This is a genomic window from Pseudoalteromonas thalassia, assembly GCF_049257215.1.
Taxonomy (GTDB): domain Bacteria; phylum Pseudomonadota; class Gammaproteobacteria; order Enterobacterales; family Alteromonadaceae; genus Pseudoalteromonas; species Pseudoalteromonas lipolytica_C.
In genome coordinates this window covers 1-115,343 of the sequence record NZ_JBMMUE010000012.1, presented here as the reverse complement: position 1 = coordinate 115,343, position 115,343 = coordinate 1, and the positions used below count along the sequence as shown (strand labels likewise).

General features: G+C 41.7%; 107 protein-coding genes, 4 tRNA genes, 1 other RNA gene, 1 pseudogene and 1 riboswitch (1 of these 114 running past the window's edge). Of the genes and pseudogenes, 40 read left to right on the top strand and 73 right to left on the bottom strand.

Annotation, left to right across the window (positions count from 1 at the left end):
- The 3 genes from AAEU31_RS14720 to AAEU31_RS14710 all read right to left on the bottom strand — a co-directional run.
- On the bottom strand, positions 1-317 hold the beginning of the coding sequence (locus AAEU31_RS14720; RefSeq protein WP_421967599.1) for a glutathione S-transferase family protein. It extends 655 nt beyond the left edge of the window; 317 of the gene's 972 nt are visible here — the first part of the coding sequence; the start codon lies at positions 315-317; its stop codon lies beyond the left edge, outside the window.
- 9 nt (positions 318-326) lie between these two features.
- A complete protein-coding gene (locus tag AAEU31_RS14715) occupies positions 327-1,169 on the bottom strand; it encodes a pirin family protein (protein WP_235382439.1) in 843 nt (280 codons plus the stop codon).
- An 88-nt stretch (positions 1,170-1,257) separates the two neighbouring features.
- Positions 1,258-2,220, bottom strand: a complete 963-nt coding sequence (locus AAEU31_RS14710; protein ID WP_421967598.1) for a YihY/virulence factor BrkB family protein — start codon at positions 2,218-2,220, stop codon at positions 1,258-1,260.
- A 122-nt stretch (positions 2,221-2,342) separates the two neighbouring features.
- On the opposite strand from AAEU31_RS14710, the gene AAEU31_RS14705 reads away from it, so the two are divergent.
- Positions 2,343-3,416, top strand: a complete 1,074-nt coding sequence (locus tag AAEU31_RS14705) for a mechanosensitive ion channel family protein (RefSeq protein ID WP_421967597.1) — start codon at positions 2,343-2,345, stop codon at positions 3,414-3,416.
- Positions 3,417-3,435: 19 nt separating this feature from the next.
- On the opposite strand, the pseudogene tatA reads toward AAEU31_RS14705, so the two are convergent.
- The 3 genes and pseudogenes from tatA to agaR all read right to left on the bottom strand — a co-directional run.
- Positions 3,436-3,585 (bottom strand): annotated as a pseudogene (gene tatA / locus AAEU31_RS14700) (twin-arginine translocase TatA/TatE family subunit); the annotation flags it as partial.
- Between the two features lie 75 nt (positions 3,586-3,660).
- The gene (locus AAEU31_RS14695; RefSeq protein ID WP_421967596.1) at positions 3,661-6,483 is read right to left on the bottom strand and encodes a TonB-dependent receptor; all 2,823 of its coding nucleotides are present in this window, start codon (positions 6,481-6,483) and stop codon (positions 3,661-3,663) included.
- A gap of 328 nt (positions 6,484-6,811) precedes the next feature.
- Positions 6,812-7,576 carry a transcriptional repressor AgaR gene (gene agaR / locus AAEU31_RS14690; RefSeq protein WP_135923474.1) on the bottom strand — a complete coding sequence of 255 codons (765 nt, stop codon included), beginning with the start codon at positions 7,574-7,576 and terminating at the stop codon, positions 6,812-6,814.
- A 156-nt stretch (positions 7,577-7,732) separates the two neighbouring features.
- On the opposite strand from agaR, the gene AAEU31_RS14685 reads away from it, so the two are divergent.
- Positions 7,733-9,064 (top strand): sugar MFS transporter, encoded by a 1,332-nt coding sequence (locus tag AAEU31_RS14685; protein ID WP_421967595.1) that lies wholly within the window; start codon positions 7,733-7,735, stop codon positions 9,062-9,064.
- Positions 9,065-9,084: 20 nt separating this feature from the next.
- On the opposite strand, the gene AAEU31_RS14680 is transcribed toward AAEU31_RS14685, so the two are convergent.
- From AAEU31_RS14680 to AAEU31_RS14655, 6 genes are read right to left on the bottom strand one after another with little or no spacing between them, the layout of a single operon-like run.
- Positions 9,085-9,600 carry a hypothetical protein gene (locus AAEU31_RS14680; protein ID WP_421967594.1) on the bottom strand — a complete coding sequence of 172 codons (516 nt, stop codon included), beginning with the start codon at positions 9,598-9,600 and terminating at the stop codon, positions 9,085-9,087.
- Positions 9,593-11,287 carry an FAD-dependent oxidoreductase gene (locus AAEU31_RS14675; RefSeq protein ID WP_421967593.1) on the bottom strand — a complete coding sequence of 565 codons (1,695 nt, stop codon included), beginning with the start codon at positions 11,285-11,287 and terminating at the stop codon, positions 9,593-9,595. The genes AAEU31_RS14680 and AAEU31_RS14675 overlap by 8 nt, the downstream gene beginning before the upstream one ends.
- A 9-nt stretch (positions 11,288-11,296) precedes the next feature.
- A complete protein-coding gene (gene nagA, locus AAEU31_RS14670; protein ID WP_421967592.1) occupies positions 11,297-12,466 on the bottom strand; it encodes an N-acetylglucosamine-6-phosphate deacetylase in 1,170 nt (389 codons plus the stop codon).
- The gene (locus AAEU31_RS14665) at positions 12,444-13,367 is read right to left on the bottom strand and encodes an ROK family protein (RefSeq protein WP_138556753.1); all 924 of its coding nucleotides are present in this window, start codon (positions 13,365-13,367) and stop codon (positions 12,444-12,446) included. Before AAEU31_RS14665 ends, nagA begins: the two co-directional genes overlap by 23 nt.
- Positions 13,368-13,384: 17 nt before the next feature.
- On the bottom strand, positions 13,385-14,506 hold the full coding sequence (locus AAEU31_RS14660; RefSeq protein ID WP_235403649.1) for an SIS domain-containing protein: 1,122 nt from the start codon (positions 14,504-14,506) through the stop codon (positions 13,385-13,387).
- 19 nt (positions 14,507-14,525) lie between these two features.
- Positions 14,526-15,791, bottom strand: a complete 1,266-nt coding sequence (locus AAEU31_RS14655; RefSeq protein ID WP_421967591.1) for a D-tagatose-bisphosphate aldolase, class II, non-catalytic subunit — start codon at positions 15,789-15,791, stop codon at positions 14,526-14,528.
- A 277-nt stretch (positions 15,792-16,068) separates the two neighbouring features.
- Here AAEU31_RS14655 and AAEU31_RS14650 point away from each other — a divergent pair, with 277 nt between their 5' ends.
- A complete protein-coding gene (locus AAEU31_RS14650) occupies positions 16,069-17,529 on the top strand; it encodes a Gfo/Idh/MocA family protein (protein ID WP_199526650.1) in 1,461 nt (486 codons plus the stop codon).
- 99 nt (positions 17,530-17,628) lie between these two features.
- Here AAEU31_RS14650 and AAEU31_RS14645 read toward each other — a convergent pair whose 3' ends face one another.
- The 3 genes from AAEU31_RS14645 to AAEU31_RS14635 form a co-directional block, all read right to left on the bottom strand.
- A complete protein-coding gene (locus AAEU31_RS14645) occupies positions 17,629-20,493 on the bottom strand; it encodes a TonB-dependent receptor (protein ID WP_421967590.1) in 2,865 nt (954 codons plus the stop codon).
- A 71-nt stretch (positions 20,494-20,564) separates the two neighbouring features.
- Complete coding sequence (locus tag AAEU31_RS14640; RefSeq protein ID WP_253039738.1) at positions 20,565-21,446, bottom strand: FecR family protein; 882 nt, start codon at positions 21,444-21,446, stop codon at positions 20,565-20,567.
- 36 nt (positions 21,447-21,482) lie between these two features.
- Positions 21,483-22,046 carry an RNA polymerase sigma factor gene (locus tag AAEU31_RS14635; protein WP_281546888.1) on the bottom strand — a complete coding sequence of 188 codons (564 nt, stop codon included), beginning with the start codon at positions 22,044-22,046 and terminating at the stop codon, positions 21,483-21,485.
- A 216-nt stretch (positions 22,047-22,262) separates the two neighbouring features.
- Between AAEU31_RS14635 and AAEU31_RS14630 the strand changes: the two genes are divergently transcribed.
- Together AAEU31_RS14630 and AAEU31_RS14625 are read left to right on the top strand one after the other, a co-directional pair.
- On the top strand, positions 22,263-25,019 hold the full coding sequence (locus AAEU31_RS14630) for a TonB-dependent receptor (protein ID WP_062566515.1): 2,757 nt from the start codon (positions 22,263-22,265) through the stop codon (positions 25,017-25,019).
- Positions 25,020-25,069: 50 nt separating this feature from the next.
- The gene (locus AAEU31_RS14625) at positions 25,070-26,896 is read left to right on the top strand and encodes a metallophosphoesterase family protein (protein ID WP_421967589.1); all 1,827 of its coding nucleotides are present in this window, start codon (positions 25,070-25,072) and stop codon (positions 26,894-26,896) included.
- 45 nt (positions 26,897-26,941) lie between these two features.
- On the opposite strand, the gene AAEU31_RS14620 is transcribed toward AAEU31_RS14625, so the two are convergent.
- The 3 genes from AAEU31_RS14620 to AAEU31_RS14610 form a co-directional block, all read right to left on the bottom strand.
- Entirely contained in the window at positions 26,942-29,620 is a 2,679-nt protein-coding gene (locus AAEU31_RS14620) for a M14 family metallopeptidase (protein WP_421967588.1), read from the bottom strand.
- 139 nt (positions 29,621-29,759) lie between these two features.
- Positions 29,760-31,988: a S46 family peptidase gene (locus AAEU31_RS14615; protein WP_421967615.1), complete on the bottom strand. Its 2,229-nt coding sequence runs from the start codon at positions 31,986-31,988 to the stop codon at positions 29,760-29,762.
- Between the two features lie 124 nt (positions 31,989-32,112).
- Positions 32,113-33,039: a LysR family transcriptional regulator gene (locus tag AAEU31_RS14610; RefSeq protein ID WP_421967587.1), complete on the bottom strand. Its 927-nt coding sequence runs from the start codon at positions 33,037-33,039 to the stop codon at positions 32,113-32,115.
- 114 nt (positions 33,040-33,153) lie between these two features.
- Between AAEU31_RS14610 and AAEU31_RS14605 the strand changes: the two genes are divergently transcribed.
- From AAEU31_RS14605 to AAEU31_RS14595, 3 genes are all read left to right on the top strand, one after another.
- On the top strand, positions 33,154-35,865 hold the full coding sequence (locus AAEU31_RS14605; protein WP_421967586.1) for a TonB-dependent receptor: 2,712 nt from the start codon (positions 33,154-33,156) through the stop codon (positions 35,863-35,865).
- A 62-nt stretch (positions 35,866-35,927) separates the two neighbouring features.
- Positions 35,928-36,776 carry an N-formylglutamate amidohydrolase gene (locus tag AAEU31_RS14600; protein WP_421967585.1) on the top strand — a complete coding sequence of 283 codons (849 nt, stop codon included), beginning with the start codon at positions 35,928-35,930 and terminating at the stop codon, positions 36,774-36,776.
- A gap of 2 nt (positions 36,777-36,778) precedes the next feature.
- On the top strand, positions 36,779-38,170 hold the full coding sequence (locus tag AAEU31_RS14595; protein WP_421967584.1) for a YfcC family protein: 1,392 nt from the start codon (positions 36,779-36,781) through the stop codon (positions 38,168-38,170).
- Between the two features lie 63 nt (positions 38,171-38,233).
- On the opposite strand, the gene AAEU31_RS14590 is transcribed toward AAEU31_RS14595, so the two are convergent.
- From AAEU31_RS14590 to AAEU31_RS14565, 6 genes are all read right to left on the bottom strand, one after another.
- The gene (locus AAEU31_RS14590) at positions 38,234-38,476 is read right to left on the bottom strand and encodes an HP1242/YdcH family protein (RefSeq protein ID WP_135923463.1); all 243 of its coding nucleotides are present in this window, start codon (positions 38,474-38,476) and stop codon (positions 38,234-38,236) included.
- 153 nt (positions 38,477-38,629) lie between these two features.
- The gene (locus tag AAEU31_RS14585) at positions 38,630-39,769 is read right to left on the bottom strand and encodes a type 1 glutamine amidotransferase domain-containing protein (protein ID WP_421967583.1); all 1,140 of its coding nucleotides are present in this window, start codon (positions 39,767-39,769) and stop codon (positions 38,630-38,632) included.
- 79 nt (positions 39,770-39,848) lie between these two features.
- The gene (locus AAEU31_RS14580) at positions 39,849-41,150 is read right to left on the bottom strand and encodes a sensor histidine kinase (protein WP_421967582.1); all 1,302 of its coding nucleotides are present in this window, start codon (positions 41,148-41,150) and stop codon (positions 39,849-39,851) included.
- Between the two features lie 14 nt (positions 41,151-41,164).
- Complete coding sequence (locus tag AAEU31_RS14575) at positions 41,165-41,851, bottom strand: response regulator transcription factor (protein WP_253039725.1); 687 nt, start codon at positions 41,849-41,851, stop codon at positions 41,165-41,167.
- Positions 41,852-41,855: 4 nt separating this feature from the next.
- Positions 41,856-43,334, bottom strand: coding sequence for a S41 family peptidase (locus AAEU31_RS14570; protein WP_421967581.1), 1,479 nt, complete (start codon positions 43,332-43,334; stop codon positions 41,856-41,858).
- Positions 43,335-43,603: 269 nt separating this feature from the next.
- A complete protein-coding gene (locus tag AAEU31_RS14565; RefSeq protein ID WP_421967580.1) occupies positions 43,604-44,242 on the bottom strand; it encodes a response regulator in 639 nt (212 codons plus the stop codon).
- Positions 44,243-44,387: 145 nt separating this feature from the next.
- On the opposite strand from AAEU31_RS14565, the gene AAEU31_RS14560 reads away from it, so the two are divergent.
- A complete protein-coding gene (locus AAEU31_RS14560; protein WP_295509528.1) occupies positions 44,388-44,933 on the top strand; it encodes a hypothetical protein in 546 nt (181 codons plus the stop codon).
- 17 nt (positions 44,934-44,950) lie between these two features.
- Complete coding sequence (locus tag AAEU31_RS14555) at positions 44,951-46,597, top strand: MASE1 domain-containing protein (protein ID WP_421967579.1); 1,647 nt, start codon at positions 44,951-44,953, stop codon at positions 46,595-46,597.
- A gap of 89 nt (positions 46,598-46,686) precedes the next feature.
- Here AAEU31_RS14555 and rnpB read toward each other — a convergent pair.
- Positions 46,687-47,038: RNase P RNA component class A (gene rnpB, locus AAEU31_RS14550), an RNA gene on the bottom strand.
- 42 nt (positions 47,039-47,080) lie between these two features.
- A complete protein-coding gene (gene rsmI / locus AAEU31_RS14545) occupies positions 47,081-47,938 on the bottom strand; it encodes a 16S rRNA (cytidine(1402)-2'-O)-methyltransferase (RefSeq protein ID WP_252949445.1) in 858 nt (285 codons plus the stop codon).
- Between the two features lie 61 nt (positions 47,939-47,999).
- Between rsmI and AAEU31_RS14540 the strand changes: the two genes are divergently transcribed.
- The 4 genes from AAEU31_RS14540 to dolP are packed head-to-tail and all read left to right on the top strand — an operon-like array spanning position 48,000 to position 51,459.
- Positions 48,000-49,877 (top strand): penicillin-binding protein activator, encoded by a 1,878-nt coding sequence (locus tag AAEU31_RS14540; RefSeq protein WP_421967578.1) that lies wholly within the window; start codon positions 48,000-48,002, stop codon positions 49,875-49,877.
- Between the two features lie 26 nt (positions 49,878-49,903).
- Positions 49,904-50,275, top strand: a complete 372-nt coding sequence (locus AAEU31_RS14535; protein ID WP_135923452.1) for a YraN family protein — start codon at positions 49,904-49,906, stop codon at positions 50,273-50,275.
- 30 nt (positions 50,276-50,305) lie between these two features.
- Entirely contained in the window at positions 50,306-50,893 is a 588-nt protein-coding gene (locus AAEU31_RS14530) for an SIS domain-containing protein (RefSeq protein WP_135923451.1), read from the top strand.
- Complete coding sequence (gene dolP, locus AAEU31_RS14525) at positions 50,893-51,459, top strand: division/outer membrane stress-associated lipid-binding lipoprotein (protein WP_135923450.1); 567 nt, start codon at positions 50,893-50,895, stop codon at positions 51,457-51,459. The genes AAEU31_RS14530 and dolP overlap by 1 nt, the downstream gene beginning before the upstream one ends.
- A 63-nt stretch (positions 51,460-51,522) precedes the next feature.
- Here the strand turns inward: dolP and AAEU31_RS14520 are convergent, their stop codons facing one another.
- From AAEU31_RS14520 to zapE, 8 genes are all read right to left on the bottom strand, one after another.
- A complete protein-coding gene (locus AAEU31_RS14520) occupies positions 51,523-51,963 on the bottom strand; it encodes a ClpXP protease specificity-enhancing factor (protein WP_421967577.1) in 441 nt (146 codons plus the stop codon).
- Positions 51,963-52,589 carry a stringent starvation protein SspA gene (gene sspA, locus AAEU31_RS14515; protein WP_054554181.1) on the bottom strand — a complete coding sequence of 209 codons (627 nt, stop codon included), beginning with the start codon at positions 52,587-52,589 and terminating at the stop codon, positions 51,963-51,965. The genes AAEU31_RS14520 and sspA overlap by 1 nt, the downstream gene beginning before the upstream one ends.
- A gap of 79 nt (positions 52,590-52,668) precedes the next feature.
- Complete coding sequence (locus AAEU31_RS14510) at positions 52,669-53,406, bottom strand: cytochrome c1 (protein ID WP_135923448.1); 738 nt, start codon at positions 53,404-53,406, stop codon at positions 52,669-52,671.
- Complete coding sequence (locus tag AAEU31_RS14505) at positions 53,403-54,668, bottom strand: cytochrome b (protein WP_135923447.1); 1,266 nt, start codon at positions 54,666-54,668, stop codon at positions 53,403-53,405. Before AAEU31_RS14505 ends, AAEU31_RS14510 begins: the two co-directional genes overlap by 4 nt.
- Positions 54,668-55,258 carry a ubiquinol-cytochrome c reductase iron-sulfur subunit gene (gene petA, locus AAEU31_RS14500; protein ID WP_054554178.1) on the bottom strand — a complete coding sequence of 197 codons (591 nt, stop codon included), beginning with the start codon at positions 55,256-55,258 and terminating at the stop codon, positions 54,668-54,670. The genes AAEU31_RS14505 and petA overlap by 1 nt, the downstream gene beginning before the upstream one ends.
- A gap of 812 nt (positions 55,259-56,070) precedes the next feature.
- Entirely contained in the window at positions 56,071-56,463 is a 393-nt protein-coding gene (gene rpsI / locus AAEU31_RS14495; RefSeq protein WP_095209788.1) for a 30S ribosomal protein S9, read from the bottom strand.
- Positions 56,464-56,471: 8 nt separating this feature from the next.
- The gene (gene rplM, locus AAEU31_RS14490; protein ID WP_135923446.1) at positions 56,472-56,900 is read right to left on the bottom strand and encodes a 50S ribosomal protein L13; all 429 of its coding nucleotides are present in this window, start codon (positions 56,898-56,900) and stop codon (positions 56,472-56,474) included.
- 338 nt (positions 56,901-57,238) lie between these two features.
- Positions 57,239-58,327, bottom strand: coding sequence for a cell division protein ZapE (zapE, locus tag AAEU31_RS14485; protein ID WP_138558032.1), 1,089 nt, complete (start codon positions 58,325-58,327; stop codon positions 57,239-57,241).
- A 178-nt stretch (positions 58,328-58,505) separates the two neighbouring features.
- On the opposite strand from zapE, the gene AAEU31_RS14480 reads away from it, so the two are divergent.
- The 3 genes from AAEU31_RS14480 to AAEU31_RS14470 all read left to right on the top strand — a co-directional run bounded on the left by AAEU31_RS14480 (position 58,506) and on the right by AAEU31_RS14470 (position 61,606).
- Entirely contained in the window at positions 58,506-58,949 is a 444-nt protein-coding gene (locus tag AAEU31_RS14480) for a Z-ring associated ZapG family protein (protein ID WP_135923444.1), read from the top strand.
- 123 nt (positions 58,950-59,072) lie between these two features.
- Entirely contained in the window at positions 59,073-60,425 is a 1,353-nt protein-coding gene (locus tag AAEU31_RS14475; protein ID WP_295510943.1) for a Do family serine endopeptidase, read from the top strand.
- A 98-nt stretch (positions 60,426-60,523) separates the two neighbouring features.
- Complete coding sequence (locus AAEU31_RS14470) at positions 60,524-61,606, top strand: trypsin-like peptidase domain-containing protein (protein WP_135923442.1); 1,083 nt, start codon at positions 60,524-60,526, stop codon at positions 61,604-61,606.
- 49 nt (positions 61,607-61,655) lie between these two features.
- Here AAEU31_RS14470 and murA read toward each other — a convergent pair whose 3' ends face one another.
- From murA to mlaF, 7 genes are read right to left on the bottom strand one after another with little or no spacing between them, the layout of a single operon-like run.
- Positions 61,656-62,915, bottom strand: coding sequence for a UDP-N-acetylglucosamine 1-carboxyvinyltransferase (gene murA / locus AAEU31_RS14465; RefSeq protein WP_135923441.1), 1,260 nt, complete (start codon positions 62,913-62,915; stop codon positions 61,656-61,658).
- Between the two features lie 15 nt (positions 62,916-62,930).
- A complete protein-coding gene (locus AAEU31_RS14460; protein ID WP_065978178.1) occupies positions 62,931-63,188 on the bottom strand; it encodes a BolA family protein in 258 nt (85 codons plus the stop codon).
- A 5-nt stretch (positions 63,189-63,193) separates the two neighbouring features.
- Positions 63,194-63,487 carry an STAS domain-containing protein gene (locus tag AAEU31_RS14455; RefSeq protein ID WP_135923440.1) on the bottom strand — a complete coding sequence of 98 codons (294 nt, stop codon included), beginning with the start codon at positions 63,485-63,487 and terminating at the stop codon, positions 63,194-63,196.
- Positions 63,480-64,157 carry an MlaC/ttg2D family ABC transporter substrate-binding protein gene (locus tag AAEU31_RS14450; protein ID WP_135926229.1) on the bottom strand — a complete coding sequence of 226 codons (678 nt, stop codon included), beginning with the start codon at positions 64,155-64,157 and terminating at the stop codon, positions 63,480-63,482. The genes AAEU31_RS14455 and AAEU31_RS14450 overlap by 8 nt, the downstream gene beginning before the upstream one ends.
- A gap of 2 nt (positions 64,158-64,159) precedes the next feature.
- Entirely contained in the window at positions 64,160-64,708 is a 549-nt protein-coding gene (gene mlaD / locus AAEU31_RS14445) for an outer membrane lipid asymmetry maintenance protein MlaD (protein WP_135923439.1), read from the bottom strand.
- Positions 64,709-64,721: 13 nt separating this feature from the next.
- Positions 64,722-65,501 carry a lipid asymmetry maintenance ABC transporter permease subunit MlaE gene (gene mlaE / locus AAEU31_RS14440; protein ID WP_135923438.1) on the bottom strand — a complete coding sequence of 260 codons (780 nt, stop codon included), beginning with the start codon at positions 65,499-65,501 and terminating at the stop codon, positions 64,722-64,724.
- Positions 65,494-66,312: a phospholipid ABC transporter ATP-binding protein MlaF gene (gene mlaF / locus AAEU31_RS14435; RefSeq protein WP_135926228.1), complete on the bottom strand. Its 819-nt coding sequence runs from the start codon at positions 66,310-66,312 to the stop codon at positions 65,494-65,496. The genes mlaE and mlaF overlap by 8 nt, the downstream gene beginning before the upstream one ends.
- Before the next feature lie 247 nt (positions 66,313-66,559).
- Here mlaF and AAEU31_RS14430 point away from each other — a divergent pair, with 247 nt between their 5' ends.
- From AAEU31_RS14430 to mgtE, 12 genes are all read left to right on the top strand, one after another.
- On the top strand, positions 66,560-67,531 hold the full coding sequence (locus AAEU31_RS14430) for a calcium/sodium antiporter (protein WP_138558035.1): 972 nt from the start codon (positions 66,560-66,562) through the stop codon (positions 67,529-67,531).
- 3 nt (positions 67,532-67,534) lie between these two features.
- Entirely contained in the window at positions 67,535-68,506 is a 972-nt protein-coding gene (locus tag AAEU31_RS14425) for a KpsF/GutQ family sugar-phosphate isomerase (protein ID WP_138558036.1), read from the top strand.
- Between the two features lie 3 nt (positions 68,507-68,509).
- Positions 68,510-69,061, top strand: coding sequence for a 3-deoxy-manno-octulosonate-8-phosphatase KdsC (gene kdsC / locus AAEU31_RS14420; protein ID WP_135923435.1), 552 nt, complete (start codon positions 68,510-68,512; stop codon positions 69,059-69,061).
- A complete protein-coding gene (gene lptC, locus AAEU31_RS14415) occupies positions 69,058-69,612 on the top strand; it encodes an LPS export ABC transporter periplasmic protein LptC (protein ID WP_135923434.1) in 555 nt (184 codons plus the stop codon). Before kdsC ends, lptC begins: the two co-directional genes overlap by 4 nt.
- A complete protein-coding gene (gene lptA, locus AAEU31_RS14410) occupies positions 69,602-70,123 on the top strand; it encodes a lipopolysaccharide transport periplasmic protein LptA (RefSeq protein WP_135923433.1) in 522 nt (173 codons plus the stop codon). Before lptC ends, lptA begins: the two co-directional genes overlap by 11 nt.
- On the top strand, positions 70,120-70,845 hold the full coding sequence (lptB, locus tag AAEU31_RS14405) for an LPS export ABC transporter ATP-binding protein (RefSeq protein WP_135923432.1): 726 nt from the start codon (positions 70,120-70,122) through the stop codon (positions 70,843-70,845). The genes lptA and lptB overlap by 4 nt, the downstream gene beginning before the upstream one ends.
- 117 nt (positions 70,846-70,962) lie before the next feature.
- Positions 70,963-72,459: an RNA polymerase factor sigma-54 gene (locus AAEU31_RS14400; protein ID WP_135923431.1), complete on the top strand. Its 1,497-nt coding sequence runs from the start codon at positions 70,963-70,965 to the stop codon at positions 72,457-72,459.
- 26 nt (positions 72,460-72,485) lie between these two features.
- Complete coding sequence (gene hpf / locus AAEU31_RS14395; protein WP_135923430.1) at positions 72,486-72,773, top strand: ribosome hibernation promoting factor; 288 nt, start codon at positions 72,486-72,488, stop codon at positions 72,771-72,773.
- Between the two features lie 3 nt (positions 72,774-72,776).
- Entirely contained in the window at positions 72,777-73,229 is a 453-nt protein-coding gene (gene ptsN / locus AAEU31_RS14390; RefSeq protein ID WP_421967576.1) for a PTS IIA-like nitrogen regulatory protein PtsN, read from the top strand.
- On the top strand, positions 73,230-74,075 hold the full coding sequence (gene rapZ, locus AAEU31_RS14385; protein WP_135923428.1) for an RNase adapter RapZ: 846 nt from the start codon (positions 73,230-73,232) through the stop codon (positions 74,073-74,075).
- A gap of 11 nt (positions 74,076-74,086) precedes the next feature.
- A complete protein-coding gene (locus AAEU31_RS14380; protein WP_135923427.1) occupies positions 74,087-74,359 on the top strand; it encodes an HPr family phosphocarrier protein in 273 nt (90 codons plus the stop codon).
- 211 nt (positions 74,360-74,570) lie between these two features.
- Positions 74,571-75,929 carry a magnesium transporter gene (gene mgtE / locus AAEU31_RS14375; protein ID WP_135923426.1) on the top strand — a complete coding sequence of 453 codons (1,359 nt, stop codon included), beginning with the start codon at positions 74,571-74,573 and terminating at the stop codon, positions 75,927-75,929.
- 35 nt (positions 75,930-75,964) lie between these two features.
- Here the strand turns inward: mgtE and AAEU31_RS14370 are convergent, their stop codons facing one another.
- Together AAEU31_RS14370 and AAEU31_RS14365 are read right to left on the bottom strand one after the other, a co-directional pair.
- Positions 75,965-78,142, bottom strand: coding sequence for a YgiQ family radical SAM protein (locus AAEU31_RS14370; protein ID WP_421967575.1), 2,178 nt, complete (start codon positions 78,140-78,142; stop codon positions 75,965-75,967).
- A gap of 121 nt (positions 78,143-78,263) precedes the next feature.
- Entirely contained in the window at positions 78,264-80,459 is a 2,196-nt protein-coding gene (locus tag AAEU31_RS14365) for a bifunctional diguanylate cyclase/phosphodiesterase (protein ID WP_235403631.1), read from the bottom strand.
- Between the two features lie 233 nt (positions 80,460-80,692).
- Between AAEU31_RS14365 and AAEU31_RS14360 the strand changes: the two genes are divergently transcribed.
- Both AAEU31_RS14360 and AAEU31_RS14355 read left to right on the top strand, forming a co-directional pair.
- Positions 80,693-81,229 (top strand): SRPBCC family protein, encoded by a 537-nt coding sequence (locus AAEU31_RS14360; protein WP_135923423.1) that lies wholly within the window; start codon positions 80,693-80,695, stop codon positions 81,227-81,229.
- Positions 81,198-82,085 (top strand): TIGR03899 family protein, encoded by an 888-nt coding sequence (locus tag AAEU31_RS14355; protein ID WP_421967574.1) that lies wholly within the window; start codon positions 81,198-81,200, stop codon positions 82,083-82,085. The genes AAEU31_RS14360 and AAEU31_RS14355 overlap by 32 nt, the downstream gene beginning before the upstream one ends.
- A 31-nt stretch (positions 82,086-82,116) precedes the next feature.
- On the opposite strand, the gene AAEU31_RS14350 is transcribed toward AAEU31_RS14355, so the two are convergent.
- From AAEU31_RS14350 to AAEU31_RS14310, 9 genes are all read right to left on the bottom strand, one after another.
- On the bottom strand, positions 82,117-82,884 hold the full coding sequence (locus tag AAEU31_RS14350) for a TIGR04219 family outer membrane beta-barrel protein (protein ID WP_135926227.1): 768 nt from the start codon (positions 82,882-82,884) through the stop codon (positions 82,117-82,119).
- Positions 82,885-82,888: 4 nt separating this feature from the next.
- Positions 82,889-83,875, bottom strand: coding sequence for a DUF2333 family protein (locus AAEU31_RS14345; protein WP_421967573.1), 987 nt, complete (start codon positions 83,873-83,875; stop codon positions 82,889-82,891).
- Positions 83,876-83,883: 8 nt separating this feature from the next.
- Positions 83,884-84,390: a copper chaperone PCu(A)C gene (locus AAEU31_RS14340; protein ID WP_135923420.1), complete on the bottom strand. Its 507-nt coding sequence runs from the start codon at positions 84,388-84,390 to the stop codon at positions 83,884-83,886.
- Positions 84,391-84,470: 80 nt separating this feature from the next.
- Positions 84,471-84,797 (bottom strand): hypothetical protein, encoded by a 327-nt coding sequence (locus tag AAEU31_RS14335; RefSeq protein ID WP_135923419.1) that lies wholly within the window; start codon positions 84,795-84,797, stop codon positions 84,471-84,473.
- Positions 84,798-84,806: 9 nt separating this feature from the next.
- Positions 84,807-85,013: a PspC domain-containing protein gene (locus tag AAEU31_RS14330; protein WP_135923418.1), complete on the bottom strand. Its 207-nt coding sequence runs from the start codon at positions 85,011-85,013 to the stop codon at positions 84,807-84,809.
- A 10-nt stretch (positions 85,014-85,023) separates the two neighbouring features.
- Positions 85,024-85,698 (bottom strand): PspA/IM30 family protein, encoded by a 675-nt coding sequence (locus tag AAEU31_RS14325; RefSeq protein ID WP_421967572.1) that lies wholly within the window; start codon positions 85,696-85,698, stop codon positions 85,024-85,026.
- 236 nt (positions 85,699-85,934) lie between these two features.
- Positions 85,935-86,912 carry a tRNA dihydrouridine(20/20a) synthase DusA gene (gene dusA, locus AAEU31_RS14320; protein ID WP_135923416.1) on the bottom strand — a complete coding sequence of 326 codons (978 nt, stop codon included), beginning with the start codon at positions 86,910-86,912 and terminating at the stop codon, positions 85,935-85,937.
- 226 nt (positions 86,913-87,138) lie between these two features.
- Positions 87,139-87,618, bottom strand: coding sequence for a hypothetical protein (locus AAEU31_RS14315; RefSeq protein ID WP_421967571.1), 480 nt, complete (start codon positions 87,616-87,618; stop codon positions 87,139-87,141).
- Between the two features lie 97 nt (positions 87,619-87,715).
- A complete protein-coding gene (locus tag AAEU31_RS14310) occupies positions 87,716-88,336 on the bottom strand; it encodes a MarC family protein (protein WP_135923414.1) in 621 nt (206 codons plus the stop codon).
- A gap of 94 nt (positions 88,337-88,430) precedes the next feature.
- Between AAEU31_RS14310 and AAEU31_RS14305 the strand changes: the two genes are divergently transcribed.
- The 3 genes from AAEU31_RS14305 to AAEU31_RS14295 all read left to right on the top strand — a co-directional run bounded on the left by AAEU31_RS14305 (position 88,431) and on the right by AAEU31_RS14295 (position 89,830).
- Positions 88,431-88,865: a transcriptional repressor gene (locus AAEU31_RS14305; protein ID WP_138558083.1), complete on the top strand. Its 435-nt coding sequence runs from the start codon at positions 88,431-88,433 to the stop codon at positions 88,863-88,865.
- A 75-nt stretch (positions 88,866-88,940) separates the two neighbouring features.
- A complete protein-coding gene (locus AAEU31_RS14300) occupies positions 88,941-89,408 on the top strand; it encodes a chemotaxis protein CheX (protein ID WP_135923412.1) in 468 nt (155 codons plus the stop codon).
- A complete protein-coding gene (locus tag AAEU31_RS14295; RefSeq protein ID WP_421967570.1) occupies positions 89,405-89,830 on the top strand; it encodes a secondary thiamine-phosphate synthase enzyme YjbQ in 426 nt (141 codons plus the stop codon). Before AAEU31_RS14300 ends, AAEU31_RS14295 begins: the two co-directional genes overlap by 4 nt.
- A gap of 70 nt (positions 89,831-89,900) precedes the next feature.
- Here AAEU31_RS14295 and AAEU31_RS14290 read toward each other — a convergent pair.
- The 5 genes from AAEU31_RS14290 to orn form a co-directional block, all read right to left on the bottom strand.
- Positions 89,901-89,976: transfer RNA gene (locus tag AAEU31_RS14290), tRNA-Gly, on the bottom strand.
- 80 nt (positions 89,977-90,056) lie between these two features.
- A tRNA-Gly gene (locus AAEU31_RS14285) sits at positions 90,057-90,132 on the bottom strand.
- A gap of 92 nt (positions 90,133-90,224) precedes the next feature.
- Positions 90,225-90,300, bottom strand: a tRNA-Gly gene (locus AAEU31_RS14280).
- 85 nt (positions 90,301-90,385) lie between these two features.
- A tRNA-Gly gene (locus AAEU31_RS14275) sits at positions 90,386-90,461 on the bottom strand.
- A 92-nt stretch (positions 90,462-90,553) separates the two neighbouring features.
- On the bottom strand, positions 90,554-91,099 hold the full coding sequence (gene orn, locus AAEU31_RS14270; RefSeq protein WP_135923411.1) for an oligoribonuclease: 546 nt from the start codon (positions 91,097-91,099) through the stop codon (positions 90,554-90,556).
- Positions 91,100-91,221: 122 nt separating this feature from the next.
- On the opposite strand from orn, the gene rsgA reads away from it, so the two are divergent.
- Positions 91,222-92,280 (top strand): small ribosomal subunit biogenesis GTPase RsgA, encoded by a 1,059-nt coding sequence (gene rsgA, locus AAEU31_RS14265; protein WP_421967569.1) that lies wholly within the window; start codon positions 91,222-91,224, stop codon positions 92,278-92,280.
- Positions 92,281-92,298: 18 nt separating this feature from the next.
- Positions 92,299-93,165, top strand: a complete 867-nt coding sequence (gene asd / locus AAEU31_RS14260; RefSeq protein WP_171040440.1) for an archaetidylserine decarboxylase — start codon at positions 92,299-92,301, stop codon at positions 93,163-93,165.
- Between the two features lie 33 nt (positions 93,166-93,198).
- On the opposite strand, the gene AAEU31_RS14255 is transcribed toward asd, so the two are convergent.
- The 8 genes from AAEU31_RS14255 to AAEU31_RS14220 form a co-directional block, all read right to left on the bottom strand.
- A complete protein-coding gene (locus tag AAEU31_RS14255; RefSeq protein ID WP_421967568.1) occupies positions 93,199-93,984 on the bottom strand; it encodes a HesA/MoeB/ThiF family protein in 786 nt (261 codons plus the stop codon).
- Between the two features lies 1 nt (position 93,985).
- Positions 93,986-95,509, bottom strand: coding sequence for a thiamine phosphate synthase (gene thiE / locus AAEU31_RS14250; protein ID WP_421967567.1), 1,524 nt, complete (start codon positions 95,507-95,509; stop codon positions 93,986-93,988).
- Between the two features lie 15 nt (positions 95,510-95,524).
- Complete coding sequence (locus AAEU31_RS14245; RefSeq protein ID WP_421967566.1) at positions 95,525-96,307, bottom strand: thiazole synthase; 783 nt, start codon at positions 96,305-96,307, stop codon at positions 95,525-95,527.
- A gap of 1 nt (position 96,308) precedes the next feature.
- The gene (gene thiS / locus AAEU31_RS14240) at positions 96,309-96,506 is read right to left on the bottom strand and encodes a sulfur carrier protein ThiS (RefSeq protein ID WP_171041525.1); all 198 of its coding nucleotides are present in this window, start codon (positions 96,504-96,506) and stop codon (positions 96,309-96,311) included.
- An 8-nt stretch (positions 96,507-96,514) separates the two neighbouring features.
- Positions 96,515-97,519 (bottom strand): FAD-dependent oxidoreductase, encoded by a 1,005-nt coding sequence (locus AAEU31_RS14235; protein ID WP_421967565.1) that lies wholly within the window; start codon positions 97,517-97,519, stop codon positions 96,515-96,517.
- A 67-nt stretch (positions 97,520-97,586) separates the two neighbouring features.
- Positions 97,587-99,539 (bottom strand): phosphomethylpyrimidine synthase ThiC, encoded by a 1,953-nt coding sequence (gene thiC, locus AAEU31_RS14230; protein ID WP_235382410.1) that lies wholly within the window; start codon positions 99,537-99,539, stop codon positions 97,587-97,589.
- Between the two features lie 144 nt (positions 99,540-99,683).
- Positions 99,684-99,785: riboswitch (TPP riboswitch) on the bottom strand.
- A 66-nt stretch (positions 99,786-99,851) separates the two neighbouring features.
- Positions 99,852-100,256, bottom strand: coding sequence for an META domain-containing protein (locus AAEU31_RS14225; protein ID WP_421967564.1), 405 nt, complete (start codon positions 100,254-100,256; stop codon positions 99,852-99,854).
- Positions 100,257-100,379: 123 nt separating this feature from the next.
- Positions 100,380-100,769, bottom strand: a complete 390-nt coding sequence (locus tag AAEU31_RS14220) for an acyl-CoA thioesterase (RefSeq protein ID WP_054561129.1) — start codon at positions 100,767-100,769, stop codon at positions 100,380-100,382.
- Positions 100,770-100,892: 123 nt separating this feature from the next.
- Between AAEU31_RS14220 and AAEU31_RS14215 the strand changes: the two genes are divergently transcribed.
- Positions 100,893-102,992, top strand: a complete 2,100-nt coding sequence (locus AAEU31_RS14215; protein ID WP_421967563.1) for a TonB-dependent receptor — start codon at positions 100,893-100,895, stop codon at positions 102,990-102,992.
- A gap of 69 nt (positions 102,993-103,061) precedes the next feature.
- On the opposite strand, the gene epmA is transcribed toward AAEU31_RS14215, so the two are convergent.
- Positions 103,062-104,036, bottom strand: a complete 975-nt coding sequence (gene epmA, locus AAEU31_RS14210) for an elongation factor P--(R)-beta-lysine ligase (protein ID WP_235382408.1) — start codon at positions 104,034-104,036, stop codon at positions 103,062-103,064.
- Positions 104,037-104,103: 67 nt separating this feature from the next.
- Positions 104,104-104,670, bottom strand: coding sequence for an elongation factor P (gene efp, locus AAEU31_RS14205; RefSeq protein ID WP_135923400.1), 567 nt, complete (start codon positions 104,668-104,670; stop codon positions 104,104-104,106).
- A gap of 41 nt (positions 104,671-104,711) precedes the next feature.
- On the opposite strand from efp, the gene epmB reads away from it, so the two are divergent.
- On the top strand, positions 104,712-105,725 hold the full coding sequence (epmB, locus tag AAEU31_RS14200; protein ID WP_253039641.1) for an EF-P beta-lysylation protein EpmB: 1,014 nt from the start codon (positions 104,712-104,714) through the stop codon (positions 105,723-105,725).
- 260 nt (positions 105,726-105,985) lie between these two features.
- On the opposite strand, the gene AAEU31_RS14195 is transcribed toward epmB, so the two are convergent.
- Positions 105,986-106,198, bottom strand: coding sequence for a hypothetical protein (locus tag AAEU31_RS14195; RefSeq protein WP_421967562.1), 213 nt, complete (start codon positions 106,196-106,198; stop codon positions 105,986-105,988).
- Between the two features lie 72 nt (positions 106,199-106,270).
- Here AAEU31_RS14195 and AAEU31_RS14190 point away from each other — a divergent pair, with 72 nt between their 5' ends.
- Positions 106,271-106,561 (top strand): hypothetical protein, encoded by a 291-nt coding sequence (locus tag AAEU31_RS14190; protein ID WP_054561134.1) that lies wholly within the window; start codon positions 106,271-106,273, stop codon positions 106,559-106,561.
- A 162-nt stretch (positions 106,562-106,723) separates the two neighbouring features.
- Here AAEU31_RS14190 and AAEU31_RS14185 read toward each other — a convergent pair whose 3' ends face one another.
- Both AAEU31_RS14185 and AAEU31_RS14180 read right to left on the bottom strand, forming a co-directional pair.
- The gene (locus AAEU31_RS14185; RefSeq protein WP_135923397.1) at positions 106,724-107,239 is read right to left on the bottom strand and encodes a DUF3016 domain-containing protein; all 516 of its coding nucleotides are present in this window, start codon (positions 107,237-107,239) and stop codon (positions 106,724-106,726) included.
- Between the two features lie 292 nt (positions 107,240-107,531).
- Positions 107,532-108,035, bottom strand: a complete 504-nt coding sequence (locus AAEU31_RS14180) for a DUF3016 domain-containing protein (protein WP_135923396.1) — start codon at positions 108,033-108,035, stop codon at positions 107,532-107,534.
- Positions 108,036-108,264: 229 nt separating this feature from the next.
- On the opposite strand from AAEU31_RS14180, the gene galE reads away from it, so the two are divergent.
- Positions 108,265-109,278 carry a UDP-glucose 4-epimerase GalE gene (galE, locus tag AAEU31_RS14175; RefSeq protein WP_421967561.1) on the top strand — a complete coding sequence of 338 codons (1,014 nt, stop codon included), beginning with the start codon at positions 108,265-108,267 and terminating at the stop codon, positions 109,276-109,278.
- Between the two features lie 900 nt (positions 109,279-110,178).
- On the opposite strand, the gene mutT is transcribed toward galE, so the two are convergent.
- From mutT to AAEU31_RS14160, 3 genes are all read right to left on the bottom strand, one after another.
- Positions 110,179-110,580, bottom strand: a complete 402-nt coding sequence (gene mutT, locus AAEU31_RS14170; protein WP_135923394.1) for an 8-oxo-dGTP diphosphatase MutT — start codon at positions 110,578-110,580, stop codon at positions 110,179-110,181.
- A 61-nt stretch (positions 110,581-110,641) separates the two neighbouring features.
- A complete protein-coding gene (gene secA / locus AAEU31_RS14165; RefSeq protein WP_135923393.1) occupies positions 110,642-113,350 on the bottom strand; it encodes a preprotein translocase subunit SecA in 2,709 nt (902 codons plus the stop codon).
- A gap of 1,270 nt (positions 113,351-114,620) precedes the next feature.
- Entirely contained in the window at positions 114,621-115,094 is a 474-nt protein-coding gene (locus AAEU31_RS14160; RefSeq protein WP_135923392.1) for a DUF721 domain-containing protein, read from the bottom strand.
- Between the last annotated feature and the right edge of the window lie 249 nt (positions 115,095-115,343).

Here is a 115,343-nt window from a genome sequence, read left to right as displayed (position 1 = left end):
CCGGTGCTGTGATTATCTTTATCAAACGTCCAACCATGCTCTAGCATGTCAGGGCTTACAACCGACACGCTGATATAATCTTCTAACCCCTTTAAGTGGCGAAATATCAAGGTGCGATGAGCCCAAGGACAGGCTAAAGAGACATAAAGGTGGTAGCGATCTTTTTCAGCTTTAAAGCCTGCATCACCACTTGGACCAGCGCTACCATCAGCGGTAACCCAGTTTCGTAACTGGGCCGCCTCACGTTTAAATTCACCTTGGTTGTTATCGGTGTCGTACCATTTATCTTGCCATTGACCGTTTACAAGTAATCCCACAATAACCTCCTATAGTGTGCCAAATTTTCCTAACTGATAATCTCTAACCGCTTGCTGTAACTCAGCTTGGGTAGTCATCACAAACGGACCCATGTGCGCGATTGGCTGATTGAGTGGTTCTCCAGCAAGGATTAAAACTCCAGCCCCTGTTTGTGAGTTAAATTCAATGTCACTACCAGGCTCAAGAATGAGTAAGCTACCCGCTTTTACAGGACCACCTTGCTCTGTGTGTATTTCACCAGTATGAACATAAAGCATCACTTTGGTTTGCGCTAAAGGCGCATGGTTAAATACAGTTCCTGCAGGTAAGGTCACATCAGCCAGCATGCCATTAGCTGCTAGATCTTGAAGGCTTGATACCTGCTCTTCACCGGCAAACTGCCAGCTTCCAGCTAATGCTTTAAGCTCAACACCCTGTTCATTTCGTGTCGTCGGCGCAGGCGCTTCAGTGGTATCTTGGTAACGTGGTGCTCTGAGCTTCTCAGCACTGGGCATATTTAGCCAAATCTGAAAACCATGCATGCCTTCTTTTGCATCTGCTAACGGCATTTCACTATGGATCACACCAAAGCCGGTACTCATCCACTGCACGTCACCAGCACGAATCGCTTTTTTGTTGCCCATTTGATCTTGGTGCTCAAAGCCACCTTTAATAATATACGTAAAGGTTTCGATACCACGGTGAGGATGCGCAGGAAAACCGCCCATAAAATCACTGTGATCATCTGATTTAAGCTCGTCGATCATTAAAAAAGGGTCTAAATACTTACCGTCAAAGCCGGGAATGCGGCTGATGTTTACACCATCACCATCTTGTGTAGCATGGCTATTTAATTGTTGAATCACTTTCATAACTTTACTCCCGTAAATTGTATGAAATGATTGTAGGTGCTAATTTAACTAACAACCATGAGTAAAATTAGTGTTAATCGTTCTATTTTTAAGAATGCTTATTTTGTTGTCTGGTTAATCTATCAGCTACTGTTGCCCCCCGCTCCCCAACTTCTTTATCAGGGCCTATGGTACTATCGACTAAAGTTTGTTGTTCTATGCTGGCATTAATCGCAGCACCAAAAATAATGATGTATGCGCTGATATAGAGCCACATCAACATAATCACTACACCACCTAATGAGCCATACGTTTCGTTATAACTTGCAAATTGTGAGACATAATATGAAAAACCAATTGATGCGATAATCCATAGCAAAGTAGCCACTATTGAACCTAGTGTGATCCAGCGCCATTTTGCTGCTGTTCGATGTGGCGCATAGCGATATAAGAATGCCAACGCGCAATTAAAAATAATCGCAAGCAGTGGCCAAGTAATGAGCTTGATCAACAAATCAATCAGCTCTGTTAAACCAACTAGGTTAAGCACAATCGGTAAAATACCGATGATCAACAAGGCAACCAGCGCAACAACAATGGCACCTAGCGAAAATAAAAAGCGCACCAGTAACGCCATAAAAAATTGTCGTTTGTTATGCTGATGATAAGTGATATTACAGGCTGTTATTAGCGCCTGACAGCCCTTGCTGCTACTCCAAATCGTTAGCAATAAAGTCCCTATGGCACTAACACTTAACACCTTTTGCGATTGCTGAGTCACCTCTGCAACCTGTAGCAAAATAATGTCTCGACTACTTGTTGGTAAAATAGCGGTGACTTTATCAAGTTGCTCATGGATATCGGTCGGGGACGCAAAATAAGCGTAAACAGAGACTGTCGCGGCTAATGCAGGAAAGATCGCAAGCAAAGCATAAAATGCCACCCCAGCCGCCACAAACGATAAATTGTCTTGTGATAAATTGTGATACACGCGTTTGATAATATCCCACCAGCCTCTAACTGGGATCTCCAACGGTGAATGTGCCTGAAATCCGCGTTTATCTTGAGCCATATCTGACCTAATACATTGCTTTATTAATTTTAAAGCTGCAAACAGCTTGCCATTAATTATGGCGCTTGAATTGCACTAAGCTAAGCTTACTGTAACAAAACAACCATCCATGGAGTGGTGCAATGAGTCTATATTTATTATATAAAAATCAATTAGCTAGTTTGTTTTCACCTAAATTATTTGTTACCACACAGACACCCACCGACAGCATTGCTTGGCAAGACTTAAACCTACAAGTTACGCAGTTTTTACACACTACTTGGCAAATGTTACCAGCCCTTACGTTGGGCCTCGTAGCTGTTATTATTTGCTATTTATTAGCACGCCCTTTGTCATATATCTTGATAAAGCCGCTTGGTTTTGTAAGTGAAAGCAAGCTATTACATGTTGTAACACGACGATTTTTTAGCATCATTATCATTTTGTTTGGGGTGTACTTATTTTTGCGCCTTGCAGGACTTACCGATTTTGCTGTAGCTATTATGAGTGGTACTGGATTAGTGGGTCTTATTTTAGGTTTTGCTTTTCGAGATATTGCCGAAAACTTTATCTCAAGCATGCTGCTCAGTGTGCAGCGCCCTTTTCGTATTGACGATGTGATAGAAGTAGATGGTCGTTTAGGGGTGGTTAAAAAAGTGACGGCTCGCGCCACAACTTTAGTTGATTTTGATGGTAATCACATTCAAATACCGAATGCGACTGTGTATAAAAATGTCATAAAAAACCTCACCGCAAATCCTAAAATGCGAGGTCACTTTAACGTTGGCATTGGTTACGATAATGACATTCGCTATGCCCAGCAATTAGCAATGAAAGTGGTTAAGCAAAACCCGGCTGTTATTAGTGATCCGCCAAGCCAAGTGTTAATTGATTCATTAGGCTCAGCAACACTAAATCTAACTATTTATTTTTGGGTAAATAGCAATGAGCACAGCACAGTTAAAGTGGCATCTCAATTGATGCGAGAGTTGGTCAATACCTATTTATCAGAGCAAGTCAGTATGCCTGATGATGCCCGCGAGCGAATCATTTTAAATACCGAAACAGAGCAAATAAATAGTAATTCGAGCACGCCTACCCAAACATCAAAAACACTCACCGATCATAGTTTAGATGATGTCAGCAGTGATGCCGATGATATACGCGAACAAGCTGATCAATCTCGCGACCCCGAACAAGGCAGTAATATTATCTAAAATTTATTGCTAACTAAGTTTCATCATTGGGTTTATCGTGCATAGCGCGTTTAAACCCTTTAACTGACGTCCCTAAATCACCACCTATTCGAGAGAGCTTTTTTGTGCCGAATAACAGCACCACAATTGCGGCAATAATGACTAATTGCCAAACACTAATTCCTGCCATAACAACCTCATTTTTTTTAAAATAAAAGCGCCTTTGCAGGCGCTTGAACAACACTAACAACTGGGAATACAAAGATTAAAAGCTAGCACGTACACCTAATGCGACCTGAGTACCAAAGCGCTCAAGGTAACTCACTTGGTCAGTGCGCTTGGTGTAACCCCAATAACGCTCATTCGTTAAGTTAGTTGCTTCAGCAAACACAGTGAATTGATCACTGATGTTATAGCTCATGCTGGCATCTAACTGACCATAATCAGAGATCCAATAAGGGCCACCCCATGCATCTGGATCCGACAAGAATTTACTACGCCAGTTATAGGCTAAACGCGCTTGGAAACCATATTGCTCATAGTAAACCACCGCGTTATATGAGTTTTTCGACATACCTCTAAATGGCAAGCCTGACTCTTTTAGCTCTGGCTCATCGTAGCTACTGTCTACATAGGTATAGTTAAGCTGAAAACCTAAACCATTAAAGGGCTCAGGTAGTAAATTTTCGAGCGATTGCTGATAAGCAAACTCAGCGCCTTTAATAGTGGCACCATACTCACTCTTACCCGGGTAAGAGGCAAAATAACGCACGCCTTCTATTTCAACTGGGCTTTCTACATAATCGATAAATGATTTCAGGTCTTTCACAAACACCCCACCACTTAACGAGCTGCTGTCTTCAAAGTACCATTCTAAGGTCATGTCTGCTTGATTAGCTTCTTCAGGTGTTAACGATGAATCACCCATAGAAAGTTGTGGTAAGCCTTCACGATAAGTATCAAAGTTTGGCGCAAGCCATGGACGCAAATAGGCTAATGATGGACGACTAATAACTTGTGCCGCAGAGAAGCGGTAAATCAAATCATCAGTAATGCTAAGCTTAAAGTTCATGCTTGGTAAAATATTGCTGTAATCCCCTTCAAATGATTGCTGAATGGTTTCGCGCCAACCATTTTCAAGTGGTTTACCATCCTCTTGTAAGTCAATTAACGATAAATCATACACCGACCCTTTAGAGCTCACTTCTGTTTGTGAACCACGAATACCGACATTTAGCATATACGGCATTTTTGCAAGAGTGCTTTCAAGCGTCACTTGCGCATACGCGGTAAGGACTTCTTCGGTTACCTCATAAGTACCCGATGAATTAAGCGAGGCAACAATGCTCTTGTCTGTAGCTTCAGCATTAATTGAACGATAATAAGCAAGTAACTTATCGTAATCGAAACTTGGCCATGGCTCAGGTGTAATGCTACTTTCACCTTCTAAGAAGTTATCGAAATTCGCCTCAACAAACACGTCACTTGGGATTTCAAATAGGTTAAAGTCACCTACATTTACTACCGTGCTGTCATCAAATTCATAACCATCGCGATCTAAGTATTGGCCACCATTACTAAATTGGCTGGCATTTTTTGAAGCATATTCCAGTTGGCTCTTGGTTTGCTCAAGGTATGTTAAGCCAAAATCGATACGGGTAATTAAATCACTTTCAGGCAAAAATGTACCGGTAAACTTAAAGTCATTGATAGTGTCTTCAACCCCGGTACCTGTATTACGGCTATAGTGCGCACCGTATGATTGATCCGCTGTTAAGCCCGGCGATAAAGTAACATCTGGCAGCATATTACCAGTGGTGTAATCAATGCCAATCGAGTCAATAAAACCACGGGCAACAATAAAGCGATTATCACCGCCATTTTCATTTTTCGCTTTTGAATGCGCAACATCCACAGCCAGTGTTAGGCCATCCATTGGATACCATTTGGCATTAAGGGCAAACTGATACGTATCTGTTTTTCGAGGATTGGTTAAGTTTAATAACTCCACCATAGTATTACCGGTTTGCGTCATTGATACCACACGGCCTGAATCATCAAATTGTGCGTCGGTAAAAACGGGCGTGCCTGGCGTCCAGCTTTCGTCGTAGTTAACAAAACCGATTTGATAGCGATGACCGTCTGTATTGTAACGCGAATATAAGGCATCAAAGTTAATATCTAGGGTATCTGTTGGGCGCCATTGCATTGCTAACGTCGCACCGACGCGTTCACGCACATCTTGCGCGTTGGCAAAATACATGTAACTCGGAATTTTTGAGGCAAATATTTCGCTTTGCCCGTCAATTTCTCCGTTGCCATTCATATCGACTGGCACACCGGCACTGTCTGCTCCCCAGCCCTCTTCTTCATCAAAAAAGCCGCTTGCAGAGTATGTGTCTGCACGTAAGGTTTTCTTTGAATAGGCCCCAGAGAAAAGCACACCAAAGGTATCATCATTAAAGTTGTCACCTATGATGAATGAAGCATGCGGGTGTACATCTCCCGTGCGCGATTCATAAATTCCCTTTGCTGAAGCACTTAACGTGAAACCGTCTTGATCAAGTGGTTTGCGAGTTTCGATATCAACAACCGCACCAATCCCCCCTTCAATTAAGCGTGCTTCTGGTGATTTATAAACTTGCAGTGCTCCGACTAATTCTGAGGCAATGGTATCAAAGTTAAAGTCGCGGCCTGAATTTTCAGACGCCAGTTTACGGCCATTCAAGGTGGTAATGTTGTAGCCACCACCTAAACCACGTACTAAAATATTTTGCCCCTCGCCGCCATTACGGGTAATGGTAATACCAGGAATACGCTGTAATGCTTCAGCTAAGTTTTCATCGGGAAACTTACCAATGTCGTCCGCAACTACAACATCAACAACCGTTGTTGCTTCTCTTTTGCGAAAGTTTGATTCTTTAATGCTGCTACGTATCCCTGTAACCTCAATAACCTCAACATCCTCTTCGACTTGGTTATTGTTATTATTCTCTTGCTGTTGTGCAGAGGCTGCGAAACTGACTGACGAAGCCAATATCGAGCTTATCAATACGCTCAGGTATGTTTTTCTAGCTGTTGTTGCCATGGTGATTTCCTGTTTTTTAATATTCTGATTTGTTGACTATAAAAAATAGTACTTAAGTAAGGCCTCACACTTAATTTATAACAAAATGAAACAACCTATCAACAAATAATTACCTAGCGAAACTTTCGATAGTTACGAAAAAAGCGTTAAAATAGTCATAAATCGCTTCAAAAGCCTTTAATGGCGTACGTTTAATTTCGAAAGCTACAGGAAGGATTTTTTTTAATTATTTTGAAAGGAACAAGAAAATCGTATTAACTAGGCAACAAAAAAGGCAACCTAAGGTTGCCTTTTAGAAATATGTTTACAGTATTCTATTGTTTTTGTATTAAACGATGATCACTTCTATGCCTAGGTTTGTTAAAGATTCAACAAATTCAGTTGGCATATTTTTGTCAGTAACCAGAACATCTATTGATTTAAGCGGTAGGACATTATACAAGGCACGTTTACCAAATTTACTCGAATCAGTCACTGCAATGACTTTGTCTGCGCGAGTACACATGGTTCTATTTAACATTGCCTCAGGCTCGTAATGAGTGGTGATCCCCGCTTCAGAATCGATGCCATCAACACCTAAAATAACCTTTTTGAAGTTATATTTACTCAGTGCTTGCTCAACCTCATTGGAGTAAAAAGACAAGGATTTCTTGCGTAATTGGCCACCGAGCATAAATACATTTGCATCGTCGATATCGGCTAATACGTGCGCAATATTCAAACCATTAGTCATCACCGTTAGCGCTTTTTTGCTTGTGAGTGCTTTGGCAACTTCTTCAGTGGTGGTACCTGAGTCAATAATTAATGAATCGCCATCTTCAACTAAATTTGCAACAGCTTTCGCCAGCTGAACTTTAATTGCGTAGTTTTCGTTATGTTTATCTTTTACCGAAAGCTCTTTGGCAAGCTTATCGCAAGCGATTGCCCCACCACGAGAACGCACGACTAAGCCGCGCTTACCTAGCTCATTAAGATCATGGCGTATACTAACCTCTGAAATATCAAAGGTTTTAGCCAGATCTTTCACACTAACTTTGCCCTTTTCTTCAGTCATAAGGACGATTTTTTGTCTTCTTTCGATTGTGGTTAGCATAACTGCCCTGTTGGTTTAAAACTGCTTTCAAAGTAATACATCAATACTACACACTTTACGGTTGTAAAGCTAAAATTAGTTTCGAAATAAAATAAAACTTTCAAAACTTACGAATTTTGTTTTATAGTGAATAAAAAAAACCACCTTGGTGAAAAAATGACAACAAAAAGTTCACTCATAGCTCAGCCACAATATATCGCTCGCAGCCAGCTTCTTCCAATGGTGATTATTGGCGGACTGTTCTTTTTATTCGGCTTTATTACTTGGCTTAATGGCTCTTTGATCCCATTTTTACAAATGGTCTGTGATCTCAATCACATCGAAGCCTATATGGTCACACTGGTATTTTATATTGCCTATACGGTAATGGCATTACCCAGCGCGAAAATTTTACAGGCATTCAGCTATAAGCATGGTATGTCATTTGGCTTGGCCATCATGGCTTTGGGCGCCTTATTATTTATACCGGCAGCACAAACACAAGCCTATTGGTTATTTTTAGTCGCCTTGTTTACATTAGGGAGCGGTCTGACCTTACTACAAACAGCTGCTAACCCGTATATTGTGTTGCTAGGGTCAAAAGATACAGCGGCGGTGCGCATTAGTATCATGGGTATTTTGAACAAAAGTGCAGGTGTAGTTGCTCCATTACTTTTCTCTGCCATCGTGTTCAGTGATATTGCCAACTTTAGCCCTGAAGCCTTGGCACAACTCAGTGACCTTCAAAAACAACTTCAATTACAAGAATTAGCAAACCGCTTAATTAGCCCTTACATGGCTATGGCGATTTCACTGGCAATTTTAGCTGCGTTAATTATGTTTGCTCCATTACCTGATATTGAACAACCTCAAGCAATTAGTAGCAGCGAAGAGCAATCTATTTTGCAATTTCCAAACTTAATTTTAGGTGTGATTGCTTTATTTTTTTATATCGGTGCTGAAGTTATCGCCGGTGATACCATAGGTCTATATGGTAAGGAGCAAGGCATTCTACAGTTTGCTGAACTCACCTCTTACACCATGGGTTTTATGGTGCTAGGCTATGTATTAGGGATTTTGCTTATTCCGCGCTTTTTTACTCAGCAACAAGCCCTGCTATTCTCAGCATTGAGTGGCTGCGTATTTTCACTCGGTATTATTTTTGTAGACACGCAACAAACAGCACTCTCTAATATTTTACTATTTTGGCTCGCTGATAACAGTTTCCCTGATACGGTATTATTTGTAGCCCTGCTTGGCTTATCAAATGCGCTGGTTTGGCCCACTATTTGGCCTATGGCGCTGGCAAACTTGGGGAGTAAAACCCAAACGGGTGCCGCACTATTAATCATGGGGATTTCTGGTGGAGCATTACTGCCGCTTGTATATGGTGTGTTTGCAGAATTTACAGGGAATGCTCAGCAAGCATACTTATTATTATTACCTTGTTATGGATTTATTCTTTATTACGCATTGATTGGTCACAAGCTAACAAGTTGGCGTAAATAAATCGTTCGCAGGCGATGCCACTAAGCAGAGCCTGCTATTTTCTCTGATGTAAAATACCCTAATAATAAAAACTCGCGTACGGTGAAGATACACTTATACATTAAGTATTCTTCATGCTTAGCTGGAGTTACCTGTGAAATCGGTACCCCTTGCAGCTCAATTACTTGCTGATACTGCTGTTCACTGATAGCAAACAAGCGTTTTAATTTGTTAGCCAGCTGTGGTGCACAGGAATTACCCTGCGCAATTAATTCAGCGCCTTGTAAACACTGCATCCGTTCAGTAGCCGTGACAGTGTTAGCCAACATCAAATCTGTAAAAGCCACTAAATCAAAATATAGCTGTTCGGCGGGGTCTAACTCTAAAATAACCGCTTGCATCTGCGTGACGACATCCCGATGCGCCGCTTCTTTTAGCACCTCAAAATGGCTGTCATCCATTTTATCAAACAACTGAGTAGCGGCCACTGGCGTAATAGCAACACCTAATAATGCCGATAAATATTTAATAGCCTGTCGCCTTTGTAGATCAGCCATTAAACACTCCATTGTGATAATGCTTAACGGCATGATCCGCCGCTCTAGCAGTAAATGCCATATAGGTTAGAGAGGGGTTTTGATAAGCTGATGAGCACATAAATGAGCCATCAGTAACATAGACATTACGCACACTATGAATTTGGTTATAGCGATTAAGAACAGAGGTTTTAGGATCTTGCCCCATACGGGCAGTGCCCATTTCATGGATCGCTTGTCCCGGTGCAGATCCCTTATCATAGGGTTGCACGTTCTGGTAACCGGCCTTTGTTAGCATCTCAACTGCCTGTGCTTTCATATCTTCTCGCATACGCAGCTCGTTTTCACCAAACTGACAATCAAAATTAACTAATGGCAGCCCCCACTCATCTTTTAATACAGGGTCTAAGCTCATTTTATTGTGATGATAAGGCAGACATTCCCCAAAACCTATCAAAGCAACTTGCCAAGGCCCTGGTTTGGCAAGCTCTTCACGAAAGGCCTTGCCAAAACTGAGCTCTTTAAAACCGCGTCGCCAATCTTTACGTGTCGCGTACCCTTGATAACCATAGCCACGAATAAAGTTATGTTGCTCTTTATCATCAAGGTTTCGAAAACGTGGGATATGAAAGCCAACGGGTCTATCGCCATCATTATAATCATCAGCAAAGCCTTTCGGCTCACCCGTGGCGCCAACCCGAAAATGATGATCCATTAGGTTATGACCAAGCTCTCCACTATCATTCCCTAAGCCATTAGGAAAACGTGTAGAAGTTGAATTTAATAACAAGGCTGTTGTTGCCACAGTTGATGCACAGCAAAAAATAATATTCGCCCGTTCGATACGCTCTTTTTTAGATTCAGCATCAATCACTTTCACACCTGTGGCTTGCCTAGTTTCTGGGTTGTAAATAATCTCTTTGGCAATGGAGTGAGTCTGAATGGTGAGTCGCCCAGTACGCATTGCAGCAGGCAAGGTCGAGGCTAAACTACTAAAATAACTACCGGTTGGGCAACCTCGCATACAGCGGTTGCGCTTGGTGCATGGGGCACGACCTTGCTCAGGTTTTGCCTGTGTTAAATGGGCGACACGCCCTATCGTTACATGACGGTTTTTATAATGATTTAATAAACTGCGTTTTAGATGCTGCTCTACGGCATTGAGTTGGAAAGGCGGTAAAAAGGGGCCATCGGGTAATTGCGGTAAATTAAGTGCTTCACCAATAACCCCGATGTAAGCTTCGACTTTATCGTACCAAGGCGCAATATCTTGATAGCGAACAGGCCAATCAATGCCGTGGCCATCTTGTTTGTTAGCAGCAAAATCAAGATCGCTGAGGCGTAAACACTGACGTCCCCAAGTTAATGAACGCCCGCCTAAATGATAGCCTCTGATCCAATCAAATCGCTGCGTTTCTCGGTAAGGATGCTGCAAATCATTCACAAACCAATGTTTTATTGATTGCTTAGTAGCATAGCCAGTGCGCGCTTGTTTAGCTTGATTCCGCTTTTCTAGCAGGCTGGGTCTGTCACGAAATGGCAGTTGCCAGTCTTCTTTAAAAGCCGTTGTATAATCGCTTCCATGCACAACCTGCCTGCCGCGCTCAAGTAACAGCACGTTAAGGCCTTTTTCGGTCAGTTCTTTAGCAGCCCAGCCGCCAGTAATACCGCTGCCAATAACAATGGCATCAAACACTTTTGCCTGCATTCGTGTATGTTAGTTCTCGTATATTTGCTTACCAGCACAGATGGTTGCACGAACAGTAAAGCTGTTGTCGAGCACAGCAAAATTTGCCACTTTTCCTACAGCAATACTTCCGATAGAGTCGGCTTTATTTAAAAATTCAGCCGGGACTAAACTGGCCATATTAGTCGCTTCAACTAAGCTTGCGTCGGTTAAGTTATAGAAACGTTCAACGCCCACTTCCATCGTTAATGTACTGCCTGCTAAAGAGCCACTTTCGGTTCGCGCAACACCTTGTTCAACCAAAATAGGAAGCTCACCTAATCTATAACGACCATCTTGTAAGCCACCCGCGCTGACACAGTCTGTAATAAGAGCTATTTTATCTGCCCCTTTTAAACGATAAACCATGTTCATTATGCTCGGATGCAAATGAATTCCATCCGGAATAAGCTCAACCATTGCATCGTTGTCCATCAGCAGTGCGCCGGTACAACCGGGATCACGATGATGAATACCGCGCATACCATTAAAAATATGTACCCCGCCACATGCACCATGCTCTAGTGCTTGTGTCGTTTGATCAAAACTGGCATCAGTATGGCCTAGCATTACCCGCACTCCCTTGTCGGTGATATAGCGGATCATGTCGGGCGATTCAAGTAACTCTGGCGCCAATGCAAAAGAGGTTAAACAGCCATCGCAAGCAGCATAAACCTCATCAAAACGCTGCTTTGTAAGCTCTAAAAAGAATGACTCATTGTGTGCTCCCTTATGCGCTTCAGCGAAGAATAATCCTTCGTTATAAGCACCAAGTAGCTGTGCACCAGTCAGGCCTTTTTGGTAGGCACTCGCCATATTTTTATAAGCTTGTATTGATACGTCCCAATCTGCGGTCACTGTTGTGCCGACAAAACCGGTAACACCATGCTTAGCTAAAGAGCGAGAAATGGTCTCTAGAGATTCTGGGGTGCCGTCCATAATATCGCAGCCTTCCCGACCATGAATATGCAAATCGATAAAGCCCGGAAATATACTCTGATCCCCTAAATCAATAATCTCAATACCTGGCTCGCAATTTTCAGTAATAGCCATAATTTTACCGTGTTTTACAAGCACAGCATGATGATTTAACACTGCCTCGGCTGTGATCACCTTAGCAGCTTTTAAGTAATAACAATCAAGATGTTGAGGAAATAGCATGAACACTTCCTATTATTGCAGCGCCTCTTACGCCGCTAGAATCACCAAATTTTGCCCGTTTTACCTCTGGAACTGTAAAACCAGAAAACAGGTGCGACTGAATCGCATCAGGGAGTTTTTCAACGATAGCGTCAATTAAAGACAAGCCACCCCCTAATACTATAACTTCGGGATGAAGACTTTTACTGACGGCCGCAAAGGTCTCGCCAAGAATATCTAAATAACACCCGAGCACGGCCAGTGCTTGCTCATCGCCACGCTTAATATCGTTAGCCCACTCAATCGCTGACTTAGGAGATTGAGTAATATGCTTATAAAGCGTCTGCACACCCGGCCCTGCGATATAACTCTCAACACAGCCATTCAAACCACAGCCACATTTTAAAACCGGCAGTTGGTATTTTTGTTGTAGATAGGCAGAAAGTGGTAAATGACCATATTCGCCCGACATACCTAGCCCTTGATTGAACAGCTCGCCATTAATACACATGCCACCTGCAGCGCCAGTGCCAACAATAGCACCAAAAACACGGCTATACCCTTCGCCGGCTCCGCCATTGGCTTCAGATAAAGCAAAACAGCGGGTGTCATTCAGTATGGCGACAGGTCGTTGTAATAATGCTTGCAAGTCATTAGCAATAACTCGACCAGATGCACAAGGCACGTTTGCCGATAAAACTTTACCATCATCATTTACGATTCCTGGCATACCAATGCCAACTGCCCCTTTGCAACCACTGAGTTGATCAGCCTTTAACACTTGCTGATGAATTGCTTCTAAAAACTCCTGATAATTTTGAGTTGGCGTCGAAATTCGCCAACTCTGCTGTTGCTCTAAAATATCATTAAAAATAGCGGTTTCTATCTTCGTTCCGCCAATATCGAGTCCATAAACAGCCATATTCTACCCAACGTCGCTTAGCGAGAAGTTAATGGGTAAATAGTTACCCCTTTTACAACACGGTTAACTTCGCCCGTAGGACAAGGGTTGTCAGGTGTTAAACCGAGTGAAATTGATTTGAAAAATGCAAAAATCTGACAATAGACAATATAATACAAGCCTTGCCAAACATCATCTAGCTCGACCAGTTCACTATCGACTGTTAATTTTTTTACCGCTGAACATTGCTGGTCATTGACTAGCTCATTGTATAGGTCCGTATCATAAAGGCTGCTGTACTTATCACTTGATGACATTAACAACACGGCTGTTTTGTCATTAATAATTGTTTTAGGGCCATGACGAAAACCAAGTGGTGTTTCAAAATAGCTGATTAAGTCGCCATTAGTTAACTCTAAACATTTCAATGCAGCTTCTTTTGCATAGCCTAATAACGAGCCAGCCCCTAAAATAACCAGTCGTTCCATATCTGAATCTGCAAATGCTTTAATACTCTGCAATTGCGTTTCAATAAGCTGCTCAGTTTGTGTTGCTAAATGCGCCAATTGATTCACATCGGGCGTAAAAATACACAAGGTAGAAATTAGCATTGAAGAAAAGCTGCTAGTCATTGCAAAGCTTTCATCAAGCGTTTCTTTAGGCATTAATAGGCAAAAACTATTCTCTTGATTATTAGCTCGTTTTGCCAGCTCCCCTTGTTCATTACAGGTAATCACTAAGTGATAACATTGATCAAGCACTTCATCGGCCAAATCGACCGCAGCGACACTTTCAGGGCTATTACCCGAGCGCGCATAAGATACCAACAAAGTAGGCGTGGTTTTTTGCAAATAACCCAAAGGATTAGAAACAATATCAGTGGTACTTATTGCACGTACATCAAGGTCTGTTTTTGCAGTTAAGTGAGGAGCAAGCGCTTCACCCACATACGCCGATGTTCCTGCACCTGTTAATACAATTTGCAGTTTCTTCAGTGCAAGGATTGGGGCTAAAAAGTTTTTAATTTCTGTACGGTGGTTTTCAACAATAGCAGCTGTATTACACCATGATTCTGGTTGCTGGCTTATTTCTTTTGCTGTCCAATAAGCATTTTGTTGCTTAAGATCGGCTACATCTAATGATAAAAATTGCGTCATCATTCATTCTCTCTCACATAACTTATTGATTACAAGCAAGCGAATAGGTATTCGTTACTTCCATTATTTTATTGATCACTAACTCTCGCGGTAACGAGGTAATTTCTCTTTTGATTAATGCTTTATATTGCATTGGCATAAATTGACTGAGTAACGTTTGTGGAATGATCTGCGCTTCTAGGTTCGCAAATAAGGTTTCTACAGCGTACTTAATTTCATCTTCAGGCCAGTAATAACGAATACGATCACTATAGCTATATGCACGATAAATTGCCGCTTCTGGCTCGTCAGTCGGATAAAACTTATTCCAATAACCTGGCTTTTCGAGCATAACTCGCTCGCAAACTGCGCGAATATTAGAACGGCGCGACGGTTCAATAAGTTGATCTTCAATGTACGATAATGCGAATAACCCTTCACGTAATGCGTAGGTTAGCTGTGGCCCTACTTTCAAAATAGCAAAATGATCTTGAACCAACTCGTGGTAACAATGATCTGGTTGATAATCTGTCGAGTGAGCTTCATAAACAAGATTATCAACATTGGTGATAAACTCTTTCAGTTGTTGTGCTTCACTTCGTTGGTAATCAAAAACCTGATGATTATCAAATTCAACACCCGGTTGAACAACAACCGCAATTACGCGAGACCAAACATCAGCGATATTTAATTCATTAAAAGCATCTTGATGTAACTTTATCGTTTGTTGTACACCCTCAACATGCGTTACTTCGATCACTTCAAGATCTTCTTTTGCACCACCGGGTGGAGGAACTTCAGTTCCCACCACATATAAAATATCTTGCTCTTGGCATACAGACTCAGCTGCTTGGCACATTAGTGCTGCACGCTTAGCGATTTCAGCATCGGCTAAACACACTTCATCATCGCTACATGGCATACTGGCATCAAGATGAATCTTCTTAAAACCCGCACTTGCGTAAGCTTTAACTAAATCAACGGCTTTTTGCATCGCTTGTTCTGCAGGCTCATTAACCCAGCAAACAGGCCCTAGATGGTCACCACCCAAAATAATACGGTGTTTATCTAATCCTACTTTGTCCGCAATTTCATGAACAAATTCAACAAAGTCTTTTGGCTGCATGCCCGTGTAGCCACCAAATTGATTAACCTGATTCGCAGTTGCTTCAATCAATAACTCAGAGTCATCTTTTATTGCTTGCAGCATCGCAGCTTCAATTACGAGCGGGTGCGCACAGCACACAGAATAAATCCCCTGCGCTTGACCTGCTCGGTTATTGTTAATAATTGTTTTCAATGCATTCATGGTGTTTTCTCCAAGCAGCTTGCACTAATGTTAAATACGTGATTTGAAATTACGGTATCACACAACGAAACACTTCGCAATAAAATGAAAGACAACGAAAGATGAAAAGCAAACGTTATGGATGGCTAAAAATCAATAAAACCCTGATAAATTCGCTAAAAAGATTAAAATCGAAAGTTTGTGAAACCTAATTCATTGTAATTAGCTTTAAGTTGAGATATAACAGAAAGAACTGAAACCCATATTAAAAAATAATCTCAGTGAATTAGGTATCGTTATGACAATTGATAGACGTAGTTTCTTAAAATCTGCCGCAGCAATCACTGCTGCGACAGTCGTGACTGGCTGTGCGAAAAGCCAACAAGGTGACAATCAACAACCGACGCTGGCCGCACAAGGTAAAAGCGTAATGGGCTTAGCTGTGCCAGCGATGGATGTAGTGCGTGTTGGTTTTATTGGTGTTGGTCAACGTGGTAGCGGCCATGTTAAACACCTTTGCCATATCGACGGTGTTGAAATTAAAGCTATTTGTGACACCGATCAGGTGATGTTAGATAAGTCAGTTAACTATGTTGTTGAAAAAGGCTTGCCTAAACCAACGGCTTATACTGGTTCTGATAAAGCTTATTTAGACATGCTGGCTCGACAAGATATTGATATTGTGATCATTTCAACACCGTGGCAATGGCATACACCGATGAGTGTTGAAACCATGGAAAGCGGTAAACATGCCTTTGTAGAAGTACCTGCAGCAACCACCATGGAAGAGTGCTGGCAGTTAGTTAATACTGCAGAGCGCACACAAAAGAACTGCATGATGATGGAAAACGTTAACTATGGTCGCGATGAGTTAATGGTTTTAAACATGGTTCGCAAAGGTATATTTGGTGAATTACTGCATGGTGAAGCGGCTTATATTCATGATCTACGCTGGCAAATGAAAGAGATTGACCGTAGCACCGGCTCATGGCGTACTTATTGGCATACCAAAGTAAACGGTAACTTATACCCAACCCATGGTTTAGGCCCGGTTGCCCAGTATATGAACATCAACCGTGGTGACCGTTTTGACTTTGTTACATCAGTCAGTTCACCTGCACTTGGCCGCGCAGCCTATGCTGAACGTGAATTTCCAGCAGGTCACGAACGACGTTCGCTTAAGTTTGTTGCTGGCGATATGAACACCAGTATTATTAAAACAGTGAAAGGTCGTAGCATTATGGTACAGCACGATACCACTAGCCCTCGCCCTTACAGCCGTCATAATCTAATTCAAGGGACTAATGGTACTTTTGCTGGTTTCCCGAATCGTATTGCCCTTGAAGATGTACCACCAGCGATTGCAAAAGTGTATCAAAAACAATATGAAGCTGAGTTAGCTGCATGGGAAAAAGCGGGTTCGCAAGGCCGTAAACCATATATGCAAAACTTCCATAGCTGGGATCAAGATATGGAAAAATGGCGTGCCGAATTTGATCATCCTCTGTGGAGACGCATGGGTGAAGAAGCGGTTAAGAACGGCGGCCACGGCGGTATGGACTTCATTATGCTGTGGCGCATGATCTACTGCTTACGCAATAATGAGCCACTCGATCAAGATGTATACGATGCCGCAGCATGGTCATCCATCTTCCCGCAAAGCATGGCATCGGTTGCAGATAGAAGTAACAGCAAAACGATTCCAGACTTTACCCGTGGCGCTTGGCAAACAGGTAAGCCATTAGGGATTGTGTCTTAACACTTTCTTTTTTGGATAGCTCAAAAGCCCGCACTTTGCCCTGCGGGCTTTTTTATTAATAGACAACGTTATTCATCCATATGATGCTTTGATGATCATTCATAGGGTTAATGAAAGACTCAGTACAAAGCGGCGACCAAATTGCTCGACTTTCATAAGTGATGAGGCGTCGTTTGTTTGCACCTCTCTAACTAGGCTCTTATCTGTGGCATTAAAAATATCAAACCGCAATGCAACTAAATCAGAGAAAAACCAACTGTAACTTAGGTCTACACTTGTAAAATCATCGACATAAACATCTGCATTATTCGATAAGTCTCGTTGCTCTAAAAAATCACTCCGGTAATTCATGTTAACTGCGCTTTGCCATTTCTTTGCATTAAACAGTAAACGCAGATTTGCAGTTAATTCAGATACCCCTTCGATATCTGTGTTGTCGATTTGCTCCGCCGTTAATTTGGCGTCCAATAACTGACTAACACTCGATATCATTCGACTTTGCAGTAGAGCATTTGATAACACGGGTAGTTTCAAGTCAGTACTAAATTGCAGCCCACTAATTGCTGCTTGCCCATCATTATTGGCCTGTAAAGCAGGGTATTGCTGCTGTTGATAGGTTACGTTTTTGATTTGTTCAACAATAAAGTTATCGAGCTGATGATTAAAGGCCATCAATTGCAAACTACTCTCTTCCCCTGACCAACTGAAAGATAGGCTTGTGGTGTTGGCTACTACAGGCTCTAAAGCTGGATTTCCTAATTCGGCATAGGGTAAACCGCCAGAATTAACATGTAGTTTAGGGTTTAAATCAGAATAGTTAGGCCGATTCACTGCACGGCTATAACCTAAGCGAGCAAGCCATTGCTCAGACAACTGCCATTTGAAATTCAAAGAAGGTAACCAAGTAGAAATATTAACCTGCTCAGAAAGCTTTTCTAATTGGCTATTCTCATTAAGCTGATGCCCTAATGTTTTACTTTTTACATGGCTGTGTCTGAGTCCAAAAGCCGTCGTTAAGCTTTTAAGTTCTGGTATTTGCCATACACTGTGAATATAGCTTTCATAGGCAGTAAATTCGGTTTCATAACTATTTAAAAAATCATTGGCTTGCCGCTCGGCAAAAGGTAAATCAATATCATACAACTGTAAAAGGTCACGTTTTGGGATCAGCCAAGCTTGTGTAGGGTGTGACAGAAAATCGGCTTCAAATGCCGTATTTAATGGCTCTAACCAACGGCCATCAAGCGCTGGTAAATCAGTTAACTGTGTTTGCGATAAACTTACATCTTGACGAAGATACTGATGAGAGTGCGTAGACTTTACTGCGCCAAACTGTAAACTCGACAACCCCCAAATAGATGATATTTGCCAAGTGCCATCTATCCCCCATTCTGTTACTTCATCGTTTACTTCAATCTGGCGGCGGCTTAATTGTGATAACTGTGAGTAACTATCAACAAGCGCTAAATTACTGTCCAATTCATAGTAGGCCAGCTTTTTTCCTGAAATAGAAATCTCTGCAGGTACAGCTTTTAATTCAACATGAGTTCGGGTGATTGGGGTTTGCGTTTCACTCAACGATTCACTGTGGCTGTAAAACGGACTTATTTGCCAGTGGCTGCCATCTTTTGCGTACCATGTAGGTAATATTTGCAAGGTTTGCGTATGGTAGTAAAGGCCTGATTCTTCGCGTGAAGATTTACTTTTTGCCGCATTAAATTGCACTGTTTGAATACTGTTTTGATGCTCACCTAATATGGCTGTTGCATCATCACTTGATGGATTAATTGAGAGCCGGTGCTCATCGTAGGTAAAATCGGTGTCTGAACGAAGCCAAAGTGTATTTAATTCAAATCGCTGATTAGGCTGCCAAGCAATATTTGTGTAATAACTTGCACGAGTTCTATCTTCATGTTCGATAGTAAGTGCTAACGTATCGGTGGGAACTAAGCTATTATTTTCAAGCCCTTGCCACTGATATGCTGCTGGTGCTCCACCATTATCTCCCCAATGCCACGTTTCAAATTGAAATTGCCTTTGTAAGCGGTTTTCGTAATTAAACTTAACGACAGCAGCTAACTTATTGTCAGCTGAAATAGTATTGGCAACTAAACCAAAGCTTGGTTGAAAGTTACGCTCACCTGCAAGGGCTGCACTGGTTAAGGTTACTTTTAGGTGATCATCATCAAATGAAAGCGGATCATCACTGTTCAAGTTGACTGTCGCTCCAGCTGCTCCGCTAGGTAACCTTGCATCAGCGAGTTTATATACGGCAATATTGGAAAAAAGCTCGGCGCTGAATGTATCAAAACGATACTGCTGACCATATTGATTCGAGTTACGAACGTTTTCAGTATTTGCTAATCTGTGCCCATTTAACAAGGTTAATTGATACTCAGGGCCTAGTCCCATCGCATTAATGTTAAGTGCTTCTCCGCGGTCTCTTGAAATACTTACCCCTGGAATTGCTTGTAGTGCTTCAGCCAAATTTTCAGCAGGTAGAAGAGAAAGCATTGTGCCGCTAGCAAAGTCAGCTTCGCCAATGTAGTTTTGTTTTTGCTGCTGCGCATAATCGGCACTTTGTTGGTAATCGCGAGCATAAACCACAGAAGAAGCCTGATTGTTTTTATCACCTTTCACTGTCACCTCCTCTATATAGGGCTGTGACAGTGAGTGATGTTGTGTCTGGCTTGGTTTGGAAATAATAATGCCCGATGATGTTTGTTGCCAAATAAAGCCATGTTTTAGCAACAGGGCATCAAGGCTTGCCTCTAGACTAACTGTTCTAGGTAACGTAGCTGAGTTTAAGATAACTGAGCTTATTAGGTTGTCTGGATAAATAATTGCAACTTGGTACTGTTCAGCCAGATCATTAAGCGCTGTTTTTAGAGTGCTTTGTGCAGCAAACAGCTGCTTGGCATACAAACCAAACAGCATCAAAACACAGCAGAAAATACGCCACATTAACTTACATCCTCATTGCTAGAGGAAAATATTGTGCCTATTTTCAATGAAAGGTTTATGACAACATCATGTCAGTTTTCAGCCTTTTTACTTAGCTCAATGCTATCGGGGTATTGGTTTACATCAAGTGCATTTAGCTGGGCGATGAGCTTTGCAGCACCAAGAATGTCGTCAACAGCAAAGCGACCACTTACATGTATATCACTTGGTACATTACTTAATACCACAGGTTTTTCGCTATAACGATTTAACTGAAATAATGCATCATTGATAGACACGTTATCTAAGTCCAACCATCCTTGCTGCCAATCAGGTTGTGAGGCATTAAATTGCAAGACCTGTATTGTAGAATCACTTACTCGGGCACGCTGCCCTTTCACTAATTCAACGTGCTGCGTTCCATCTAAACTGGTTACTGAAACTTTACCATGAAAAACATCAACTAATGTTTCTCGCAATGTTTTGTCCACATTAAAAGCAGTACCAAGAACTTCGATCGTGGCATTGCCCGTATCAATTGTGAAAGGGCGCGATTCATCACGATGTACAGAAAAATATGCTTCGCCATTTGCTAAGGTTGCTTTTCGAGCATGACTATTCTCACTGAACTCAAGTTGCGTATTCACGTTCATTGCGACCTGTGTACCATCAGACAAATTCACTTGTTGTGCTTTACCACTAGTAAATTGTTGAACAGCTACAAGATCAGAGGACGATATGGGCGGCTGTTCATTCACTGGCATTAAAGTCCACATGAAAATAGCAAAGCATGCTGCTACAGCACCGCCTCCCCAAGAATACTGCGCTAAACGACGGCGTTTTTTAGCCTGTTCGAGTTGTTCATTCTGTTGTGCATCCACCAGCTCAAGCGCGGCTAATAATGCAGGGTCGTCCCAAATAGCCTTTTCTAGCGCATTATCAGATTCATAATCATGTTGGTGTGAAGAATTCATCGTTGTCTCAATTGCTGGTAATACTAATATGACGGATTAACTGTCATGACGGGGACATTCATGTACTAAAAAATACTCAGCCATGGCATTTTTCAGCATATCCATTGCCCGTGAAATATGTTTTTTAACTGCTTCTTCTGAGATCCCCAAACTACTTGCAATCTCAGCTCGTGTTTGGCCTTTAATACGGCGGCGAATAAACACATCTCTGCGCAATGCCGGCATTTGCGACAAAACGCGCTGATAAAGTTCAATACGTTGCTCATATTCAAGTGCTGACTCAAGCGATAACGCCTCACTATGAGGCTCATGCTCTAAACTTTCTGGTGTTTTTTTCTGCTCACGGTGGTGATCTATTATCAAGTGCTGAGCCATCCGATAACCATATGCGAGCGGATTATCTATCACGTCTAGGTGTTCTGATCTAAGTGCCTTGAGAAGTAGCTTCTGAAATAAATCATCCGCATCAGCACGCTCTGCCACTGCTTTGCAAAAAAAGCCTTTTAAAGCGTCTTGATTTGCTATAAAGCATTGTAAAAGTGTTCTGCTTTGCTCTGTGATCTTATTATCAAAGCCGTTAGTCATTGAAGGTAAAGACATATTTAAGTTAAAGGCTAGCTTATTTATCTGAGTATGACGTAAATGCTAGCCTAAAGGGGACAGCAGTTTGATGATCATTTCGTTACAGTTTTAAGTAACTATCGACTTAAAAGTGTCATGAAAGCTTCATTAAAAAATAGGTCCCCTTCTTTGTTAATGCAGCGTCTTTAGAGGCGAATTTAAACCAAATATTGCATTTAACAGGAATTAACCCTCATGACTTACCGTGCATTTTCATTATCACCTTTAGCGCTTGCTGTTGGCTCATTATTAATTGCTCCCACCTACGCAGAAGAAAACCCAGAGCCAATGGAAGAAATTGTTGTCACTGGCAGCTACATAAAAAGCTTAGAAAAAGCGATTGATTTAAAACGCACTAATATTGGCTTCTCAGATTCAATTGTCGCGTCTGATATCGCAGATTTCCCAGAACAAAACTTAGCAGAAGCTTTACAGCGTATGCCGGGTGTTACGATTGAGCGTAATAAAGGCCTAGGTCAAAAAGTAAATGTACGTAGCTTACCGTCTGAATTTACCTTTGTTTCTATTAACAACCTTGCGACAGCTTCTGGCAGTGGTGGCCGTGATGTTGAGTTTGATATGTTTGCGTCAGAAATTATTCAAAGTGTCACCGTTAAAAAATCGCCAACAGCTGCAGATGAAGAAGGCGGCATTGCAGGCTCTGTTGCAATTACGACTGCTCGCCCATTTGACTATGATGGTCGTCAAATAGTGGCATCGGTTGAAGGCGCATATAACGATATCTCTGAACAAAGCGATCCTAAGTTTGCGTTTTTAGCGAGTAATACCTTTGGTGATTGGGGCGCGCTTGCTTCATTCGCTTATTCAGAGCGTACAAATAGAACAGATAGTAACTCTGGTATTGATTTTCGTCCTCTGTCACGTTGGACAGAAAAATCAGGTTCATCACAATGGCAATCAGACCAAACTGTTGACGTTTTAGAGCGCGATACGGGGATCACTATCAATGATCGCTTCGACAAAGATGAAACCAGCCGCGTTGTGTTTATAAATAAAGTCGGCGACAGAGCTTACTTAACTGAACAAGAAAAATGGGGCGCAACTTTATCACTACAATACAAACCGAGCAGTGAATTTAGCCTCACTTTTGATGCGCTACTGGGTAACTTTGATAATCATGAAGACCAGTATGATGCCGCGGCCTATTCTGCTTCAAGTATCAGTGCATTAGAAAAAATAAACAGTTACGATAACACCACCCTTGCAGATTATGGTATTACCGTTTTAACTGATGTTAACTATGCCGCAACGCAGCATGAGTTTTTAAGCAAAGAAAATAGTAGCGATACAGACTACCAGCAATTTAGCTTAACCCTTGATTGGATGATAGGTGACTGGGAAGTTTACGGTGTCGTTGGCTACAGTGGTGCAGATAAGTTAGCTGAGACAACTAATTTAAAGCACACTGCTTATGGCCCTACTCGCACTCGTTACACATCAACAGGCGGTGAAACCATTGCCAGCGATAACCCCGACACATTCGATATGTATAATTCTCCTGAAGCTTATACATTTGATTACTATGAAGTAAATCTTGAAGATATCTCTGATGACAAATATGCAGCTCAACTCGATTTTAGCCGCCATTTTCAACTAGATTTCTTCCCTGCATTATCAAAAGTTCAGTTTGGTGCGCGTTATACTGATAAATCAAAACAACGTAATTATGGTAGCAACCGAATCACAGGCCCTAGCGCAGGTGATTCATCGTGGGTAGGCACACGTACCTTAGCTGATAGCGAAATACATACTATTTCAGATTTAGTGTCAGGTGGTGAGTATTTATCTGACGTATCGTCTAAACAAGACTGGAGTCAAATTTCAAATAGCTATGCGCGTAATGAATTACGTTACGATGGTTTCGGCGTTGACTACGCACCAGATCAATTTTACGAAGTGTCAGAAAAAACCACCGCCATTTATGCGATGGCTGATTTTGCATTTGAAATTGGCACCTTACCTGCCACTTTAAATACCGGTGTTCGTTACATTGATACTAATGTAGATTCTTCAGGATATCACCAAGTGCAAGCTAATGATGGCAGCACAAATTATACGCCAGCACCTATCTCAAAAGAAGGTAACTATAAAGAAACTCTACCTAGCATTAACTTTAGCTTAGAGCTTACTGACAACTTACTATTCCGCGCGGCAGCATCAGAAACCTTTATCCGCCCTGCATTAACGGATATTGCTTATAAACGTACTGTGAGTTTAAGTGAATTTAAATACCGTGATGGTAACCCTGATTTAAAACCAACTTATGCAGATCAATGGGAAACCGGCCTAGAGTGGTATTTAGAAGAAGGTGGTTTACTTGCTGTTTCATACTTCGAAAAAGAAATTGAAGGCGTAGTGCGTGAATCTCTAACAGGTGTTGTTACTGATGTAACTAAATATAATGACAATGGTACTGTGGATGGCGTTTACGACTTTGATGTTTATCAAAAAGTAAATGCAGATGGTTCGTACGATGTAAGTGGTATCGAGTTCATTGCACAAATTCCATTTGCACGTTTTCACCCAATGTTACAGGGGTTCGGTATTAACGCTAACTATACGACGCTTGATAACTCACTTACAGGTGCCTCTGATTTAGCGATTCCAACACCACCAGAAGGCTTAGCTGACGAAACCTACAATATTACTTTCTACTACGAAAATGACAGCTTTGATGCGCGTATCTCATACAACTATAAAGACAAGTATGTAGAGTATATTGAACGCGATATGTACCCTGTTTACCGCGATGCCTACGGTCAAACAGATATCTCGTTAGGCTATCAAATAAACGACATGTTTAAAGTCACTCTTGAGGGGATCAATATCACAGATGAAGAAACAACGGGCTACACTATTGCTCCGGCTTTCCCAACTATGTATGAGTTCTCAGGTCGTCGCTTCTCATTAGGCTTACGCGGCAATTTCTAAATACATTATTGGGGCCTTTGCGCCCCGATTTTTTCAGCAAGGTAACTTAAATGCGATTATTTACGCTATTTTCACTGCTTTTTGTGACGCTTCAAACCTATGGCAAAGAGCTAAACACACAAATTGCATTTATTCCTGATGTTCATTTTCACGATATCTATGCTGACTTTAGCCAAAGCGGCTTTAAAGGGGTAAAACTAGATAGCCAAACCAAACCCGTTGCAATTCGTAGTATGAAAGCACAGCTTCACTCAACGCGACTTTTTAATGAAAACTACTTTGCTCTGATAGCGGCTTTAAATGATATTGCCGAACGCGGTGTGAAATTAGTCGCTTTGCCAGGAGATTTTACTGACGATGGACAGCCCGCTCACCTAAAGGGGCTAAAAGCATTATTAAATGATTACACAAAACGCTACGACATGCGTTTTTTTGCTATTCCAGGAAACCATGATCCTGTTAAACCTATAAAAACCGCGGCAGGTAAGTCTGACTTTTTGAACGATGAAGGACGCGAAGTTGCTATCTTTAGCCGAGCTCATAGAAACTGTAAAGCGTCACAGACCGACACTTTGTTTTGCGATGATGGCATTGCTCATGGAGGCTATCAAGAGATTGTCTCGGCTATGGTTGATTTTGGTTTAATGCCTAGTAGCCAAGATTTGCTTTGGCAAACACCTTTTACCAGTGATCATGCAGCCTTGTCAGAACGCCAATATCAGCAGTGTAGCGAGGATAAAAAACACTGTGCAATGCTCCCCGACACCAGTTATCTAGTGGAACCCGTTGCTGGATTGTGGCTTTTAGCCATAGATGCCAATGTGTATTTACCTGAGTTTAAAAACAACCAACTTACATTCAAAGGCTCTGGAAATGCTGGATACAATAAAGTACTTACTGAAAAACCATATTTAATAACTTGGATAAAGCAAATTGTCAGTGCAGCAAAAAAGCAAAATAAAACGCTTATTGCATTTAGCCATTTTCCGATGGGTGAGTTTTACGATCAACAAAGTGCATCGATTAAAGAGCTGTATGGCAGCGATGCTTTTCAGCTCACTAGAGAGCCAACTAGCAATACACAAGCGAACTTAGCGGAAACTGGACTACGTTTGCATATAGGCGGCCATATGCATATGAATGACACCAGCTTGATTAAAACTGCAAAAAATACCCTTTATAACATTCAAGCTCCTTCAATAAGTGCATACCGTCCGGCGTACAAATTGGTCAGCATCATAGGCAGTGAAGCCAAAGTTGATACCGTACTTCTTGATTCTATTGCTGGCTTTGACACGCTATTTCCTGCCTATGAAAAAGAATACAGTTACTTAGCAGAGCATAATCCAGATGAGAAATGGCTTGCGGATATCCTAGATAGTGAAGACTATCACCAGTTTACTTTGCGGCATCTCGCTGGCCTTACGCGTTGGCGTTTTATACCAAGGGAATGGCCGGAAAGTTTTAGAAGCGTGTTACTCTCATTCAGTTTCCACGAGCTATTAGGATTATACGACAGTCCAATAAATAAGCCTTTAACACAACACTCTGAGCGCGTGCTGAAAGGAGTCACTCTATTTGAGTTTATACGCGATTTTTATTTACTCAGAAATGCAGGGACTTTGGCATTTGAAGACATTCCTACAACACACCTAAAAGCATACAAAGTCATGGCCCAGCAAATAAATACAATGGGGCAATGTATACCCAAAGATGTGGGGGAAATAGCACAAACCGTTGATGTTTGTACGCTACAGATAGGTCTTAGCAAAGCGCTTATAATTTTTGAAAAGCTAGCAGATGGTGAAAACGATCGCTGCTTGATGATTGATCTAAACTTAAATGCAAACAAACCAGCAAAAGCATGTCGCCCTTAATAAAAAAGGCACCTAAATAGGTGCCATTTTTATTGTGCTCAGTCATTACTGAGCATGTGCTGCAGCACGGAAAATCGTGTTAGCTAACATTACATTCATACCTTCAAGGTAAGCACGGTAAGTTGGTGATTGTGTAAAACCAATCACCATGCCTTTGCCTTGCGGTTGATGAACAAGCAATGGCTTATACGCAAGCTGTGCTTTATTTTGCTGCCACAGATAACCACTTGCTAGCACATCATCTTTAGCTGTAAACCAGGCTAAGTTTTTACCTGAGTTAAGTTTTATTGGCGTGTAAATATCATTACCGTAAGCCACTGCAACTAAGCTTTTATCGACCCCAGCGGTTAACCAATGCTCTTGGTCTACTTCAACATTTGCCAGTACACCGGCTACATAGTCTGGCGATGTATGTGGCTCAATGCTCGCTGCTTTTAAATCATCGCGAGAAGTGAATAACTGCCCTGCCACTTTGCTGCTTTTATCATCGCTGCTGTCGGCTTTATCTTCTCGGTAAGCTTGCTCGCGCTTAACATCCAATAAACCGTAATCAGCGTTGGTGGTAAAGCGGTTAGCATTACCGAGGGCAATCAACACGCCGCCTGCATCAACCCAGCTTTTTAAATTAGCCGCGCCCGGTTTACCGAGTGCTTGCTCGTAATTACCTTCGGGTAAAATAAGCACTTGGTAATCACTTAAATCAGCCCATGCAAGCATTGGCGTACGAATCGCTGTGACGGGGTAACCAAGCTGTCTTTCAATAACAAAACGGGTATTACCGGCGCTTAGCTCACTGGTCGGTGCATCCCATGCAATCGCCACTTTTGGTGCGACCATTGGCACTGTTTTGTTACTACCAAAGCTTGGGCCTTCGATCACCCAGCTTGAGTCAACACCATTTACTATTGCACCAGTTTGCTCAGCAATTTGGCTAATTTTGCTGAGTAGGTCTTTATCGTTTAGGCGCTTTTCGATTACTAAGCTACCCGCTGGGTAGTTAGTTTTATCACCTAATACAAATGCTTGGTCAGCACTTTTCAGTTTAATGCCAGCTTGCAGTGCTGAGGTTAAAAAGCGTGCTGCAGCCGTATCACCCCAAGCAACAATATAAGCCACTGAGGCTTCTGGGTTATTCACTTTGCCAAGCAATGTGTCGTCGGCCTTAACCGCTTTACTATCTGCGCTAACAGCACGACCACAGCTATCGCTATCAACATTAAACATCATCGGCAGTGACCAACCTGTTACATCGTAAATTTCATCATCCAGATTACGAGCGCGACGTCTTTCTTGCTCTTTTACAAATGCCTCTGCCATATCTACTTGGTCGGTAAAGGTGGTACGCACAAATACCCCACGCGGCTGCGCGGTATCAATAAAATAGCTACCCGCTTCATACTTAACGCCACAGGCTTTGAAGTCTTCGGTTGCTTGCTTAACTTCAACACCATGCTCAGCCATTAAGGTTGCGAGTCTATGAGCGCCTTCACGGTTACTTTGCTTAGGTAAGATATAAACACGCTCTTTGCTATCTTTACCCGAATTAATCGCATCGACTTGATATTGGTAAAAATCACCTAGTAGTTTTTCACGCTGATTGGCAGCCCCTTCGGCAGTCGAAATTGAGGCCACAAACTGACGTTTTACAGTATTAAAATAAGTGAGTAGCTCGCCGGTATTTTTCTCAAATACATGACCACGAGCTGAGCCTACTTCGTAAGTTGATGCAGACGCACCATAAAAAACAGGCCAGCTATCACCGTAGCCTGGGTAAAAGGCATCAAAAATTTCACGGGTAAAATAATCAAAGCCAAACTCATCAAAATACTTCGCGTGATTTTGCCCAATCGCATCCATGTTAGCGATTTGAGTTTTCGTCATATGCGGATTAAATGGCTGAGCAGCCGGTGCAAAGTAGTAAGATTGGTCGCCGCCCATTTCATGAATATCAACCACCACTTGCGGTTTATATTTATTGATTGCAGCCACTCTACCTTTACTTTCAGGCTGAGTAAGCGCTAACCAATCACGGTTCATATCAAACAAATAATGATTTGTTCGGCCTCTTGGCCATGGCTCATTATGCTCTGCACTTAACCTGTCTGCGCTGTGCTCAAGACCCACAGTTGCATAATAACGAGTAACAAAGCGCTCACGGCCATCAGGGTTTTGTAATGGGTCGATAAACACCACAGTGTTATCTAAAATTTTGCTGTTAACAGCATCATTCGGGGCTGCGAGTAAGTGATATGCAGTAAATAATGCAGCATCGGTTGAGCTAATTTCATTACCGTGCACGGCATACTGAAGCCACACAGACGTCGGTAAATTTTTAATTAGCGACTTAGCTTCTTTTTCAGAGGTAATACGCGGATCAGCCAAGGCTTGGGTGTTATGGGCGAGGGTTTCTAATGAGCGAATATGATCCGCAGTGCCAACCACTGCATAAACCAGTTCACGGCCTTCCCAGCTGTTTGCGTACTTAAACACTTTAATACGATCAGGCGCAGCTTGTTCAAGGGCGCTAAGATAACGACGCATATCGCTATAATTGGTAATGCGCTCACCTACATCGTACCCAAGCACTTGTTTAAATGTTGGAATTTGCTGATTGTAAGCGGTGCCCGGCCACATTGCTTCGGTATTCGTTGCACTGGCATTAAAGCTTGCCGTTATTGCCACAACACTGACTGAAATGGCTTTTATTATTTGTTTGGCGCTCATTATTTTTCCCAAGTAAAAGTATCTGCTTTGTACATTACAAAAGTATTGAAAATAAACAAATTAAAAACGTTAGACTGGCATAAAATAGAGACATAAAAAAACCGCAGCGATTGCTGCGGTTATTATTCACATAGCTTAGTTATTTAACTAAGGTCATTTCATCTAGTAAGTAACCTGCGTTATCAACTTCTTCCATTAACCAAAGCATGTATCGAATATCAACGTGAATTGCACGGGTGATCTTGGCGTTAAAGTACCAATCTTTGGTGATTGATTCATAAGTCGAGTCAAAATTAAGGCCTACTAATTCACCTTTACCATTCATTACTGGCGAACCTGAGTTACCCCCAGTGGTATCAGCGCTACTTAAAAAGTTTACAGGAACTGAGTTTACTTCAAGTGGCTTAGCCGCTTGTGGCTCACAACCAAAGCTGAATAAACTACAGCTGACACCTGGTAAACCTAAGTCACCGCGGTAGTACGCACCAAACGCTTGCTTTTTGTATGCTTCAAGTACTTTATCTGTAACAACAAATGGTTTTTCACCTGTGTGTTTAGCTACTAAACCACGTAGTGATGTAAAAGGTGTTTTATACACAGCATCTGCTGCTGGGTAACCATCAACTTGTGCATAGCTTACGCGTAAAGTGCCATTTGCATCTGGGTAAACAGGCTTACCTTTAGCGTTGTTGAAAGCGATCACTGCTTGCATATATTGCGGACGAATTTCAGCTAAACGACCGGCCATTTCTTTTTCATCAGCTTCTTGTGCCATGTTGGTATCGTATAGGGCAACAGCAAGCTTTATGAATGGGTCGTTTGATGCTTCAAACTCTGCGACAGATTTACCAATCCAGTTAACGCGTGCTGCTACATCTGTAAGCTCAGTTTTAGCATAGAAAGACGCAATAATCGCTTCAAGTTCGGCTTGGGTAGTGGTATCTGTGATACCTAAGCCGTCGTTTAATGCCGCAACTTGGGCTGCTTTATCTTGCGCTAAATAGTTACCTAAGTAGCTTAACCATAAGGCTTTATCGACCTCAGGCGTAAATTGCTTTTGCAAGCGCTCTAAACGGGCTTTAAGCATAGGAAGGTCGCGCTCTTGGTAACCCATTTCGCGCTCTGCATTAGGCTTTTCGCTCTCTTTTGCTAAGCGGTATAAACGAATCGCCGTGCTTAGTAAATCTGCGCGTTTTGCATAATCAAAGTAAAAGTGACTTTGTTGCTGTGCGTGCGCTTCTACTAATAGTGACTTTAATGCGTGATATGAATCTGCGTAAGCTTTACGTTCAGCACTTTGTGCAAACCAAGCTAGGTACTTTTGCTCTTGTGCGGCTTTAATACCCGGAATATCCGTTACTTTAAAGCCATCTTGTAAGCCTTCCAGTTTCTTTAAACGGTTGTTAGTGCTTTTTACACGAGAGGCATATTTTACTTGTGCTTGCTCATCGCCTTTGCTTTGCTTGGCAATCACATCAAGGGTCATGTTGTAAGTATTAAGCAATGTTGGGTAATACCAACTCGCTGAATAGTTTACTTCGTCTGCAAGCTTATAGCGGCTAGTACGCCCCGGATAACCTGCCACCAGCACGCCATCACCTAAGCTTACGCCGCTGGTATTCACTTTTAAGAAAGATTTTGGCTCATAAGGTACGTTATCTTCGCTGTAATCAGCAGGTTTTCCATCTTTACCAACATAACCACGTACAAAGGTAAAATCGGCCGTATGACGTGGGTATTCAAAGTTATCGATGTCACCACCAAAGTTACCCAGCGCTTCAGCCGGAGCATACACTAAGCGCACATCTTTGATCATGAGTTGTTTGATCATGAAATACTCTAAGCCATGGTGGAAATCACGTACCGTACAACGGTAGTTAGGATCTGACTCACACTCACTGATCAAGGCTTTGCGGTTTGCTTGAATCGCTTCATAACGGTCTTTGCCGTGTAGTTCTGCGGGTAAGTTACCCAATACGCGCTCAGTAACATCATCCACTTGTTCGGTTACATACAAACGCTCTTGCGGGCCTGCTGGTAGCTCTTTTGATAAGTCAGCTGCTAAAAAGCCTTTTTCAATTAAGTTATTTTCTGGTGTACTGTTATTTTGAATCGCGCCATAAGCACAATGATGATTGGTTACCGCCAAGCCTTTTGGTGACACAAATGACGCAGAGCAATAGCCTAAACCAACCACTGCATTGAGTGGGTATTGGTTGAGATCTGCCACTTGTGAAGCCGGTAACTCAATACCAACGCGGTTAAACTCGCTTTGTAATTGTTTTAATTGATGCGGTTGCCACTGCCCTTCATCAGCGTGTGCGCTACCTACAGCGACAACACCCATTAGTGCTAATGAAGTTGTAATCATATTTTTTTTAATCATGTTAATCCTAGTCAGTGCAAAGCACTATTCCATTGTTACCTGAAAAAATCGCGCTAAGACTACCATAACCTTGATTGAGTAAAGGGATATTGCGATTAACAACAGCTTAGTTAGTAGCCGCGAATTCATCGAAATGAGCTTTGCAATGATTGTAAAACGCGTTGGTTAACCGATTCATGGGCGTTGATGCCGACGTAATGAACCCATAGGTTAAGTCTATTTTTGGTATAAATGGTACTAATTTAAGTGCATCATCTTGATACTGCTTAGCAAGCAACTCATTCACTATCGATATACCCACATTATGTTTTACCAAGGTGCAGGCTGTTGTTACGGTATGCGTTTCAACCCGTACATTAATGCGGATATTGTTTTGTAAAAAAGCATGCTCTATTTGCTTACGAGAATGACGGCCTCGGCCTAATAACACCAAGCTTTCATCACGCAAATCTTGCGCTGTAAGCTGTTTTGCATTTGCAAACGGATGACTGCTTGATACCGCACACACTAAATGGCTGGTGACAATGGGTTCACACCATAACCCTTCGTGATTTTCAGGAAACTGTATAAAGCCACAATCGAAGGCTTTATTTGCGACAAGCTCACATGCTCTGGCTGGGCTATGACTATCTAAACTAATTTTTACATTCGGATGTAATTTAACAAATGACGCCACCGCCTCTGCTAACGGGCCTGCTACAAAGCTACTCGGGGCAACGATATTAAGCTCACCAACATGTGATTGATGAATGTTCTTAGCAAGTTGCTCAACACGATACACACTGGCTAACGAAATTTCGATTTGTTTATGTAATGCAATTGCTTCATCGGTCGGAAATAATCGCGCTTTTTCTCTGTAAAACAATGAAAAGCCAACGTTATTTTCAAGCTGAGCAATCAAACGGCTAACTCCGGGTTGCGTGAGTCCGAGCTGTTTTGCAGCCCCCGTTGCTGAGCCAGTTTTCATAACTGCATCAAAGGCTTCCATACTATTTAAGGTTATTTTTTGGGTGTTTTGCGTCGATACATTCATAACAATTTGTTATAGCTTAATGATGATATTTCATAATATTGCATAGCTTTTAGGAGTGAGTAAAGTGCTTAGCTGACAACAACAAAATAACTATAACCTCTCGGAGTGTAACAAATGGAATATTCAAGATTTAAGCAATCAATGATATCGCTTGCTGTTGCTACGGCTTGTATGAGCACATCACAATACGTACTCGCAGAAGAAACATCAGCAGAAAAAAACGTCGAAGTAATTGCGGTTACTGGCTCTCGTATTAAACGCCAAGAAGCAACAGCGAGCCCAGTGCAAAACATTGATTTAGAAGCCCTGCAGGCAAATGGCTCATTATCACTCGGAGAGGCATTACAAGAGCTTCCTTCGGTAGGCTCAAGCCTAAATGGCAATGGCTCAGCCGGAACAAGTCACGGCGCATCAAGCTTAAATCTAAGAAACTTAGGGGCTAATCGCTCATTAGTGTTAGTAAATGGCCATCGCTGGGTAAATGGCGCTGGTACCCGTGGTTTTCGTGATTTTGTTGACATGAATACCATTCCTCAAAACATTGTTAAACGTGTTGAAGTTTTACAAGACGGCGCAACTGCGATTTATGGCGCTGATGCGATTGCTGGGGTTGTGAACTTATATACCTATAACGATTACGAAGGCCTAGAGGTCAAAACCAGCTACGGTGAAACATCTGAAGGTGATAAAGAAACCTTTAGCCTTGATTTGTTATCAGGCACTAATATTGGCGAAGCCAACCTGATGTTTGCCGCAAGCTATGTTGATCAAAAACCAATTTATACCCAAGACCGTAAGTTAACTGCTGTGCCACTTAATGGCTTAACGGCATCGACACCTGAAGGTTATTTTGCTGAAGATAACTTAGCCGATGTTGTTGATTTTACAATTCCATCGGCAGGGATCACCCGCGATCCAAATAGTGATGGCAGTAGTATAGATAGCTGGCGAGCAGTCAACAGCGATGACACCTTTAACCGCTATTACAATAACTATGTCACGGGTCCGAGTGAGCGCTCATCTTTATATACGCAGCTTGTCATGCCGTTTGGCTCTGTAAATTTTAAAGCTGAAGCACTTTATAACTTACGTGAGTCAGATCAGCAATTTTCGCCTGCTCTTTCATCTATTCGTGGCAGCCGCGGTTTTACAATCGCAGATGATCCGCGTGTTAATCCATTTGGCGTTGAATTCTCAGGCAAAGATTTTAAGCACAGCTCGTTTTTTATGAATAATGGCTATCGCGTTAATGACCAAAAGGTCGAAACGACACGCTTTGCAATGGGACTTGAAGGCGAAGTATTTGATGATTGGAGCTGGGATACATTTGTATCTTGGGCAAAAAATAAAGGCGAATTTACCTCTAATAATCAAATGGATTTAGACAAACTAGCGCTAGGTTTACGTGCCTGCAATACCAGCGGAATTGCTGGTGATGTGTCTGATATTGCAGTGGGTTGTGTGCCAGTAAATATTTTTAACCCACTGACCGACGAGATGGTCGATTACGTAAACTTTACCGGTTACGACAAAAACGAAGCAAGCCAAGTCGACTTTACGGCCAACATTACCGGCGCCCTTTACGAGCTACCAGCGGGTTATATTGGTGCAGCATTTGGTATTGAATACCGTAAAGAAAAAGGTAAAGACACGCCAGATAGCACTATCAATGCTGATCCTCGTATTAATACCTACAGAACAACCACCTCTTCGCCACGTGAAGGGACAATTGGTGAGTACGATTTAAAAGAAGCCTATGCTGAATTTAGTATCCCATTGCTCGCTGATCTACCGCTTGCAGACTACCTAGAACTGAGTTTAGCGGCACGTTATTCTGATTACAGCACCTTTGGCTCAACAACCAATAGCAAAGTGGGCTTACTGTACACCCCATTTGAGCAACTGACACTACGGGCAAACTGGGCTGAAGGCTTTAGAGCACCATCTATTTTAGAGCTGTTTGAAGGTGAGCGTTTGACTTACAGTGCTGTATCGGACCCGTGTTCAACAGATGCCAGCTTACCCGGCTGTAGTGGTGTACCCAGTGGCTATACTCAACAGTTTACTAACGTTCAAGTAACCACGGGCGGCAACCGTCAGTTAGTGCCTGAAACCTCAATAAATAAAACCGTTGGTTTGGTTTACGAATCTAATTTAATCGAAAACCTTAGCTTTAGCTTAGATTGGTACGAAATAAAAATAAACGACACCATTAGTGAGTTTGGTGCACAAAACAACCTTGATTTATGTGCCTACCAAAATAAAAACTGCGACACCATTACCCGTGACAGCAGTGGTGAAATCCTTGATATTTTAGACGGCCCAGTAAACCTAAACGCAACCCGCGTTTCTGGAGTCGACTTTGTAACTTACTACAGCTTCCAAACAGATTATGGTGATTGGTCGTTTAACGCCAATGTTTCTAAACTAAATGAATTAACCGAATACACGACCTTGTCTGATGGCTCTGTTGAACGTGAAGATTTAGCAGGTACAGCTGCTTCAAGGGAATCTTATCCTGAGTGGCGCGGCACCTTTTCTAGCACTTGGAAACATGATGCATGGTCAGCCAACTATAACTTGCGTTATATCGGTTCGACGACCGAGCAAGTATCTGGTGAACCACGCGATATTGGCTCTGTCACCTATCACAATATTTCTGCTGGCTATCAGTTTGAAAATAACTTAGCAGTGAAATTAGGGATTAATAATTTAGGCGATAAACAGCCACCAGCCTCATTGACTAATTTAAACATTAACTTTGATCAAAACACTTATAACCCAACGGGGCGTTATATGTACTTACAGCTGACTTACTCACTGTAATGAAAGTCGCGATGCCTGCCAAAGTGGCAGGCAACTTTATGAAGTAGTTAGGAGAAGAATCTATGGAGTCGGCTTTCAGTTTATTAACCCCAAGCCAAACAGCAGCCTTACCTTTAGTATTTGATTCACCACACAGCGGTATTCATTGTCCTACGGATTTTAATACACTAGTGCCTGTTGAATTTATAAAAACTGGTTGGGATGCATTTATCGATGATATTTGGCAACCCGTTGTAGAGCAAGGTGGGTACTTATTACATGCACACTTCTCGCGTATGTATATTGATCCCAACCGCGCACCTACTGATATTGATCCCGAGCTACTAGATAAGCCTTGGGAAATTTGTCAGCCAACAAAGTACAGTGAGCGTGGTATGGGCTTAATTCGCCGTTTTGCGTTACCCAATAAGCCAATGTATGACCGCAAGCTAACACAAGCAGAAGTATTACACCGTATTCATCACTATTACACGCCCTATCATCAACAACTACAGACACTGTTGGATTCCTTGCATAGTGAGTTTAATGGTGTTTGGCATGTTGACTGTCATTCGATGAAGTCGATTGGAAATGGGATGAATATAGATGCAGGGATGAGTCGTCCTGATATTATTCTAGGTGATCTCGATGGCACCTCAGCAAGCGGTGAGTTTGTAGACGTTATTGCTAAAGCCTTTGCCGACAAAGGTTATAAAGTAGTTAAAAACAAGCCCTATAAAGGTGGTTACTTAGTCAGTCATTATGCTGATATGGCTGCTAACCGCCACTCTGTGCAAATAGAGGTTAATCGCGCTTTATACATGCATGAACAACGATTTGAAATGAACGATAATTATCAACATTTTAAGAGTGATACTGCCTATGTAGCTCAACAATTAGCGAGTTATGTGTCGATGCAGATAGGAAGGTAACAATGAATATGCCCCCACCGAATAATAGTAAAAAGGGTATGAATCCGATCATCATACTACTAAGTATTTTGTTCCTAGCCATGCTACTTACCTATTTCGTTGATTCAGGTTCGTATCAAAGAGATGGTAATATCGTTGTTCCTAATAGCTACCAAATAATTGAGAAAGATAGCTCTTTTAGCAATTTATTTAACTACCAACAGGCTGATCAAATAAAAGCTGAGCCAGTGAGCCTCATAGGAACATTTTTAGCGATCCCTACTGGGTTAGAGCAAGGTGCTGGTCTTATTTTTATGGTGCTAATCATTGGTGGTATGTTTGGCATATTAACTAAGGCAGGCACTGTAGATGCTGGCCTTGAGCGGCTATTGAGCTTAGTGCAAGGCAATATTTATGTTCTGGTGATTATTCTTATGATCGCATTTTCAGCCGGTAGCACCTTTTTGGGCTTAGCCTCTGAGTACCTTTTGATTATTCCTTTAATGGTTGGCATGGCCAATCGTTTAGGGCTACCGAATATCATTGGTTTTGCTATTGTCTGTGTTGCCGTGAAAGCCGGTTATTTATCATCAGTAACTAACCCGCTGCCGCTCACTATTGCGCAACCACTACTTGGCTTACAAATATTTAGTGGTGCAAGTGTGCGATTCTTTTTTTACCTGGCATTTTTAGTTGTTGGAATAGGCTTTGTAATGTTAATGATTAAACGGCATGGCTTTAATAACGAGCAAGTTCACTTTCATGCCGAAAAATTATCAACACGCCACGTTTCTATGCTTCTCACACTGGCTGGGGGCATTGCATTATTAGTTTATGCATCAACCCATTGGCATTGGAAACATCACGCTTTAAGTGCTTATTACATTGCGCTTAGTATGATACTGGCTTGTATTTCTGGGCTTAGCGCAAATCAAGCCGCCCAAGCATTTATAGATGGCATGAAAAAAGTACTGCTTGCAAGCATACTGATTGGCGTAGCAACTGCTGTAGCCGTCGTTTTAAAGCAAGGTATGATACTTGATTCCATTGTGCACTTTTTAATGTCATTTATTGGCGAAGGCAATGCGTATGTTGCTGCCACAGGTATGTTTGTATCACAATTGTTGTTGGACTTTTTGATCCCCTCAACGTCAGGCCAAGCTGCAGTTAGTATGCCTATTTTAGGCCCTGTGGGTAGTTTAGCGGGAGTCTCTGAGCAAACCACGATAGTGGCGTTTTTATTTGGTAATGGCATCACGAATATTCTCACACCCACTTCGGGCACACTGCTAGCCTACCTAGCAACAGCTCGCGTTGGTTGGGGTGAGTGGGCTAAATTTATTTTTCCGTTGTGGCTTACATATATTGTTCTGGCTGTGGTGCTTTTGCAGGTTTCGGTATTTATAGGGTTTTAAACATCAAGAAATACCCCTTGCTGAGAGTCTGAGTGCAAGGGGTATCATTATTAATATGATTTATTAAGCATTTGCTTTTAAAAAGTCATAAAGCTCATCTTTTAGCACGGCACGTTGATGCTTCTTTTCATGCATGTCAGCATCTTCAATGGGTGAGTTTTGCAATTCAAGCTCACGGATTTCTTTATCCATATCATCGTAACGCTGCATGGTTTTTTTAAAATGAGCGTCAGTTTTCACAAGACTGTGGATTAATTCATTAAACTCTGGAAACTCATTTAACAACGAGTGTTTTTCACCTAGCATGGGCAACTCCTTTGACTAAAAATAAGGTTCAACTTCACTTTACCACTGCAACATACAGAGTCAACGCAGCAACCTTGTTCAAGATCAATAATGCAATCAATTCAGAAAAATAGCCTAAATTTTTATACTCATAACTAATGAGTCTTTGTACTATCAGTTTAACTTATCGGCTAAACTTACAGGCAACTCAAAGTCAGTAAATTGTTGTTTAGCAAAGTTAAAGTGTCGTTTTGCTTGCTGTTTATTCCCTATTTCTAGATAGGTAATGATCATGTGAGTTGCATACTGTGGATGTTTAAAATACTCGGCAATCTTTTCCATTAACTGTAGTTCAAGTGCTTTATCTTGAGCCGTTTGTGCCAACTTATATCCATATAATCCATACAGTGCTAAATACATGGTGTCGTAACGATCGGGGTTTTTACTCATCGCGATATCTAATTGCGACACCCCCATGCTACGCGCCATTGCGATTAACTCCATGGTCGCTTCATCTTTAAACTCTTCACGAGCAACGGGGGTGATACCGATGGTAATTAAAAGCGCTTCCGCCGCTTTCGCCACTGAGGTTGGGTTTTGCGCGGTGATCAAATTGCCGTCACGCGATACAAAAGGCAGCATAGGGCTATTTGCAATAAAGTGAGCACCACGCGCTTCAAGCTCGGTTTGAACGATCATTGGGTGCTTATCTATGTTCTCTTTTTTAAAGGCGTGATCTTCTAAATATGTAAAGCTATTTACGTATTTATCAGCAACAAAATAACGACCATCATCCAGTTGTATATTTACGAGCGCAGCTGGACCATGGCATACAGCGGCAATCGGCGTATTAGTTTTAGCTAACTTGGTGATCCAGCGTTGAGTATTTACATCGAAAGGCAAGTCAAATACAGCGCCATCCCCACCAACAATAAACAGCGCATCGTAGTCATTGTCACTTGCACGCTCTGCAGATAAGGTATTAGCTAACTTATCAAGTCCTGACGTCTTGGTTTTGAACTCGCTAACATGAGTAAGCTTATCCTTATTATTTTTGACCAAAACTGCACCGCCCTTGGGTGAAACAATGTCTATTTCGACATTATTGCGGTGAAAAATAAGATAACTTTGCACCAACTCCTCTAGGTCGTAAGATAAAGCAGAGTCACTATGTCCGTGGCCAGAAATTAACATCGCTATTTTTTTATTTGGCTTTTGCACCTCAACTGATGTGGCTGCTTTTGACTGAGAAGGTAACAACACACTCGTAAGCATGATGATGCTGCAAGTTATGATTATCAGAACGTTTTTCATAATATATCTCCTAGTTGATGAGATAAATTTTACGTTCTGGTGTGTCGCGCTTTTGTGAAGAAAGTTGATTTATTTTTTACTATTTAAGATTGATAACTACCGAAAAATGTTGCTGCTCAGTGTCTATTTCAACATGCATAGTCCATCCGCATGCCGTGCAAATACGCTCAATCAAACTTAAACCTTGGCCAATACCTGTACTATTAGCGGCTTTACTGCCACTTGATGTAAGGTTTAGCGGTAAGGGGTGTGCAAAGTAATTGGTCATTCGAATACTTGATTTACTAATGCGCAGTTGAACATCTTTTTCACTTGCATGAGCAACGACATTCGACAGCAAATTGTTCACTAAGATTTCAAGCAAATTACGGTTGGCAATAATCATCACCTCGTCATTAGGCATATCAATTTCAAGCTCAAGCGATAGACCCTTTTGCGAATGGTTCAATGCAAAATGATTCAGTACACAGTCTTCGATAAGCCGGTTGAGTGACACTGATTGCGCGATAGAAGATTCATTTCGTGCAAGCGCTAACAACACATCTGTTGTTTGGGTTAGCTTTTGGGTTGCACTGCGCATTTGTTTTACAGCCTGCTCAGAAAAGTATATTTCATCGCTTTGCTGCTCTGCTAGTGTGGCACTATCAGAGCCTAGACTAAGGGCATTTTGCAACACACTGATTGGTGTCCTAATTTCATGACTTATATCTTTAGTAAAGTCGCGCTCTCTGGCGAGTGCATCATTAAGTTGCTTAAAGCTATGTTCAATCGCATCAGCCAACTGGCCAACTTCATTATTTGGCATATGCTTAATAGACTGCTGAAACGCTGCTTCACCTCCTTTTTCTAATTTTTTCACTGTGTACGCTAACAATTCTAGCGGCTTTGCTATTTTCCGTCCCATTCGCCAGCCTAGCAAGGCAACCAAACAACAAGCAATAACACTAAACCCAACCAACCACACAAGCACGCCTTTAAAATAATCTCGGCTTACTTCAAACCTTGCTACATCAGCAAGCAGCACATACTCATTGTCACCTAAATAAAATCGTGTCAGGTGGTAAGTTTTTCCATCAGCAAGACGATACTCAACACGATTTGGCTCACTCTTCACTATTTCTCTTATCTCTGTGGGTACTTGCTGCCAACCTTTAAACAATTGATATATTTGTTTATCTGATACATCGATTTTTCCAGTCATGTGATAATTGTGCTTAATGCTACTGGCCTGCTGCGCGACAAGACGATTGAAGATATTATCTTCAATCACCCAGGAGTAACCTAGTACGAAGATGCTGTAAAGGAGTGTTAATGTCAGCGTGATCGCAAACACCAGTTTAGTAATTGCATTAGAAATATGAGTGTTTGCTTTGTGCTTCATTGCATTTCTTTTGGTTATTTAGCGATAAGTCTGAAGCCAATACCATGGACCGTCTTTATTATCGGGGTATCAAATGGCTTATCTATGGCGTTTCTTAAGGTATACATATGGCTTCTAACCGCATCCGTTTCTGGTGCATCAGAACCCCACACTTTTTCAACGATATGGCGTTTACTCACCGCATTAGGATAGGCTTCAGCAATAAGACATAATATTTCAAAGTCTTTACTTGATAGTTTGATTTCCTGCCCCTGACGTTCAACCTCTTTGGTACTGATATTTATTTTTAACTCACCTATTTCCATCACTTTTGTTTGATGAAGCTTATTGCGACGGGTAAGAGCGAGGCAATGTAAAAAAACCTCTTCAAGAACATAAGGCTTCGTTAAGTAGTCATCAGCTCCCGACCCGAACCCTTCAATTTTATGCTCTATACTGTCTCGAGCAGTTAACATCAAAATAGGCACTAGAGTATCGCAGGTTTGCTTAATTTCTTTGCAAACCTGTATACCATCCATATCTGGCAACATTAAATCTAGCACAATCACATCATAATTATGTTCTGCTGCAAGCCTAATCGCATGCTTTCCTGTTGCAGCATAATCAACCAAAAAACCTTTTTGCTCTAAAAAGTCACAAAGCTGAATAGCGATATCATGTGTATCTTCTACGACTAATACTGAACTAGTGCGATGTGTCATCGTGTTACTCAACTTCTTGTTCGCATTGTTGAAGCTCTCCGCTTAGTAGCAAGCCGATTAATCTAAGTGCTTTATCTTGTTGATTAGCGTTAGTAAATGCATAGGCATTATCTGCTTGCACATGTTTGCAGGCATTTAAATTGTAGTCGCTTAAACTGTAATGTGGTGTAACACCACGACGTGCCAATTCGCCATTGGGTCTAACTAGCATTCTTGTCGTTACATAAGCACGTAACTCTGAGTTAGGTAAGTTAAAAAGATTCCCTTGAGCAGACTGATTAGCATACCCGCCGGTTGTCTCACCTACCAAAGTTGCAAATCCATTGTCTTTTAAAGTGGTGGCTAGCACAATTGATGCTGAATAAGTCACAGGCCCAATTAATAAAAAGGTGTCGCCATCAAAGCGCTGCGCTTTATTTATTGGTGATTCCCAATCATCCCAATCAGTTACCACAATATCACCAACTTCTCCTTTGTTGTTGAACCAACCTCTATTCTCTTCATTTAACTTTTCTTTAAGCTTTGAAATTAACCTAAAAGGTTTGTCAGCTAAATACCGTGATAAATAAGTAACAGTATCTGTATTGCCCCCGGGATTATCGCGAATATCGATAATCAGTTGCTTCACGTTTTGTTGTTTAATCTTACTAAATGTTTGATCAATAAAGCGCTCAAACTCTCGTGGCTCGATATCGAAATGGCCTAAATAAATAAACCCAACATCATTAGACAACTGCTTGTAATAATGTGCTTTATCTGAGTAACTGGCAACAAAGCCTTGTGCTTTTTCATCTACTTTAGGCCACTTTTTTTGAGATTCAAAGTGAAAGGCTTTAATCCCCTCAGGGGTGGAAACTTGAACCTCAAAGTTATCTAACCAACCGTAGCGCGCCCATAAAGCGATTCCAAACCTCATCGCCACAGCGTGCTCACGCAATAAAGCGGTTTCGCCACCAGCATAGAGCGCCAGCTGTGATAAAAGAAGGTCTGCATTTATACCATTAATTGAGATTATTTCTGACAAGATAGGAATACGCTGTTCACCTAAGCTATACGCGTGTTTGAGCTGCAGCTTGCCTTTCTCATTAACACTTACAGCAAGTGGAAACGTATTATGCCCTGCTTCACGCAGCTTATTTAATTCTTGATAAGGCCATATGAGAAATGAATGTCCATCTTGAAAATAGGACGTTAAGCTACCAACCACTCGATAAAACTCCACGCGATTAAGTGGCTTGTTTAGGCTTGCTTTAAGCTGTTCAGCTTTGGCTCTTAGCACAGCTAGGTTTGCATATTCCTCTATGTCAGGATGGCGCTGGATAACCCCCTCTAACAAAGCATCTATATCAGCCTTCATTTGTGCGACCGAAAGCTCTTGCAACAGCAACCGCTCATCTGAGAGCTCAGGGAAAATATCTAAATGACTTTGTTTACAGCCACTAAGAAAAATTAATGTCAAAATAAATAATATTAACGTCTTCATGAAATAACCTGCTTTATAGATATACAGTGAAGTTATCAAATTTAATGTGAAGACTTTGTCGTAGTATTTAAGCGGATTGTTCAGCAGAAAATTTCTATTTAGGAAGACTCTGGCAAGTGCAGCTCTATGCACTGATATGACAGTCCTTCGAGCTCAACTGTAAGGCTAATGTGTCATTGCTCCATCGCTTTGGAATGAGTTCAAGCTCGGTATATATGACTAACTAGTTAAAAGCAGTATGGTTTTTGAGATTTAATAGCGTCTTAAAACTAGCCTATTTCATCAATAAGAATTACTCCTTTTTCAAGAGCTAGTTTAGTAATTTGAATTTGCGAAGTTAAGTTCAGTTTACTCATAATGCTGGCACGATGAACATGAGCCGTTTTAGGCATTATATCAATCACTTGTGAAACTTGTTTCGCATTAAAGCCCTGTGCAAGTAGCTTAAAAACTTCTAATTCTCTTGGCGTTAATTTGTTTAATACACTGTCAGTTTTTTGAGGTTTTAAGAAATGCGTGTTAATTGAAGGGCTTAAAAATAGTTGGTTTTTAAAGATAGAATGTATTGCTGTTATTAACTCTTCAGCTGCATCTCGTTTCGATAGATAAGCATCAACACCTATGTCTAACGCTCTTTGAATGTAAGATTTTTCCTCGTACATACTCAAAATTATACGCCTAACATTTGGTAGCTTCTCGCCTATTAACTCAGCTACTTCTAACCCATTTCTATCTGGTAGCGAAATATCAATAACGCAGCAATCTATATCAATATCACCTAAGTTTTGTAGACACTCATTGTAGCTACTTGCTTCAAAGCTAACTTGCCAATCAGGATCTTCCTCTTCGATGAGAGCCCTAAAACCCTCTCTTACCATTTGATGATCGTCAATAAGTGCAAATTTCATAACAACTCCATGTATTGATTAATCCCCATTATAACGCGGTAAAAACGCACTCAGGTAAGAAAAATTCTTATAAGCCTAAGAAAAGTGGAAATAATTTTATTGTTTATCTCCTTGTAAGCTTACCCAAAATGACAAGGAAATAGCCATGAAAAAGATCGCAGGGGAAACAAGCCACTTTCACAACATCACCGTATTACTACATTACATTGGTGAGTCAAATTATCGTATTGAGTGGACAAGTAAAATGACAAAAGGGTCTACTAACCTAGTCAAAACAGGTAAAAATAAATATGTAGTCATGCGTAAATGGCCAGAATCAAAAGCCTTAACTAATGTTACGGCTAACTTTACTTCTCGAAATGCCGCTTTTGTTCATTTCATTAAAAACGTAGACATAATTAAAAGTAACGATGAGACCATCAATAAAGCAAAACAGCAATGTTTAGATTATTTTACTCAGTGCGAGCATATCAAGCCGGTAACCAAAACAGCTTTCCCTAAACCACGCTTGCAAGGAGCTTTAGGTCGTGAAGTGATTGTAAAGCATAAGCGTAATATGTCAGATATTGCTAAAGGGCATTTATTACAACTTATTGGAAATAAAGCTGAAATCCAAGTTACACAACGTTATACTTTGTGTAACCCTAGCGCCAAACAACAGTTTGATACGACGCAAGTTTACATATTATAAAAAGGTTATGCTTACTCATGGATAGAGTTTTCAACAAAAGTTACTTTGTTCCGATAACCCTCAAGTTGAAGAGTCCCCAGCGCAGTGACATAGTAAAGTTTGTACTGTTTTCGTGCTTAATAGTTTTAATAGCACCAGTTATCGAAAACAGCTTATATTTGCTTTCTTTTAACTATGTTGTGTACGAGGACTTTGTTAGTTGGTACTTTCCGGTTGGCTTCAGAGTAGTTTGTTATCTGTTTTTTCCTTTACGTTATTGGCCTGCATTAGCAGTAGGTTTTACATTAGGACAAATCAGTTATGTTTGGTATTTTTATGATGTTCCTCTTGATGATATCCCCTATAGACTTGTAAGCTCTGCATGCCGAGAGTTTTTGATTCTTACTCCTCTTCTGCTGGCAAAGCTTTTCAAAGTTCGATTAGATATTCAAACTGTTAAAAGTGCTGTTACAGTATTATTTATTGCAATTTCATATCGCTTTATACGATCAATGCTCATTATCTTACCGAGTGATAGCCAAAATAAGTACCGGCTTATTGCTGATGAAGATCGTTTTGAAATGATGTTAGCTCATCAGCTTGGCGGTATCATAACAACACTTATCATGTTGCTTTTCGCGTTTCATGCTAAAACAATTTACCAGCAATTAAATAAACTCATAACTAAAGAGGTTAGTACGCTTTTAGTGCAGCTGTGTTTTTGCCTCACTGTTTTTATTGGGGTTTACCTGTTTGAACCTAAATCACTCTACCTCTTACGAATGCTCGCTATATTTCCGTTGATATGGTTTAGCTATCGATACGGGGCCTTAGGGGCTCTAAGCTATGCAAGTGTAACTGTTATATCCTTACTCATTAACGTCTATGGTGTGAATGAGACCGAATTACTCCTGACTACGCAACTTTACATAATAAGTTACAGCGTTCTGGCTCTTTTGCTCAGTGCATTTGTTACTGAATTAAATAAGTCTAAATCCGCACTATTAGAGCAAAATAAAGAATTAATTGAACTTAGTACGTTAACTCAAAACTTAGCGACTAAAGTTGTTAATGTTCAAGAATCTGAGCGAAGCCAGCTTTCACAAGAATTACATGATGATATAGGTCAAAACCTGACAGCTTTAAAAACAAATATTGCAATATTAGAAAAGAAAACAGCCAACCATAACGAGTTAGCATCGACAATTACAAGACTCCAAAACGTTTCAAGCCATATGTATGACTCGGTATACAGGTTAATGCACTGGCTGAGGCCTCGCTTATTAGACGAATTAGGATTAGAAGCTGCATTAAAAAGCGAGTTATTCTCTGAGCACCTAAATGAAGCTGGAATAGCTTATCAATGTAAAATAAGTGGACCGATAGATAGCTTAAATGATGATTTTAAAATCGCCATCTTTCGCATATGCCAAGAAGCATCAACCAATGCTGTTAAGCACTCTCTAGCCACTGAGTTTTCAATAGATATTACTTACCAAGAAAATGAACTTGAGATAATTATTTGTGATAACGGCATAGGCCTGCCTGAACATAAAAAATCAAATTCTAAAGGCGGGTTTGGTGTATTAGGGATCGTCGAGCGTGTCTCAGTGCTCAAAGGTAAAACTCTGTTTAAAAATGGTGAATGTGGTGGTTTAACAATAATGATAAATTTCACTATTTAGCATAATGGTTAGGCCACAATAGCAATCAGCTAAAAACTAGGCTCTAAAAAGCAAAAAGCCCGTAGATTCACTACGGGCTTTAATATGATTTGGTGAGTCAGCCAATAAGCCGGGTTCTGTCGTGGATAATCATTCGTCTAGGCCATAAATCGCTCTATGGCTCAAGCAACCTACCCGGTTCCAACGTGGGCCACGCCATAAGGAACCCTATTTGGTCTTGCTCCGGGTGGAGTTTACCTTGCAACCAACTGTTACCAGTGGCCCGGTGCGCTCTTACCGCACCCTTTCACCCTTACCAACCGAAGTTGGCGGTCTCCTCTCTGCTGCACTTGTCGTAGGCTCGCGCCCCCCAGCCGTTAGCTGGCACCCTGCCCTGTGGAGCCCGGACTTTCCTCCCCCTGCGCATTTTCGTTGCAGGCAGCGATTATCTCGGCTGACTCGGCGCGCAGTATACCTGAGCGCGCACGTCTATGCAGTAAAGAATTAGCCTTTTTCGTCAATAATTGCTTTATAAAGTGCGTTTTTCTTCAAACCAAAATACTCAGCCACAACACCACAGGCTTTTTTCAGTGGCATTTCGGCTTCAAGTAAACCGAGCATGCGGCGCGCATCTTCTGGAATATCGTCACTTTGCTTTGCCTTGCCCGGTAACATCAATACGATTTCGCCGCGCTGCTTAGTTGGATCATCCGTTAAAAACTGTTTTAACTCGGCAACCGTGCCATTGAAAAAAGTTTCGAAGGTTTTGGTAAGCTCTTTAGCAAATACCACTGGCTGCTCTGCACCGAGCGCTGCTTCTAAATCATCAAGGCTCGCCATAATGCGGTGGGTACTTTCATACATGATGCTAGTAATACCTGAGTTAACCGCTTCGATAAAAAAGGTCTGCCTTGCTTTGCTCTTTGCAGGTGTAAAACCAATAAACTGAAAACGGTCTGTCGGTAAACCAGAACAACATACAGCGGTAATTGCAGCACATGCTCCCGGTACTGGCGTAACATGCGCGCCTTGTTCACGGCATAAATTGACCACCGCATAACCTGGATCGCTAATCAGTGGCGTGCCGGCGTCAGATACCAGCGCAATGTTCATTCCTTGCTCTAGCCAGTCGACAATTTGTTGCGCTTTTTGTTTCTCGTTGTGGTCATGTAAAGCAAAGGTTTTTGCTTTGATATTAAAGTGGCTTAACAACTTTCCTGTGTGACGAGTATCTTCAGCGGCTATTAAGTCAACCTCAGATAGGGTTTGGATGGCACGCTGGCTGATGTCATCAAAGTTACCAATAGGCGTGGCAACAATGTAAAGAGTGCCGATTTTATCTGAATTGTCCTCATTTAACATTGAGGTCTCCTGCGTCAGTCAGTAATATAAGCAAATCGCGTTAACGTATTGGGAAATCATTGTGCGACTTAAACTTGTTAGTCTATTAATTGTATTGTCGGGGTTATCGGCTTGTAGCACAACCGAAAAACAACTAAATACTTCAGAAAATCAGTCAGGCCAAGCTGAGCTTGGACTATCACAACTAACCGACGCACAATCAATGTATCAAACGGCACTGCTCCGCCAAGGTGCCGATAAAATCCAACTTCTTTATACTGCTCGCGATGCTGCAATTAACGAAGAGCGCTGGGAACTGCTAGAAAAGATCTGCCTTGAACTTGAAAGCACGCCAAGTGTCGATCAAATTCAAAACAAACTTTATATCGCCCTTGCCCTAGAGCAACAAGGTAAGAGCGACTTAGCGCTAGCACAACTACAACAGCTTGAGCCTCAGTTAACGCAGCCTGAGCATCAAGCATGGCACAAATACTTAACAGCACGGGTATATGCTTCTCAAGGTATGCCTAAACTAGCTATGCCATTTTACTTTGCAGCATCAACATTAAGCAGTGAAAACAATTTTACTGTCGCTAATTTAAATAAAGATTTGTGGCAAAGCCTTACCCAGCTTTCATCCTATGCTCTTGAGCGCTTTAACCGAGGTTCTGTTGTACAACAAGGCTGGGTTAACTTAGCGCTTTATCATCAAGTTTATTTAGGTGCACCGGTAGAACTTCATCAAGCAATGAATAACTGGTTACGCCGTTACCCTGGCCACCCTGCGGCAGAAGTTTTGCCAAAAAAGGTCACTGAGCTTGTACAAATCGAACCATTAGAAGTAAATCGTTTAGTGGTACTTATTCCGCAATCGGGTGCCAATGAACGTTTGGGCGACGCCTTAAAAGCAGGCGTGCTTGCGGCACTTGATAACAGAGCAATAACAGAAACCCTATTTATTGATGAATCATTACCGGCAGAAGAGATAGCACTTAAGTTAAGCGAGTTTAAAGCTGACTTTGTTATTGGCCCATTGCTTAAAAGTAATATTGAAAAATTGAATTCGGCACAAACGCTGGTTGATTACCCAGTGATGCACTTAAACAGCTTTGATGGCGAACGGATCTCACAGCAGCACTTTTTCTTTGCTCTTAACCCTGAACATGAAGTTCAACAAGCTTTAGAACGCTTTTTAACTGCGGGCTACCAAAAGCCCATGTTACTTGCACCTAATAATAATAATGGTCAGCGCTTGGTTGAATACTTTAACACTCAATGGCAGCGTTACAGCGAAGTAAAACCGCAAATTGGCTTTTACTCTGATAAAGCAGATATGCCTAAAACAATTACCGGCTTGCTTGAGGTAGACCAAAGTAAAGAGCGCATTAATGTTGTTAAATCATTATTTAAGCAAGAAGTTGAAAGTGAAACCCGTTCTCGTAGCGATATAGATGTAATTTATATTTTAGGTGATGCCACCGAAACACGTTTAATTAAACCCTATTTAGACGTTAACGTAAGTACTTTTGCTGACCGCATTCCGCTTTACGCCAGCTCAAAAAGTCACAGTAAACAAATTGATAGAACCGATAAAGGCGATTTAGATGGCCTTTATTTTACTGAGCTTCCTTGGATGCTCGAAGGTCAAATTCAACAACATAACTTGCGCCAACAATATGATAGCTTGTGGCCTGAACATGCTGACATCAACCAACGCCTTTTTGCTATGGCGTTCGATGCAACCAGTATGCTGGGTGAAGTAAAACAACTTAGTATGGTACAAGGCAAACGCTTTACAGGAATAAGCGGCGACCTTAGCATTGCCAGTAATGGCTATGTAACCCGCAGCCTAGACTGGGCTCAATACAAAAATAAGCAAATAATCGCTGTTGATTTACCAACAGAACAACCTATTCCTTTATTTATGCAATCAGCATCGAGGTATAACTCAGCTGATTAAATTAACGCATGCTCAAGGATGAAGCTATGTCGTGGTTTAAGCAATTGTGGCAAAATAGCCGCGAAAAAGGCCTGTATTATGAAAAGCAGGCCGAACAGTATTTAATACAGCATGGATTAGTTGCTATTGAGCGTAACTATCTGTGTAAGTATGGTGAGCTTGATCTCATTATGCGTGATGGACAAACTTTAGTGTTTGTTGAAGTGAAGTTTAGAAAAAACACCCTTCGAGGGGGTGCTAACGTTGCACTCAGCAAACAAAAGCAGCAACGATTAAGGCGAACAATTGCCCATTATCTTGCAGAGAAAAAAATATCAAACCAGGCTATGCGATTAGATTATCTGGCCATTACCGGCGAGACTAACAGTGCAATTAACTGGTTTAAAAATGTTTACTAACGCTTATGGCGTCAGCTTAATTGGTAGGTTATGCAAGAAACAATAAAAAAGATCTTTACCGAAAATATTCAAGTTCAAATTGCCGCAGGTGAAGTACTGCCAAGCGCCCTCGAATCAGCCGCATTTACCATTGCGCAAAGTCTAATTAATGGTAATAAATTGCTTTGTTGCGGCACGCCAAGCTGCCACATGCTGGCTCAACATATGGCTGGGCTATTAATTAACTTTTATGAAACTGAGCGTCCATGCCTACCAGCTGTTGCGCTCGCGCAAGAGCAGGTTAATTTAGGCTCGACAAACCAAACAGATGAGCACGAAACCTTTGCAAGGCAGATCCGTGCGTTTGCCCAGCAAGGTGACCTGCTTTTAGCTATCGCGATTAATGGCAATGAAAAACACATTATTTCTGCGGTTGAGGCGGCACTTACTCGCGATATGAAAGTCATAGTATTAGTCGGTGATGACGGCGGTGAATTAGTTGGATTATTGGGCCCCAATGATGTTGAAATTCGCGTGCCATCAAAGCGCCCTAGTCGTATTGTTGAATCACATTTAGTGAACTTACACTGTTTAAGTGAGCTTATTGATTTAACCTTATTCCCACAGGAAGAAAATTAATGTTAAAACAGTCTCTACTTGTAATTAGTACCGTATTATTACTACAAGGGTGTGCTGCAGCAGTTGTTGCAGGCACTGCAGGCGCAGTCACAGCAGCAAATGATCGTCGCACAATTGGCTCACAAATTGACGATAACAACATCGAAATTAAAAGTTCAATCGCTATCAGTGAAATTGAACGCTTACACAAATTTGCTAACGTGAACGTTATTAGCGTTAACGGTATTGTATTAATGATTGGTCAAGTGCCTAACCAAGAAATGAAAGAGCAAGCACAACGTGCAATTGAAGGCGTTGATGGTATTCGTAAAATTCATAACCAAATTCGCATCAGCTCTAATATTGGCATGAGCACACAAACACACGATTCATGGTTAACCTCAAAAGTGAAAACCCAATTACTCACCACTGAGAATATCAGCAGTAACAACATTAAAGTCATAACAGAGAATGGAGAGGTGTTCTTAATGGGCTTAGTGAGTGATACAGAAGCCAACTTGGCGGTTGATGTGGCACGAAACGTATCAGGTGTTGAGCGTGTAATTAAAGTGTTTGAATATCTATAATACGAACTGTAAGTTGATAATAAAAAACCCGCTTTATAAGCGGGTTTTTCGATTTTAATTAGGCTATTTGATCACTCGTAAGTGAGCACCTTTTTTCTTCTCTGGTTTAGTTGGTGGTTCATCATCTGGCGATACATCGTCAGGCGTGTCTACACTTTCTAATACCGGAGCAAAATCGTCTTCGTCCTCGATGAATTCTTCTGCAGTAAATACAGTCCCTTCACCATTCTCACGTGCATAAATTGCGAGCACAGCACCCATAGGTACATACACTTGCATAGGTTGACCACCAAACCGAGCATTAAAGCTCAGTTGCTGGTTATCCATAGCAAATTGCGTGACCGCTGATGGGCTGATGTTTAAAACGATCTGGCCGTCTTGAACAAACTGTGTTGGTACTTGTACAGCAGGAAAATCAGCATTCACCACTAAGTGTGGTGTACATTGATTATCAACAATCCAATCAAAGAAAGCGCGTAGTAAATAAGGACGATTAGGCGTCATTATAAACGGATCTCACGCTCTGCTTCAGTTAATGAAGCTTGGAATGATTCACGCTCAAATAAACGCAGCATGTATTCTTTAAGCTCTTTAGCACCAGCACCATTAAGTTCAATGCCAAGCTCAGGTAAACGCCATAATAACGGCGCTAAGTAACAATCAACTAAGCTGAACTCTTCGCTCATAAAATAAGGAGCTTCAGAGAAGATAGGTGCGATTGCAAGTAACGCTTCAGTAAGCTCTTTGCGTGCTTGTGCTGCTTCGCTGCTACCGCTAGTGATCTTATTCGCTAGACTATACCAATCCGTATCAATACGGTGCATCATCAGACGACTACGGCCACGCATAACCGGATATACTGGCATTAGTGGAGGATGAGGAAAACGTTCATCAAGGTATTCCATGATGATGTTTGCCTGATATAAACCAAGCTCACGATCGATCAGTGTTGGTACTGTACCGTAAGGGTTAATTTCATGAAGTGCCTCTGGCAGGTTATCCTTTTCAGCCAGGTGAATGTCAACACTTACGCCTTTTTCAGCAAGTACAATACGTACTTGGTGGCTATACATACAGTTAGCACCAGAAAACAGGGTCATTACAGGGCGCTTATTGGCAGCTACGGCCATGCCTACCTCCATTATATTACAAAAACAGCAATAGGGGCTTAAGCCCCTATCACAAAATTACCTTTCAAAACGTCCAGAATTAGTGAACATCTCTCCAGTATTCTTTCTTCAGCATGAATGCCAAGATAAATAGAATCACTAAGAAACCAATTACCTTAAGACCTAACGCTTCTGACTCTAAACGTGACGGCTCGCCAACGTAAGCTAAGAAGTTAGTTAAATCACGAGCAGCTTGGTCATACTCGTCAACACTCATTTCACCTGAACCATCTGTTTCAGTGCCAACAACTTTAGTCACAGTGTGACCGTGTTCTTCCACTTCTTCAGTGATTGGTGTTGGTAAGCCTTGTAGTTCTTGAAGAACGTGCGGCATACCTACCGATGGGAAAACAACGTTGTTTACGCCAAACGGACGAGATTCATCTTTGTAGAATGACTTCAGGTAAGTGTAGATCCAGTCAGTACCACGAACTCGCGCTACAAGCGTAAGATCTGGTGGCGCTGCGCCAAACCATTTAGCTGCGTCATCTTTATCAATCGCGTTTTTGATGTGGCTACCTACTTTTGAGCCATCAAAAATCAGTTGCTCTTGACCAATCTCAGTAGGAATACCGATGTCGCGGAACGTACGCTCATAACGTTGATACTGCATTTGGTGACAACCAAGACAGTAGTTCATGAACAATTTAGCACCGCGCTGTAAAGACGCATTGTCTTTAAGGTCAATGTTGGCATCCATTAAAGGAACCGAAGGACCCGCTGCCATTGTCAACGATGGCAACAATGCGAATAAACCGATAATTAGCTTTTTCATCATTTCGTCAACCTCGTTGGTAATGGCTTAGTTTTCTCATTCTTACTGTAAACAAATAACAATACGAAGAACATGAAGTATGTCACAGTCGTGATTTGTGATAACAGCGTTTTGAAATCAGTTTGTGGAGTTGCACCAACCCAACCTAAGATAACGAACGTTACCACGAATTGAGCAATGTTTAACTTGTGTAAGCCACAACGATAACGAATAGAACGAACCGAACCACGGTCAATCCAAGGTAGTAACGCAAGCACTACGATAGATGCACCCATCGCGATAACACCGATTAGTTTATCTGGGATAGCGCGCAGAATCGCATAGAATGGCGTGAAGTACCAAACAGGGAAAATGTGCTCAGGTGTTTTCAGTGGGTTAGCTGCTTCGAAGTTTGGCGCTTCTAAGAAGAAACCATTCATCGCAGGCATAAAGAATACAACCCAACAGAATAATATTAAGAAACCAACCACACCCACAATATCTTTCACTGTGTAGTAAGGGTGGAACGGGATTGCATCAACAATGTCTTTCTTGTTGGTGTAATACTCGTGGAATTTAAATTTAGGCTTGTCTTCTTCAGCTACAGTGCCTTTCTTACGTTTGATTTCAACACCGTCTGGGTTGTTTGAACCCACTTCGTGTAGTGCAACAATGTGTAAGAATACTAAGATAACGATAACTAAAGGTAGTGCAATTACGTGTAGTGCAAAGAAGCGGTTAAGCGTTGCACCTGAAATTACGTAGTCACCACGGATCCAAAGCGTTAAGTCATCACCAATTACCGGAATCGCACCGAATAGTGAAATGATTACCTGTGCACCCCAGAAAGACATTTGTCCCCAAGGCAATAAGTAACCCATGAAAGCTTCAGCCATAAGCGCTAAGAAGATGAACATACCGAATAACCACAGAAGTTCACGTGGTTTTTGGTAAGAACCGTAGATCATGCCACGGAACATGTGCAGATATACAACGATAAAGAACGCTGATGCACCTGTTGAGTGAAGGTAACGTAGTAACCAACCGTATTCAACATCACGCATGATGTATTCTACCGATGCGAAAGCACCTTCAGCAGACGGTACGAAGTTCATTGTTAACCAGATACCAGTTACGATTTGGTTAACAAGTACTAACATGGCTAGAGAGCCAAAGAAGTACCAGAAGTTAAAGTTTTTTGGTGCTGGATACTGTGCAATGTGCATGTTCCAAACACGTGTCATTGGAATACGATCGTCGATCCAACCAATAATTTTACCAAACATTACGCCACTCCTTTTTCTTCACCGACTAAAATAGTCGTGTCATCAAGGAAGGTATACGGAGGGATTTCTAGATTTAATGGTGCAGGTACAGATTGGAATACACGACCCGCCATATCAAATTTAGAACCGTGACACGGACAGAAGAAACCGTCGTCTGTGCCCTCTACTTTTTCACCAAAGCCACCTTGTAGGAAGCTAGGAGAACAACCTAAGTGCGTACAAATACCAACAGCAACGAAGATCTCAGGACGTTGAGAACGGTATTCGTTTGTTGATGATTCAGGTTGTTGAGGCTCTTCAGATGCAGGATCACGAAGTTGACCTTCATGTTCTTTCATCTGTTCAAGCATTCTTGGTGTACGATTAATAACCCAAACAGGTTTTCCTCGCCACTCAACACGTATTAATTGTCCTGGCTCAAGCTTGCTGATATCTACTTCTACAGGCGCACCCGCAGATTTAGCTCGCTCACTTGGATTCCAAGACGCAATAAAAGGAACAGCAGCCCCAGCCGCACCAACACCACCAACAACAGAGGTAGCTATGGTTAAAAAGCGACGTCGGCCATTGTCTACAGGCGCATTGCTCATCCACTTATCTCCACTATGATTCCCAACACTTGCCATATTGAGAACATCAGTTACAGCAGGTTAATTTTTAGAAATTTTAAAATAGACGCGATCATAATTAAAAGCCTTGATTAAAACAAGGTTATTCACAGTCCCATGCTCGAATAAACCCATTTTAATAGTTGATTAATTAGGGCCAGCTCGAGCATGAAGCCGCTGGTTATGATAACGCATATAAAAAAACAATATACTGACCAAGATCAACCTCACTAAGAGGAAACAGAATTCTGTATTAGCTGTTGTTGAACTCACTCACATTACTTGCCCCCCAATTGTAGCAAAAAAATTCATCAATTAACTGATGGATTTAAGCTAATTTCGCTAAATCGTGAAGTTTTTTTACTGTAATACGCAGTAATTACTATCAGCGGTTAAATATCGAACGAAAAAAGGTAGGGTTTTTACTATCAGCTATCAGTCGTCAGCGTTCTGATCTGTGATCTGACCCCGATATAACCTGAGAAATGGATGTAGTACCAATTCGCTTAATTAAGTGGTCTATTTTGAGGCAATAAAACCTCGTTGATAACAAGGCAAAAATTTCGTTATTTAGTTGTTCTAAATCAGAAATTTTTAACGCAGTTAGCGACAGGTTTAATCCTTCAAAATGATTAAGTATTATTGCGGATTGGTATAAAGCTATTGTCGTTAAAAAACATCAATAACTGAGACCCCTCTCGATCTGCTAAAAACTGACGTCTGAAAGCTGACGGCTCCAAGAAACAAAAAACCCAGCCGGAGCTGGGTTTTTGGTATTCTGATAAACGTAAATATTAACGTTTTGAGAATTGTGGACGCTTACGTGCTTTCTTAAGACCCACTTTCTTACGCTCAACTTTACGTGCATCACGTGTAACGAAACCTGCTTTACGAAGTGTAGGACGTAGAGACTCGTCAAACTCCATAAGTGCACGAGTGATACCGTGACGGATAGCACCAGCTTGACCAGTAGTACCACCACCTGAAACAGTGATGTGTAGGTCAAACTTTTCAGTCATTTCAACGTGCTCTAATGCTTGACGAACAACCATGCGAGCAGTCTCACGACCGAAGTACTCTTCTAGAGAGCGCTTGTTGATTACGATGTTACCAGTGCCTGGGCGTAAGAATACGCGAGCACTTGAACTTTTACGACGACCTGTACCGTAGTATTGATTTGCCATGATAGTGCTCCTTAAATGTCTAGAACCTGAGGCTGTTGTGCAGCATGGTTGTGCTCAGTACCTGCGTAAACTTTAAGTTTACGGTACATTTCGCGGCCTAAAGGACCACGTGGCAACATGCCTTTAACAGCTTTTTCGATAATCATTTCAGGCTTTGCAGCTTGAAGCTTGTCGAAAGTAGTAGACTTAAGACCACCTGGGAAACCAGTGTGTGCGTGGTACATTTTGTCTTTTGCTTTATTACCAGTAACAGTAACTTTCTCTGCATTGATAACGATGATGTAATCACCAGTATCTACGTGAGGAGTGTACTCAGCTTTATGCTTACCGCGTAGGCGACGAGCGATTTCAGTAGCGATGCGACCTAAAGTTTTACCTTCAGCGTCAACTACGTACCAGTCACGTTTTACTGTTTCTGGCTTAGCAACAAACGTTTTCATTTATTAAAATCCAATGTTTTTTAATTTAAAACCACAGGTAATTATTATTAATTACCGCTCTAAGTTGAATGCTTTAACCCCTTCGAGTTTAAGACTTTGAGCCATCAATTAGAGGCTAAACTAATATCTGGCAATAGAACGCAACGTGGCAGACGCGGGAGTATACCAGCACTTAAACCACATTGCTATATGATGGTTGTTTTTTATTCGAGAAAATCAACTATCAGCTAAGTGCGCGCGAAATAAATTTCACGCCTACATCAATCGTAGGCGTCACGCTTGCTTGGCGCGCCTTATATTCAAAACCGTTCGGCTTTAAAGTGACGGCTAACTGCTCACTAAGCTAAATGCTCTCTCGCTAAATATTCTAGCGATTGCATTTCTTGCAATCGACTGATGCAGCGCTTAAATTCAAAATTTAAGTTACCTTCGCTATACAGCTCAGTTATGGGCTTTTCAGCAGAAATAATTAACGTCACATTACGCTCATAAAACTCATCAACTAACGCAATAAAACGGCGAGCTGCATCATCATTAGCTTGGCCGAGCGCTTTAACATTCGATAAAATAACAGTGTTATAAAGTCGGCTGATTTCCATGTAGTCGACTTGGCTTCTCGCTGTTTCGCACAACTCACTAAAGTCGAACATAACGATACAATCAGCTACCTTTCGCGTTTTTATCATTCGGCCTTCGATTTCAATCGCTTTATCGAGCACGCCAGGCTCTGGCGACAACTTATCAAAGTATTCAAATAAATTATCATCCGCTTGCTGATCAAGTGGGCTATGAAAAATTTCGGCTTGCTCAAGGGTACGTAAGCGGTAATCAACACCCGAGTCCACATTAACAATCTCGGTGTTAGCTTTTACTAGTTCGATAGCTGGTAAAAAACGCGCGCGTTGCAAACCGTTTCGGTATAGCTCGTCAGGTACAATGTTTGAAGTTGCCACTAATACGATACCGCGCTCAAATAACGCTTCCATCAGGCCACCTAACAGCATGGCATCAGTGATATCTTGAACAAAAAACTCGTCAAAACAAATAATATCTGTTTCTGCTTTAAAGATATCTGCAACCACATTTAATGGATTACTGGTATTTTTTAACTTTTTAAGCTCATCATGAACACGATGCATAAAACGGTGAAAGTGCACACGCATCTTACGTTCAGTAGGTAAAGCTTCGTAGAAAGTATCGACTAAATAGGTCTTACCTCTACCTACTCCACCCCAAAAATAGAGCCCTTTTATGGCTGGCGTGCTATCTTTAGAGAAGAGTTTGGCAAACCACCCCTTAGCGGCTGGTTTCTCTGCCGTTAGGTCATCATAGAGCCTTTGCAAATGACGCACAGCATTTTCTTGCGCTGCATCATGTACAAAGTCTTCACGTTGTAAATCTTGTTGGTACTTCTGCCAAGGAGTCATAGGTCGTTACAATAAAACACAGTTAAATTTGCAGAGTATATTAACACGCATCGTATCTCAGGGTATATTAACCCGCAGTATGATTTCACAATCAAATTAAGCATATTTTAATAATGATTGGACTATAAGTGCTTTTACAGCATTTGTTTTTGTTATTTTTTCCCAAAGGGGTAGATTTATGGGCACAATTACCTGGGTAGGTATTCTTATCATCGTTGCAATTTCGGCATTTTTCATTGGTGCGTTTGTAACAAAGAAACAATTTAAGCAAGATGAGTTAGAACAACAAGTAGAGCAAGCTAATAATGCACTTGAGCAATACCGCCAAGATGTTGCCGATCACTTGGCAAGCACAGGGAAACTTGTCTCAAAGATGAAAGATAACTATGACCAGCTTCTCAACCATGTTGAAGAAACGAACAAACTATTATTAGCAGATAAAAAGCAGCACCCTAACGAGCCGTTCTTTTCAAAAGAAACCACCGAGCAATTGCAAAGCTCATTACAAGACCGTCGTGGCGATCGCTCAAGTGCAGAAGCACAACCTGCAGACTATGTGGTCGGTGAAACAGGGTTATTTACTGGTTCAAATAAAGTTTCAGAACATTCTAAAGCCTCTTGATGAACTTTTTTTTGACCCCATAGTCTTTAGATATAACAGCTTTATATCTAAACCAAGAAAAGGGCTGCTTATGCAGCCCTTTTTAGTTTTTGCTTTATCTCTGATGTGGAGTAAACCCTGACTATGAAAATGAAATTATCTGTTATTAGTGCTGCTATTTTATCTTCAAGCTTATTGTTAGCGCCTGCAGTTTCAATGGCTAAACTGCCAGTGGCGGTAAATGGTCAACAGTTACCAACCCTTGCACCAATGTTAGAACAAATCACCCCTGGCGTGGTGAGTATTCAAGTTTCAGGCTCAAAAGAAGTTCGTCGTCGTCCAACACCGTTTGATGACTTTTTTGGCGTACCACGCGGCGGTAGTCAAAAACGTGAATTTAGCGGCCTTGGTTCTGGCGTCATAATTGATGCAGACGAAGGGTATATTGTTACCAATAACCACGTTGTCGAAGATGCAGAAAAAATGATTGTCACCCTTGAGGATGGTCGTGAGTACGAGGCAACCAGAATTGGCAGTGATAAAGAATCAGATATTGCATTGCTGCAAATTGATGCTGATGACTTAACTGAGCTAAAAATTGCCGACTCAGATAAGCTGCGCGTGGGTGATTTTGCGGTAGCAATCGGTAACCCATTTGGTTTAAGCCACACAGTAACCTCAGGTATTGTGAGTGCGCTTGGTCGCAGTGGTTTAAACATAGAAGGTTATGAAGACTTTATTCAAACCGACGCGGCTATTAACCAAGGTAACTCTGGTGGTGCATTAGTAAACCTAAATGGTGAGCTGATTGGTATTAACACCGCAATTTTAGGCGCATCAGGTGGAAACGTAGGTATCGGCTTTGCTATCCCATCAACCATGATGAAAAACCTCGTTGATCAAATTATTGAGCATGGCGAAGTTCGTCGCGGTTCACTGGGCATTTCGGGTCGCCCGCTTGACGCTGGCCTTGCTAAAGCACAAAAACTTGATGTAAAACAGGGTGCCTACGTTATGCAGGTGATGGATGACACCGCAGCAAGCAAAGCGGGTATCAAAGCCGGTGACGTGATCATCAGCGTCGATGGCACTGAGATCAGCGGGTTCCATGAACTACGCAGCAAAATTGCTACGCTTGGTGAAGGCAAACGCGTAAAACTAGGTATTTATCGAGATGGTAAAGTTAAAATAGTAAATGTAACCCTCGATGGCGCAGCTTCACTAACAGCAGCTGGCGAAGAAACTCACCCAGCTTTCCAAGGTGCAACATTAGAGAACACTCAGAAGAGTGATGGCAAAGGAGTTGAAATAACCAGTGTGGCAGCACGCTCTCCAGCTGCGCGGGTAGGCCTTGAAGAAGGTGACGTGATTATGCAAGTAAACCGTCAACGTGTTGAAACAATCCGCGACATGAATAAGATTATCGAAAACACTAAAGGTAATATCGTCCTAGGAGTAAAACGAGGTCGAGAGCTTATTTTTGTATTAATTCAATAATTTTATTTGATTTTTCATGAAAAAATAACAGTGGTGCTTGCCGCTGTTATTTTTTTTGTGCCATCATTAAATAATTGCTCATTGATAATAAGAATATTGTGCTAAAACTTTTAAAATTTATCCTACCGCCGCTTTTTACTGGTTTAGGTATCGCCTTCTTGGTCGTGCTTTTTAGCCCGAGTTTACGTAGCGCTTTATTACCCAACATGAATTTACCCGTTGCGATCAGCTCGCAGCACATGAGCTTTGCCGATGCAGTGCAACGTGCAGCCCCTTCTGTGGTAACTATTTTTTCCGAAAGTATTTCTAACCAACCACGCTACAAACGTCAAAACACTGTTCAGGCACTTGGTTCAGGCGTCATTATGTCGCAAGACGGTTACATTCTGACTAATTATCACGTTATTAAAAATGCCGACTTGATCATTATTACACTGGCAGACGGTCGTCGTTTTTATGATGTTCAAGTGATTGGCTTTGATAGTGAAACAGATTTAGCTTTATTAAAAATAAACGCTGAACACTTACCTGTCATTCCTGTTAATGACAATTTTAAACCACGTGTAGGCGATGTTGTTTTAGCCATTGGTAACCCACTTAATTTAGGTCAAACCATTACCCAAGGTATTATTAGCGCTACAGGAAAGCAAAACTTAATCGACAGCCCTTACAGCAGCCTATTACAAATGGATGCTGCCATAAATGTAGGAAACTCAGGTGGCGCATTAGTTAATTCACGAGGTGACTTAGTAGGTATCACGTCGGCGCAATTCAAAACCCATGCAGATTTGGATATCCAAGGTATTTTCTTTGCAGTGCCCTACTCAATCGCTAAAGACATCATGGATATATTAATCAAACATGGTCGTGTTGTACGAGGTTATTTAGGTTTTAGAGGCACCGGCATAGATAGCACAGGCAAAGATGTTAGTGATAACTTTACGCCTGTAGCAGGAATGCGTATTACCGAGCTAGACCCGTTTGGACCGGCGTGGCAAGCGGGGATCAGAGAAACCGATATCGTAATTAAAATCGGCGGTATTTCGGTTGCTAACCCACAACTAGTTTTAGACAAACTAGCAAAAACTGAACCGGGCAATAAGCTAGAATTTGAAGTCTATCGTGATGGTGAGATATTAAAGATTATGGTTACTGTTGGCGAACTAGAGTCAAAATCTTAACCAAAAAAAAGCCTAACAGACGTTAGGCTTTTTTATAAGTATTAAGTTATTAGCTTGAACGGCGCTTAATATTAGCACCCAGCGCACTTAGTTTGTCTTCAATACGCTGATAACCACGGTCAACGTGGTAAATGCGATCAACAACTGTCTCACCTTGCGCCACAATACCAGTTAAAATAAGGCTTGCTGACGCTCGTAAATCTGTCGCCATCACTTGCGCGCCCGATAACCTTTCTGTATCACCACAAATTGCTGTATTACCTTCTAAGCGAATATTTGCGCCCATACGCTGTAACTCAGGTACATGCATAAAACGATTTTCAAAAATAGTTTCAGTGATGGTAGCACTGCCCTTCGCTACCACATTTAAAGCGGTAAATTGCGCTTGCATGTCGGTTGGAAAGCCCGGGTGCGGCATGGTCTTAATGTTAACCGCTTTTAATTCACGACCACGCATATCAAGGTAAATACTGTTATCAGTCACTTCAACCAAAGCATTCGTAGCGCGTAACTTTTCAATCACGGGATCAAGGCTATGGTGATCTGTGTTTTTACACAATACTTCGCCGCCAGCCATTGCCGCAGCGACCAAGAAAGTACCTGTTTCAATGCGGTCTGGAAGAATACTGTACTCACAACCAGATAACGACTCAACACCTTCAATTTCGATGCGGCTTGTACCTGCACCGCTGATTTTAGCGCCCATCGCAATTAAGCAATTCGCAAGATCAGTGATCTCAGGTTCGCGTGCAGCGTTTTCAAGAACTGTTTTACCATCAGCCAGCGTTGCGGCCATAAGTAAGTTTTCTGTTGCGCCAACACTCACCATTTCCATGAAGATTTCGGCGCCTTTTAAACGACCATCAACTTTGGCATTGATATAACCATTTTCAACCTTGATCACTGCGCCCATGCGCTCAAGTCCTTGAATATGAATATCAACCGGGCGGGCACCAATGGCACAACCACCAGGCAGTGAAACTTGTGCTTCACCGAAACGTGCCACTAAAGGCCCCAGAGCAAGCACAGAGGCACGCATTTGTTTTACCAGCTCATACGGAGCTAAAGTTTTATCAACCGTCGCGCCATCAATGATCAGCGTATCTTGCTGCCATTCTACCGTTGCACCAAGCGTTTTAAGTAAAGCTTCGGTGGTGCCGATATCACGTAAGCGAGGTACGTTACTAAAGGTACTTTTACCTTGCCCAAGCAGTGCTGCAAACAAAATAGGAAGTGCGGCGTTTTTAGCGCCAGAAATAGTGACTTCACCTGCCAGCGAGGTGCCACCTTGAATAACAAATTGATCCATGAGGAGGCCCTGAAACTATTGAGGTAAAATAAATTTTTGTTCGCGTTTCCATTCAGTCGGCGTGAACGCTTTGATTGATACAGCGTGGATTGTACCGTCTGAGATTGTTGACATTAACGGAGCATAGACCAATTGTTGTTTCTTAACGCGCGTTAAACCGTCAAAACACTCACCAACAGCAATCACTTCGTAGTGGCTACCGTTTGCTTTAACAATCACTTCGTCTAGCTTTAATTCGTCGCGTAATAACGTTTCGACTTGGCTTGTTTCCATAAATCTCACTCAAATAAGGTTGTGACCTGTCCCAACTGCATCAAGTTTTGCAGTTGCTCAGGAATATTTTGCAATTCAAGGCGAATACCTTGCTGCTTTAATTCTGCGAAAGAGTGAATTAACCAAGCTAAGCCCGCCGTGTCAACCCTAGATACACCAGAAAGGTCAAAATACCACGTTTTGTGTGTAGATTGTGACTTGGTGTTCAGAAGGCGTTCATTGGCGATAGAGTTTCGGGTCAGTTCACCACTGACCCGAAACTGATTATCCTCGAGTTGAGTAATATCAACGTTACTCATCGCCACCTTCACCTCTAAACTGCACTGGTAGTTGGCTCTTTTGCTCAAGTAAGTCACTCACGTGTTCGATACCTTGTTGACGCAAAATGCCTTGTAATTCACTTTGTTTAGCGTCAAGCAGGCTAATACCCTCGGCAATCATGTCGTATGCACGCCAATCACCATCTCGGTCTTCACGTACTTTAAAGTCAATTTTAATATCAGGCTTACCTGGTTCCACAATTTTCGTTTTGACTAGTACCACATCTTGACCTTTAAAAGGCTGGGCTGGGCCAAACTCAACACTTTGGTTTGTATACTGCGTAAACACACCAGCGTATGTAGCAATTAGGTATTTTTGAAACACATCAATGAAGTGTTGCAAATCTTTGATTGCTTTTGCCTTTTCTTCTTTATCTTCGATTGCACGTACTTTTGATACATGGTTACCTAACACACGAAGTGCAGCGTACTTGTAGTCAATGTAAGGCATTAACTCTTCTTCTACGATCACTCTTAGATACTCTTTATCTTTGGCGATTAAAGGCTGATCTTTAGTAATACGTGCAAAGGTATTATCTGATACTTTGCGCACCATTTTGTATGGGTCTTTTAAATCGACCTCAGGCTCTGCAGCGTGTACACCTACCGTAAACACCACGCTTAAAGCGATTAGAAATTTTTTAAACATCATTATTCACTTCCTTGGTTGAACAAGAACTGACCTATCAGCTCTTCTAATACTAATGCTGACTTGGTATCGGTGATGTAATCACCATCAGCAAGCGCTTTACTTTCAACACCAAACAAATCATCTAAAGCAGCATCATCTTGAGCGGCTGTCACTTTTTCACCCATGCAGCGTTGCTCTGCAGAATCGGCAGCAATAACCGGGTTAATACCCAAGTACTGCTCCCCTAAAATACCTGATGTTAAAATAGAGATAGAGGTTGTATCTGAAAACTTACACAAATAGTTTGCGTCAATCGCCATGTTAACTACTGGCACAAACTCTTTTGGATCAATTGAAATTGACTCAACACGCCCCACAACAACTCCGCCGACCTTAATTGGCGCTCGGGCTTTTAACGAACCAATATTTTCAAACTTGGCATTTAGTTGGTACGTTTCACCGCTACCACTAATGCCGGCATTTGCTACTTTGAATGCAAGCAATGCAAAAGCCGCAATACCTAGGGCTACAAAAAAGCCAACTAAAATTTCTAATTTCCGTGAATTCATCTTTATACCCTAATTAGCTGGTAAACATTACCGCTGTTAAAATAAAGTCAAAACCTAAAACTGCCAGTGATGAGTGTACAACGGTTTCTGTTGTCGCTTTACTTATCCCTTCAGAAGTAGGGATACAGTCATACCCTTTGTAAAGCGCAATCCACGTTACAATCAAGGCAAATACAAAGCTTTTAATCATGCCATTGACAATATCTTGCTGAAACGACACTTGCGCTTGCATGATTGACCAGAAACTACCTGAATCAACACCAAGCCAATCAACGCCAACTAAGTGAGCGCCGATAATAGCAACAGCAGAAAATATTAATGCAAGCAATGGCATACTAATAAAGCCAGCCCAAAAGCGCGGGGCAATAATGCGTTTAAGTGGGTCAATTGCCATCATCTCTAAGCTAGATAATTGCTCAGTGGCTTTCATCAAGCCGATTTCAGCTGTTAGTGCACTGCCCGCGCGACCAGCAAATAATAACGCCGTGACCACAGGCCCTAATTCGCGTAACAAACTTAGTGCCACCAATGGCCCTAAGCTATCTTCAGCACCATAACCGACTAATACGGTATAGCCTTGTAAAGCGAGCACCATGCCGATAAACAGGCCCGACACCATAATGATTAAAAGCGATTGTGAGCCGACCATATACAACTGACGGATCAGTAACGGCGTGCCTTTTTTGAAGTTTGGCATATTAACTAATGCGCCAAACAACATTTGCGTAGAGCGACCAAGCGCAGCAAAACGGCCTAACGTCTTGTGACCTAGCTTTTGAAACAGATCAAGCATTCGGTACTCCCAATAATTCATCATCATAAGCAGGAGCAGGATAATGGAATGGTACAGGACCATCCGATAATCCTTTTAAGAACTGCTGAACAAGCTCTGATTGATGATTTTGCATTTGCTCAGGTGAGCCTTCACCAATCACACCTTGATCAGCAATAATGATCACGTGATCTGCAATACTAAGCACTTCGGTTACATCGTGCGTTACAATAAGCGACGATAAACCTAACACCTCATTCAGTGATTTGATCAGCTTAACAAGTACCCCCATCGATATAGGGTCCTGGCCGGCAAAAGGCTCATCATACATAATCAGTTCGGGGTCAAGGGCTATCGAGCGAGCCAAAGCTGCACGGCGTGCCATACCACCTGATAATTCAGACGGCATTAAATCTTGTGCACCACGAAGACCTACAGCTTGTAACTTCATAAGGACTACAAGCCGAATTAAATCTTCACTAAGTTGAGTGTGTTCGCGTAAGGGGAAAGCGATATTGTCAAACACAGACATATCAGTGAATAAAGCACCACTTTGAAAAAGCATACTCATTTTAGTGCGGGCAGCATAAAGTTCCTTGCGAGACATGCTAGGAATACTATTGCCTTCGAACAAAATATCACCAGAATCAGGCTTAAGTTGACCACCTATCAAGCGTAACATGGTGGTTTTACCTATGCCGCTCGGTCCCATGATAGCGGTGATCTTGCCTTTCGGAATGTTAAAACTCATATTTTTATATATGATTCTATCGCCCCGTGAAAAGGTTACATCCTTGATTTCTACTATTGATTGCGACAAGTCGCTCTCCATAACGTTTTTCACTCGTTTTGCCATTTTAAAGTTTTTTTAGTCAAGATGGAAAAAACAATTCGTAAAATTTTGTAATATTTTCTATTCGCCAAATTAAACTCTACGCAGTTGCTCCTTAACCACACCTGAAATCTCATTCCTAAAAAACCGCGCTTTGTGCCTGCCAGCCTATTCTTTTACTTATACTTTCCTGCTCGCTTTTGTTACTATTTGCAGTCATCTGTTTCAGTAATGTTGGCGTATCACAATGGTGACTTCTTTTGTCATTTTAATTATTGGTTTTGCAGCACTTGTTTGGAGTGCCGATCGGTTTGTTTATGGTGCGGCTGCACTCGCAAAAAATATGGGGATCCCGACCCTAATCATAGGTTTAACGGTTGTTGCTATGGGTTCTTCAGCCCCTGAAATGATGGTATCTGCTTCTGCCGCGCTTGCCGGTAAAACTGATACAGCAGTAGGTAATGCTGTTGGCTCAAATATCACCAATATCTTACTAGTACTGGGCGTAACGGCACTACTTCGCCCTCTTTCTGTCTCGTCAATGACCTTAAAACGAGAAATGCCTTTAGTACTACTTGTCTCAATTGCGGCATGGTACGTGTTTTCAGATAACTACTTTTCGTTTGCCGAAGGTATCGCATTAGCTCTTGCCTTTGTTGTCTTCATCGCAGGCTTAGTGATTGTTTCTTTACGCGCTAAAAATCAAGACGATGACCCTTTCGTGAGCGAGGCATGTGAAGATGTTCCCGATAATGTCAGTACTAAATCAGCTATCCTATGGCTTGTTATCGGTATGATACTTTTACCTATCAGCTCACATTTTTTAGTCGAATCAGCCGTTGATATTGCTAAATACTTTGGCCTTTCAGACCTTGTAATTGGTTTAACAATTATCGCTATTGGTACCAGTCTACCTGAACTGGCTGCATGTATTGCTGGGGTATTGAAAAACGAAGATGATTTAGCATTGGGTAATATTGTAGGCTCGAACATTTTCAACCTACTCGCTGTTTTACCACTGGCTGGGATCATCAACCCATCGATTATCGACCCATCTGCAGCGAACCGCGATGCCCTTATCATGATTGCAGCTACTTTAGTGCTGATTGCCATGTCATTGAACTTTAAAGGTGCTCGCCGCATCAATAGAGTAGAAGGTGGCTTTTTGTTAGTCGCATTTATTGCATATCAAGGCTATATTTTTAGCCAAATAGGATAATCAATGACCCAGCTAAATTTTATTGCGCAAGGTAAGCGCGTTCTTGAAATTGAAGCGCAAGCTTTACACGAAATAGATCAGTACATCGATGAACATTTCGAGCAAGCTTGTCAGCTAATGTACCAATGCACAGGCCGTATCATCGTTATAGGCATGGGTAAGTCTGGCCACATTGGCAATAAAATAGCTGCCACATTAGCAAGCACTGGTACACCGGCATTTTTCGTTCATCCTGGCGAAGCAAGCCATGGCGACCTAGGGATGATCACTCGAGATGATGTAGTAATGTGCATTTCGAATTCGGGTGAAACCAGTGAAGTGTTAAGCATTATTCCTGTTATTAAACGAATTGGCGCAAAAATGATTTCGCTAACAGGTAACCCTGACTCAACAATGGCAAAGCTCTCTAATGTGCATGTTTGCATTAAAGTTAGCCAAGAGGCATGCCCACTGGGTCTTGCGCCAACGGCAAGCACTACAGCAACTTTGGTTATGGGTGATGCAATGGCTGTTGCTTTACTCGAAACACGTGGCTTTACAGCCGATGACTTTGCATTATCTCATCCCGGAGGCAGCCTAGGTAAGCGCTTGTTGCTTACATTAAACGATGTAATGCACAGTGGTGATGCAACACCAATAGTGCACGAGTCGCAAAGCATTAAAGATGCGCTTATTGAAATGTCTGCTAAAGGGTTAGGTATGACAGCCGTGGTCGCGGAAGACCAAAAACTCTGCGGCTTATTTACGGATGGTGATTTACGTCGTATTTTAGAGCAACGTATTGATATTCATAGTACCGCCATTAGCCAGGTCATGACGCGCTCATGTACTACAGCCAGTGCAGAGATGCTGGCTGCTGAGGCGTTAAATATTATGGAACGCAAACGTATCAACGGCTTGATTGTAATCGATAAAAATAACACACCGATTGGCGCGCTTAATATGCAAGACCTATTAAAAGCAGGAGTTCTGTAAGTAATGACATTCGCCGAGCTATACCAGCCCCTTAGTCCTGATGTAAGTCAGCGTGCTCAAAAAGTTAAGTTACTAATATGTGATATTGATGGCGTTTTTTCTGATGGCCGAATTTATCTTGGAAATCAGGGCGAAGAGCTTAAAGCATTTAATACCAAAGATGGCTTTGGCATAAAAGCACTCATTAATAGTGGCTTTGAAGTTGCCGTTATTACTGGGCGCCATTCACAAATAGTTCAGCAGCGAATGACTAGCCTAACCGTGCAGCATATTTATCAAGGCCAAGAAACAAAGCTGATTGCATACCAAGAGTTAAAAGATAAACTTGGCCTAGAAGATGAGCAAATAGCGTACATTGGTGACGATGGCCCTGATTTGCCTGTAATGGAAAAAGTAGGCTTTGCGGTAGCAGTCAATGATGCGCACCCACTGATAAAAAAACTGGCTCACTATACGACCATGCTACCGGGTGGCTTTGGCGCTGTACGTGAATTAACAGATTTACTGATGTTAGAAAACGGTAAGCCGTTAACTAGCGATGGAACCAGCGCATGAATATAGCCCGTATTTTACTGAGTATTGTTTTTGTTTGTTGCATGGTGTGGTTGTGGTATCCGTACTTTAACCAAACAACAAACACAATAAATAGTGAAGACGAGATTATTGCAACTCCCGATTATACGGCCGTTGCACTAAAGCAAACCGCTTATGATGAGCAAGGCAAGATTAGCCATAAAGTGGCCGCTGCGAAAATGGAGCTTTATCAGCAGCTTGGGTTTACCTTTTTTGAGCAACCTATTTTTACACTTTATGGCGACCAGCAAATTTGGCAAGTAAAAGCTAAAGAAGCCACCTTATATGAAAACGATCAGCTTATTTTTGAAGGCGATGTTGTTGCTAAAAACTTAACCCATAATGGCATGATCGAAGATATTAAAGCTGAAAACATTAACGTTGATATAGAACAAATGACCATGTTTTCGAAGCAACCTGTGACGCTAACAGGACCAAATTTAAAAATTACCGGTAAAGGCCTAAAAGCTAATTTAAAAACCGAGATTGTAGAGTTAACTAACCATACACGAACCATATACTATGACCAATAAACTGAAGAAATTACTCCTGATCCCAAGCTTATTGATTGCCTTTTCAGGCGTAGCTGCCGAGCAGACAGGCGCACAAATTAGCATAAGCTCAGATCGTCAAACTGGTAAGCTAAAAGATGGCGTTGGTATATTTGAAGGCAATGTCGAAATTATACATGGTAACCGCCGGATCACAGCCGAACGCCTTGAAGCCCATGGTGGTGATACAGAAGGTACTGTTGAGTTAATTATCGCCACAGGTAAGCCTGCTTATTTTGAAGAAAAGCAAGCAGATGGCACGGTAATGAGCGCCAGTGCAGAAGAAGTTCGCTACGACGTAGCCAAGCGCTTCTTAACTTTAAATGGCGAAGCCGAAGTGACTCAAGCAGGCCAAAAAGTAACAGCGAAAAGCATTACTTATGATATGGCACAACAACTAATTAGCGCAGAAAAAGACGAAAACTCAACAGACCGTGTACACACAATCTTAGTGCCTGTTGACAACAAACAAGACGATAAAGGCCAACCATGAGCACATTAAAAGCAGAGCTTTTAGCAAAAAGTTATAAAGGCCGCCAAGTTGTCAAAAATGTGGGTCTTGAGGTTGAAGCGGGCAGTATCGTTGGTTTGCTTGGCCCAAATGGCGCAGGCAAAACCACCACTTTCTATATGATTGTTGGCTTAGTACCTAGCGATAAAGGCAAGATCAGCATTGATGATAATGATATTACACTTTTGCCAATGCATAGCCGAGCACGTTTAGGGATTGGTTACCTACCACAAGAGTCATCTATTTTTAGAAAGTTAACGGTTTATCAAAACCTAATGGCTATTTTAGAAACGCGTAAAGATTTAAATAAACAAGGCCGAGAAGAAACACTCAACAACTTACTTGATGAATTTAGTATTCAGCATATTCGTGATAGTCAAGGTATGGCCTTATCTGGGGGCGAGCGTCGTCGCGTAGAAATTGCTCGGGCATTAGCCGCAAACCCTAAATTTATCTTGTTAGATGAGCCTTTTGCTGGTGTTGATCCTATTTCAGTGTTAGATATAAAGAAAATTATTGAACACTTAAAAAATCGTGGTATTGGTGTATTAATCACTGACCATAATGTTAGAGAAACCCTTGATGTTTGTGAAAAAGCCTACATTGTTTCTCATGGGGAGCTAATTGCATCAGGAACACCTGAGCATGTTTTAGCTGACCAAACCGTACGCGATGTGTATCTAGGTGAGCAATTCAGGCTATAACCAATAAGCCACCATCTAGCGCATCTGCTAAACTAAATAACAATGACAATAAATCGATATAAATTTACCTGTGACTGCACAGGTGTCGATAACACATAAAAGGATTGTTAGGGATACATGAGGCAATCATTACAGCTGCGCATGGGCCAGCAACTTACAATGACTCCACAACTGCAACAAGCAATTCGCTTGCTGCAGCTTAGTACATTGGATCTCCAGCAAGAAATTCAAGAAGCACTTGATAGTAACCCTCTGCTTGAAGTGGAAGAAGCAGATTACAACGATGAAAACATTGGTAAGAACGAGCAAAAAGCTGAATCTGATGATACTCAGCTAAGTGCATCGGCCGAAGAAGCGCCGAGTGAGTACGAACAAGAAAGCAGCGATGCCCTTAACAAAGACACCGTTAGTGACGATTTAGCTATGGATGTGACATGGGATGAGTACATGAGTGCAGCCCCATCAACATCATCAGGTCCAATGCCAGAAGATGAGTCAATTTATCAAGGTGCATCGACTGAAACCCTCCATGAATACCTTATGTGGCAATTACAACTCACACCATTTAGCCCAACCGATGAAGCGATCGCTGTCGCCATCGTAGAGGCAATTGATGACTCAGGTATTTTAACTGTTAGCTGCGAAGACATAGTCGAAAGTTTTAATCAAAATAATGATGAAGAAGAAATCGAACTAGATGAAGTCGAAGCGGTCTTAAAGAGAATACAGTTGTTTGATCCAGTAGGGATTGGTGCCCGTAGCTTACAAGAGTGCTTATGTATCCAGCTTCGCCAATTCGATGCGAGTACGCCGTATTTAGCTGAAACTAAAATGGTTTTATCTGAGCATATTGAATTATTAGCAAGTCGCGACTATCGCACTTTGATGAAAAAGACTAAGCTTAAAGAAAGCGAACTAAAAGAAGTAATGACGCTGATCCACAGCTTAAACCCTAAGCCAGCAGACAGCATAGTTCGCGAAGAGTCTGAGTACGTTATACCCGATGTATCGGTTAAAAAAGTTAAAGGTCGTTGGGTCGTTGAACTAAACCCAGATTGTATGCCAAAAATTAGAGTGAATAGCCAATATGCAGCTATGTCACGCTCAGTAAAATCGAGCAGCGATAGCCAGTTTATTCGCTCTCATTTACAAGAAGCTAAATGGTTTATTAAAAGCTTAGAGAGCCGTAACGATACACTTTTAAAAGTGACCAATTGTATCGTACAGCAACAACAAGCATTTTTTGAACATGGCCCAGAAGCCATGAAACCAATGGTGCTGAACGATGTCGCAGAAATGGTCGAAATGCATGAATCGACAATTTCACGTGTTACAACACAAAAATACATGCACACCCCTCGCGGGATTTTTGAGTTGAAATATTTCTTCTCAAGCCATGTCAGCACAGAAAACGGTGGTGAGTGTTCATCAACAGCAATTCGCGCTTTGATCAAAAAGCTTATCGCTGCAGAAAACTCAGCTAAACCATTGAGTGATAGTAAAATTGCAGATATATTGGCTGAGCAAGGAATTAAAGTAGCTAGACGCACAATTGCAAAATATCGAGAGTCTCTAGCGATACCTCCGTCTAATCAGCGTAAGAGTTTGATTTAGACGTTTTACATAGAAGGAAAATGCTTATGCAACTAAATTTAACTGGTCGTCATGTAGAAATCACTGATTCATTAAGAGACTATGTAAACAGCAAGTTTGCAAAACTAGAAAGGCATTTTGACCACATTAATAATGTACATGTCATTCTAGATGTAGAAAAATTAAGCCAAAAAGCAGAAGCAACTTTACATGTAAATGGAGGCGAGCTCTTTGCCTCAACTGCACACCAAGATATGTATGCAGCCATTGACTCGCTAATCGATAAACTAGATCGTCAAGTCATTAAACACAAAGAGAAATTAGCTCGACACTAAATTATGAAACTTAGTTCACTTACTAACCAGGACTGCAGCAAAGCTGCGGTCCTTTTTAATAGCAAAAAAAGAATCCTTGAATATATCAGCGAGCTGGCTCACCAGCAGCTTCCTCATTTATCTCAACAAGACGTCCTTGATGCCTTACTCAATAGAGAAAAATTAGGCAGTACAGGTATTGGTCGTGGCATTGCTATTCCACATGGCCGCATGAGTGGTGCAGAGCAACCAAAGGCATTTGTCATAGTGAGTGAATCCCCAATCAATTTTGACGCAATTGATAACCGACCTGTGGATATTTTCGTTGCACTCATCGTACCAGATGGAGACAGCCAACTTCACCTAAAGACCTTATCGACAATTGCTGATAGACTAAAAGATAAAGAGTTTTGTAAACAGTTACGTAGCGCCAAAACAGACCACGAACTGTTTCAGGTCATATCAGCAGAGGCATAAATGGAATTAATTATCATCAGCGGTCGCTCAGGCTCAGGTAAATCGGTCGCTTTACGTGTACTTGAAGACTTGGGTTACTACTGTGTTGATAATATCCCAGTCAACTTATTACCTTCGCTTGTTCGTAGCGTTTCAGACAACTATGACAAAATAGCAGTCAGCATAGATGTGCGTAACTTACCGAAAGAGCAGCAAGAGTTTAATGATATTCTTGAATACCTGCCAGGTTTTGCAAACCCAACACTGTTCTATTTAGACAGTGATGACCAAACTCTGATCAAACGCTTTTCTGAAACGCGACGCTTACATCCTCTATCGATTGACTCGCTGCCACTCGATTTAGCAATTAAGCAAGAAAGAGTATTACTGGATGTACTGATCACGCGCGCTGATTTTATGATTGATACCACCGACCTGAGTGTTCATCAGTTAGCTGAATCAATTCGTGAAAAGATCTTAGGTAAAAAAGATAAAAAGCTGATTATCACCTTTATGTCGTTTGGCTTTAAACATGGTATTCCAAAAGAAGCCGATTACGTATTTGATGCACGTTTTTTACCAAATCCACATTGGGAGCCAGATCTAAAGCCACTCACTGGCTTAGATCAACCAGTAAAAGATTACCTTGCAAGTCATAGCATAGTGCAAAAATTTACATGGCAAATTCAAACATTTGTGCAAACATGGTTGCCTCACCTTGAGCGTAACAATCGAAGCTATCTTACTATCGCAATTGGTTGTACTGGCGGGCAACATCGCTCGGTATATTTAGCGCAGACCATTGGTGATAGCTTTTCAAAAACGCATGCGAACGTAAAAATCCGCCATCGCGAGCAAGATATTTAATTGGATGCCAGATGCACGCAGAAGACACGTTTTTAATTCAAAATAAGCTTGGCTTGCACGCACGAGCAGCCACTGTTTTAGCACAACTTGCTTTGCAATTTGATGCTAAAATTATGCTTTATCAAGACGATAAAGAAGCTGAAGGTGATAGTGTTTTAGCCTTAATGCTACTTGAAAGTAGTCAAGGTAAAGAAGTGCGTGTGGTATGTGAAGGCCCAGATGCAGAGGCTGCACTGAACGCAATTGGAGAATTAATTGCACAACGCTTTCATGAACAAGAATAGCGTTTGCTAAGGCTTAACCGTTTAAGTTAAACTTAGTTCAGGTATTTATAATTCTCTTTAAATATCCTACTTTTATATCGTTCACACCTTAAAAATACAAAGCACTTAATAATTTTATCGCAGTGTGAAGATATCCTGCAAATACACCACTTAGCAACTATGCTGTATTTGCAGAATCTGTATTAATCTATTTTCAGTTGTAAGGACGCCAATGCCAGAAGCCTTTGAACAAGACTACCCACTACAACAACTTAAACAAGTGACCAAGTCACTCAATAGTGGACAATTTGTTCAGGTGCGAGGCATGCTCGCTAAAACAGCTCCGTGTGATACCGCTTTATTATTAGAGTCATCTCCCCATAAAATTCGTCGCATGCTATGGCAGTTGGTAGACCCAGATGTGCGTGGTGATGTTTTAGAAGAACTCTCTGAAGACGTACGTTTAGGTATTATTGCTCAGATGGAGCCTGAGCACATTGCTGCTGCAACCGAAGACATGGACGACGATGACTTAGGTGAAGTTCTTCGTAGCCTTCCTGACACCGTTTATCAAGACGTAGTCAGTGCAATGGACTCGCAAGATAGAGAAAGGGCAACTCAGGCACTGTCGTACCAAGAGCGTTCAGCCGGTGCCCTGATGAACAGCGATACGGTAACAATCCGTCCAGATGTTACCTTAGATGTAGTCCTGCGCTATTTACGCTTGCGTGGTGAACTACCAGAGGGTACAGATGACTTATACGTTGTTGATAAACATAACTGCTTTTTAGGCGCGCTTTCGTTAACCACATTACTGACCAACTCATCGGATAAAATTGTTCGTGATTTAATGGATGAAGAGTGCGAGTCAATCCTGATCTCAATGGATGAAAGTGATGTAGCGCAATTGTTCGAGCGTCATAACTGGATTTCAGCCCCTGTTGTTGATGATAACGCTCACTTACTTGGTCGTATTACCATCGATGATATCGTTGACGTAATCCGTGAAGATGCTGAACATAGCATGTTAAGCCTTGCTGGTCTTGACGACGAAGAAGATACCTTTGCGCCAGTACTCAAAAGTTCGCAGCGTCGCTCTATTTGGCTGGGAGTTAACTTATTAACCGCATTGCTAGCAGCAATTGTGGCAAGCTTTTTTGAAAACACCTTAGCAATCTTGCCTATTTTGGCGGTACTAAATGGTATCGTACCTTCAATGGGTGGTGTTGCAGGTAGCCAAACATTAACACTGGTTATTCGTGGTATAGCGGTTGGCCATATCAACCAAACAAACCAACGCTTCTTATTACTTAAGGAACTGGCGATAGGCGCACTGAATGGCGTTATTTGGTCGATATTAATTGCTGGTGTGGTTGCCCTATGGCAATGGGACTTTAAGCTCGGTGCGGTCTTAGCGTTTGCGATGTTTATGAATCTTGTTGCCGCTGGTATCGCGGGTGCGAGTATTCCGTTAATTCTTAAGAAAATGAAAATTGACCCAGCCCTCGCCGGCAGTGTGGTACTGACAACCGTCACCGATATTGTTGGTATTTTTGCCTTTTTAGGCACCGCAACCTGGTTATTGATCTAATATAAAAACGGCCCTTTAAGGGCCATTTATATCTTTTACTTTGCGCGCTGCTTATTTTTACCTACTCTAGGTTTGGTATTGGCCTTTTTGAATTGGCTAAAACCAGTGTGACGTGTAAGTGCTGCACGGCCTTTACCACCTTTACTATTTGCCGCTTTTTCGTTGCGACTCTCTTCAGGAACCAAACAGTTTGGCCCTTTACCGATTAAATTCGCTTTACCCATTTTTCTAAGAGCTTCGCGGATCATCGGCCAGCCAGCAGGATCATGATAACGTAAAATAGCTTTATGCAAGCGACGCTGACGTGCCCCTTTTGGCACAGGCACTTGTTCAGTATTGTTTTTAATATTACGTAACGAGTTCATCTCGGTATGATAAATTGTCGTTGCATTGGCCATTGGCGACGGGTAAAAATTTTGTACCTGATCAAGCTTAAAGTCATTGGCCTTTAACCATAGCGCCATGTTAACCATGTCTTCGTCTTTCGTTCCTGGATGTGCAGAAATAAAATACGGGATCAAATACTGTTTCTTACCGGCTTCTTTTGAGTATTTATCAAATAGCTCTTTAAATTTATCGTAAGCACCCATGCCCGGCTTCATCATCTTAGATAATGGGCCATCCTCGGTATGCTCAGGGGCAATTTTTAAGTACCCGCCTACGTGATGAGTAACCAGCTCTTTTACATAGCGAGGATCTTCTACTGCTAAGTCATAGCGTACGCCTGACGCAATCAAGATTTTCTTCACGCCTTTCACATCACGGGCTTTTTTATAAAGCTCAATCGTTGGGGTGTGATCGGTGTCCATATGCTTACAGATATCAGGATAAACACATGATAAACGTCGGCACGTGCTCTCTGCCTTTTTGCTCTTACAGCGCAATTTATACATATTCGCTGTTGGACCACCTAAGTCAGAAATTACCCCTGTGAAGCCCGGTACTTTGTCACGAATTTGCTCAATTTCATCAATAATTGATTGCTCTGAACGGCTTTGAATAATGCGTCCTTCATGTTCTGTAATCGAACAGAAAGAACAACCACCAAAGCACCCGCGCATAATATTCACCGAGGTTTTAATCATTTCATAGGCAGGAATTTTTTCATCGCCATAGCTTGGGTGCGGAATACGCTGATATGGCAAACCAAATACGCCATCCATTTCTTCAGTTTCAAGCGGAAATGCAGGCGGGTTCACCCAAATCGAACGGTCGCCATGGCGTTGAAACAAGGCACGTGCACAACCTGGGTTTGTTTCTTGGTGCAAAATACGCGACGCATGGGCATAAAGCGGTTTATTTACACTCACTTGCTCATACGCTGGTAACTTAACGTAGGTCTTTTCCCATGGCTTAGGACGCGCAGGCTGAATAGTGATTGACTTGGCAGCCTCTGCGCTTAAATCAATACCCGCTTGTTTAAACTCAGACTTACTACAACCGACATCATCTGCACCATACGGGTTTGGAATTGGATCAATCTTACCGATTTTATCGATAGCCGTAGAGTCACTGCCACGCCAGCCCGGCAAAGGCTCTTTTCGAATAACCGCGGTACCACGAATATCTTGAATGGTATCAACCGACTCACCACCAGCAATTCGGTGCGCAACTTCAACAAGCGGACGCTCGGCATTACCGTAAATTAGAATGTCTGCTTTGGCATCAAACAAAACACTTCGGCGTACTTTTTCTTGCCAGTAATCATAGTGCGCAATACGACGTAAACTCGCCTCAATACCACCAATAATTAACGGAACATCTTTATAAGCTTCACGACAGCGTTGACTATACACAACCACAGCACGATCAGGACGTTTACCACCTATGTTACCCGGCGTGTATGCATCATCATGGCGCATACGCTTTTCAGCAGTATAGCGGTTGATCATCGAGTCCATATTGCCCGCAGTCACACCAAAAAATAAGTTAGGCTTACCTAACGCCATAAAGGCATCTTTTGAGTTCCAATCAGGCTGAGCAATAATACCAACGCGAAAACCCTGCGACTCAAGCATGCGGCCAATTACAGCCATACCAAAACTTGGGTGATCAACATAGGCATCGCCACTGACGATAATCACATCGCAACTATCCCAGCCTAATGCATCCATTTCTGCACGGGTGGTTGGTAAAAATGGCGCCGTGCCATAGCATTCAGCCCAATACTTAGGGTAAGAAAACAGGCCTCGCTCGGCTTTTAATGCGCTCATAAAGTGTACTCTGCTAACAAAAGGGGCGAATTATACCCCACTCTTATAGATTATTATAGAAAACAAAACGCCCTTCACATTGAAGGGCGCTGCAAGTAACTAGGGTCAAGAGCAAAGCTAATTAATGTTTGGCTTGTAAATATGTGATTAACTCGTTCTCAGGCATAGGCTTAGCGTACATAAACCCTTGTACTTCATCACAACCAAGCTCAAGTAAATAATCGGCTTGTGCTTGTGTTTCAACTCCCTCTGCGATTGTTTTTAGACCTAATCTTGCACCCAAAGAAATAATTAACGCAGCGATAGCCTCACACCCCTTACCTGGTAGGTCTTTTATAAATGCTCTGTCGATTTTGAGTCTATCTAACGGCAGTTTTTGCAAATAACTCAACGATGAGAAGCCTGTACCAAAGTCATCAATCGCAATTTCAATGCCAAATGCTTTTAACTCCTCAAGAGTGGTAATAACATTGCTCAGCTCGTCCATTACCACACTTTCGGTTACTTCAAGCTCTATAAACTGTGGCTTAACTTCATATTTTATTAGAGTGTCTTTAACCTGCTGCGCATAACCTTTCACTTTAAACTGTGGCACTGAAACGTTTACAGCAACACTAATGTTAAAGCCAAGCTGTTCAAGACGCTTTTGTTGTAAACATGCTTGTTCTAGTACCCACTGCCCTATTTCAACAATTAAACCTGCATCTTCAGCCAAGGGAACAAATATAGCTGGGGAAATATATTGGCCATTTCCTGACGGCCAACGTAGCAATGCTTCACAGCCGATGATCTCTAATGTATTCAAATCTAGTTGCGGCTGGAACCACACTTCAAGTTTACGTTGTTCAAAGTCTTGACGAAGCTGCCTTATAATCCCTAAGCGCCATGCCATCTGCTCTTCCATTTCTGGAGTGTACGTGACGACCATTTCAGAGGAATTCTTTTTAGCTTGGTTCAAAGCTATATATGCCAATTTTAGAGTTTCAATACCCGCTTTCTGAAAGTCACCTTGAAGGCACAAGCCAATCTTAAAATTGATAGGTAAAATATGTTCGCCAGCAGTAAAAGGTAAACTAAGATGTTCGCGTAACTGCTCAAGGTCATAACGCTGTTTTGGTAATATCAAACCAAACACATCAGCACCTATTCGAGAAAGTAGCTCGGCATCTGGATACTCTTGTTGCAGCCTTTCAACAATGGCATTTAAAAGCAAATTACCAATTTCTTGTCCTAAACCATTATTGATATCAGAGAAATGGGCAACATCAATCAATAAAAAAACATAGTCTGTTTTACCGGGCTGATAAAAACGCTCTACTTTGTTGATAAAATCATTACGATTAGGAAGACCTGTTAAAATATCTTTATACGCTGCATCACATAAACGGTTAAACAAGCGCACATTATCAAGACCAACACTTACATTGGTTAAAAAGATCTCGGCAAATTGTAACTGCGAAGGGCTTGGCGTTTGATTAGTTTCTAAGTAAATCGCGGCTTGGCGATTTTTACTTTTTAGTAGATAGGTACTGTCAAGCTCAGTATGTTGATGCTCACCTTGTGCTAAGCAGTTTTTCACTTGTAAAATGATACGACCATTATCAAGCTGCTCAATTCGCTGACCAATTACATCGTTGTATTCAGCGCCACCGCCCAAAACAAAAACCCGATCGTCATCTTCAATCGAACCACACAGTAAGCCGTGAGGTTCACAATCTAAAATAAACGAAAGCTGCTTTAATACAGCCATGGTAAAAGCTTTGATATCGGTAAAGCCTAAAATAGCCTTCGAGGCGAGTAGAATATTGTTTAATGCGCGGCTTTGAAATTCGAGCTGGCAAACTTGTTCATAAGAACGGATAGCTGTTACCAGTGAAGTAATCAATTTACTACGAGTCAGCTCAGTTTTAGTTTTGTAATCATTAATATCGTACTCGCGGATTACTTTTTCTTCAGGGGCATACCCTGGCTGACCAGTACGAAGAATAATACGAATATTATGATTTTTTAGGCATTCCCTGACCTGCTTCACAACTTGTAAGCCAGCATCATCTGACTCCATCACAACATCAAGTAAAATAACGGAAATAGAATGGTCTTTTTTAAGTAATTCGAGCGCTTCTGCACCAGAGTAGGCATGATGGAATCGCAAGCCTTTATCCCAAAACTCAACCCCAGATAAAGCTAGCTTAGTGACAGAATGTATTTCAGGATCATCATCGACTATTAATACATCCCAAAAATCAGATACAGTTTCTTCGAGAAGCTGCTCATCATCTTGGTCGTTAAATAAAAAGTCATTACTGTCTGATGTCATTAATAATTCCTTAAAGTGAACACCGTAAAACTGTATCGATGGTGACTCTCCACTTTACAACGATGCATAAAAATTCTATCACTTATTCGACTGTGGTACATTAGTGATAACATATACAGTCGTATCAAAAAGATTATAGCCTAAGATACGTATAATGTTATGAAAGATATAAAACTATTGCCTGAGGTGAGATTATTAAATTATTCTTTGTGAGTTTAAAAGCATTATTTGTTATGACACTCATCGCGCTTGTGGTGGGTTTAATGCTTTCTCAACAATACACTGTTGATAAGTCGATAAGAATATCAGCAAGCGCCGAAGAAATCGCAGGTTTGGTTAGTGACTTTAACCAATGGCCTGAGTGGCAACCTTGGCAAGCAGTTGACCCAAGTATTGAATTTATAATTGCAGAGCCAAGCCAAGGCGTTGGCGCTCATCAGTTTTGGCAAAGTCGCTTTGGCAAAGGCGAGATGACCATTACCCAACTAAATAAAAATGCAATGATGTTTAATATTTTGTTTAACCAAGAACACATTGCAAAAGGCGAGATACGTTTTTCAAATGCCGCTGATGGCGTTGAGGTTAGATGCACATTACAAGGTGAAGTCAACACTCCTATTATTGGCGGCTACCTCGCTTTATTAAGCCAATATATACTTAATAACTCGGTTAAGTTGGCTTTGAACAATATAAAAACCTATGCGCAGTTAGCAACAACAGAAAAGGCAATTGCTACCGATGACAGTCAAAGCGGCTCAAGCGAGAATTAATCTTGCTAACATAATCGAAAACCAGCTTGGATACCCTATCCATAAAACATCGTCTGTAAAAATCAATCAAACAAACGATGAACAATACTCGCCGCAAGGACAACAACAGCTACCCTATCAAGTAAAAGCTGAAGCAACATTACTCGACAGAGCCCATACACGCCAAGAAATCCAATTAATAAAGCGCCAAGAAAATATCGAAACCATTATGGCAATGGCGATGGCGTTTTGCCCCGATGTAACTGGCCAACAACGACCGGATTTCGATTGGATAGAGCGCTTTATTAGCTTATGCGAAGATACTGCAAATACTGCAATGCAAAAACTGTGGGCAAAAATATTGGCAGGTGAAACTGTTGCTCCAGGTACATTTTCAATCAAAAGCTTACAAACGCTTAAATTTATGACTCAGCGTGAAGCCGATGCATTACAGCGCTGCACCTCGCTGTGTGGATTTAACGAAAAAGACCACAGTCACTTAATTCTCTTGGGCTTTTACAAAAAGCCGTCGCTTTTTGATTTATTAAGAAAAGGCAACAAAGTGTCATTTAACTTGGGCAAAACCCCGGTTAGTTTTCCTGACATTTTGACTTTAATGGATATTAACTTGTTGTATCGAAAAGAAATTGAATCAGCAGTATTAAAAGCAGGACAAGAGTTAACCCTTAGTTTTATGAATCAGCGCCTTGTATTAAAAGCTAAAAGTAATGATTTGGTACTTAGTTACTATAAGTTTACTCAAACTGGTGATGAGCTTAAAAAACTCATTAGTACACCGATAAATAAAGCTTATAAAAATATTTTATCAACATCCTTAGAAGATGAGTTTGACGTTAGCTGGCATGCTTTAAAATAGCCTGCCAGCTAATAATAGATTCACCATCTATTTAGAAGTGAATTTGAATACCTGCAAATGGCCCAGAAGCATCAATATCTGTGTAGATATCATCGATATCATCAAGCTCTAGCGTCATTGAACGATAGCCCGCTTTAATATCCATATCAATAGCAAGGTTATCAAGTAACGCATAAGCAATACCGGCTTGATAATCTTGAACCTTACTATCATCAATAGCCAGTAAGCTACCTTCAAAGAAAACACTCAAGCCAGTTAATGGTAAGCCAACTTCAGCACGACCATACACTAATGGTACAAAGCCTGAAAAATCAACACGCTCAGTAGTGCTTGGTCCACCGTTTTGCGATGTACCCGTTACCGTAATCTCACCATCAAACTGTTTAGCATTGACACCTAAATCGATAGACACTAAATCGTTATCAAAAATCTCATAGTAAAGAATATAATCAACATGTGACAAATCACTTACCGTACCAACGGTTGTACCTACCACGTAGTTAGAATCGCCAAAGCTAAAGCTTTCATCAAGCATGGTTGAACCGTTTAATTCAAGCTCTGTGTACTTAAGTTTAATATTTGGTACAAGTGGTACTGGGTGCTCTAGTGCTGCGTAGTAGCTCGTAAACGTCTCATCATCAAATTTGAAGCTTTGTAGATTACCGTCTTGGGCAAAACTACCGCTGTTATCAGATTGCCAGCCATCAACACCAAGATATAAACCTAATAATGTGTCAGCTTGCGCTGTCGGAGCTAAACAGGCCATCGATAAAGCGGCCGCTAAACAGTACTTTTTCATCATTTTATCCTTGCGCTAAAAGTTCGCTAAGTTCAATTAGAGCCGCATTGGCTCGAGAAATATAATTCGCCATTACTAATGAATGATTGGCTACAAAGCCAAAACCACTACCATTTAATATCATTGGACTCCACACGGTTTCTTGTGTGGCCTCTAATTCACGAATAATCTGTTGCAGGCTAACACGCGCATTTTTCTTTTCTAAGACATCGGCAAAATCATATTCAACTGCCTGTAAAAAATGCAGCAACGCCCATGTTGCACCACGAGACTCATAAAACACATCATCAATTTGCCACCACGATGTTTTTACCTGATTCTGTAAAGGCGTATAGGTTGCTTGATGGGCTGCGGTATCACCGGCTAGATCTGTGTTTAAGCGTTCTTGGCCGACACTGGCACTTAAGCGTTGGCTTAAGCTGCCTAGGCGTTTTTCAGCTTCTTTTAACCAACCACGTAGATTATCTGCACGGGCATAAAACTCGCTATCGCGGTCATTTTGATCCGCAATTTGAGTTCGATATACAATTAGTAAATCAATGCCTTTTTGATATTCAGCCTCAGCACTTGGCCATGCCCATGCTACTGAACTTATATTAAATTGCGGCTGTGCTTTTTTTAGAGCCTCATGTTCGGTCGACTGTGATTGCGAACGACTAAAGTCTTTACGCATCGACAATACCAGGTCTCGAGTCATCTCAAGCGCCCCGTATTCCCATGCCGGCATATTATCCATCATCACACTTGGTGGCATAATATCATTTGATAAATAGCCACCCGGTTTGTTTAACAATGTACTTGCAACATTAATGAGTGTTGACGTGGTTGTGTAACCGGTGACAAACTTTTCACCCCGTTGTTGGGCTTCTTGTTTTGCCTTGTTTACAACACCCATGCGATCTGGCTCACTACTCCAGTAAACCGCAATTGCATAGAAAATAATTAAAATGATAAGTAATGCGCTGGCTATTTTTCCTTTATGCTCAGACATGGTACCTCCTAGTGGTGTGAGTGTTGTTCACTCTTATTTGCAGCCTGTTCAGACATTTCTTGTAAAGACACAACCTTAGCTTGAGTAAAAACTCGGTTGCCGTTTTTAAAATATAGCGTGAGTTTACGCTCTTGCCCTGCTTTTAGTTCATCCTCTGGTTCAAAAACCATTAAATGATAACCGCCAGGTTTAAATTCCACCTGACTATGCGCGCTAATTTCCAGTGAAAGAACCTGTTGCATTTTCATCATGCCATCAACATGAGTATGCTGATGAATCTCAACGCGGCCTAAACCATCCAGTTCGGCTTTAGTAAGCACTGTGGCGTGATCGCTTGGATTGGTAATAGTAAGATAAGCAACTGTCGCTTTACTAGCGGGTAAGAATTCTCGAACTTGGGCGTCACTCACGGTAACTTCTGCAACCTCGCTGTGCTCATGACCGCTATGGGCAGATGTAAACGTACTAAATAATAAACTTGCAGTAAAAAAAGACAGTGCGGGTAACAACTTCATTATGTTTTAATCCTTGTTAAGACATCTACTTACCCGCTAAATTTAGCATACTTTGGCTATTAAGGCAGTTTATTCACAGCTTAAGCCACTGATTTTTTGTTATCGGCAACCAGCCAACACAACGCGGCGATTAACAATAACGGCCATGCAATTACAACTGAGCCAAATAAAAACGCAAGCACTACGCCAATCACAGCAACAACACCTGCGCCAATTAAGCCAATAGTAAATAAAGCAACCCCAGCCACAACGGCAATTACTGCGATGATAGCACCAAGCACTTCAAGCCCAGCCCAGCTCATATCCGCAATTGACAAAGGCAACTGCCATGTATCAAACGATACAAACGAAATTGTATCTGTGCACAGTAATAACATTGCTAAGATGATGATAGCTAACGTTTTCATAAAAGACTCCTAGTAACCTTTAACTGGTAAAGTGCAATGAGCCACTAAATAACCCAAGCCTATTAACAACGGCATTTGAATAAGTAGTATGATCATGACTAAACGTGTAGACCATACCGGAAAGCCTAATCGTGCAGCTAAGCCACTACACACACCAGAGATCTTCTTGTTACTTAGATCTCGGTACCAACGTGTTGATGTATGATATGTATTCATCACTAAACTCCTAAGCAGATTGCTTCATACTTGCTTTTAAATCAGCAAGTTCTTTATCAATCGCGTCATTTTTCTCAAGCGCTGCAATTTGTGCTGCTGTTGAATTTGCCGCATCACTTTGCGTAAGTTCATACGCTTCAACCTGCGATTCAATATTTTCAACGCGTTGCTCTAAGTAGTCAAAACGCGCTAATGCATCTTCAACTTTACTGCTATGCAGCTGCTCTTTTACTTTTAAACGTGCTGTAACAACGCGCTCTTTTTGCATATAAGTCAGTTGCTTTGCTTTTGCATCTGCAAGCTTATTTTGTAAACGCTGACAATCTTCAGTGAGCTTTGCTAGTGACTCAGCCACTTTATTCATTTCAGCTTGTTGCGCTTCGATTTCTGTAGTTAAACGCTGTTTTTCAACTAATGCTGCTTTGGCAAGATCGTCACGATCTTTACTCAGTGCTTTTTCTGCCTTCGCTTGCCAGTCAGCTACTTTTGCTTGTTTAGCGGCAATTTCACGCTTCATTTGCTTTTCTTGCGTTAGAAACGTGGCTGCAGTTGCACGACACTCACTCAATGCATCCTGCATTTCTTTCACAAGTAAGTTCAGTAGCTTTTCAGGATCTTCTGCTTTGTCTAATGCAGCTGAAAGGTTTGCCTGAATAATGTCATTTACGCGATTTAATACACCCATGTGACTCTCCTGTTGATTATTGGGTTAATACATCAAGGAGATTCCAATTCTTGTGCCAACTACCACAAAAATCAAAATAATCATTTAAATACAATAAGTTGAAATTTAAAAATCAAGAATTAGACTGACTGGTGACTGAATGGAAAATAACTAATTTGACTAAAAAATTAACTTTTTCACCAAATTTTAGGATCAAAAAAAGCCACAAAATGTGGCTTTTTTAATGAGGGATATGATTAGGCTTCTGGGACAAAACTTAAGGCTTTATCCATAACAGATAAATCAGCCGCTTTACCATGACCCTTTTCTGAAAGGTGACGTCTGAAACCACGCGCGCCAGGTTGGCCTTGGAAAATCCCCAACATGTGGCGAGCAATATGCCAAAAGTTAGCACCTTTACTCATTTCATCTTCGATATAGTCATACATAGAGCGAACAACCTGATGACGAGTAAGCGTAAAGGCTTCATCACCATAAATGTTTTCATCAACCTCAGACAAAATAAACGGATTACTATACGCTTCACGACCAATCATAATGCCATCAACATACTCAAGGTGAGCCACACTATCAGCAATGGTTTTCACGCCACCATTTAAACTTAAGTGAAGTTGCGGATAATCTTTTTTCAGCTGATAAACACGCGGGTAATCAAGTGGTGGGATCTCACGATTTTCTTTTGGGCTTAAACCATTTAACCATGCTTTACGGGCATGGATAATAAAGTCATCACAACCAACATCATGACTTGCTTCAATTAAGGCACATAAAAACTCATACGAGTCTTGCTCATCAATACCAATGCGCGTTTTAACTGTAACAGGAATAGTCACTTCGGCCTTCATTGCTGCAACACAGTCAGCAACCAGCTTCGGCTCTGCCATTAAACAAGCACCAAAACGACCATTTTGCACACGGTCTGAAGGACAACCAACATTAAGGTTAACCTCATCATAGCCACGCTCTGCCGCTAACTTTGCACACTTAGCCAACGCTTCTGGATCTGAGCCACCAAGCTGCAATGCCACAGGCCCTTCATGCTGGTTAAAATGAAGGTAGTCGCCTTTACCAAATAAAATCGCCCCTGTTGTCACCATCTCTGTGTAAAGCACAGCATGCTTAGTCATTTTACGGTGAAAAGTTCGACAGTGACGATCTGTCCAATCTAACATGGGTGCCACGGAAAAACGGCGGTTTAATGTCGTTGTGCTCATAACATAGCCCCTTCAAAGATCAATACGTTTACTTGCAACTTGATTACCTAATACGATTAACGCTCAGTACAGCGATGACGCAATTTTAAGAGATGCATCATGCCCTGACAAAATTTTCGATATTATATCACTAATGCTCAATCGCAACATGACATAATCAAAGATGGGGAAGAAAAGAATAAAAGAAGTGGACTACACACTCACTTCTTACAAAATGATGGATAAATTAACTTTTAACTTCATTAAGGAGGTGTTCTAAGTTTTTACCTGTAAGTTCAAATATGGTGATTTCTAACTCTTTATAATCTTCGTTCTTAAGGTTAACTAGTTTGGCACCCACTGCAATACGCGCTACTTTTTCAACAGGGTCGATTTCAACAATTTCAATTGATGCATGAGTATCATGATCTTTTGACTGCACATAGTATTCACTAAAAAATGTAGCATCAGCGCGAACATTCGGGTTGCTGTCAGACACTGATTGTAAAAGTGTACCTTTCTTTAAATCACTTTTACGAAGTGAAAAGCTGTACTCAGCAACATTTGCATGACCAATGATCACTGTTACTGCGCTTTCACCATTAATTTTAAAATCATGATCAGTTACTTCAATAACTTTTAACTTACCACTGTCATAGGTTGGCTCCATGCAAGCACCTAAACTAAAAATCAGAAAAACTGATAAAACAACATTTTTGAGTAGCATTCTCTATTCCTTAAATTTTTATTGCCTACTTCTTAACTTAGATAAAAGAAGACAAATATTCAAAGTTTAAATTACTGAAAATGCACTTTAATTCATCTTATCCAACGACACTCAAACCAAAGTAGTGAGCTATGCCGCCAAGAATGTTTGTCACAGCCACTGAAGATAAAATTAGTCCCATCACTCGGCTGATTATACTGGCACCACTATCACCAATTAATTTGTGAACTTGAGTAGCCAATAAAAGTAACACTAAGACGATAATGAGCACCGATAACATTATCGCAGAGGTAACTAGTTGCTCTAACCATGTGTATTCATTATTGCGTGTCATCAACACTGCACCGAGCATTGCCCCTGGGCTTGCAATAGATGGAATTGCCAGCGGAAAGATAGCCGTTTCGGTACTATCACGGACACTTTTAATTTCGCTTTCAGGCTTACTCTCGCCAAAGATCATAGACAGCGCAAAAAGTAATAGAACAATGCCGCCAGCAATCTGAAATGCCGATAAAGGAATTTTAATTGCGTTTAACAGCAACTCCCCAGCAATAACAAAGAAAAGTAAAACTAATGCCGACACTCCTACCGCTTTAAGTGCAACTTTGCGTTTAAACTTGGCATCATCCCAGCGGGTTACAGCAATAAAGACAGGCACCGTACCGATTGGATCAATCACAGCAAAAAAGAAAATGAACGCGGCGAGCAACTCAGTCATTAACAAACTTCCTTGAAAACGAGATAGCGAATAAAAACACTGCAACTACAATACAGTATGTTAGTATATCACGGTAGCGTAAGGATAAGAGAAGATGAATATAGAATCACTCGTTAGTAAAGCAAAACAAGTCTGCGACAATCGTGGTGCACGTTTCACGCCTATCCGTGAAAAAGTATTTCGCCTTTTAGCTAGTGCGCAAGGTGGTGTAGGTGCTTATGACTTATTAGAACAACTTAAATTAACTGAGTCTGGTGCAAAACCTGCCACTATTTATCGCGCGTTAGATTTTTTGTCTGAACTTGGCTTTATTCATAAAATCGAAAGTACTAACTCTTTTATGTTGTGCCATCATTTCGATCATATTCACCCTGTACAACTATTAATTTGCGACAGCTGTGGTTTTGTTAAAGAGTTACATTCAACAGTGATTTCTCACGAACTGAATAATCTCGCCGCAGAAAGTGGATTTATTGTCTCTGGACAAACTATCGAAGCACATGGAAAGTGTGAAAATTGCAAAGATTAAGTGCACTGTTCAGAACAGCCACTACACTTAAGTTATAATTGCAGCTTGGCTGCGTAACCTGAGGGAAATTAAATAATGAATGTGGAGTTCATCAACCCATTTTTATCATCATTATTAAATGTATTGAGCACCATGGCTCAAACAGAATTGAAACCGGGTAAACCTAGTTTAAAAAAAGATGAAGTAGCCCGTGGTGATGTTTCCGGTTTAATAGGTATGGTTGGACCACAAACAAAAGGCTCACTTTCAATCTCATTTGATGAAAGCCTAGCATTAACCATTATGGAAAGAATGCTCGGAGAACGACCAGAAACTATCGATGAAGAAGTTACCGATATGGTCGGTGAAATCACTAACATGGTGACAGGTGGTGCTAAAAACTTACTTGGCGAAAAAGGCTATGAGTTTGATATGGCAACGCCAGTTGTAGTGTCTGGCAAAGGACATACAATTGCTCACAAATGCGAAGGTGCCAAGGTGTTAATTCCATTCACGTCAGCTGACGGTAACGCCAATATCGAAGTAAGCTTTGATAAACTATGAGTTGGCAGCAAAAAACAATTCAATTGAAGCCTCGCTCGCGAGGCTTTCACATTATTGATGACGAAATACTTCGTCAACTCCCCGAAATAACACAGTACAAAGTCGGTTTATTACACCTTTTCATTCAGCACACTTCTGCAAGCTTAACCATTAACGAAAATGCAGATCCGACTGTGCGAATGGATATGGAAAGTCACTTCAATCACTTTGTACCAGAACGACAAAGTTATTATCGTCATGATTATGAAGGTGATGATGATATGCCAGCCCATATAAAAAGCAGTACATTAGGTGCTGAACTCACCATACCAATTAATCAAGGCCGCTTAATGCTAGGCACATGGCAAGGTATTTATTTAGGTGAACACCGAGACCATGGTGGTGCTAGACGCATTGTCGCGACGATTCAAGGTCAGCTCTAGAAACTAGCTATAGACAAAGTTTGATTTTAACAGCTTTATTTAAGAAAGTATTTTGGGATTTTTTAGAGATTGGAGCGGCACACGAGGCTCGAACTCGTGACCTCAACCTTGGCAAGGTTGCGCTCTACCAACTGAGCTAGTGCCGCACAATAAGTTACTAGTTTCAATATCTTGGAGCTTTCAACTTTCCCCTTGAAACTTAAACCAATTTCTTTTGGTGAGAAATTGGAGCGGCACACGAGGCTCGAACTCGTGACCTCAACCTTGGCAAGGTTGCGCTCTACCAACTGAGCTAGTGCCGCATAAATAAGTTGTAAGCTGCAAGTTTCTAGCTTCAAGCTAATGCTTTCAACTTTCCCCTTGAAACTTAAGCCAATTTCTTTTGGTGAGAAATTGGAGCGGCACACGAGGCTCGAACTCGTGACCTCAACCTTGGCAAGGTTGCGCTCTACCAACTGAGCTAGTGCCGCACAATAAGTTACTAGTTTTAAGTTACAAGCTTCAAGTTAGTTACTTTCCTCTTGAAACTTAAGCCAATTCCTTTTGGTGAGAAATTGGAGCGGCACACGAGGCTCGAACTCGTGACCTCAACCTTGGCAAGGTTGCGCTCTACCAACTGAGCTAGTGCCGCTTTCAATTACTTAGAGACATACCAACCCCGCGGGGTTAACGTCTTAAGCGGGGCAGGATTCTACAATAATCCGATGTGTTTGCAAATGTTTTTTACAAATTAAAGAATTTTTCTTGGTAAACCTTTAATTCCATGATCGAATCTTTGATATCGTCGAGGGCTAGATGTGAACCTTTTTTGTTCACTTGCGCTAACACGTCAGGTTTCCAGCGACGCGCAAGCTCTTTAACTGTGCTTACATCGAGGTTACGGTAGTGAAAGTAGTCTTCCAATTCAGGCATGTACTTATTCATAAAGCGGCGATCTTGGCCGATAGAATTACCACACATAGGCGAAGCACCCGCAGGTACCCATTGCTTCAAAAATGCCAGTGTTTGCTCAATGGCATCTTGCTCTGTGAATGTGCTTGCTTTACAGCGAGCTGTTAAACCAGATTGACCGTGCTGAGTCGTACACCACTCATCCATGCCATCAAGCAGTTCATCGCTTTGATGAATAGCAATAACAGGGCCTTCAGCCAAAATGTTTAAATCACTGTCGGTGACAACAGTGGCAATTTCGAGTATTTTATCTGTTGCTGGTTCGAGGCCGGTCATTTCCAGGTCGAGCCAGATAAGATTTGATTTATGAAAAGACATAGTTACCTTAGCGGTGCTTTCCTTTAGATCCAACACATTTAGATATATCATATTAGTATCATCAGTCGACCTAAAGCTTTTTTTTCAAAAAGCCCGACATTTACTCAAGTTATAGGCCAAAAGTGGCAAAACAAAAGAAATTAAGTAAAGGCCAATCGCGTCGAATTAAGGCCAACCATCAAAAACGCCTCTCTAATGCAGATAAAAAGCAAGAGAAAGGGGCAACTGTGCAATGGCAAAATGACAATTTAGGTCCTGCCGAAAATGCGGTAGTGATCAGTCGATTTGGCCAACATGCCGACATCGAAACCGAATCAGGCAGCATATTACGTTGTAATATTCGCAGAACAGTATCGAGCCTTGTCTGTGGTGATGAAGTTATTTTTCGCCGTGCAAAAGTTAGCGAAGGCGACTTAGCTGGCGTTATTGAGGCAACTCATGAACGTCGCTCACAACTAACGCGCCCTGATTTTTATGACGGGGTAAAAGTCGTCGCTGCCAATATCGACCAAATTTTAATGGTCTCTGCGGTACTGCCTGAGTTTACGCCAAACATTATCGATCGCTATTTAGTTGCCTGTGAAGACATGGGAATTGAGCCTATTTTAGTGCTCAACAAAATAGATTTAATTGACGATGAAGGCCTTGCTTTTATTAATGAAATTCTCGATATCTATCGAGAGTTAGGTTATCAAGTACTGTTAGTCAGTAATAAAACGGGTCAAGGCATCGATGAACTTAAACAAAAACTGGTCGGTAAAAACAGCATTTTTGTTGGTCAAAGTGGTGTGGGTAAATCAACCTTAGTCAACACTGTACTGCCAAATGCTGACATTCTAACCCAAGAAGTCTCTGAGAACAGCGGCCTTGGTCAACACACAACAACCGTATCGCGATTACACCATTTACCAAGTGGCGGTAATCTTATCGACTCACCAGGAATTCGTGAGTTTGGCTTGTGGCATTTAGATGTTGAGCGCGTTACATGGTGCTTTAAAGAGTTCCGTGATTTTATTGGTGGCTGTCGTTTTCGAGATTGTAAGCATTTAAACGATCCTGGCTGTATAATTCGCCAAGCTGTTGATGATGGTGAAATTTCAGAACTTCGTTTTGACAGTTACCACCGAATTTTAGAAACTATGGCCGACGGCCGTGCTGGTGCACGCGCTCCTCGCGTATAACTATTTAGGAAATAACAAGTGAGTTTAGATAAATTCAAAATTGCTATGCAATATGCCATGCCAAAACATTTCATTTCGCGCATGGTTGGCAAGTTGGCAGCAGCAAAAGCGGGTGGCTTAACAACGGCCTTAATTAAATTGTTTATCAAACAATACAAAATTGATATGAGTGAGGCTAAATACCCAGATCCAGCTCATTACAAAACTTTTAATGAGTTTTTCACTCGCCCATTAAAAGAAGGCATTCGTCCACTTGCTGAAGAAAGCGACATTATTGCTCACCCAGTTGATGGTGCAATTAGCCAATTAGGCGATGTAGTAGACGGTCAAATCATCCAAGCAAAAGGCCACGACTACAGCTTACAAGCACTACTTGGTGGCAAAGAAGAAGACACAGCGCCGTTTTTAGGCGGTAAGTTTGCGACTATTTATTTAGCGCCTAAAGATTACCACCGTATTCACATGCCTGTTGATGGTACGCTGAGCAAAATGATCTACGTACCGGGTGATTTATTTTCTGTAAACCCGTTAACAGCGCAAAATGTACCTAACCTATTTGCTCGTAACGAGCGAGTTGTGGCTATCTTCGAAACCGAAATTGGCCCGCTAGCCATGGTACTTGTTGGTGCGACAATTGTTGCTAGCATCGAGACTATTTGGGCAGGCACAGTAACGCCACCAGCGGGTAAAGATGTATTTAGTTGGAATTACCCAACGAAAGGTGACAATGCAATTACCCTGAAAAAGGGTGAAGAAATGGGTCGCTTTAAATTAGGCTCTACCGTTATTTTAGCTTGGGGTGCAAATCAAGCTGAGTTCTTATCAGATCAACACCCTGAAACAGTAACGCGTATGGGCACACCATTTGCGAAAATTAACGACTAATAAGTTCAACTAAGCACAATTAAGCAAACCACTTTAGCTAAAAGTGGTTTGCTTAAAATTCACTACAAAACCGCGCCTACACTCTGAGCATTCACTATCTTTTTGAATATTAAAGCGCTGCTGCTTTAGTGTTAGCCCATCAAATTGAATAAACTCACTACCGACTTTATGGCCAAGCAATATATTGATAGCCAATAAGCTTTGCATGCTACCCATAACCCCCAGTAACGGGCTCAATACCCCAGCATTATCGCAATTAAGCGCTGTTTGCTCCTCAGTTTGCGGGAACACACAACCATAGCAAGGGCTCTGTTCATCACGAAAATCAAAACTCATCACTTGCCCCTGCGTTGCAATAGCTGCAGCTGATACAAGTGGGATAGATTTAGCTAAACAATAGCGATTAACCAAGTAACGGGTAGCAAAGTTATCACTACAATCGAGGATAATGTCAGCACCTTCAAGTAACTCAGCACAGTTACTTTCATCAAGCTTTTGGCATAGAGGCTTAACCGTAATTTGATTATTTAAACTGCTTAACACCTTGGCTGCCGCCTGTGTTTTTGCCTGCCCCATATGGTTTACTTTATAGAGTATTTGTCGCTGTAGATTTGAAAGCTCAACTTTATCGTCGTCAATCAAAGTGAGCGTTCCGATTCCTGCAGCCGCTAAATAAAACAGTGCTGGTGAGCCAAGCCCACCCGCCCCGACAACCACAATATGTGCAGCCTTTAACTTTTGCTGCCCCGCATGCCCCACCTCTTTGAGTAGCAAGTGGCGGCTATAACGAATTTGCTCTTTGTCGCTTAACGCGCTCATATTAAGACTGACCTTCGATCAGCTGTTTTAACTTGGCAATGGCTGCTTGGTAGTCTTCGGCTTCAGTAATCGCACGTACTACTGCAACACTGCCAACCCCCGTACTCGCAACTTGCTCTGCACGTGATATATCAATTCCACCAATCGCCACCGTTGGATAATCAGCCATCAACGGCACAAATTTTTCGAGCTTTTCTAAACCTTGAATTTGCCCTGTCATGTCTTTGGTGGTGGTTGGATAAATAGCGCCAAACGCCATATAACTTGGTCTGTAATTATGCGCGCGTAGCATCTCATAAAAGCCATGAGTCGAAACACCTAAGCGTAACCCTGCCTCTTTTATGGCAATTAGATTAGCGGTTTGTAAGTCTTCTTGCCCTAAATGCACACCATAAGCGCCGTGTTTAACCGCTAATTGCCAATAATCATTGATATACACCTGTGCATCGTACTTTTGCCCCAGCATAATTGCACTTGCAATGGCATCTTCGAGTGTTGCATCGTCTGCATTTTTCATTCTTAATTGAACGGTTTTAACTCCTTCGGCTAAACACTTCTCTAACCAATCAACCGTATCAACAACGGCATATAATCCAAGCTGTTTAGAGTCGCATTCGGCAAAGCCTGCTGCCATGGTAAAATCAACTGGGCAGTCAAAGTCGAGCTCATCACCTAGCCAACTTCCCGCCTCGATGACTTGTGGGTAATCCGCCAGCTTAGTAGGAAAGCAAGTATGTGCAACGGGGCCAATCCCTTCGCCATAACGAACGGCTGCTTTTAATCCTTGGTTTATATAGGCTTTCGCTAAAATAAAAGCATCTTTGAGTGGATACTGTTTGGCTAAACACGCAGCAATCACAGAGGCCATACTGCATCCAGTACCGTGACTATGCGGAGTTTGAATTTTTTCGTTACCAAGCCAATATGCGTGATCACCTTGTACGCAGTAATCAATACAATAGCCACTTGGGTAATCCCAATGACCCCCTTTGATGATCACCGCTTTTGCACCATAGCCTGTTAGCTTTTCGGCGGCTTCTTTCACTGCGCTTGGGCCAATCAAATAAACACCGGTTAATAGCTGCGTTTCGTGAGTGTTCGGTGTTACTACATCGACTAATGGCAATAAACACTCTTTAATGGCACTAACAGTATCTTCTTCTGTTAATAAATCACCACTTGAGGCAATGGCAACCGGATCATAAACAACCAAAGGCGGCTCTGCCCAAGTTGCTTTGTAATGTTTTAAATGCTCACTAATAAGCTGTATTTGCTGCACATTGGCAAGCATGCCAATTTTAATCACGCTGGCAGGCATATCACTGGCTAAGGCTAATAGTTGCGACTCAATCACCTCTGTTGATATCGGGTTCAGCGCTTCTACACCTAAACTATTTTGTGCCGTTAAAGCAGTAATAACCGTACAGCCATGTACGTTAAAACTTTGCATTGCTTTGATATCGGCTTGAATTCCTGCACCGCCGCCCGAATCTGAGCCAGCTATGGTCCATACAACCTGATTCATGTTACTCCTCACTTTTTATTCTTGATGCCAAAATGGCATTCCGAGCGTCGGCGTTGATGGGCTTGCCACGTCTTTCTCTGGCATCGCTTTGGCCAAATGGCTATATCGCCCCGCTTCAACAGCACTCTTAAACGCTTTACTCATCGTTACTGGGCAACCTGCACCTGCAATTGCCGAATTTAATAATACGGCATCATACCCTAATTCAAGCGCTTGGCAGGCATGAGATGGTAAACCTAAGCCCGCATCAACAATTAAAGTATGGTTTGGCAAGCGCTCACGGATCATTTTTAAGTTGTAAGGATTCAGTAAGCCTTTACCCGTGCCAATCGGTGCGCCCCAAGGCATTAGTACTTCACAACCTAAATCAGCGAGGCGCTGACACAGCACTAAATCATCAGTGCAATAAGGTAAAACTTTAAAGCCATCGGCTAATAAAATTTTAGTGGCTTCGAGCAGTGCGATTGGATCTGGCTGTAAATTATATTCATCACCAATTAGTTCTAACTTGATCCAATCAGTGGCAAACACTTCGCGGCACATTTGCGCCAAGGTCACCGCCTCTTTTACGCTATGACAACCCGCCGTATTTGGCAGCACCTTTAATCCGGTGTTTTTTATCAATTGCCAAAAATCATCACCCGCAGCAACACTTTGCTGGCGTCTTAATGAAACCGTGACAATTTCAGCCTGTGAGGCCACTATCGACTCTGTCATAACACTTGGCGAAGGGTACAGTGCTGAGCCAATCAGTAACCGACTCGTAAATTGCTCACCATAAACCGAAAAACTATCCATCTTAGCCCCCTTGAATTGGCGACAATAACTCAATGCTGTCGCCTTCGTTGAGGGTTTTAGCATCGCACTGGCTGCGCGGTACAAAGTCACCATTTACGGCAACCGCAAATGGCGGTCTTGCGCCAAACTGGCTCAACGCCTGAGTCAGCGATGTATTGTCGTTCACTGTAACTGATTGACCATTAATTAAAATATTCATTTTTATCCTTAAGCAATTAAGCTCACTGCGTCATCAACCACCTGAGGCGCAAGTAAATAGCCATGACGATACAAGCCATTAATACTGATCACTCGACCTTGTTTTGTGACTTTCGGACGGTTGTCTGCAAACGCTGGACGAAGCCCTGATTGCAAACTTTCGATACGCCCTTCAGCAAAGCCGCTATGCACCGTATAAGCAGCAGACAATAACTCCAGTGCCGAACGCACGGTGACTTTACCGCGGTCTTGCGATTCGATTTCAGTCGCACCAATCACAAATTGATGATTTGGCTTAGGAGCAATATAAATTGGGTAACGCGGATGCATCAGTCGTATCGGTCTAGTTAGGTTCACCTCTGGTGCATATAAACGCGCCACCTCTCCTCTTACTCCACGCAGTAAAGGTTCAGTCTGTTTTGCACCTAAGCCTCGGCAATCAAATACATAGTCAAAGCTTTGGCCATTCACCTGATGGGCGTTCAATTCAACTTTACAGCCAAAGTTAAATTGCACTCCTTGCGAGGTAAGCTTTTTAAAACTAGCGCGATAAAATGCCTGATTATCGAGTTGCCCTTCACAAGGTAAATACACACCTTGATGGAACCGCCCAGCTAGTTCTGGTTCAAGATCAGCGATTTGAGTGCCAACCAATGCGTGTGCCTGATAGCTTTCAAGCGGTTTTAAGCGGCTCACAAAACTTTGTAAATCGCCCTTATCTTGCTGATGAGCAACCACTAAACTGCCTGTTTGTTGAAAATACACAGCTTCATCGAGCTCACTTAAAATTTGCTGCCAACGAGTGATGCTATTAAGCCCTTGTAGGGCTAAATCCTGTTCACACAAGACTGATTCAGCAAGGGGTGCTAACATCGCTGCGGCAACGCTGCCTGCACTGTTGCTAGCATGTTCATCACCTTGTTCAAACACACTTAACTGATGCTCTTTAGCAAGTGCCAATGCAGTTAAACGGCCAGTTAAACCAAAACCCAGTATCGCTATCTTTAAAGACATAAACTTTCTAGGCCCTAGGCCCTAGGCAAAAAACCCAGAGCCTATCGCTGATGCCTAGCTCCATCAATTAAACTGCTTTGTGGTAAATCTCAGAGCCTGTTTTTTTGAACTCGTCTGATTTCGCTTTCATTTCGGCTTCAACATCAACCATTTTGATTTCGATAGCATCACCTACGTTATTTGGATCTATCCCTCTTGCTTCAAGATCTTTGGCGTAATCACGTACTTCTTGAGTGATCTTCATCGAACAAAACTTAGGTCCACACATAGAGCAAAAGTGTGCAATCTTGCCTGATTCTTGTGGCAGTGTTTCGTCGTGATATTCGCGGGCGCGTTCTGGGTCTAAACCTAGATTAAATTGGTCATGCCAACGGAACTCAAAGCGTGCTTTTGATAATGCGTTGTCACGCTCTTGCGCACCCGGATGGCCTTTTGCCAAATCGGCAGCATGAGCAGCAATCTTGTAAGTGATTAAACCTTCTTTAACGTCTTCTTTGTTAGGTAAGCCTAAATGCTCTTTAGGGGTTACATAACAAAGCATGGCACAGCCGTACCAAGCAATTTGAGCAGCGCCAATACCTGATGTGAAATGATCGTACCCCGGTGCAATATCCGTGGTTAATGGACCAAGAGTATAAAACGGTGCTTCTTCACAGTGTTTTAGCTGCTCTTCCATGTTCTCTTTGATCATATGCATTGGCACATGGCCAGGGCCTTCAATGAACACTTGCACATCATGTTTCCAAGCAAGTTTTGTCAGCTCACCTAAAGTACGTAATTCGCTGAATTGAGCTTCGTCATTCGCATCGGCAATAGAGCCCGGACGCAGGCCATCACCTAATGAAAAACACACATCATACTGTTTTAAAATTTCACAGATTTCTTCAAAGTGCGTGTATAAGAAGTTTTCTTTATGGTGCGCTAAACACCATTTCGCCATGATTGAGCCGCCACGCGAAACAATACCGGTAACACGCTTTGCCGTCATAGGCACGTAACGCAGTAATACCCCAGCATGAATAGTAAAGTAATCAACACCCTGTTCTGCTTGTTCAATCAAGGTATCGCGGAAAATCTCCCACGTTAGGTCTTCAGCCACACCGTTTACTTTTTCAAGCGCTTGGTAAATTGGTACCGTGCCAATTGGTACTGGTGAGTTACGTACCACCCACTCACGAGTTTCGTGAATATAGCGACCCGTTGATAAGTCCATTACCGTGTCGGCACCCCAACGAGTCGACCACACCATTTTTTCGACTTCTTCTTCGATTGATGAAGTGACCGACGAATTACCAATATTCGCGTTCACTTTAACTAAAAAGTTTCGGCCAATGATCATCGGCTCGGTTTCTGGGTGGTTAATATTGTTAGGAAGCACAGCGCGGCCACGAGCAATTTCATCACGCACAAATTCAGGGGTAATAAAATCAGGAATACTAGCACCAAACGATTCGCCTTTGTGCTGGGCTGCAAGTAACTCTTCACGAATTTTAGCGCGACCCATGTTTTCACGGATTGCCACATATTCCATTTCAGGCGTCACGATGCCTTGTCGCGCATAATGCATTTGCGTGACGTTTTTACCTGCTTTTGCACGGCGGATCTTTGGTAGGTGCTCAAAGCGGATATGATCTAATCCTTCATCTGCCATTCGCTGTTGAGAAAATTGTGAAGTCACTGAGTCTAGAATTTCAGTGTCGCCGCGGCTTTCAATCCACTTTTCACGGTATTTCTCAAGGCCCTTGCGCACATCAAGTTTAAAATCTGGATCAGTGTATGGGCCTGATGTATCGTAAACACGAATTGGCGCGTTAGGCTCAAATACGGGATTCTCTTCAGTACCACCGATGAAGGTATCGCTGAGGGTGATTTCACGCATCCCTACTCGCACATTATCTTGCGTGCCTTCTACATAAACTTTATGAGAGTTAGGAAACGGTTGGCCCGTTAAGTTATAAATATACTCTGATGCAGCCGCACGAACTTCGCGGCGAGATGGTTTAGTTGTTGTGTTTGACATGACTTACCTCATTGCTTTAAGGGTTGTCTTGTCAGATATTGCAAGTGCAATAGAGAGTGGCAAACGCCATTGGATCGTTAGTAAGTTAAATGCTTACTAGTGCAGCCTGTGCCGCTTATGCCCCAAAATTTGGCGCACAAGCGCCTAGTGAGGCAGCTTGTTCCCTACGCAGGTGTTAGCCTGATCAGGTTCACGGATCCCGCTTTCGCGATCTCAGCCTTGTTAAAGGCACTCCGACAAGTTTAAATTCGTTATTTTTTATTAACGCAATGAGTGTACGTTAGTTAAAAATTTGCTGCAAGCACATGCGCTTTAGTTTTTGGCGATAAAGGTAAAGCGGTGCGTACCTTGCAAAGTCAGTTGCTCACCTTCAAGCTTAATGGCTGCACCTTCTCTTAACGCGGTTAACAAACTACGTTCGAGTTCATCGGCTTTCTCACCGCACGATTTACGTGTCATGCCTAGCTTGTTTACTACAATTGAATCATCGTCAGTTAGAACTGCTTCGCCAAAGAATTTATTACAGCCAGCAAAGCCATTTATTTGCATTGCTTCAATAAATCGCATTGATGCACTTTGCGACACATCAAGATTTAAGCCATTCACCTTTGATAGCTGCCACTGAGTATATTTTAATTGTTCACTTGTGACTGTACTGGTTGATGAACACCCTAAACAAAATAATACAAACAAAAGTGGTACGGCTAAACGCTTCATATTTTTTACAATTCAAATTCCAATACCATAATAGTAACAATATTTGACTGCTTTGATCGTTAAAAAAACATGTTTTATCTGTAAAAAATTGTTCTAAGCCCCATTTTTTTGAAACACTCTCGCTTACTTGAATAAGTTATCGACTTCTTCTGGTAAAAAAGGACGACCTTTTTCATTTACCGACGTACCAATCACTAACGCTTGTAGCATCACTTTATCGTCATGTTTGCGATACACCGTTTGTCTAAATGCAAACTTTAAACGGCTGATACGCTCCGGCTCAACGGCCACGTAAAATTCATCACCCGGCACAAGTGATGCCTTGTAATCCATTTCGCTGCGAAGCACCACAAGGTTAACTTTTTCTCTTGCTAGCTTTGCAAAGTCGATACCTTGAGCATGTAAAAATTCATGACGAGCATGTTCTAAGTAATTAAAATAAACACTGTTATTTACAATACCTTGTAAATCACACTCATAATCACGCACTTTAAAGTCGACTTTAAAGGTCATAGTCGTATTCCTAATCAATTTACGTATAATTGCCTGCGTTTATACCATAAAAATTGATTTTATAGCCATTTGGCTAGCTAGGTTGCTAGAATAGCAGTCCCGAAAATGGAGTTAAGAATCCACATGAAACGACGTTTATCATTATTATCTGCTGCCATCCTGCCTTTATTTGCAGCATCTTCGATTGCCTACGCTGAAGATGGTGAGTTGGAAACGATTGTAGTTACCGGTGATTTCAAAAAAGAAAGCATTCAAACATTAAGTGCCAGTGCTAGTTTGTTTTCAGACCATGAAATCAATCAACGTGGTGCAAAGTTTTTAGATGAAATGCTTGCTAGTGCAGCGAATGTAAACTTTACCTCAGGGGCTTCTCGTGGTCGTTTCGTGCAAATTCGTGGTGTAGGTTTACGCTCACAGTTTGTAGACCCAATTAATCCTTCGGTTGGCTTAGTGATCGACGGCATCAACTACTCTGGTTTAGGCGGCAGTTCACTGTTATTTGATATCGACCAGGTAGAAATTTATCGCGGCCCACAAGGAACTCGCTTTGGTGCTGATGCATTAGCTGGCATGATTCAAATGGAATCTGCAACACCCACTCTTGACCCAAGTGTGAAAATACAATTAGGTGCGGGCAACTACAATAGCTATGAAGCAGGTGTTGCCGCAGGTACGGGTATTACCGACGACACAGCAGTACGCGCCAGTATTTATCAACGTGAGTCTGATGGCTATGTTGAAAACCGTTATTTAGGCGAAGATACCCAACAACAAGATGAGCTCGTTTCTCGCTTTAAATTACACAGCCAATTGACCGATCACCTACGTACTGAACTGAGCGTTCATTACATTGATATTAATAACGGCTATGACGCCTTCACCTTGGATAACAGCCGTTACAGTGTGGCTGATGAACCAGGCCAAGATAACCAAGAAAGCATTGCTGTTGGCCTTGCCAACATTTACACCGGCTTCGATTGGTTTGATGTTAGCCTAAACCTTTCAGGTATCGACAGCGAGCTGCTATACAGCTACGACGAAGACTGGGTGTGTAATGATGAAGCCCAACCAGAGTTATGTGCTGCAGGCTTGCATGAATGGGGCTATAGCTCAACAGATGCTTACTTTCGCGATCGCCAAGATCAAGCAGCCGAGCTGCAATTTAGCGGTAAGTCTGGAGAGTGGGTTGCCGGTATTTACTACCAAGGCCGCGAAGTTGATTTAGAACGCCAATACACTTGGCTGGCACAGCCATTTGCATCAAATTATGAAACCAGTAATATTGCGGCATACGGTCAATTAGCAACACCTATCGGCCCAAAAACAACCTTAATTACGGGTTTGCGTGTTGAGCAGTATCAAGGCGACTACACCGACAACAACGGTTTTATTGAAGAAACTGATGATGTCATGGTGGGCGGTAAGCTTGCACTTGAATACCAAGTGATTGATCGCACCATGATCTACACCAGCATTACTCGTGGCTATAAGGCCGGCGGTATTAATTCTGAAGCGTTAGCAAAAGCAAAAGATGAAGGCTTAAACCTAGATGCTGATTTCTTTGCTAATCACACATCATTTGCCCCTGAATACCTTTGGAGCGGTGAGTTTGGTGTGAAAGGCAGCTCACTAGACGATAAGTTTGTGTTACGTCTTGCCGCTTTCTACATGTATCGCGAAGATATGCAGTTAAAATCGTGGCAGGTTGAAGGTCAAAAATTCACAGGCTATATCGATAATGCCAGCTCTGGTGAAAACTACGGTTTAGAAATTGAAGGTAGCTTCCAAGCCACTGACAATTTACTACTTACGGGTAGTGCGGGTTATTTACATACAGAAATCAATGACTTTGTTGCGCAATCAGGCCTTGATCAAGATGGCCGTGACCAAGCACAAGCACCTAAATACCAATATGCATTCACTGCGCGTTATAACTTTACGCCAGCACTTTACGCATCAATTGGTGTAGAAGGCAAAGACGATTATTACTTCTCTGACAGCCATAACTCACAAGCACCAAGCACCAACTTGGTAAATGCTTCGTTTGGTTATGAAAGTGATAATTGGAGCATTAATGCATGGGCACGTAACTTATTTGATGAAGACGTACCAACTCGTGGCTTTGAGTTTGGTAACGACCCATTAGATGGTTACACCACTCATACTTACACCCAACTTGGCGAGCCTATGGTTGCCGGTGTGACATTTATTTACGAGCTATAAACCGTAGGCGCGAGTTTATGTCGCGCTTTTAAAATCAATGAAAATCGCGGGTTAAACCCGCTCCTACATTTAAGCCCTTTCAACATCAAAAGCGATCACGTCTTTGATCTTTTTCTTATTCGTTGCCAGCATAATGAGTCGATCAATACCCAATGCGACACCCGCACATTGTGGCAAACCATGCTCTAGAGCGGCTATTAAACGCTCATCCATTGGCACTTGCTTTAAGCCATTTGCTTCACGATACTGATTATCTTCACTAAAACGAGCTGCTTGCTCTTTACCATTGGTCAGCTCATTAAAGCCGTTTGCCAGTTCCATATTTTTAAAATATAACTCAAAGCGCCCTGCAACTCGCTCATCGTGCTGGCAAATTTGTGCAAGAGCTGCTTGCGAAGCTGGAAAATGATAAACGAAACAAGGCTTTTCTTGGCCAATTGTTGGCTCTACCTTCATACAAAATAATAGCTGTAACAAGGTATCGCGATGTGTTTCATTCGCGGCAATATCGGCAAAGCCCTGCTCTGTTGCGAGTTGCTGCAATGTGCTGATATCAGCAGTTAAAGGGTCTACACCTAAAGCGTTCATAAAGGCTTGCTGATAAGTGAGTCGCTCTGCGCTATCTACCCCAAGCACCAATTGCATAAGCTCATCCATTTCATCCATAAGCGCAAATTCATCAAAACCCGGACGATACCACTCAAGCATCGTAAATTCAGGGTTATGATGGCTACCCGCCTCTTCATTTCGAAAGGCTTTGCACAGCTGGAAAATAGCCCCAGAGCCCGCAGCAAGTAAACGCTTCATGGCAAACTCTGGTGACGTTTGCAAATACAGTGGTAAGCCACCAGCATGACCTGGGCCAACAAACTCGGTACTAAATGTCGCTAAATGCACATCAGTTACACTGGCTGCACTTAGGCTTGGTGTTTCAACCTCCATAACATCGCGTGCATAAAAGAACTCGCGAATACGGCGAATGATGGCGGCACGGTGGCGTAAAGTTTCAATATCGGCGCTTGGTTGCCAAAGGGCTTTAGACATAAACTGTTTCTCAAAAAAAATCCCAGCAGAAGCTGGGATTTTATAATAAATTGCTTAACAAAGCCTATTACTTAACGCGGCTCACGTATTCACCGCTACGTGTATCAACCTTGATCACTTCGCCGATTTGTACGAATAGAGGAACACGAACAACAGCACCAGTGCTTAATGTTGCTGGTTTACCGCCAGTACCTGCTGTATCACCTTTTAGACCTGGATCTGTGTCAGTGATTTCTAGTTCAACAAAGTTTGGTGGAGTAACGGCGATTGGGTTACCGTTCCAAAGCGTGATTGTACATACGTCATTTTCAACTAACCATTTAGCGTTGTCGCCAAGTGCTTTTTCGTCAGCAGCGATTTGCTCAAATGTTTCGTTGTTCATGAAATGCCAAAACTCACCGTCAGTATATAGATACGCTAAATCGGTATCCATTACGTCTGCACCTTCAACGGTCTCACCTGACTTGAACGTTTTTTCTAGTACTTTACCTGTGATAAGTTTACGAATACGAACACGGTTAAACGCCTGGCCTTTACCTGGTTTTACCATTTCATTTTCTAAGATGCTGCAAGGTTCGCCGTCTAACATAATTTTTAGGCCGCCCTTGAACTCATTGGTGCTATAATTCGCCATCGTTTCCTCTGTCTAAATAATTTCGAGTAATCTACGTGTCAATGATACAAAGAAATGAAGTAAATTTGCATAAAAACTGGCAAAAAGAATTAGCAAATGTTGTCACTTGTCCTGAACGCTTGCTAGAAATGCTAGGATTATCAAGCAAAGTAGACGAAAAAGACCTCAAAGCACGCAGTCTTTTTCCTGTCCGCGTGCCGCTGCCTTTTATCAAAAAAATGCGTTATGGCGACATAAACGACCCTCTTTTGCTGCAAGTGATGCCTCGCCATCAAGAATTTTTAGCAAAAACAGGTTACGACAAAGACCCCTTAAAAGAGCAAGATAACAACCAACCTGGTTTGTTACACAAGTATCGCTCTCGCGTTTTAGTGATGTTTAAAACCGGTTGTGCGGTAAATTGTCGCTATTGTTTTAGACGCCATTTCCCGTATCAAGAAAACCAATTAAACAAACGTAGCTTAATTGACGCACTGGCTTATATAAAAGCCGACAGCAATATTAACGAAGTCATTTTAAGTGGCGGCGACCCTTTGATGGCTAAAGACGATGCCGTTAGTTGGTTTATGGATGAGCTCGAACAGCTACCGCAAATTAAGCGCCTACGTATTCACAGCCGCTTACCAGTGGTGATCCCTGCAAGAATTACCGATGAGCTATGTGCACGCTTTGCTGCATCATCGTTAAAAGTGGTGTTTATAAACCATATCAATCACGCTAATGAAATTGATGATGACTTTAAAGCGGCCATGCAAAAATTAAAAGCTGTGGGTGTTACCTTATTAAATCAAGCGGTGTTACTAAAAGATGTGAATGACTCTGTCGAGTCGCAAGTTGCGCTAAGTGAGGCACTGTTCGAGGCCGATATATTACCTTACTACTTACATCTACTAGATAAAGTGGAAGGTGCCAGCCACTTTGATATAGCTGAGAGTCAGGCACGAGAAATCGTGACGGCTATGCTGGCAGCATTGCCGGGGTTCTTGGTTCCTAAGCTGGTACGCGAGATCGGCGGCGAAAAAAGTAAAACGCCAATCGATCTAAGGGCGTGTTGACCTTTGTTGATTGAAATTTGTTCACTCTAGGGGCGATTTAATCGCGGCGCGAGATTTGTAACCTAGTGGGCTAAGTAAAAATCGAGTTACAAAGAGTTTATCGCCCCTAGGAAGAACCCGAAGGGCTGCGCGTGTTTGGCATTAATGCTGCGTTATCGCCTATTTATGGGGAACAACCACACTGCATAGGCTCTGCCTTGCCTAAATACCAAACACACTGCTGCAAAATCAATCATAAAGGGTCAACACGCCCTATCTAGTTAAACGTATACGTTAACGTTATTACCTAGTGTCGCAGTTACCGACTTAGCAGGTGTTTGCGCTGCTGCACTCGATGTTGCTGCACCTTCGATTAGCGCTAGAGCTGCAGCACCTTCTGCTTTTTGCTGCTTTTTAGCAAGTGACGCGCTGTAAACTTCGGCGCTTTCACCACCGCTACTCATTACGGGTAAGTTTGATCCTGATATATTCATAGTTCATCACCTGACTTTTTAATACAATCCACGTACTATATCGGCATTGCAGTCTAAAGCTTTAGGAAAAAAATGGATTCAATTATAGAACAGCTAAATGCTAACCTAAAAATCGTTTACCGTCAGGCACTTGATGCCGATAAAAAATTAGATGACTTACAGCAGCAAGGGCACGGCAAATTCACAGCCTTATTTGCAAAAGATGCTGGCTTTGATTTTGAAGCGAAACGCTTTAAACCTTACGTTCTTGATGTTGCTGCTGATGTAGAAAGCTTAAGCAATGATGGTATGGACGAAGAAAAACTGAAAAAAACCGTTATTAAACTGCAACAGCTATTACAACTGTTAGCGACGTTTAAGTAAACTAACGGAAAAGTGAAAGTGGCTCTTTAGCCATAAGTTTAACTATGAGTATATTCATCGTTAAAACTCATATTGTTAATTTTGGCAGCGCTTTTATATCTTGTTAATTATGCAAACAAAAGCAAAAACACTTGATATAAAGTTGCTGCCATAAAAGCGTATTTATTCAGCTGAGTCAATTGACGGAAGCAGTTTATCCTCAAACCACTCGGCTATCAGTTTATTATCGTAATAGTATGAATCTTTGTAACGCATTACGATACCATCTAGATAGCTCATATCTTTAAGTTTCAAGTTGCTATCTTGGCTAACAACTTTTCCATCATTACTCTTAACTGTATAATTTAAGGTAATTTTAGGTGAGTATGTAGATGACATTACGCGAGGTTCGGTACTATTGCCATTGCCATTACCTAACAGTACTTCACCAGCAAGATCTAAATCTGTTACCTCAACAGAAAAAACATAACCATCAGGTAATTTACTTGCTAATTTTCTAAACGTTTTTTCGTGGTTACGCTTAACGCTGTTATAGTAATTTTCTTTTTTCCAGTTACTCCCTGGGCGCACATCACTGTATTCATCAAAATTTTGCCATTTTACTTCGGCTTCACCAGAGTAGGCAAAAGCAGGTAAAAGTAAACTAGTTACAAGTAAAGCTTTATTGATCTTAATCATTCCATTTCTCCATTAGGTTTCAAACTATTACATAATCAACATTTATAAAATGTATAGTGTGAACACCAAGTAAAAATCATGTAATAGAATAACAATATGGTTCAAAATGTAACCAAGATCAAGACTAAGAATACTTTTAGTACTTTAGGTATTGAACGTTAAACGAATAAGCTAAAAGAAAAACTTATATACGGGTAGTCTCAATAAAATGAAATTTATAAGTTGTAGCAGCAGTTAAATATGTATTTAGTTGTACTATTTACTTACTGCTACAGCCACATAGTGACTAAGTTTATTCATCAAGGTTTAACGACGGTAATAGCTCATCTTCGAACCAATCAGTAATTAAACGTTTATCGTAATAATAAGCCTCATCACGACCCATCTTCATACGATCCATGAATCCCATATCTTTGAGTTTTACATCGTTTGCTTCGCTCACGACCTTACCGTTTTTATCGGTAATTGAATAATTTAGGTCGATACGCGGAAAGTAAATTGGTTTGATAATACGTAGCTCATTCATGGTACCAAATCGCACATCACCAGCTAGATCGAGCTCTGTCACCTCAACATTAAAGGTATAACCTTCGGGTAGCTTTTCAGCTAGTTTGTTAAAGTGTTTTTCAAAATTATTTGCCACATTTTTATGAAATGCGCCTTTTGGTGAGTTATTCCCTGGGCGTACATCACGATAATCATTAAAGTCATGCCATTTAACTTTTGCTTCGCCTGCATGAGCAAAAGCCGGGAGCGTAACCATAAGCGCTAACGCAACTTTTTTTACTATATTCATTATATTCTCCAGTTAACAGGTGTAGCTAGTGCTTAAAAATTTAGCAGCTGACGATTAACTATAGCTTAATATGTAATCAGCTAGGTGTAACCAATATGGTATAAAGTGTAATCAAAAACAACTACCTCACCTTGCCATACAGAATAATAATCACATTTTATTCATGTAATTTAACGCGAAATATGATGAAATAAGCCTAATTTAATCAGGTATAGTTTATGGAAATCTTATGACCATTTTAGTCACCGGCGGAGCCGGGTATATCGGTTCACATACCGTTTTAGAATTATTACAACAGGGTAATGATGTTGTTGTACTTGATAATTTAAGCAATTCATCAAATGAGTCATTGGCTCGTGTTAAAAAAATCACGGGTAAAGATGTCACGTTTTACCAAGGTGACATTTTAGATAGAGCCTGTTTAGATAAAATCTTTAGTGAGCACTCAATCGACAGCGTTATCCACTTTGCAGGTTTAAAAGCAGTGGGCGAATCGGTTATTAAGCCTATTGAGTATTACCAAAACAACGTACAAGGCACGTTAACGCTGGTTGATGCAATGCGCAACGCTGGTGTATTCAAATTAGTATTTAGCTCATCAGCAACGGTTTATGGCGACCCAGCAAGCTTACCAATTCGCGAAGACTTCCCCGTTGGTGGCACAACAAATCCATACGGTACATCTAAACTCATGGTTGAGATGATGCTACAAGATATTGCTAAATCGGATGAACGCTTTGCCTTTGTAATTTTACGTTACTTTAATCCTGTTGGTGCGCATGAGTCGGGACTAATCGGTGAAGACCCTAATGGCATTCCTAATAACTTACTGCCGTATATTTCTCAGGTGGCAGTTGGCAAATTAGAAAAGCTAGGTGTGTTTGGTGATGACTACGATACGCTAGATGGCACGGGCGTGCGTGATTATATTCATGTAGTTGATTTAGCACTTGGTCACTTAAAAGCGCTGAACCGCATTGCTAGTGATACAGGCGCACACGTATTTAACCTTGGCACAGGCAATGGTTATTCGGTATTACAAATGGTTAATGCCTTTGAAAAAGCCAGCGGACAAGCTGTTCCTTACCAAATATCGCCGCGCCGAGCGGGTGATATTGCTGCATGTTACGCTGCCCCAGAAAAGGCGCTAAAGGAGCTTGGCTGGCAAGCTGAGCGCGGCATTGACGAGATGATGCAAGATACGTGGCGCTGGCAAAGTCAAAACCCTAACGGTTATAAATAAGCACTAGCCTTGGTGTTAGACAAATGGCTGCTCTCTGTGTCCTCTGTGGTTAGAAAAAGATCTTTAATTCACAAAGAGGACAAGAGGCGCTGCGCTTTAGAGGAAAACAAAAAGCATAATTATCACTTCCTCATTCACTTCTCTTTGTGCAAATTTTTTAAAAACATATTGAACCACAGAGAACACCGAGGCGCTTCGCGCTACACAGAGAAACCAATATTTACTAAGAAATTTTGATCTCTTCCTCTGTGCTCTCAGTGTCCTCTGCGGTTAGAAAAAGATCTTTAATTCACAAAGAGATTATGAGGCGCTGCGCTTTAGAGGAAACAAAAAACGTAATTATCACTTCCTCACTCTCTTCTCTTTGTGCAAATCACCTAAAAACAATATTTGAACCACAGAGAACACCGAGGCGCTTCGCGCTACATAGAGAAACCAATATTTACTAAGAAAATTTGCTCTCTTCCTCTGTGCTCTCTGTGTCTTCTGTGGTTAGAAAAAGATCTTTAATTCACAAAGAGGGCAAGAGGCGCTGCGCTTTAGAGGAAAACAAAAAGCATAATTATCACTTCCTCATTCTCTTCTCATTCACTTCTCTTTGTGTAAAACATATTGAACCACAGAGCACACCGAGGTGCTTCGCGCTACACAGAGAAACCACTATCAACAAAGAGATTATGGTCTCGCTTTCTCTTCCTCTGTGCTCTCTGTGTCCTCTGTGGTTAGAAAAAGATCTTTAATTCACAAAGAGGACAAGAGGCGCTGCGCTTTAGAGGAAACAAAAAACATAATTATCACTTCCTCATTCTCTTCTCATTCACTTCTCTTTGTGAAAATATTTTCGGTACTAAAGTAACTCCTACACGCATCTCCCACCAACAACACCGTTCAGCTTAAAGCTTACAGCTCAAACTTCTGCTTTATCTTTTCGATAATCTCAACATTCGCAGCTGGGAAGCTGTAATCATCAAGCTCGCTCAGTGCAACCCACTTACCTTGTTGGCCTTCTGCACCATGGGCAGTGCCTGTGAAATCATCAACAATGTGCACATCTAAGCGCACGCATTTATCGCCGTAGTCATGCTCGATAACCATTAGCTCTTCACTACCGTTTACGGTTAGGTTTACTTCTTCTAATAGCTCACGCTGTAGTGCTGCAAAAACACTTTCGCCCTGCTCTACTTTACCGCCAGGGAATTCCCACAAGCCGCCTTGGTGTTTATCGTCTGGGCGCTTACAAATAAATAACTGCTGATCTTTATAAATAACGCCAACAGCAACATGCACTACTTTTTTTGTCATTTGTTATTCCTCAATCATAAAAAAAGCGACGCAAGCGTCGCTTTTTATCAGCGTATTTTGGTTACTTTAATTTACCGCAACACTGTTTAAATTTATTACCTGAACCACATGGACAAGGCTCGTTACGGCCAACTTTTGGCTCTGCACGGTGAGTTACTGTAGCACCTTCTGGTGTTTCGCCACCAATGTGCTCAGCTTCTTCGTGTTGATATTCACGTGGTGCATTTTCGCTACGACGATGTTGCTCTTCAACTTTCTCAACATCTTCTTCTGCGCGAACTTGCACTTTACTTAAAATACCAACAACGTCGATTTTTAAGTTCTCAAGCATTTCAGAGAATAGCTCGAACGACTCACGCTTGTACTCTTGCTTTGGATTCTTCTGTGCGTAACCACGTAAGTGGATACCTTGACGAAGGTGGTCCATCGCTGCCAAGTGATCTTTCCAGTGTTGGTCTAGGCTTTGTAGCATAATCGCTTTTTCGAATTGACGTAGCACAGACTCACCTACCATCTCTTCTTTTTGCTTGTATGCTTGCTCAACCGCTTCTTCGATACGCTCACGAAGTTTTTCTTCGTATAGTTTGCTATCGTCAGCTAACCATTGTGAAATTGGCAGCTCAATTAAGAAGTCTAGTTTTAAGCGCTCTTCAAGACCTGGAATATCCCACATTTCAGCTAAGCTTTGCGGCGCAATATATTGGTCAATCGTACTGTTAAGAACGTCGCTACGAATTGCTGTGATAGTTTCTGAAATATCGCCTTCTTCAAGTAGCTCGTTACGCTGTGAGTAAACAACACGACGTTGGTCGTTTGCTACATCATCGTACTCAAGTAGTTGCTTACGAACGTCGAAGTTGCGTGCTTCAACTTTACGTTGTGCGTTTTCGATTGCGCGGTTAACCCAAGGGTGCTCAATCGCTTCGCCGCGTTGCATACCAAGTTTACGCATCATGTTAGTCATGCGCTCACCAGCGAAGATACGCATTAGCGCGTCGTCCATTGATAAATAGAAACGGCTTGAACCCGCATCACCTTGACGACCAGAACGACCACGTAACTGGTTATCGATACGACGAGACTCGTGACGCTCAGTACCAATGATGTGTAAGCCTCCCGCTTCGATTACTGCATCGTGACGTTTTTGCCACTCATCTTTAATCGCTTTGATTTGTTCATCAGTCGGGTTTTCTAGCTTTTCAACTTCGCTGTGCCAGTTACCACCTAACACGATATCGGTACCACGACCGGCCATGTTAGTTGCAATGGTTACTGTGCCAGGTAAACCTGCATCGGCAACAATGTCTGCTTCTTGCGCGTGGAACTTAGCATTAAGTACGTTGTGCTTAATTTTTTCTTTGCGTAAGAACTGCGATAAGTACTCAGAACTTTCGATAGAAATCGTACCCACAAGTACCGGTTGACCGCGTTCTTGACAATCTTTGATATCAGCAAGAATTGCTTCGTACTTCTCTTCTTGTGTTAAGTACACAAGGTCAGCACGATCGTCACGGATCATCGGTTTGTTAGTTGGCATTACTACGGTGTCTAGACCATAGATAGACTGGAACTCAAACGCTTCGGTGTCTGCTGTACCTGTCATACCCGCTAATGTGTCGTATAAACGGAAGTAGTTTTGGAATGTGATTGATGCCAATGTTTGGTTTTCGTTTTGAATGCGAACACCTTCTTTTGCTTCAACAGCTTGGTGTAAACCTTCTGACCAACGACGACCTTCCATTGTACGGCCTGTATGCTCATCAACAATGATAACTTCGTTTTCTTTAACAACGTAATCAACGTCTTTTTGATACAGCTTGTGAGCTCGCAGCGCGGCATACACATGACTTAATAATGTGATGCTAGAAGCTGAGTAAAGTGAATCACCTTCTTCGATTAAGCCACGCTCAATTAATAGTTCTTCAACTTTAATTTGGCCACGTTCAGTTAAGTGAACTTGCTTAGATTTTTCGTCGATAGTGAAGTCGCCGTCACCTTCAACGCCTTCTTCATCTTCTTTTTCTTGTAGCTCAAGTTCTGGCACAATTTTGTTGATTTCGATGTAAAGCTCAGAGCTGTCTTCTGCAGGGCCTGAGATAATAAGCGGCGTACGCGCTTCATCGATTAGGATTGAATCCACCTCATCCACTACTGCGTAGTAAAGTGGGCGTTGCACACGTTCTTCAATGCTAAATGCCATGTTATCGCGAAGATAATCAAAGCCAAATTCGTTATTCGTACCGTAAGTAATGTCGGCAGCATAAGCGATTTTCTTTTGCTGTGGCATCATGCCTGGTACGTTGCAGCCTACTGTTAGGCCTAAGAATTCAAATAATGGACGGTTAGTTTCGGCGTCACGTTTTGCAAGGTAGTCATTCACTGTAATTACGTGAACACCTTTACCTGTTAAACCACGAAGGTATGCAGGTAATGTTGCAGTAAGTGTTTTACCTTCACCGGTACGCATCTCTGCGATACGACCTTGATGTAACACCATACCACCTAGTAGCTGTACGTCGAAGTGACGCATGCCATTTACACGCTTAGATGCTTCACGTACCACAGCAAATGCTTCTGGTAAGATATCATCTAGGCTTTGTCCGTTATCGTAACGCTCTCTAAATTCAGCTGTTTTTGCTTTTAAATCTTCATCAGAAAGCGCTTCTAATTGCTTTTCAAGCGCATTAATTAGAGCGACCGTCTTTCTTAGGTTTTTAATAGTGCGGTCATTGCGACTACCAAAAATCTTGGTAAATAAATTAGATATCATGATAAAACCGTTACAATATATTCTTTGTTAGCTAGTCATTAGCTAACCCACTTTCTTCAATTGATAATTAATATGCGCTTATGCTCATGATGTAGGGCATATTAATTAACAATTTATCAGTACGCTGTTCAAAACACCGCTTATTTCGTGCGCTATCATACCAGAGTCTGCGCAACATCAAACCTTCTGTGTGTGAAGATATGGAATTTCGGCAAGAAAATTTAAAAATCAGCCATAATCTTTGATCTAACCCCATAAAAAAGGTGAAAACAAGACCACTGAGTAGATATGGCGACAATTGAAATAAAATCAAGATCAGAGATGAAAAAAGGAGCTCAATTGTAGGCGCGATTTTATATCGCGAAACCTGCAAAAGTGAAAAATAATATTCACATAGAGGATAAGAGGCGCTTCGCTTTAGAGAAAACAAAAAACATAATTATCACTTTCTCATTCTCTTCTCATTCACTTCTCTTTGTGCAAATTTTTTAAAAAAATATTGAACCACAGAGAACATAAAGGCGCTTCGCGCTACACAGAGAAACCAATATTTACAAAGAGGTTATTGTCTCTCTTTCTCTGTGCTCTCTGTGTCCTCTGTGGTTAGAAAAAAGATCTTTAACTCACAAAGAGGTTATGAGGCGCTGCGCTTTAGAGGAAAACATATTGAACCACAGAGAACACCGAGGCGCTTCGCGCTACACAGAGAAACCAATATTTACAAAGAGGTTATTGTCTCTCCTTCTCTTTCTCTGTGCTCTCTGTGTCCTCTGTGGTTAGAAAAAAAGATCTTTAACTTACAAAGAGGATTAGAGGCGCTGCACTTTAGAGAAAAAAACATAATTATCACTTCCTCATTCTCTTCTCATTCACTCCTCTTTGTGCAAATTTTTTAAAAACATATTGAACCACAGAGAACACCGAGGCGCTTCGCGCTACACAGAGAAACCAATATTTACAAAGAGGTTATTGTCTCTCCTTCTCTTTCTCTGTGCTCTCTGTGTCCTCTGTGGTTAGAAAAAAAGATCTTTAACTTACAAAGAGGATTAGAGGCGCTGTACTTTAGAGAGAAAAAACATAATTATCACTTCCTCATTCTCTTCTCATTCACTTCTCTTTGTGAGAAAGATCTGACGCGCGAAATAAATTTCACGCCTATATCAAACGTAGGCGTCACGCTTGCTTGGTGCGCCTGCCATACAACGCGAATCATGCACATCAACACATAACCAACAGGCAATGCTAGGCAACTCAAAGCTGGTGGCTTTACTTATTTTTTCCGCCCGTGTTGGGCTAAGCGCTCTAATTTTTCTTTTAACGATGGAGGGGCGTCAGCAGCGATAGCTGTTAAATAGTCCGCCGTTTGCTCACTCATATGGCGCTTTGATTGCGGTTTTTTTTCAGCTTCTTTTGATGTAGATAAGCGCTGAGTAGCTTGTGGGTTGGCGGTAATTTTAATTTGTCCAAGCTCTACCATGCCAGCGGCACGAAAATGCGAGAGCATATCCATTTTTAAATAATTTAAACGCAGTGCAATCGGTGCAGAAACCGCTTCAATCATCAAAGTACCATCGCGGTAATTACTTACCCGGCATTTTTTGGAAAGCGTTTCACCTAAAAACTCGTCTAAAATCGTTTGTTGACTCGACAGGCCTTGGGTTTTACCAGCATAAGACGCTAAACGACCACTCAAGCCCGCCATAATATCGCCAAGAGCCTTTGGCGCATATCTATCTTTTGCCATTAAATCTTCTACCTAAAGGGGTTAATCACCACATAAGGAATATACCACCTACGTAAATATGAAGCTATCAGGTTTAAGGCACAAGGGCGAGATGCGATTTTGTTAAATTACGTATGTTTCATCAATGTGTTGTGCTTCAATGAAACCGGACACTAATTTAGGTGGTATTATTACCACTCAAACAGAGGTGTTCTATGACAAAACAACGTCGCTCTTTTTCTCAAGAGTTTAAACTTAGTTCAGCAAAAT

Coding starts and splice junctions, on each gene's coding strand:
- AAEU31_RS14715 (WP_235382439.1), bottom strand. CDS start 1,169: ATGAAAGTGATTCAACAATTAAATAGCCATGCTACACAAGATGGTGAT.
- AAEU31_RS14710 (WP_421967598.1), bottom strand. CDS start 2,220: ATGGCTCAAGATAAACGCGGATTTCAGGCACATTCACCGTTGGAGATC.
- AAEU31_RS14705 (WP_421967597.1), top strand. CDS start 2,343: ATGAGTCTATATTTATTATATAAAAATCAATTAGCTAGTTTGTTTTCA.
- AAEU31_RS14695 (WP_421967596.1), bottom strand. CDS start 6,483: ATGGCAACAACAGCTAGAAAAACATACCTGAGCGTATTGATAAGCTCG.
- agaR (WP_135923474.1), bottom strand. CDS start 7,576: ATGCTAACCACAATCGAAAGAAGACAAAAAATCGTCCTTATGACTGAA.
- AAEU31_RS14685 (WP_421967595.1), top strand. CDS start 7,733: ATGACAACAAAAAGTTCACTCATAGCTCAGCCACAATATATCGCTCGC.
- AAEU31_RS14680 (WP_421967594.1), bottom strand. CDS start 9,600: ATGGCTGATCTACAAAGGCGACAGGCTATTAAATATTTATCGGCATTA.
- AAEU31_RS14675 (WP_421967593.1), bottom strand. CDS start 11,287: ATGCAGGCAAAAGTGTTTGATGCCATTGTTATTGGCAGCGGTATTACT.
- nagA (WP_421967592.1), bottom strand. CDS start 12,466: ATGCTATTTCCTCAACATCTTGATTGTTATTACTTAAAAGCTGCTAAG.
- AAEU31_RS14665 (WP_138556753.1), bottom strand. CDS start 13,367: ATGGCTGTTTATGGACTCGATATTGGCGGAACGAAGATAGAAACCGCT.
- AAEU31_RS14660 (WP_235403649.1), bottom strand. CDS start 14,506: ATGATGACGCAATTTTTATCATTAGATGTAGCCGATCTTAAGCAACAA.
- AAEU31_RS14655 (WP_421967591.1), bottom strand. CDS start 15,791: ATGAATGCATTGAAAACAATTATTAACAATAACCGAGCAGGTCAAGCG.
- AAEU31_RS14650 (WP_199526650.1), top strand. CDS start 16,069: ATGACAATTGATAGACGTAGTTTCTTAAAATCTGCCGCAGCAATCACT.
- AAEU31_RS14645 (WP_421967590.1), bottom strand. CDS start 20,493: ATGTGGCGTATTTTCTGCTGTGTTTTGATGCTGTTTGGTTTGTATGCC.
- AAEU31_RS14640 (WP_253039738.1), bottom strand. CDS start 21,446: ATGAATTCTTCACACCAACATGATTATGAATCTGATAATGCGCTAGAA.
- AAEU31_RS14635 (WP_281546888.1), bottom strand. CDS start 22,046: ATGTCTTTACCTTCAATGACTAACGGCTTTGATAATAAGATCACAGAG.
- AAEU31_RS14630 (WP_062566515.1), top strand. CDS start 22,263: ATGACTTACCGTGCATTTTCATTATCACCTTTAGCGCTTGCTGTTGGC.
- AAEU31_RS14625 (WP_421967589.1), top strand. CDS start 25,070: ATGCGATTATTTACGCTATTTTCACTGCTTTTTGTGACGCTTCAAACC.
- AAEU31_RS14620 (WP_421967588.1), bottom strand. CDS start 29,620: ATGAGCGCCAAACAAATAATAAAAGCCATTTCAGTCAGTGTTGTGGCA.
- AAEU31_RS14610 (WP_421967587.1), bottom strand. CDS start 33,039: ATGAATGTATCGACGCAAAACACCCAAAAAATAACCTTAAATAGTATG.
- AAEU31_RS14605 (WP_421967586.1), top strand. CDS start 33,154: ATGGAATATTCAAGATTTAAGCAATCAATGATATCGCTTGCTGTTGCT.
- AAEU31_RS14600 (WP_421967585.1), top strand. CDS start 35,928: ATGGAGTCGGCTTTCAGTTTATTAACCCCAAGCCAAACAGCAGCCTTA.
- AAEU31_RS14595 (WP_421967584.1), top strand. CDS start 36,779: ATGAATATGCCCCCACCGAATAATAGTAAAAAGGGTATGAATCCGATC.
- AAEU31_RS14590 (WP_135923463.1), bottom strand. CDS start 38,476: ATGCTAGGTGAAAAACACTCGTTGTTAAATGAGTTTCCAGAGTTTAAT.
- AAEU31_RS14585 (WP_421967583.1), bottom strand. CDS start 39,769: ATGAAAAACGTTCTGATAATCATAACTTGCAGCATCATCATGCTTACG.
- AAEU31_RS14580 (WP_421967582.1), bottom strand. CDS start 41,150: ATGAAGCACAAAGCAAACACTCATATTTCTAATGCAATTACTAAACTG.
- AAEU31_RS14575 (WP_253039725.1), bottom strand. CDS start 41,851: ATGACACATCGCACTAGTTCAGTATTAGTCGTAGAAGATACACATGAT.
- AAEU31_RS14570 (WP_421967581.1), bottom strand. CDS start 43,334: ATGAAGACGTTAATATTATTTATTTTGACATTAATTTTTCTTAGTGGC.
- AAEU31_RS14565 (WP_421967580.1), bottom strand. CDS start 44,242: ATGAAATTTGCACTTATTGACGATCATCAAATGGTAAGAGAGGGTTTT.
- AAEU31_RS14560 (WP_295509528.1), top strand. CDS start 44,388: ATGAAAAAGATCGCAGGGGAAACAAGCCACTTTCACAACATCACCGTA.
- AAEU31_RS14555 (WP_421967579.1), top strand. CDS start 44,951: ATGGATAGAGTTTTCAACAAAAGTTACTTTGTTCCGATAACCCTCAAG.
- rsmI (WP_252949445.1), bottom strand. CDS start 47,938: ATGTTAAATGAGGACAATTCAGATAAAATCGGCACTCTTTACATTGTT.
- AAEU31_RS14535 (WP_135923452.1), top strand. CDS start 49,904: ATGTCGTGGTTTAAGCAATTGTGGCAAAATAGCCGCGAAAAAGGCCTG.
- AAEU31_RS14530 (WP_135923451.1), top strand. CDS start 50,306: ATGCAAGAAACAATAAAAAAGATCTTTACCGAAAATATTCAAGTTCAA.
- dolP (WP_135923450.1), top strand. CDS start 50,893: ATGTTAAAACAGTCTCTACTTGTAATTAGTACCGTATTATTACTACAA.
- AAEU31_RS14520 (WP_421967577.1), bottom strand. CDS start 51,963: ATGACGCCTAATCGTCCTTATTTACTACGCGCTTTCTTTGATTGGATT.
- sspA (WP_054554181.1), bottom strand. CDS start 52,589: ATGGCCGTAGCTGCCAATAAGCGCCCTGTAATGACCCTGTTTTCTGGT.
- AAEU31_RS14510 (WP_135923448.1), bottom strand. CDS start 53,406: ATGATGAAAAAGCTAATTATCGGTTTATTCGCATTGTTGCCATCGTTG.
- AAEU31_RS14505 (WP_135923447.1), bottom strand. CDS start 54,668: ATGTTTGGTAAAATTATTGGTTGGATCGACGATCGTATTCCAATGACA.
- petA (WP_054554178.1), bottom strand. CDS start 55,258: ATGAGCAATGCGCCTGTAGACAATGGCCGACGTCGCTTTTTAACCATA.
- rplM (WP_135923446.1), bottom strand. CDS start 56,900: ATGAAAACGTTTGTTGCTAAGCCAGAAACAGTAAAACGTGACTGGTAC.
- zapE (WP_138558032.1), bottom strand. CDS start 58,327: ATGACTCCTTGGCAGAAGTACCAACAAGATTTACAACGTGAAGACTTT.
- AAEU31_RS14480 (WP_135923444.1), top strand. CDS start 58,506: ATGGGCACAATTACCTGGGTAGGTATTCTTATCATCGTTGCAATTTCG.
- AAEU31_RS14475 (WP_295510943.1), top strand. CDS start 59,073: ATGAAAATGAAATTATCTGTTATTAGTGCTGCTATTTTATCTTCAAGC.
- murA (WP_135923441.1), bottom strand. CDS start 62,915: ATGGATCAATTTGTTATTCAAGGTGGCACCTCGCTGGCAGGTGAAGTC.
- AAEU31_RS14460 (WP_065978178.1), bottom strand. CDS start 63,188: ATGGAAACAAGCCAAGTCGAAACGTTATTACGCGACGAATTAAAGCTA.
- AAEU31_RS14455 (WP_135923440.1), bottom strand. CDS start 63,487: ATGAGTAACGTTGATATTACTCAACTCGAGGATAATCAGTTTCGGGTC.
- AAEU31_RS14450 (WP_135926229.1), bottom strand. CDS start 64,157: ATGTTTAAAAAATTTCTAATCGCTTTAAGCGTGGTGTTTACGGTAGGT.
- mlaD (WP_135923439.1), bottom strand. CDS start 64,708: ATGAATTCACGGAAATTAGAAATTTTAGTTGGCTTTTTTGTAGCCCTA.
- mlaE (WP_135923438.1), bottom strand. CDS start 65,501: ATGCTTGATCTGTTTCAAAAGCTAGGTCACAAGACGTTAGGCCGTTTT.
- mlaF (WP_135926228.1), bottom strand. CDS start 66,312: ATGGAGAGCGACTTGTCGCAATCAATAGTAGAAATCAAGGATGTAACC.
- AAEU31_RS14430 (WP_138558035.1), top strand. CDS start 66,560: ATGGTGACTTCTTTTGTCATTTTAATTATTGGTTTTGCAGCACTTGTT.
- AAEU31_RS14425 (WP_138558036.1), top strand. CDS start 67,535: ATGACCCAGCTAAATTTTATTGCGCAAGGTAAGCGCGTTCTTGAAATT.
- kdsC (WP_135923435.1), top strand. CDS start 68,510: ATGACATTCGCCGAGCTATACCAGCCCCTTAGTCCTGATGTAAGTCAG.
- lptC (WP_135923434.1), top strand. CDS start 69,058: ATGAATATAGCCCGTATTTTACTGAGTATTGTTTTTGTTTGTTGCATG.
- lptA (WP_135923433.1), top strand. CDS start 69,602: ATGACCAATAAACTGAAGAAATTACTCCTGATCCCAAGCTTATTGATT.
- lptB (WP_135923432.1), top strand. CDS start 70,120: ATGAGCACATTAAAAGCAGAGCTTTTAGCAAAAAGTTATAAAGGCCGC.
- AAEU31_RS14400 (WP_135923431.1), top strand. CDS start 70,963: ATGAGGCAATCATTACAGCTGCGCATGGGCCAGCAACTTACAATGACT.
- hpf (WP_135923430.1), top strand. CDS start 72,486: ATGCAACTAAATTTAACTGGTCGTCATGTAGAAATCACTGATTCATTA.
- ptsN (WP_421967576.1), top strand. CDS start 72,777: ATGAAACTTAGTTCACTTACTAACCAGGACTGCAGCAAAGCTGCGGTC.
- rapZ (WP_135923428.1), top strand. CDS start 73,230: ATGGAATTAATTATCATCAGCGGTCGCTCAGGCTCAGGTAAATCGGTC.
- AAEU31_RS14380 (WP_135923427.1), top strand. CDS start 74,087: ATGCACGCAGAAGACACGTTTTTAATTCAAAATAAGCTTGGCTTGCAC.
- mgtE (WP_135923426.1), top strand. CDS start 74,571: ATGCCAGAAGCCTTTGAACAAGACTACCCACTACAACAACTTAAACAA.
- AAEU31_RS14370 (WP_421967575.1), bottom strand. CDS start 78,142: ATGAGCGCATTAAAAGCCGAGCGAGGCCTGTTTTCTTACCCTAAGTAT.
- AAEU31_RS14365 (WP_235403631.1), bottom strand. CDS start 80,459: ATGACATCAGACAGTAATGACTTTTTATTTAACGACCAAGATGATGAG.
- AAEU31_RS14360 (WP_135923423.1), top strand. CDS start 80,693: ATGACACTCATCGCGCTTGTGGTGGGTTTAATGCTTTCTCAACAATAC.
- AAEU31_RS14355 (WP_421967574.1), top strand. CDS start 81,198: ATGACAGTCAAAGCGGCTCAAGCGAGAATTAATCTTGCTAACATAATC.
- AAEU31_RS14350 (WP_135926227.1), bottom strand. CDS start 82,884: ATGAAAAAGTACTGTTTAGCGGCCGCTTTATCGATGGCCTGTTTAGCT.
- AAEU31_RS14345 (WP_421967573.1), bottom strand. CDS start 83,875: ATGTCTGAGCATAAAGGAAAAATAGCCAGCGCATTACTTATCATTTTA.
- AAEU31_RS14340 (WP_135923420.1), bottom strand. CDS start 84,390: ATGAAGTTGTTACCCGCACTGTCTTTTTTTACTGCAAGTTTATTATTT.
- AAEU31_RS14335 (WP_135923419.1), bottom strand. CDS start 84,797: ATGAAAACGTTAGCTATCATCATCTTAGCAATGTTATTACTGTGCACA.
- AAEU31_RS14330 (WP_135923418.1), bottom strand. CDS start 85,013: ATGAATACATATCATACATCAACACGTTGGTACCGAGATCTAAGTAAC.
- AAEU31_RS14325 (WP_421967572.1), bottom strand. CDS start 85,698: ATGGGTGTATTAAATCGCGTAAATGACATTATTCAGGCAAACCTTTCA.
- dusA (WP_135923416.1), bottom strand. CDS start 86,912: ATGAGCACAACGACATTAAACCGCCGTTTTTCCGTGGCACCCATGTTA.
- AAEU31_RS14315 (WP_421967571.1), bottom strand. CDS start 87,618: ATGCTACTCAAAAATGTTGTTTTATCAGTTTTTCTGATTTTTAGTTTA.
- AAEU31_RS14310 (WP_135923414.1), bottom strand. CDS start 88,336: ATGACTGAGTTGCTCGCCGCGTTCATTTTCTTTTTTGCTGTGATTGAT.
- AAEU31_RS14305 (WP_138558083.1), top strand. CDS start 88,431: ATGAATATAGAATCACTCGTTAGTAAAGCAAAACAAGTCTGCGACAAT.
- AAEU31_RS14300 (WP_135923412.1), top strand. CDS start 88,941: ATGAATGTGGAGTTCATCAACCCATTTTTATCATCATTATTAAATGTA.
- AAEU31_RS14295 (WP_421967570.1), top strand. CDS start 89,405: ATGAGTTGGCAGCAAAAAACAATTCAATTGAAGCCTCGCTCGCGAGGC.
- orn (WP_135923411.1), bottom strand. CDS start 91,099: ATGTCTTTTCATAAATCAAATCTTATCTGGCTCGACCTGGAAATGACC.
- AAEU31_RS14255 (WP_421967568.1), bottom strand. CDS start 93,984: ATGAGCGCGTTAAGCGACAAAGAGCAAATTCGTTATAGCCGCCACTTG.
- thiE (WP_421967567.1), bottom strand. CDS start 95,509: ATGAATCAGGTTGTATGGACCATAGCTGGCTCAGATTCGGGCGGCGGT.
- AAEU31_RS14245 (WP_421967566.1), bottom strand. CDS start 96,307: ATGGATAGTTTTTCGGTTTATGGTGAGCAATTTACGAGTCGGTTACTG.
- thiS (WP_171041525.1), bottom strand. CDS start 96,506: ATGAATATTTTAATTAATGGTCAATCAGTTACAGTGAACGACAATACA.
- AAEU31_RS14235 (WP_421967565.1), bottom strand. CDS start 97,519: ATGTCTTTAAAGATAGCGATACTGGGTTTTGGTTTAACTGGCCGTTTA.
- thiC (WP_235382410.1), bottom strand. CDS start 99,539: ATGTCAAACACAACAACTAAACCATCTCGCCGCGAAGTTCGTGCGGCT.
- AAEU31_RS14225 (WP_421967564.1), bottom strand. CDS start 100,256: ATGAAGCGTTTAGCCGTACCACTTTTGTTTGTATTATTTTGTTTAGGG.
- AAEU31_RS14220 (WP_054561129.1), bottom strand. CDS start 100,769: ATGACCTTTAAAGTCGACTTTAAAGTGCGTGATTATGAGTGTGATTTA.
- AAEU31_RS14215 (WP_421967563.1), top strand. CDS start 100,893: ATGAAACGACGTTTATCATTATTATCTGCTGCCATCCTGCCTTTATTT.
- epmA (WP_235382408.1), bottom strand. CDS start 104,036: ATGTCTAAAGCCCTTTGGCAACCAAGCGCCGATATTGAAACTTTACGC.
- efp (WP_135923400.1), bottom strand. CDS start 104,670: ATGGCGAATTATAGCACCAATGAGTTCAAGGGCGGCCTAAAAATTATG.
- epmB (WP_253039641.1), top strand. CDS start 104,712: ATGATACAAAGAAATGAAGTAAATTTGCATAAAAACTGGCAAAAAGAA.
- AAEU31_RS14195 (WP_421967562.1), bottom strand. CDS start 106,198: ATGAATATATCAGGATCAAACTTACCCGTAATGAGTAGCGGTGGTGAA.
- AAEU31_RS14190 (WP_054561134.1), top strand. CDS start 106,271: ATGGATTCAATTATAGAACAGCTAAATGCTAACCTAAAAATCGTTTAC.
- AAEU31_RS14185 (WP_135923397.1), bottom strand. CDS start 107,239: ATGATTAAGATCAATAAAGCTTTACTTGTAACTAGTTTACTTTTACCT.
- AAEU31_RS14180 (WP_135923396.1), bottom strand. CDS start 108,035: ATGAATATAGTAAAAAAAGTTGCGTTAGCGCTTATGGTTACGCTCCCG.
- galE (WP_421967561.1), top strand. CDS start 108,265: ATGACCATTTTAGTCACCGGCGGAGCCGGGTATATCGGTTCACATACC.
- mutT (WP_135923394.1), bottom strand. CDS start 110,580: ATGACAAAAAAAGTAGTGCATGTTGCTGTTGGCGTTATTTATAAAGAT.
- secA (WP_135923393.1), bottom strand. CDS start 113,350: ATGATATCTAATTTATTTACCAAGATTTTTGGTAGTCGCAATGACCGC.
- AAEU31_RS14160 (WP_135923392.1), bottom strand. CDS start 115,094: ATGGCAAAAGATAGATATGCGCCAAAGGCTCTTGGCGATATTATGGCG.